The sequence below is a fragment of the Streptomyces sp. NPDC039736 genome (assembly GCF_055596485.1).
Genome location: NZ_JBVIUQ010000009.1, coordinates 100,218 through 215,560 on the forward strand (window position 1 = coordinate 100,218; position 115,343 = coordinate 215,560).

The following is a 115,343-nucleotide window of genomic DNA, read 5'->3' on the forward strand; positions in this document are numbered from 1 at the left end:
GTAGGACGGTCGGGGAGGCCGGCCCCCCCCCCCCCCCCCCCGGATCGTCCGTCAGTGCGCCCGGGCGAAGGACAGGGAGTGTGAAGGCGGCCGTACGGGCTACCTATGGTGCATGTCGCACTACGATCTCGTCGTTCTCGGCGCGGGCAGCGGAAACGCCCTCCTCGACGACCGCTTCTCCCATCTGAACGTCGCCCTCGTGTCGGAGGGCCCCTTCGGCGGTACCTGCCTGAACGCGGGGTGCATCCCGAGCAAGATGCTGTCCGTCACCGCCGAAGTGGCCGATTCCGTCCGGGAGAGCGACCGCCACGACGTGGCGGCCCGGCTCGAAGGCATCGCGTGGCCACGCGTGCAGGAACGTGTCTTCGACAGGCTCGACGCCAACTCCCGCGACGGGGAGCAGGGGCGGCGGGACAGTGGCTGGGTCACCGTCCTGCGGGGCCGGGCGCGCTTCACCGGCGAGCGGGAACTGGAGGTGCGGACGGAGCGGGGCACCGAACGCGTCACCGCCGACCGCGTGGTCGTCGCGGCGGGCGGCCGCCCCGTCGTTCCGCCGGTGATCGCCGATGCCGGCGTTCCGTACGAGACCTCCGACACCGTCATGCGCCTGGACGAGGTCCCCGCCCGGATGGTCGTCCTCGGCGGCGGCTACATCGCCGCCGAACTGGCCCACGTCTTCCACTCCGCGGGTACCGCCGTCACCGTCGTCGAGCAGCAGGACACCCTGCTCGGCCCGCAGGACGAGTCGGTCGCGCGGGCCTTCACCGAGATCGTGGGCGCCCAGTGGGACCTGCGGCTCGGCCGGGAGGTGACGGGGGTGGAGCAGAGCACCGAAGCGGAAGCGGACGCCTCCGGGACGCTGCGGGTGACGCTGGACGACGGGGCACGGATCGACACGGACCTGCTCCTGGTCGTGGCGGGGCGCCGGCCCAACAGCGACGTCCTGGACCTCGACCGGGCGGGAATCTCCGTCGACGAGGACGGCCTGATCGAGGTCGACGCGCAACTGCGGACCAGTGCGCCGGGCGTGTGGGCGCTCGGCGACATCACGGACGGCGGCCCGCACCTCAAGCACGTCGCCAACCGCCAGGCCGCGGTCGTCGCCCACAACCTCCTGCACCCGGAGAAGCCCCGCACGATGTCCTACGACGTCGTGCCCTCGGCGGTCTTCACCCGTCCGCAGATCGCCCAGGTCGGCCGCACGGAGCAGGAGGCCCGCGACAGCGGACCGGACTTCGTGACCGGAACACGCCGGTACGACGGCGTGGCGTACGGGTGGGCCCTGGAGGACGAGCAGGGGTTCTGCAAGGTACTCCTCGACCGGGCCTCGGGCCGGGTCATCGGCGCCCACATCCTGGGCACGCAGGCCGCGACCCTCATCCAACCGCTGGTCGTGGCCATGACGGCCGGGATGTCCGCGCGGGAGCTGGCGGAGAGCCCGCTCTGGATCCACCCGGCGCTGACCGAGGTCGTGGAGAACGCGCTGCGCGAAGCGCTCGGTCAGTTGGAGGAGGGCGCGGACGGGGACGGATGACGCGGCTGCCGCCGTATGGTCGCCGCGCGGGCTACCGCCCGTGGTCTACCCCGCGAGGTGCAGGGCGAGGGCCGGGTACCACGAGGGTTTGTGCGGCGGTCCAACCAGTGTGGGACGACACCGTTGCCACCCCGCTCCTACTTTGTGGTTGTCCAGTCACGGCGCGCCGTCGGGTCCCTTCCGCGGTACGGCGGTGTGCCGGATTCCGACCGTTTTCCGGAGAGGGGAACATCATGCGCATGCAACGTGCACTGGTAGGCGCGGTCCTGGGGGGCGCGCTGGTCCTCGGGGGTACCGCTACGACGGCTCAGGCGGACGCGCCCGCGAGGGCATCGGCCGGTGAGAAGAGCGTCGCGCTCAAGGCGAGTTGGCACTTCTACAAGGCGTACTGGACCAGGAGCGAGTGCGAGAACCGGGGCAAGGCTCTCGGCGGGCGCTACAAGTGCACTTCCGGGATAGGCCACGACGGCGAGTTCAAGTGGTTCCTGTACCGCTGGTACTGAGGAGTTCGTCGGCGGCGCGGGGGCCGGACCCGTCCGGGGCGTCACTCGACCCCGCGGGGGCCGGGAAGGTCCGTCCGCCGCCGCCGGTTCCCGGGCCCGCAGCATGTTCGTTGCTGCGGGCCCGCAGCTGTTCGCGCGGGGGCGACGCTCGGGGTGGCCGCGGGGCGGTCCCGTCGGCGGAGAAGGTGTGGGCCCGCGGCCGTCCCGGGGATTCAGTCCCGGTCGACGTGTTCCCGTACGACCTTCCCGTCGGTCGCGTCGATGTCGTACGTCGTCTTGTCCCAGTTGCCCGGAGTCACGAGGTCGACCTTCCAGAGCGGCTTGCCGTCCGCCGTGTCGTCGAGCTCGACGGCGGTCACCGTGCCCTGCTTGCGGTCCTTCGCGGTGGTGGCCGCCTTCTCCCAGGTCACCTTGGCCGCAGCAAGGCGGGCAGTGAGCTTCCGCCGGTCCTCGACGTCCTGGTCGGCATCGGCCCGGGGCTGTGCCGCCTCACCGCTGACGGCGTCGACCTTCACCTTCTGGACCGCGCCGTCGGACGCGGCGACCTCGGTCTCCCATTCGGGGGCGCCGTCGCGGGTGCGCTTGAGTTCGGCCGAGACGAGCTTGCTGCCGGAGACCCGGGCCTCGGCAGCGGTTCCGGCCTTCTGGTGGTCCGCCTTCGCCGCGGGCACGAGTTGCTGCCGTTCCGCCTGGTCCTCGGTGAGGCCGGCCGTCGACGACGAGGGCGACGCCGACATCGACGGCGAGACGGTGGCGGAGACGGAGGCGTCGCTCGCCACCGGGGTCGGCTGCGCCTTCGGCTCGTCGTTCCCGCAACCGGCCAGCAGGAGCGCCGCGGCGGCGAACCCGCACAGCGCGAGGCCGGTGTGCGTCTTGGGGCTAATGCGATTTCTTGTACTGTTTTGTTCACTGTTCATGGCGGTTGAGGGTATACCGCCCGCCTGCCCGTGACGTCGATCCAGCGGCTCCGCCGCGAAGCAGGTCGCGCAGGCGGGTGATCGGGTCGGCGCGGAGTCGGCGGACGCGCACCGGAATGGGGCGGCGAGGGCGTGGCGGTTCAGCGGACCTGCGGACTCGCGGACTCGCGGACTCGCGGAGGCTCTGCGGGGTGCGCGCGACGCCGCGGGGCTCCTCGGGCTCCGGCTGGGAAGTTCCAGGCGGCCGCAGCCGTGGAGAGGCCGGCCGCACGCGGACAGGTACGGGCCGTCGTCCCCTCGCCACTGCGGCGCTGCCGGCAGACCGCTCGGTTCGCGGCCGAACGGCCGGGGCCGGAAGCCCGGATCGGCGAAGAGCTGCGGGAGGCCGAGTTCGAGGTCCAGGAAGGGCTCACGTACGCGGAGGTGCAGCAGCGCCGTCCCGGGGAACCGGCTGCCCGGCTCAGTTCGCCGACGGCCGCACCGCCCCGCGGCGAGCCCCTCGCCGGTGTGGTGCGACGGGTCGCAGCCGCACGGGACGGGCTGCTCGCACGGCATCCGGGCGAGACCGTGCCGGTCGTTGCGCACGTCGCGCCGGTGCGACAGTTGATCCGCCTCGCCCTGAGCGCCCCGCCCGAGCCGCTGTTCCGGATGGAGGCCGCGGCGGCCTCGGTGTCGGCCACCGCCCACTACGCGCACGGCAACGCCTCGGCGCAGTCGCTCGACGACACCGCCCGCCTGCGCTGATCTCATCGGGGACGAGCAGCGGGGGCCCGGTCGCGGCCGTGGCCCCGGCGACCGTGCACGCGAGGTCGGCTCCGTGCGCGGGGCGGCGGCACCCGCTCCGGTACCGCAGGGCTCACGGATGACCGCGCGTCAGCCCACCCGGCCGTACCAGACACCCTTCGACCAGATGCGTTCCAGCCGCACCAGCGCTCCGGTCCTGGGCGAGTGCCAGATCTTGTTGCCGCCGGCGTAGATGCCGACGTGGTACACACTGCGGCCCCGGTGGAAGAACACCAGGTCGCCCCGCAACCGGTCCTTCGCCTCGACGTGCCGGCTGGTGCCGTACTGCGCCTGGGCGGAGCGCGGCAGGCTCCGGCCCGCCGTCCTGAACGAATAGAGCGTCAGCCCCGAGCAGTCGAACCGGTGCGGCCCGCTCGCCCCGTACTTGTACGGGGCGCCCTCCTTCGAGGCGGCGACATCCAGCGCCTTCACGGCGTGCGGCGCGGCGTGGGCCTCCGGAGCCGCACCCGGAGCCACCACACCCGTTCCCGTCAGCGCAAGAGCGAACACCCCTGCCGTGGAAACCCTGGTGATCATCGACGGAACACGGACATGCGCGGTCATGCACAACCCTTCGTCGACCAGACGTCCCGGCGACCCCCGAGGTGGCACGCCACCAGGACCGCCCCGCCACGACGGCGAGGACTTGTCGTTCGTTCCGGGGATCCTGCACCGGAGAAACCTGATGTCCGGTGAATGCGGCGGAAAAAGAAGGCCCGTGGCGCAGGCCCGTCCGGGTCGGTCGAGGCCGCTCCGCGCTCCGGTGCCCCGGCACGCCGGAAATCCCCGGACCTGCGACGAAAGCCCCGTCTCTCGCGTGACGAATTCCGGAGCGGAGCGCAACTCGAAGCGGTTCGCGCGACATGCATCCGCGACCCGCACGAGTGACACGCGCTCGCCCACCTGCGCACCGGGCTTCCCGGCCGCGGTGCCCGGCCGGGGCTGCCGCCACGGGTGGCGCGCGAAAGTCCGCGCGGGCAGGGGACGGCCTCGGTGGAATTGCGGGTGACGGTGCCGAGCCCGACGCGATGCGCGAGGTCGACCCGGTGACCTGGGACGCGGTGGTCGGTGCGATCGGGGCCGGCGGCGTACCGGACGAGGCCCTCTCGGCCTGGGGGCGTACCGGACGAGACCGTCGGCACGATCTGCGCGCGGGCCGCTGGGCAGACCGGCACCACCCCGGCCGCGGTGCGTGACAGACGGCCGGCGACCGGTGTCGAGACAGCCGGCCGCCGCCCGGCGGCACGGCGGACCGACTGCATCGCGACGGCCGGTCGCCGGTACGGGTACCCGCTCGGGGGCGTCCTCCGGGGCGGCGGGCAGGCCGGTGCGGACGTCGCGGATGCGAGGCCGCACCGGCCCGAAAGGGTCCGGCCGGCGGTCAGGCCGTGTGCAGGGTCAGTCCGTAGCGGTTGAGGATCTCATTGACCGGCTGGTGCCAGGTCTCGCCGCCGCTGCCGCAATTGCCCCAGCCGCCGGAGGTGACGCCCTGGGCCTGGTCGCCGCTGATGAACGAGCCGCCCGAGTCGCCGGGCTCGGCGCACGCGCTCGTCTTGGTCATCTGGTGGACGGCGCCCTGGCTGTAGTTGACGGTCTCGTTCTTGGCGAGCACGGTCCCGCAGTGCCAGTGCGAGGTGGAGCCGGAACGGCAGATCGAGGCGCCGACGGGCGCCTCGGCCGAACCGCGCACGAGCTGGTCGGAGACGGTGCCCCAGCCGAGGACCACCGGGACGGTCCACCAGCCGCTGCCGACGTTGACCCAGGCGTAGTCGTTGCCCGGGAACGAGGACCCCCGGAAGTTGCCGATGTAGGAGCGGTCCCAGCCGTTGACGGCCTGACCGGCGCCGCCGCAGTGGCCGGCCGTGACGAATCCGCCGTGCACGGAGAAGCCTATGGAGCAGCGGACATTGCCCGTGTAGTACGGGTCTCCGCCGACCGTGCCCGCGGCGAAGGTGGTCGGCTCGTGATCCGTGGCCCGGACGGTCAGGGGCCCGGCATCGCGTGCCTGTGCGAGGAAATGTTCGACATCGTTGTCGTGCTGTCGGTCGGCCTGGACTTCCACGACGACCTTGTTGGTCTGCCAGTCGACACTCCAACTGCTCACCCCACTGGGGGCCCTGAGGGAGTCCAGGCGCCGAAGGTTCGCTTCGAGCTGCCGGGCGTTGCGGGCGACCGGTTTCACGGTCGCCCCGGCGGCCCGCACCTCGGCGGCCTTCGAGGGATCAGCGAGCGCGACGGTCAGGCGGCCGCTCTCCGGACTGAACCAGGACCCGGCGTAGTCGGCTCCGGCCGCCGCCTTGGCCCGCTTCTCGACGGCGGTCGCCTCCTTCTCCGCAGCGAGCCGGGCCTCGGCCTGGCTCCGGGTGAGCCCGAAGTCGCGCTGCATGGCGGCGAGTACACCCGAGGAGGCCGGGGCGCGCCCGGCTTTCGGGGCGTCCTCCGCCGCGGCTGCGGGGGCGGTTCCGAGCACCGCGCCGGTACCGACGACGAGGAGTGCCGACAGGGCGGTGCGCAGAGCTGTCATGCGTCTCATGGGGAGGGCCCTTCGTTGTTCCGGTGGTGGGGGAGCGAACAGAACGATGCGGTCTGAGAGCGCTCTCAGGGCGTGCCGGGAAGGAGACTAGCGAAGGAACGCGGACAGGTCCATGCCAATGCCGTGCCGTTGCGCGCCGAGGGCGGCGGGCAGCGGGCCACGCCGGCCGCACGGCCCCGCCGGGCCCCCGCAGCGGAGTCCGCACGCTCGTGTCCCGCCAAGGCTCGAAGACGTGACGTGCCGGTGATCGCGCCAACTCCCCTCCTTACGCGGACTATTGACACTGCTGTTTCCGGAGTTCTACGTTCCTTGACGTCTGAGAGCGCTCTCGATAGGCCCTTCCCGTCAAGACTTCGAGGTGCCGTCCATGCCAGATCCCCGCTCGCACCCCGCCCCCCACAGCAGAGCCCGTCAGAGCAGAACTCCCCGCCGCACGCCCGCCGTCGCCCTGGCCCTGGTCGCCGCCCTGGCCGCCGTCGGGCTCGGCCCCGCCGCCGCACCGGCGGTGGCGGCCACCGTTCCGGTCGGTTCCGGAAGTCACTCCGACACCCGCCCCGCGGGGACCTCGGGCCCCACCACCCACACGGGCACCCCCGTCACCCCCAAGGTCACCCCGGCGGCCAAGGGCAGGCCCGTACCGACCAACGACTGGTGGTCCTCCCTGGTCTTCCAGCGGTACGGCGACAACCCGTACTCCACCCCGATGTACGGGCACCCGCTCACCTACCAGGCCACCGCGGGCGGGCTGGAGGTCGGCTACCCCACCACTCCCGCGGTCGTCGGCGAGGGCCGCCAGTACGAGTACGCGCACAAGCGCGACCTCACGCTCGGCCTGACCGGTCTCAACTCCCCCGACACGAAGGCCGACGCCTGGTCGGACTGGACCGTGACCCCGTACTGGTCGGACGGCGCGCGCACCCTGCGCACCACCATCGGCCACGGCCTGCCCTTCGTGTACGCCAAGGGGTCGGGCGCGAACGCCCAGATCACCACCGCCGCCGCGCCGGCCGTCTTCGCGGACCAGGGCAACGTCCTGGGCATCACGATCGCCGGGCACCACTACGCCCTCTTCGCCCCGAGCGGCAGCGACTGGAACGTGTCGGGGTCCACGATCACCGCGGGGCTGGGCGCCAAGGACTACTTCTCCGTGGCCGTCCTGCCCTCCGCCGACGCGCTCGCCACGTACAGGAAGTACGCCTTCAGCTTCGTCACCGGCTCCAAGGTGACCTGGTCGGCGGCGGCGGGCTCGGTGAGGGCCGGTTACGCCCTCACCACCCAGGCCCAGGAGGGCGACGAGACCGGTACGCTCCAGGCGCTCTACCGCCACCAGTGGCTGCACACCGCCGACCCGCTGACCCCCTACACCTATGTCTCGCCGCGCGGCACGATGAAGGTCCGCGAGGGCACCTCCTTCACCACCACCCAGAAGTCCTCTCCGGTGCTGCCCGCCCTGCCGAAATCCTCGGGCGTGGACCGCGCGCGGCTGAAGACGTATCTCGACGAGGTGGTGAACGCCCCCGATCCGTTCTCGGGCGCCACGGACACCTACTGGACGGGCAAGGCCCTCGGACGCCTCGCCCAACTCGCCCCGATCGCGGACCAGTTCGGCGAGAGCGCCGTCCGGGACAAGCTCATCGGGCTGCTCAAGGGCAGGCTCCAGGAGTGGTTCACGGCAGGCGGCGCGAGTGAGTTCTCGTACGACAAGGACTGGAAGACCCTGACCGGCTATCCGGCCTCCTACGGCAGCGACACGGAACTCAACGACCACCACTTCCACTACAGCTACTACGTCTACGCCGCCGCGGTCGTCGCCCAGTACGACCAGGCGTGGGCCGCCGACTCGGCGTGGGGCGGCATGGTGAAGGCCCTCATCAAGGACGCGGCCAACCCCGCCAGGAGCGACCCGGCCTTCCCGTTCCTGCGGGGCTTCGACGTCTACGCGGGCCACAGCTGGGCCTCCGGGCACCAGGGTTTCGCGGCGGGCAACAACCAGGAGTCCTCGTCGGAGTCGACGAACCTCAGCGCGGCCCTCGTGCTCTGGGGCTCGGCCACCGGCAACGCCGAACTCCGCGACCTCGGCTCCTATTTGCTGACCACCGAGTCGGAGGCGGTCGCCCAGTACTGGTTCGACGCCGACGAGCAGGTGTTCCCCGCGGGCTTCGGCCACGACACGGCCGGGATGGTGTGGGGAAGCGGCGCGGCGTACTCGACGTGGTGGACGGCGAACCCCGAGGAGATCCACGGCATCAACGTCCTCCCGGTCACCGGGGGTTCCCTCCACCTGGCCGGGAACAAGGCCGCGATCCGGCGCAACCTCGCCGAGCTCGTACGGGAGAACGGCGGGCCCGCCGTCGAGTGGCGGGACATCCTCTGGGAGTTCGAGTCGCTCGCCGACCCGGGAGCCGCGAAGTCCAAGTGGGATGCCGGCAGCGGGAGTTACACGCCCGAGCAGGGCGAGTCCAAGGCGCACACGTACCACTGGACCGGCACCCTGGACGCGCTCGGCGCCCCCGATCCGGGGGTGACCGGTGACCTCCCGACGTCGGCGGTCTTCACCAAGGGGACGGTCCGCACCTACGCGGCCCACAACTACGACTCCGCACCCCGTACGGTCACCTTCTCCGACGGCGCGAAACTCGTCGTTCCGGCCCGCTCCACGGCGACCGGCACCGGAACCGGCGGCGGCCCCGACCCGGACCCGCCGTCGGGCAACGTCTTCCAGCTCCGCACCGGAGGCGTCCTCACCACGGCGGCCACGGGCACGGCCGGCAGCGACACCATCGCGTCCGCGGACGGCGCCAACCACGACGGCACGCCCTACCGGCCCTTGGTCTACGAGGCGAAAAAGGTCAACGGCACCCTCGCCGCGGGCCGGACCACGGCCTTCCGCCTCCAGGTGGACGCCGGGACCGCGGTCGGCCTCGGCCCGCAGGCCAGGGTCAGCTACGACCTCACGGGCGACGGTACCTTCGAACGGACCGAAACCTACCGGTACTTCGCCACCGATCCGGTGACCGGCTGGGAGACGTACGGCGAGGGCGGCGGACCGAAGTCGGCGACCGGTTCGCTCGGGAACCTGACGGGCGGGACGGTACGCCTGGAGGTGTGGTCGGCCATCGGGAACGCCCCGGCCAGGCTCAGGACCGGGACGGTGGATTCGGTGCTGACGATTCCGTTCGGCTGACCGCTCCCGCGCGGGTGCCGACGGGGCCCGGGAGCACCGTCGGCACCTACGCCGTGTCCCTCCGCACCAGAACCGTGGACGTGATCACGGGCTCGGGGGCCGGCGCCCCCGAGCCCCGCTCGCCCAGCAACCGCATCAGCAGCCGCACCATCAACCGGCCCATCTCCTCCACGTCCTGACGCACCGTCGTCAAGGGAGGGTCGATCCGCTCCACCACCGAGGCCATGTCGTCGAACCCGACCACGGCGACGTCCTCCGGCACCCGCAGACCACGCTCGCGCAGCGTCGCCAACGCCCCTGCGGCCATCAAGTCGTTGGCGGCGAACACCGCGTCCACGTCCGGCCGCCGCTCCAGCAGTTCGGCCATCGCACGCGCACCGCTCTCCTCGGTGAAGTCCCCCACACCGATCAACTCGGAACCGCCGGCCGGCAGGGCGTCGCGATAGCCGTCGGCCCGGTCCAGCGCGGAGGTCTGGTCGGGCGGACCCGCGATGTGGGCGATGCTGCTCCGCCCGGTCGCGACCAGGTGCCGTACCGCTTCCCGGGCTCCGCCCCGGTTGTCGCAGTCGACGTACGGCACCGCGGGAGCGGCTGCCGCACCTGCCGGCCCCGGGCCGCCCGGACGCCCGCCGAACACCGCCGGCACCTTCGTCCGGGCGATGATCGCGGGAAGTTCGTCGTGGTCGTGCAAGGAGAAGGCGAGCACTCCGTCGACGTGCCCGCCGCCCACATAGCGGGCAATGCGTTCGTAGTCCCCCGGTCCCTCCACCCACAACAGGACGAGCTGGGAGTCGTGCGCCGTCAGCTCCCGGCTGATGCCTCGTATCTGCTGGGCGAAGAAGGGGTCCGAAAAGATCCTGAACTCCGGTTCGGCGACGATCACGGCGATCGCGCCGTTGCGCCGGGTGACCAGGGTGCGGGCCGCGTGGTTGGGAACGTATCCCAGCTCGTCGACCGCTTGGTGCACCTTCTCCACCAGGGACGCCCGGACACCGGCGCCGCCGTTGACGACGCGGGAGACGGTGGCACGGGAGACCCCGGCACGGGCCGCGACCGCTTCCAGCGTGGGGCGGGCCGTACCGAACCCGGGAGTCTGCTCGGGCAAGGGGTGCTCCTCGGCTGTGTCACTCGGCTGCCGGGCCAGGCTACCCGTCTCGACCGGCGGGGCTCCGCGTCCTCGGTCCGGGCCGGCTGCGGACGCATTGGGCCCGGAGCCCGGCTTCGTCCGGTTCGCGGCGCGGGAGGTACCGGGACTGCTCCGCTAGCCGTTCCCTTGCACGGGCCGGACTGCCTCCCCCTCCGACCGGCCCTTCTCCTCCTCCGGCCAGGTCGTCTCCCCGAGCACCTGCTCGCACAGGGCACGGACCGCCTCGCCGCAATCCGCGCCGCGGCAGTGCCCCGACATGACGCGGGTGCGGCGCCGGAGGCCGCCGTGGCTGCGGGCCGGGACGGTCGCGGTGAGTGCGTCGCGGATCTCGCCCCGGGAGACGCGCTCGCAGGCACAGACGATGTCGCCGTAGGCCCGGTCGCGGGCGATCAGGTCGGGGCGCTGGTGGGGGCGGGGGAAGGCTTCGCCCAGGTTGGGCATGGCCGGTGCGCTCGCGTCCGTCGGCCGCGCGGCGAGCGGCACGTCCATCTCCTCCCTCAGGAGTCCGGCGACGTACGAGGCGATGCCCATCGAGGCGCTGAGGCCGGTGGAGCGGATGCCGCCGACGGTCACACAGCGGAGGGCGGGGTGGGCGCGGATGCGGAAGTCGTCGTGCTCGGTGGCGGCGCGCAGGCCCGCGTACGAGGTGAGGACACCCGTGTCGAGGAGCGCGGGCATGATGCGGCGGCCGTGCTCCAGGAGTCCGGCGATGCCCTCGGGGGTGGTGTGGTTCTCGTTCTTCGCGTGTTCCCGCCCGGTGAGGTCTTCCGCGGTGGGACCGAGCAGTACGTTGCCGAAGACGGTGGGCGTGACGAGGACGCCCTTGCCGAGAGCGGTCGGTACGGGCAGCAGGATGTGCCGGACGAGGGACCTGGACTCCTTGGCGAAGACCAGGAGTTGGCCGCGGCGCGGGGTGACGGTGAAGTCGTGGACGCCGAGGAGGCGGTCGATGTCGTCGGAGTGGAGGCCGGCGGCGTTGATGAGGAAGCGGGCGCGGAGGGGGCCGCGGGTGGTGTGGAGGAGATGCCCGTCCGGGTCGGTGCCGATCCCGGTGACACGGGTGCGCAGGCGCAGTTCGACTCCGGCACGGACCGCCTCGGTGGCGTACGCGAGGGTGGTGGACCAGGGGTCGATGATGCTCTCGTCCGGGACTTCGAGCGCGCCGAGGGCGCCGGGGCCGAGGTGGGGTTCGCGGGTGCGGAGCTCGGCGGCGGTGAGGAGCCGGGTGGCGGTGTACCCGTTGGCGGCGGCCTTGGCGGCGAGGGAGGGCAGGGCGGCGAGTTCGTCCTCGTTCCAGGCGACGAGGAGCGCACCGGTCTTCTCGACCGCGATACGGGCCTGTGCGGCGTAGTCGAGGAGTCGGCGCTGCCCGTCGCGCAGCAGACGGGATTCGAGGGAGCCGGGGGTGGCGTCGAAACCGGTGTGGAGGATGGCGGTGTTGGCCTTCGACGTGCCGTTGCCGACGTCGTCGGAGGCGTCGAGAAGGACGATCCGGTGGGAGGACCGGAGGGCCAGCTCACGGGCGATGGCGGTGCCGACGACGCCGGCGCCGATGACGGCGAGGTCGTAGGGGGCGGGGGTCATGTCGTCCTCCGGACGGGGGTGGGTGTGTGGGGCGGCGGGACGGGGGGGCGGTCGGGGCGAGCGGGGCCTCCGCCCGTGGTGGTGGACCGGTACCGGGGCGGACCGGAACTGTAGGGGGTGCGCCTCCGGTGGGGGCTGCCCAATAGGGGCGGCACGGCGCAGGGGGGCGCGGCGCAGGGGCGGCGCGGCGCAGGGGGGGGCGGCACGGCACCAAGGCTGCGCGGCGCGGCGCCAGGGCGGCACGGCACAGGGGGGCGGCGCGGCGCAGAGGGTGGCACGACGCAGAGGGGCGGCGCGGCACAGGGGGGCGGCACGGTGCAGAAAGCGGCACGAAGCGCCCGTCTTCACGGCCGCAGGGACCTGTGCGACCGGCCACGACGAACCCGTACGCGCACACCCCCGCAGGCACTCGCACGTCCCCGGCAGCGGACCGCGCCCCTCACCCCACCACCTGCCGGAACCCCTCCCTCCGTTCCTCCGCCTCCGCCGCCCCCATCCGGGGCTCGTACACCGCCGACACCCCTCTGCCCGGCACCGCGTCCGCCACGCTCAGTCCCCTGTCGATTCCCAGCCGTGCCACCGCCGCGACGCCTCGCGCCGTCGCGTCCGGCACATCGGCCACCTCTACGGGGAGTTGGAGCAGGTCGGCCTGCGCCTGCATCAGCAGGGCCGACCGGGTCAGCCCGCCGTCCACCCGGAGCGCGCCGGGCCGCGCCCCGAGGTCTGTCCCCACCGCGTCCACCAGTTCCGCGACCTGGGCCGCGATGCCCTCGCAGAGGGCCCTGACGAGGTGGCCGGGGGTGGTGTCGAGGCCGAGGCCGGTCAGGGTTCCCCGGGCGTCGGCCCGCCACCACGGGGCGGCCAGACCGGCCAGTGCCGGGACGAAGGTGACGCCCCCCGAGTCCGGCACCGTCGTCCCGATCCGGTCCAGGTCGTGGGCGCCCGCGAGGACGCCGAGGTCGGTGAGCCACCGCACCGCGGAGGCCGCCGTGTAGACCTGCCCGTCCAGGCAGTAGCTCGTACGTCCGCGCAGCCGCCACGCCACGCACCCGACCAGGCCCGTGGTGGAACGCACGGGCCGCGTGCCCGACGAGGCGAGCAGGAAGGCCCCGGTGCCGTACGTGCACTTGGCCTCCCCGAAGCCCGTCGCCCCCTGTGCCAGCAGTGCGGCCTGCTGGTCCACCAGGAGCCCGGTCAGGGGGAGTTCCCCGCCGAAGGCCTTCGTCGTACCGACGCAGGTGTCGGAGTCGACGACCTCCGGCAGACGTTCGCCGCCCAGCCCGAAGACGTCCAGCGCGTCCGGCGACCAGGCCGCCCGGTCCAGGTCGAGGAGCTGGGTGCGGCCCGCGGTGGCGGTGTCCGTGACGAAGGCCCCGGTGAGGCGGTGGACCAGCCACGCGTCGCTGGTGGTGACCACTCCGGACCGGGTCAGGCGGCGGCGTATCCACGCCATCTTGGGCGCGGCGAAGTAGGGGTCGAGGGGCAGTCCGGTCCACGCGGTCAGATCGTCTGCGTACGGGGCGAGTTCGCCGCATATGCCGGACGCCCGCCGGTCCTGCCAGACGATCGCCTCCGTCAGCGGTTCTCCCGTCACCGGGTCCCAGGCGAGCACCGTCTCCCCCTGGTTCGCGAGGCCCATGGCCACGACGGGTTCGGCCGCCTCGGCCAGGGCCTGTCGCCCCGCCTCCAGCACCGACGCGTACAGCTCGGCAGGAGCGATCTCGACCCGGCCGCCGGGCAGGTGGCGGGGGCGGACGGCGGCCGTGCCGGAGCCGATCACTCCTCGTTCGGGGCAGACGACCAGGGCCTTGGTGCCGGAGGTCCCCTGGTCGACAGCCAGCACCGGTCCGTCGTTGCGCATCCCCGTACCGCCTCGTCCTGGTCGTCCGTTCGGAAGCCAGCAGCCTGGGACAGTCCCCGCCCCTCAGTCAAGAACTGCCAAAAAACAGTCGCCCACGTCCGAACTCCTCCGTTCTGCGCCCATGAATTACTGGATCGGAATCCTGATTCGTGGTCAACTACACGTCGACCACGGTGGGTTGGCCGATGCGTACGCACTGCGAAGGGGGGCCTTCCCGGCCTCCTCCGTACCGCCGAACGCACCAGAGGACCTGCAACGATGCCCAGCGAGGAGTTCCGGCCGGTGTACCACCCGGCGGGCCATGACGCCGAATTACGGTTCGTCGTACAGGAATTACGAGCGGGCCGCTGGGTGGCGATGCGGAACCTGCTCGCGGGTACCGCGGACTGGGCTGCGTGGACCCGTCGCACCCAGGTCCTGGCGGCGGTCGCGGCCGGTACCGACACCGTGCGCGCCTGGCGGAGCGAGGAGCCGCACAGCCTCGCGGCGACCGTGATGCACGCGCGGGTCGCGGTGGAGCGTGCGACCCGCGCCCACCAGAAGGAGCACCCGCAGACCGCCGCGCTGTGGCACGAGGCGTGGGAGGCCTGCCAGGTCTGCGCCCAGCAGGCGCCCGACGACCCGGTGCCGTGGGTGTGCCTGTTGGCCCTGGCCCCGCTCGACCGGGGGCAGCGGATGGCGGACCACCGGCTGCCGCCGCCGGGGCCGATGCTCTTCCCCGGCCCGTGGGGGCTGCTCGCCGAGGTCACCAAGCGCGACCCCGCCAACCGCGAGGCGCACCAGCGCATGCTCCAGTTCGTGTACGCCAGGAACGAGCGGGGCGCCCTCCCCGAAGCCGTCAACTACGCGCACTGGGCGATCGTCTCGGCACCTTCGGGATCTCCCGTGCACACCCTCCCGCTGTACGTGCGCGTGGAGCGCTATCGCCGGGAGCGGGGCCAGGAACGGGCGCTCGACATGCACTGGGTGACGGACGACGCGATCAGGGACGCGCAGTGGGCACTGCGCAACTGGTTCGTTCCGGCCCACCCGGCCGATTCCGCCCGCTCCGCTGATTCCGCCGCCCCCGCGGAGTCCTCGCTGCTCGACCTCAGCCACCTGGCCCACGCCCTGTGGGGCGCCCACCAGTTCCAGGACGCCGCCCGGGTGTTCCGGGCACTCGGGCCCTACTACGCACCGCTGCCCTGGGTGCGCCGCCTGCGTGGCGGACAGGACGACACCACGCACGCGGCGCAGGAGCTCTTCCTGCAGGCCCGCGCCCGGTGCCTCCTCGGCGCGCCCGGTTCGTAACCGCACTCCACGTGCCACCGGGGCGACCCGCATGTGTCCCCCGGGCCCCTCTCCCCTCCGAAGGAATGACCATGTCCCTCTCCCCACCGAAATCGTCCCGCCCGGACGCTGTCGCCCCGCAGGACGAGGAGCAGCGTCTGCGGGAACTCGGCTATCAGCCGGTGCTCGCACGCCGGATGGGCGGCTTCGGCAACTTCGCGATCAGCTTCTCGGTCATCTCCGTGCTGTCCGGCTGCATGACGATGTACGGCTTCGGCCTCGGCACCGGCGGCCCCGCCGTGATGATGTGGGGGTGGATAGGCGTCGGCCTCTTCGTCCTCACGGTCGGCCTGGCGCTCGCCGAGGTGACCAGCGCGTACCCGACGTCCGGTGCGCTCTACTACATGGCCGACCGGCTCGGCGGCCGCAAGTGGGGCTGGTACACCGGCTGGTTGAACCTGCTGGGCCTGCTGGGCGCGATCGCGGGCATCGACTACGGTGCGGCGCTGTTCACCGGCGCGTTCCTGAATCTGCGGTTCGGCTTCGAGCCGACGCCCGGGTCGACGATGCTCATCTTCATGTGCATCCTGCTGCTGCACGCGGTGCTCAACCTGTTCGGCGTGCGGCTGGTCAGCGTGCTCAACTCGATCAGCGTGTGGTGGCACATCGCCGGTGTCACCGTGATCGTCGGCGCGCTGGTGATCGTCCCCGACCACCACCAGTCGGCGGGGTTCGTCTTCACCGAGTTCGTGAACGACACCGGCATCGACAGCCCGGTCTACGTGGCGGCCATTGGCCTGCTGCTGGCGCAGTACACCTTCTCCGGTTACGACGCCTCCGCCCACCTGTCGGAGGAGACCTCGAACGCGTCGGTGACGGCCCCGCGCGGCATCGTGCGCGCCATCTGGGTGTCCTGGATCGCGGGGTTCGCCCTGCTGGCCGGTCTCACCTTCGCCATCCAGGACTACGCGGGCACCGTGGGCAGCGAGACCGGGGTGCCGCCGGCGCAGATCCTGCTGGACGCGCTGGGCGACGGCGGAGCGACGGCGCTGCTGCTCGTGGTGATCGGCGCCCAGCTGTTCTGCGGCAACGCGGAGGTCGCGGCGGCCAGCCGGATGGTGTTCGCGTTCAGCCGCGACAACGCGCTGCCCGGTTCGAAGCTGTGGCGCAGGGTCAGCAGCCGCACCCAGACGCCGGTTCCCGCGGTGTGGCTGTCGGTCGGCATGGCGTGCCTGATCGCCGTGCCGTCGCTGTACTCGGCGACCGCGTACTCCGCGGTCACCGCGATCAACGTCATCGGCATCACGCCCGCGTACGCCATCCCGATCTTCCTGAAGCTGCGTGCGGGCAACCGGTTCGAGCCCGGGCCGTGGAACCTCGGCCGCTGGAGCAAGCCGATCGGCTGGATCGCCGTGTCGTGGGTGACCGTCGTGACGGTGCTGTTCATGCTGCCGCAGAAGGCACCGGTGAACTGGGACACGATGAACTACGCGGTGTTCGCGATGGCGGCGGTGCTGCTCCTGGCGACGGCGTGGTGGTACGTGGCCCGCGATTCCTACGGGACGCCGTCGGAGGCGGCGTACGGCACCAGGCGCGAGCGGGAGGAGATCGCGGAGGGCATCATCTGACAGGTCTCCGCCTCTTCGCGCCGCGGGGGCGCGGCCACCGGTCTCCCGGTGGCCGCGCCCCCGCGGTCCGTACGGCGACGGCGTGGGAAACCCGCGCGCCGGACAGCCGGTGCGGCCGTTCAGCGCGCGGGGTCGGCAGTGCCGGGCGGGTGCTGCTCGTCGTGGAGGCCGGCCCGGACGCGACGTGAGGGCTGGAAGGCGCAGAGGTCGAGGACGCCGGGCGGATCGGCCGGGCCGGGGCCGCCGTCGGCGACCCGGGCGGTGGTGTCCGCGGCGGCGCCGGGGCCGTCGACCTGGCCGGGCCAGACAGGTGGGCCTCCGGCCCTGCGTCCCTCGGCGCAGGGCCGGAGGACGACGGCGTCGGCGCGCTCGCAGGCGTCGAGGCAGTTCGATGCGTCGGAACGTCGCCATTCCGGCCGGCGCGGTGAGCTGGGCGGTGCGCGGGGCTTCGTGGCCTGGGCGGGGCGCCTCGGCAGGGGCGCCTCGGCAGACGGTGACCGCGCACTGGCGGCAGGCCCGTCCCAGGACACGACGTCGTGGTCAATGGGGAAGAGATCTCGGACGGGTTCGGGGACGGCGCGGTGGAACGCTTCAGCTGCACGCCTGCCGGCTGACCCCGGCGCCCAGCTCTTCTGCCCGGCCCCCAACGCGCCGTGGGCCGAGGCAGTTGATGACACCGGGCGACTTCCTGCCCTGGAGGGCGAGAGGCCCGATACACCCTCATCGTTCGGCCGCGATCTCACCCTGGTGCGGGAGTCCCCCAGGGCGGCGGGGTGCGGGCGCAGGCGACACTCGGGGCCACTCGTACGACCGGCGAACAGCACGCGGAAGAACCCTTGGCAGGGGCCGTACCGATGAGTCCGCCGTCCGCGAACGGTCTGCCCAGCGAACACGACCGTTCTTGACAGGAGTGCCCATGTCCACCATCCAGCCAGTGATCCTTTCGGCCGACCAGGACGTCCTGTTCCGCTTCTACACGAAGCTGTTCGGCGCCGAGGAGATCTTCCGGGTACCGGAGGCAGGGCCGGTGTTCTACCGCGGCTTGCGTATCGGCGACACCGACCTCGGCCTGGTGGCCAGGACGGACCTGGTGCCCGGAGCAGCGCCGCGGATACTGCTCAGCATCGGTGTCGACGACGTCGACGAGACGCTGGGCCGCGTGGAGGCCCTGGGTGGTTCGGTGCGCAGCGGCCCCCACGACATGCCGTGGGGACAGCGGGTGGCCCACATCCAGGACCCCGACGGCAACCCGGTGAACCTGACCCAGCCCGTCCAGGCCCGGTGAACCCCCTCTCCGCGCCCATCCGCCGCGTGAACAACCCTCCGGGTCACTGCGCCTGGCCCCACCCGGGATCGGCACATCCCCACTTCTCAGGAAGGCCGGCACCCTTCAGCCGCTTCGGTGGAACGGGTGCCGGCCGTCCTCGTGTGCGCTCTGCGGCTACTCGCTCGTAGCCACGTGGGCTCCTTCACGCAAGGGGTCCGTCCGGTACGGCGTGCCGGCACCGGCGAAGCAGGTCCGGCCACGGCAGCAGAGTCAAGGGGTGTCCGGTTCATCCCCCTTGCACGCGTTGAGGGAACTGCTCGGGCGATCGAAGCGCCCGCCGTGCTGCGGATGGAACCAGGCAACTTGCCGGTAAGCCCGGACTCCATCGCAGTCGCCGAGGTCGAACGCCACGACCGTGCTCTTCTCCCAGGGACTGTCGGCAACGGACGCCCCCTCGGTGAGGTAGCGGGCCTCCCCTGTTCCGGTGGCGCGTGGCCCGCCCCAGGAAGTCCAGGTCACGTCGCGGACCAACCCGGAAGTGCTGCCGCCGTTGAAGAACGTCCTGGGCCTCGGCAGTCCATACCCTTTCTGGTAAGGCGCCCACAGGGTGCCAAGGACCGGAACGGCCGTTGCGGGACCGGGAGCCCAGGCGAAGACTGTGACGGAGTCATGGAGGGCGACCTGCTGCTTCTTGGCGTTGGTGACGACGAGCGGGGAGGCGGGGGGCCGGTAGTCGTTGAGTCCGGTGGCTGCGGCCCGTCGCGCGCTCCATCCCTGTCCCGTTGTCTGGGCCATGACGGCGTCCTGCCCGGACGGGGCCCATGTGCCGCCGCTCAGACGGTAGGCGGCTGTCTGCTGGCGGCGGATCGCTGCCCCTTCCCCGTACGCGACGCAGGATTCGGCCGGTTCGCGGAAGGCGCTGGCCCATACCTCGTCCCGGGGGCCGAACCAGAGCCCCGAGATCCGCAGATGCGGGGGCGCATCGTTGTGGGGCAGGGCGGTGGTGGTGTGCTTGTCGGTGTCGAGATCGATCACGGTCACCCGGTCGGGGGGCCCGCAGGGATTGCCGCCCGAGTCATTGCCGCCGTAGGCGAACCGGGTACCGTCCCCGTTGACCGCCGCGTACTGGCCGGGTCGCCGGGCACCGCCGGGGATGTCCTGGAGAGTGTCGTCGACGACCGTCGTCGCCATCCCGTTGGCGGCCGTCCGGTACAGCTTGTTGGCCTCGGCCCCATTGAGGCCGTTGTCCATCGTGAAGATCAGCAGCCCGCTGCCGGCCGCCGTGCTGCCGACGAGAAAGAGTTGCAGGCCGGTGGCCGGAGTGTCGATTCCCCGCAGTTCGAGGGTCTTGGGGGTCTTGCCGGAGGGCGGGTGGGACAGCATCTGGGCGCGCTGCCGCACGCTGACCAGGTTCGCGTCCTGGAAGGCGAGTCCGGCGCAGTCCTGGCAGGCCCAGGTGCGGCTCTGGCCGGTGGACAGGTCCGTCGTGTGCAGGGTGGTGGCCGTGCCACGAGAAGGTTTGGCAAGCCAGCCCACGCGTTGGCGGTCGGCCGACCAGACCAGGTCGGTGACCGTGCTGCCGGATGCCACCGTGCCGACGGTGCCGGCCTTCTCCTTGGTCTGGACGTGCACCTCCTTGTCGGTGGCGTACGCGATGGTCGGCATGGAGGCGGCGACCGGCGCCGTCTGCGGTGAGGGGCCCGCGTCGGGGCGGGTGAGCAGCAGTGCTCCGGCGGTGACGGCTGCGGCGACGACGGCTGCGGCGGCCGCCTTGATGACCGGACGGTGCAGCGGCCCCCCGGCGGGCGGCGGCCCGGGAGGGCTGCCGGGCGGTTTGGCCGGCGCCGACGACAGTACGGAGACGGCTGCGGACCAGGCCTGGTTCACGGCCTCAAGGACTGCGGTCCGAACCGGGCGGAGGAACAGGAGGACGACGAGGGCCGGTGCCCACTCCGCCTTCAGAGCAAGCCGTTCGTTGTCGCATACCCGGCAGCGCTGGCAGCCGGAGGACTTCTCACATGTGCTGATGGCCAGGATGTCTCGCACCCGGCAGGTGGGGCACACCGCGCAGCTTCCGCAGTCGGCACACTTGCGGGCGTGTTTGAGCACGTGGTCCCGCAGTTCGCTGCCGAACTCCTGTGGGTACCGGCCGACGATGCCGGTCAGTTGTCGGCACAGGGTGCGATCGTGCTGCACAAGAAGGTACGCGTCAAAACCGACCGCGACGGCCGCCGTGATGCGCGTGACCTTGTTGGCGACGGTTTTCTCCGACAGCGCCCGCCCTGACAGGGCGAGTTGTTCGGTGACCTCGGCGACCGTGAGCTCCTGCTCGAAGAAGAGCCGGTAGATCTCCTGCTCATCCGCCGCCAGCGTGCGTGCCACCCGGCCGGCTATGCCGACCACCTGAGCAAGCCGCCCTTCGTCGTCACGCGCGCGCCCCACCCGGGAGACGTCCGAGCCGAAACCGTCACCGTGGGCGTGGGGCGGAACGGAACGCTGCCGGATCACATCACGGCGCTTGTAGTGGTTGAGTTCGCGATTGCGGCTGAAGCGGTACAGCCACCCGCCCAGGTGGTCCGGATTCTGCGGACCCTCCCCCTTGAGCAGCTTGACGCAGGCGTCCAGGAAGGTCTGCTGAGTGACGTCGCTCGCCGCCTCCGGGTCCCCCATCCGCCCCGCCGTCGACACCAGAACGTCCTGCACATACCGTTCAGCGATCATCTCCAGCGCCCTCTTGCGCCGGTGCGGCCGAGATGCGTCCAGCGCCCATTGGACCAGCTCCCGGTCACTGATCCGGTCACTGCCCGGCCTCCACAGACGGTCATCCACTGACACTCCCCTCACGTGAGCTGCCGCAGCAGCCGCTCACGGAAATTCCGCAAAGAATCTTCGCGAACTCCGGGAAACACGCGGGCTGTTGGCCCTGGACCTCCGACCGATACCTCACGGCACCAACGGAGGACTCCATGTTCCGTCGCGTCCAGCACCAGTGCACAGCCCCTGCCGAGGGCGAACAGCAGTACCCCACCCGCCCGCAGCCGCTCCTCCGGGTCACAGCGCTGGCGGGCTCCGGCCTCTCCGGCGCCGCCCTCTCCTGGAGCCTGCTGGGCCACAGCCCGCTGTGGACCGTGGCTGCCCTCGCCATCACCGCTACCGCCGCGGTGGTATGCGCCCTCGCCCGGCACACCCCCGACCTCGTTCATGCCGTGATCTGGCGTCTGGCCCTGCGGACAGAACTACGAGAAGTACGGCAGTTCGCACGCGAAGACCTCCTGTCGGAGAAGATCACTCCCCAGCAGCTCATCGAGCTCGCTGGAAACGTCCACCGGCACACTCTGAAGAACCAGCCCCCGGAACCGCGGACCAGCGACGACAACGACCACTGACCGCTGCCACCGTGGGACCCCTCCCCGTGAGGGGTCCCACGGCCGGCGAGACCCGCCACCGCGTTCGCCCTGGCACCCACAAAGTGCCAGCACACAGCGGCGTGCGGGCGACGCTGGAGGGTGAGCACCACAGGTGCCCGGCTGCCAGGTTCGGCAGCCGGGCACCTGTGGTGCTGTGGTGCGTTGGCGCTGCGGTGCGGTGGCGCTGCGGTCAGACGGTGCGATCAGAGTTGGCGTGGACTGGCTGCCCTGAGCGCCACGGTGGTCCGACCGAGGTGGTTCAGCAGGGGAGAGTGGACTTTCCTGCCGCGCCGGTCGCGCCGGTGGTGCCGTCCGAGGTGGACGTGGCGGCGGTGCCGTTGCCGCCGGGCTTGCCCGGGCAGACCGGGCTGGCCGCACCGCCGGCGCCGCCCTGGCCGCCCTTGTAGCCGCCACCGGCTGTGGCCGCGCCTCCGTTGCCGCCCTTGCCCCCGGCGATACCGACGCCCGCGTCGCCGACGCCGCCCACACCGCCCTTGCCGCCGGTGCCGCCGAGTGCGGCACTGCCACCGGTGCCTCCGGCACCGCCGTTGCCGTTGGCGCCGCCTGCGCCGCCCGTGCCGCCGGCGCCGCCGACGCTCGCCGTGCCGGTGGCGTTGCCGCCGTTGCCCCCGTTGCCGCCGTTGCCGTTGGCTCCCGCAGCGCCTCCGGTGCCGCCGAGGCCACCGAGCCCGCCGCTGGTCCCGACACCGTTGGCACCGTTGGCACCGGGCAGGCCAAGGAGCCCCAGGGCGGAGTGGGTCCGGGCACTGCTGGCACCGGACTGGGCGGAGGCGAGAGCCGGAGTGACGGTGAGGCCGGCTACGGCGATCGAAGCGATCAGGAAGGTCCGTGCGGTGGCCGTGCTGCGCAGGAAGCGCATGGCATACATCCTTCGGTTTGCCGCCGGAGAAAATCCCCGGCTGACAGTCATCAACGTAGGCGCATCCACGGCGCACCGCGCCCCAAGAATGCTTAATTGTCTTTAAATAGATGGATGCATCAAACTTTGGCCTTAATTTCGAAAACATTACTCTTCGCCGTTTTTTCGAGTATTGAGGCTTTCGCCAGGATTGGTGTTTTGATTGCCCTTACCAGGGAACCGCGCACTTCTGGGTCAACTCCTGGGGGTTTTACGGCGCTTGCAGCGGCTGCCGCCCACGCGTCCCGGCGGGCCCACACCACCGAACCAGGCGGGGCGCGGAACGGGCGGCAGCCGTCGTCGGTGCGACGGCTGCCGCCCGGCTGCCGGGCCGGGGTCAGGGTTGCCGACTGCGCCTCACACCCAGAACGGGCCTGCGCGCGAGGAAGGAAGGTACAGCGGGGCAGACCAGGAGGGGGCCGGCGGAGGCGTTCGCACGCCCGGCGGTGATCGCGTCGCGGAGGGTGGATGCCGGCGGGTGCGGTGTGCTCAGCCCCGCCAGGTGCAGGACGCACCGGTGCCATCGGTCCGTACACACCAGAGTGAAGGAGCCCCCACTGGTGCGGACTTGTTCACATGCGCCGTGCAGGAGGTCGAGGAGGGAACTGTCGAAGAAGCGTGCCGGACGCAGATCCACGACGAGACGGACGTCACGGCGGGCGGCCGCCCGCTGGAGGCGGGGGCGCAGTGCGGGGACGGTGGCAAGGTCGACTTCGCCGTGAATTTCGATCACGGTGACGGCTTCGTCGGGCAGGGGGCGAAGACGTGCACGATTCGTGGGAGGCCACGTCGTGGCCAACAGCCAAACGAAGCTGGGGTCCGGCGGGACAGGGCGGAACGACATGCGCATCAAAGCCCCCAGGTGCAGCGGCCCCGCACAGCGGGGCAAACGGTCAGTGGCACTCACCGAGGGCTGGGGTGAAGAGCCGCCATTCTACGAAGGCCGATGACGGCAGAAACGAAAATCCGGCTCCAGTGCCACTCCTCCGTGTGAACAGTCCGCGAAATCCCAGTGAGGGACCCCGCCGTGTGGCACGGGGCCCCGCCGCAGGCCGATCGCGGAGCGATCGCCCGCAGACCACCCAGCCTCATGCCCCGCCGCACGGGAGCGCTGCGCCTTCCGGCCGCGTAGCGGCGGCGCGACGTCGCTGGGGGGGGCAGAGCGGGCGCGCACGCGGCATGGGCCGCGCCACCGGACCCGGGCCGGCCGGGACGAAGACGACCCCTCATCGGTCCGGGGGCCAGGACCACAGCGCCGCCTGGTGCCAGGCGGCGGCCGTGCTGTCCGCGGATATAAGGAGTCCCCCCCGGTCTCGGTCCCGGCCTACGCCGTGGCCTCGGCCTTGAGGTGGGCGAAGACGATGACGTTCGAGTCCCAGTGGCGGTCGGGATTGAGGGAACCGCCGCACGTGATCAGGCGCAGTTCCGCCTTGCCCGTCGACTTGTAGACCTTGTCCGTCGGGAAGTTGTCCTTCTTGAACGTCTCGACGGAGTCGACGGAGAAGACGGCGGTGCGGCCGTCCTTGCGGTGCACCTTGATCTCTTCGTTCTTCTTGAGCTCCTTGAGGTGGTGGAAGACGGCCTTCTCCGTCTCCGGCGTGTCCAGGTGGCCCACGATCGCGGCCGCACCCTTCTCGCCGGGGGTGGGTCCCTCGCGGTACCAACTGGCCTCCGCGGGTTTGTCCATCGGCGGGGTCTCCATCACTCCGTGGGCGTCGAGGCCCACCGTCTCGAGGTCGGCGTCGACGTCGATGTCGGGGATGGTGATCCGGTCGGGGACCGAGGGAGCGATGGCGCTGACGGGAACCGTTTTCGTGCTGCCGCCGGTGAGCTGCGTACCGGTCTGGGGGGACGAGGAGCAGCCGACCGCCGCGGCTGCGGCGAGTGCCGTGGTCGCGGCCAGGGCGGCCGTGCGGCGTGCGCACGCTCCGCCCCGGCGGCGAGTTGTCGACTCAGCCATGGTGGCGGCGACGCAGTGCGACCGTGCCGACCAGTGCTGCGGCGCCGAGCGCGGAACCGCCGAAGAGGTCCATGTCCGCTCCGTTGCAGGAGGAGGCCGGGGCCATACCGGTCTGCACGGAACCCTTGGGGACCTTGTACTGGTGCGGGTGCAGGGGCTTCACGTCCTTGCCGTGGACGTGCGTGCCGTTGTTGTGGTGATCAGTGCGGTCCGAACCGTCCGCGGCGACTCCGAACTTCACAGTGTCGATCTTGGCGGTTCCGACGTAGCCATTGACTGCGTAGTAGCCGGCCCTGGTCTTTCCGGAGACGGTGGCCTGCCCGTGCCAGGTTCCCTCGTGCAGGGGGTCGCGCTCCAGGTTGACCGTGCCGGTGAAGGCGCCGGACGTGACCGTGGCGTTGCCCTTGAGGTTTCCGCTCTTGATGGTGACGGCGACCTTGTCGCCAGGGCGGCCGCCGTCGGCCGACAGGGACATCGAGGCCTGGGACGGAACCGGGGCGGGGGACGGGCTGGTGCCGGTGTTCACCGAGAAGGCGGCGGAGCCCTGCGAGCCGGTGTCGCCGTAGTCGGCGGTCGCCGTGAGGCGGGCGGTGCCGATGCCGAAGCCGGACTTCACCTTGCCGGTGCCCAGGTAGGTGAGGTGGTCACCGGCCTTGGCGGCCTGCGTGAGGCTGATGCCGGTGAGCGCGTCCGAGGACGCGGACACCTTCGAGCCATTGGGGGCGGAGACCTTGAACTTCACGGTTTCTCCGGCCGTGTAACCCGCCTTGCTCTTGGGCGAGGAGGTGACGGAGACGACCGGGGCCTCGGCCTTGTCGCTCCGGATGCCTGCGTCCGACCGCATGCCCTGGCCCTGGACGCCCTTGTCCGGCCGGCCGGTCCGCGCGTCCTTCGCGGACCGGCCGGAGTCACTCTTGTTCGGCTGCGGGGCGTCCGAGGCGGTGGCGATCGTCGTCACCCCGGAGTCGGAGGCGAACGCGGTGGCCGGCGCGGACATCGCCAGAGTGGCGGCGACGGCTATGGCGGAGATGGTGAATGCCTTGCGCATGAGTGAAACCTCTCGTCGATCCGGGCTTTTCGCCCGTTACGTCCACTATGAGGAGGAAACCGGCCCCTTGGTTTCGGCTTTCTCCCGCGCGTCGTTCTGGACGGCCGAAGGTCCCGGAGCGCCGCGCGACCGCTGACCAGGCGTTTTTTGACAAGCGAGGAGCGCTCTTTAGCCACTTATTAGGTGCTTCAGTCCTTTTGTCGGACCGTGTGCGCTTCCGCGGTGCTCCCGGATCGGTCCCGCTACCGGGCGGGTGAGGCCCGACATCCCGGCATGTCACCTCACGGGCCCGGCCTGTCACCCTCACAGGCCCGGCCGGCACCTCCTCGGCACCCCACCGCTGCTCGGATGCGAGCTCCGCCGCGCCGACCGCCACTGGCCGAGTCGGGGCTCCTCCTCCGCCCTCGGACATCACGAGTTGGCGCATGACGGCGGGTGAGGCGTGTTTGGCTTGGCCCTGGCCTGTTGTCAGCCGATGTTGGTGCGGTCGGGGACGAGGCCGGTGGTGGCGCGATAGGTGTCGGGCAGGCGGTGGGTCCAGCGCGTCAGTTGTCTCCAGTGTTCGTGGCCGACGAGGGCGTGTTCGACGCAGATGCGGTCGGACGAGTGGTCGTGGCGGTCACGTTCCCCCTGTTCGACTCTGCCGGGCGGTGCTCCCGGCCGGGGCTTTGCGGGTGGGGACCGCGCACCCCCGCTCGGCCAGGAGCGCGCGTGTCTCCCCGGTCGCACGGGTGACGGTGGAGCGGCCGGCACCGGACAGCAGGCCAAGAGCCGAGTGCGGCAGATCTTGGCGCAGACGGATCAGCGTGGCCACCGGCCGGTCGACGAACATCAGCCGGTCCGCCACGTGACCTGTGCGGCCGGCGGAGAACTCTGTCGCACACCTGGCGCGAACCGCTCGAAAGTCCGCTGCGGGCCGCCGTGTGGGAATACAGTCGGCTCATGAGTCTGACGCCACGATTGATCGTCCCGGACCCCGACACCGCCGCCGCCTACTACCAGAAGGCCATGGGCGCCGAAGAGGTCTTCCGCGCCCAGGACGAGAGCGGCCGCGTGATGGTCGTCGTCCTCCAGGTCGGCGGTTCGCCGCTGTCCCTCTCCCCCGCCGTCACCGACTGGGGCTGGCTCTCGCCCGACGACGTCGGCGGGTCCCCGGTCCTCCTGGAGGCGGAGTTCGACGACCAGGACGCCGTCGCCGCCCGGATGGTCGAAGGCGGCGGCACGGTGGTCGTGCCGGTCGAGAACCGCCCGTACGGCAAACGGGAAGGGCGCCTGCGCGACCCGTTCGGCCACCTGTGGATCGTCACCGGCGACCTGCGCTGACCGCCGGCCCGCATCGACGGCCCCCGGGGCCTTCCGCACCGCGCCTCGCGGCGGCGGGAGGCCCCGGGGGCCGCTTCGGCCACGGCTGCTTCCGTGGCCGCCGCGCCCGGATGACGGTCAGCCGGTCCGCACCGGCCACGGCGAAGGCCGGTAGGAGTAGGCCTCGGTGCCCTTGCGCACCCCCTGCTTGATGGCCATCGGCAGCATCAGGTCACGTATCACCCGGGTGATCCACTTGTCGGGGGTCATCACCGCACCCGTCTGCCGGGCCTGCTTCGCCATCGCTTCCACCCTCTCCCGCCGGGACTCCTCGAACGCGGTGAACGCCCGCTGCGGGGTGGGGTGTTCATACAGGGCGAGGGCGAGTTCGTAGGCGTCCTCCATGCCGAGCGCGGCGCCCGCCCCCAGGTGCGGGGCCACCGCGTGCGCGGCGTCGCCCAGCACCGCGGCGCTGCCCCGGTGCCAGGTCCGCAGGGGCGGCACCTCGTGGACCGGCCAGCGGCCGACCGGCCCGGTGGAGGCGTTCAGGATGCGGCGGACCACGGCGGGGTCGGGACGGTGCCGGTCGGCCAGGGCGGCCACCCAGCGGGCGTCGTCGATCGCGGCGAGCTCGGCGAAGCTGCGTTCGTCGGTCTCCTGATGGTTCTCGAACCACCACACCTCCCCGGGCGAGACCACCTGGTACCCGAAGAAGCCGCGCAGGCCGAAGACCATGTGGAACCGGCCGTCCGCCGGGAGTTCCGAGGCGCCGAGCCGCGCCCTGCCCCCGGAACCGACCACCTCGGTGTAGGCGGGGCGGGGCGCGTCGGGCAGCAGCAGGCGGCGCGTGGTGGAGTTCACGCCGTCGCAGCCGAGCACGAGGTCGGCCTCGGCGTGCGTGTCGTCCTCGAAGCCGAGCCGCCAGTCGCCGTCGTGGTTCTCCGCCAGGGCTACCAGCCGCTTGGCGGTGTGCAGTTTGACCCCGGAGTCGGTGGCCGCCTCGCGCAGGGCGCCGCTGAGTTCGCCGCGCATGATGTTGGTGGTGCGCTCGGGGTTCCGCACGAGTGCCCTGCCCCTGTGGTTGGCGAAGGCGATGGAGCCGGCCGGGACGCCCTGTTCGAGGACCCGGTCGGCCAGGCCCAGGCGCTCCAGCACGGCCCGCCCGTTGGGAGCCAGGTTGAGGAACGAGCCCACGTCCTGCGCCCGGCGCACGTACGCCTCGTACAGATCCACCTCGAAGCCCAGTCTCACCAGGCACACGGACAGCAGTGGGCCGGTGATGCCGGCGCCGATGACGGCGACCCGTCGGCGCGGTGTGCGGTTCTCGTCTCTCATCACGTGCTCCCGATCGTGACCGCCGTGAAGGTCGGGGGCGGTCTGTTCCCTTACGAGGGTTGTTGCCGATCACCGGGCGGTCCCACGCGACCATGTCGTGCTTCTTTCGCCGCGCCCGCGACAACCGGCTGAGCAGTACGGTTCATCGTGCGGCACTTCGCTCCGGCCGGACCGGAATCGGGCCCCCGGCCAAGCGGAATCGACGCGGAATCGACCTGGAATCGAGATCGGGCAGGATCAACCCGCCGGGGCGACGGGCGCGTGCCGCGCCGGAGCCGCCGGTCTCGACCAGATGTCCGCACACCGGACGTCCGCACCCAGGACGTCCGCCCCCCAGACGTCACTCGCCACTTGTCACGGGAAACGGGGTCACGACCATGGCCACGCTCGTTCACACGCAAGAAGTCAAGTTCCTCCGCTGGCCCGTCCAGCGCCACGAGAGGGACCAGCTGCGCGAGGCGGGACTGCCCTGCCTGCTGGTCCTGGAGGGCCAGACGGCACCGCCGAACGACATCTCCCCCACCGAGGACTGGGTGCGCCCCCCGGTCGGCCGCCTCGACCTGGCGGCCCGCGTCCACACGCTGCAACAGCGCACCGGGACCGACTTCATGCCCGCGCTGGACCCGACCGGGGTCCTCTACTACGGCGGCCAGTCGGTGCCCATGTCGGAGGCGCAGAGCGAGATGATGCGATGTTTCCTGGCCGACTTCGGCCATCTCGTACGCCGGGACACGCTGAAGGAGGCCCTGGGCCGCATCAACAACGAGAAGGTCACCAGCAACGCGATCGACCTGCACATCATGCGGCTGCGGCAGCGGTTGGACGGCGTCCGGCTGAGCCTGCGCACGGTCTGGGGGCGCGGCTACATCCTGGAGACAGCCGGCTGACCCGTCCACGCAGGACGCCGGGCGGCGCCGTCCCGTCCGGCCCCGGCACGCGAAGTGTCCGGCCCGTCGTGCTCGGGGCCGGACACTTCGCGCGTACGTCCTCCGGCGCCTGTGGGCGCCCGGGGTTCAGCCCGCCTGCCGGCGTCTGCGCTCGTGCACCTTGCCGCGGAGCTCGTGGAGTTCGGTGAACGGCATGGTGGCGCGGCCCATGAGGTGCGCCGCCCCCGAGGTGCCCGCCGTGCCCGGCTGCTCGCCGATCATCTTCAGCACCAGGCCCACGTGCCCGATCTTCCACTGGAAGTACCCGTTGCCCACGCTGAGCATCGCCTCGACGACCCGGTGGTGGGAACCCGCCTCGACGCCCGCCGCGACGATCTCCTCCAGGTCGGCGCCGGTTCGCTGCAGACCGGCGCGGAAGGCCAGGAACAACGTTCCGGAGCGGCTGGCGCTGCCCAGTACCCGTTCCAGTTCGTGGGCCTGGCTGGACTGGGCGCCGCTGGCCGTGCCGAGGTGTGCCCGGAACTGGGCGAAGTCCTCCAGCGGCAGCCGCTCCAGCGCCATGAGCTGCTCGTGCAGCAGGCGCAGCAGTTCGCAGCACCGGTAGAGCAGGTCGACGGACCGCTCCAGGCCCCCGGTGGTCATCGCGCGGAAGTTGCCCTCGACGGCGGCGAGGTCGCCCAGGATCTGCTTCAGCCACAGTTCGCAGGTCTGGTGGCTGACGATGAAGAACTGCTCCGAGAGGGCGGTGGCGAGGTCGGCCTCGCTCCCGGGCGTGCGCGGCACCTGGAGGGTCAGCAGTTCGTCGAGCTTCAGGTAGGAGGCGTACGTCACCTCCTCGGGCATCACCCCTGCCTCTTCTCGCGGACCAGCTCGACCAGGCGCTCCACCCCGGTGGTGAGCTGCTCGCGGTCGACGCAGAAGGCGATCCGGACCAGCCCGGAGGCGGCGCCGCCGGGCACGAGCGGCAGCAGCGTGCCGTCGGGGGCGAACTCGGGCCGGGCGGAGAAGCCGCTGCCGGGCACGACCACGACGTCGTGCCGGTCCATGAGTTCGGCGGCGAACTCCTCGCCGGTCAGGCCGGTGGAGGAGACGTCGGCCATGGCGTACCAGCCGCCGCCGGGCAGGGCGGGCAGCAGTCCCTCCTCGACCAGCGGGGCGAGTGCCGTGTCCCGGTTACCCCGGACGAAGTCGTGGTTGCCCGCGAGGGCTCCCGACGCGTCGAGGGCGGCCAGCCCGGCGTACTGGACGGGCGCGTTGGGCGCGATGATGCAGGACTCCTGGACCGAGCGCATGGCGGCGGCGGTCTCCGGGCGCGACACCGCGACGTATCCGAGCCGGTAGCCGGTCATCGCCGGGCCCTTGGAGAAGGTGAAGACGCTGTTGACCAGGCGCTGGGCGGCGGGCCTGGCACGTTCCAGGGCGGCGATCGAGTGGTGGGGACCGGAGAAGGCGAAGTCCTCGTAGGCCTCGTCGCTGATGATCTGCCAGCCGTGCTGGTCGGCGATCTCGTAGAGGGCCTGTTGCAGCGGGAGGTCGGCGACCGCGCCGGTGGGGTTGGACGGGGTGTTGAGGAGCAGCACCCGGGTAGCGGGGCCGGCCACCCGCCGGATCGACTCGGGGTCGGGAGCGAAGTGTTCGTCGAGCTGGTAGAACACCGGGCGGAATCCGGCGAGCAGGGCCTGTTGCAGGTGTACGGGCCAGTGGATTTCCGGCATCAGGATCTCCGCCCCCGCGTGGACGAGGCTGCGCATCAGCGCGCTGAGCCCCTGGCACGAGCCGGGGGTGACGAAGAGCCGGGCGGGCTCGGTGTCGACGCGGTTCACGGTGTCCAGCTTGCCGGTGAGGCGTTCGCGGAGCTCCGGGAGCCCCTGGACGTCGATGTAGCGGGCGCGGCCGTCGATGACGGCGTCGGCGAACTCCTTGGCGACGGAGTCCGGCGGGCCGAAGGCGGGCTCGCCCACGTGCAGCTTGATCTGGCCGGGGTGTTCGCGTTCGCGTTCGTTGGCGATCCGGAAGGACTCGTACAGCCAAGAGGAGGGGATCGCCGAGGCCGGGGCGAACGACGGTGGGGCTGTCTGCGTCATCTGGGTCTTGCCTTTCCGCTGGGGGCAGGTGGGGCGGGGCAGGGGGCGGGGCCCGCCCGTGCGGGCGGGCGATGCTCCGGGGGCGGGGCTCGGGTGGTGCTCCGCGGGTACGGCTCAGGCCGCGCGGCCGCCGTCGACGGACACCAGGGAGCCGGTGACCCAGGACGAGGAGCCGGGGTCGACGAGGTGGCACACCCAGGCCGCCACCTCCGCGGCCAGGCCGAACCGCCCCAGCGGGGTGCCGGACACGATCCTCTCGCGCAGGGCGTCCGCGCCCTCGCCGGCCGCCAGGTCCCACAGGCCGGTGTCGACCGGGCCGGGCAGCACCGCGTTCACCCGGACCTCGGGGGCGAGTTCCACGGCGAGCGACCTGGTCAGGGAGTTCAGGGCGGCCTTGCTGGCCCCGTAGAAGGACCGGTTGGGCATGGCCAGCACGCCGCCGACGGAGGACACGTTGACCACGCAGCCCCGGCTGGCGCGCAACGCGGGAAGCAGCGCCCGGATCAGCAGGGCGGGGGCCACCAGGTTGGTGTCGACCATGCCGCGCAGATCCGCCTCGGCGGCGTCCTCCAGGCGGTCGAAGACGGCGTGCCCGGCGTTGTTGACCAGCGCGTCGACGCCGCCGAGCACGTCCCGGGCCCGGTCCGCGATCCGGGCGGCGGCGTCGGGGGCCGTGACGTCCACGGCGTACGGCACGGCGGTGCCGGGGCCTTCGGCCTGGGCCTTCGCGGTCACCTCGGCCAGCCGGTCGGCCCGGCGGCCGACCGCCAGGACGTCGGCGCCGAGCCCGGCGGCGCGGGCCACCACGGCTGCCCCGATGCCCGAGCCGCCGCCGGTGACGACCAGGCGCAGGCCCGCCCAGGAGTCACCGCCGCCCTCCGGGTCCGTGTCCCTGCCCGTTTCATCCATGGGACTCGTGCGACTCAGGGAACCCATGGGGCTCGTACGGCTCGGGGGAATCGTGCGTCTCATGCGCCGGACCGCCTCCGTTCGCGTGGATGGGGATCGCAGGTGGGCGTGGCGGTACCCGCCGTGCCAGGCCCGCCAGCAGGAGCGCCGGGTCGTCGAAGACGTGGAAGTGGGCTCCGGGTCTGATGTCGACGCTCGCGTTCCCGGTGGTGAGGCGGGCCCAGTGGCGTGCGGCCAGGACCGGCACCAGGGGATCTCCGCGGGCCACGCAGACGTGCACGTCGCAGTCGAGCGACACCGGGTCGGGGCAGCCGAGGTAGCGCTCGTGGGCGGCGATGTCGGCGCGCATCGCGGGCAGCACCAGGTCACGGATCTCGGTCTCCGCCGCGAGGTCGGGGTCGATGCCGCCGAGGGCGACCAGGCGCTCCCACAACTCCCCGTCGGGCAGCAGGTGGTCGCCGCGCGGGGGCCGGGCCGGATCGCCGGGGGCCCAGGCGCTGGACGCGACCAGCAGGGCGACGTCGAGGCCCGCCGCGGGGCTCCGGCGGGCCACCTCGCAGGCGACCGCGGAGCCGAAGCTGTGGCCGAAGAGGACCAGGCGCGCGGGCGGCAGCCGGGCCAGCCCGGTGACGATCTCCTCGGCGATCGCGCCGACGTCCTCGCGCGCGGGCTCCGCCAGCCGGTCGCCGTGCCCCGGGTACTGCGCGACGCACAGGTCCACCGCCGTGCCGGGAAACGCGGCGGGCAGCACGGTGCGCCAGCCGGTGAAACTCTCCGCGCGGCCGCCGGAGTGCGGCAGCACGAGGAGCCGGAGGCCGGGACCCGCGGTGCCGGTCACCGTACGTACGGTTCCACGGTGCACACCCATTCCCCATCTCCCCTTCTTCGTCGTCGAGTTGAGAATCACACGCCCGGCGGGGGCCGCCGCCGAATCCGTCAGCATTCATTCAGCGCCGTCTCGGGGGCGGCCCCGGGGGGCGACGATCGGGGCGCGAAGTCCCCCTGCCGGCCGGATGTCCGTGCCGGACGCCCGTACCCCGGTGTCCGCGTCCGGCCGCTCCCGCACGGGCCCGGTCCGCCGGGCCGAAAGGAGTCTCCCGGTGGTCTCCTCCCACCACGCCGCCGCCTTCGGCGGCCCGTACGACGACACCTCCTGGGCGGCTCTCGACCTCGCCGACCCGGCCGCCTTCGTCGAGAACGACCCGTACGCCTACTGGGACCGGATGCGCCGCAGCGAGCCCGTGCGCCATCACCCCCCGGTGGGCGACCGCCCCGGCTTCTGGGCGGTGGCCAGGCACCGGGACGTACAGGACTGCTACAAGGACGCGGCCCGGCTCGGCTCGGCCCGGGGGACGGTGCTGGACGTCCTGCTGCGCGGCACCGACTCGGCGGGCGGGCGGATGCTGGCGGTGACGGACCGCCCCCGCCACCGCGAGCTGCGCCGGGTGATGCTGCGCGCCTTCTCACCGAGGGTGCTGCGGTACGTGGAGGAGGCGGTACGGCAGCGGGCGGACGCCCTGGTGGCCGCCGTGGTCGGCGCGGGCGAGGCCGACGCCGCGCGCGACATCGCCGAGCACCTGCCGCTGAACACCGTGTGCGACCTGCTCGAACTGCCTGCCGCCGACCGGCCGTCGCTGCTGGAGTGGAACAAGCGGGCGCTGTCCTCGGAGAGCGCCCAGGACGACCCGTTCGACGCGCTGGAGGCACGCAACGAGATCCTGTCGTACTTCGTGGACGTGGTGCGCGAGCGGCGGCGGCGGCCCGGCGAGGACGTGATCAGCATGATCGCCGGGGCGCGGGTCCAGGGCGAGACCATGACGGAGGACGACCTCGCCCTGAACTGCTACAGCCTCATCCTCGGGGGCGACGAGTCGACCCGGGTGACCACGATCGGCGCCCTGCACGCGCTGGGCGTCCACGAGGAGCAGTGGCGTCGGCTGCGCACCGGGGAGGCGGCGGTGCACACCGCGGTGGAGGAGGTGCTGCGCTGGGTCACCCCGGCCATGCACTTCGCCCGGACGGCCACCGTCGACCTGCGGATCGGGGACGCCGAGGTGGCGGCGGGCGACATCGTCACCCTGTGGAACATCTCGGCCAACAACGACCCCGAGGTCTTCGAGGAGCCCCGCCGCTTCGACGTGGGCCGGCAGCACAACCCGCACCTCGCGCTCGGGCACGGCCCGCACTTCTGCCTGGGGGCCTTCCTCGGCCGGCTGGAGCTGTCCGCGGTGCTGGAGTCGCTGGTCCGGCGGGTGGGCCGGATCGAGGTCCTGGCGGAACCGCCGCGCGTCTACTCCAACTTCCTGTTCGGGCACAGCGCGCTGCGCCTGCGGCTGGACTGACGGCGCGGTGCGGAGCGGGCGCCGCCGCACCGGCGCGGGCCGCCCGGGGCCCGCGCCGGTGCGGCCCGGTTCACGCGGGCGACAGCAGGCCGCCCAGCTCCGCCATGGTGGGGCGCTCGAAGACCGCCCGCACCGGCAGGTTCATCCCCCACTCCTCCCGGACGGCCTTGGCGAGCCGCACCGCGAGGACCGAATGGCCGCCCCGGTCGAAGAAGTTGTCGTCCGGCGCGACCTCGGGCACCTCCAGCACCCTGGCGGCCAGCGCGCACAGAGCGGCCACCGGGTCGGACAGGTCGACGGCGCGGCCGGCCGACGCCCCGGCCCCCTCCGAGGCCCCGGACTCCCCCGCGCGCCGCGCCGCGGCGGCGCGCTGCTCCAGGGCCCGACGGTCGATCTTCCCGTTGCTGGTCATCGGCAGGGACGCCACCACCTCGATCCGCGAGGGCACCATGTGCGCGGGCAGCCGCGCGGCGAGCAGGCCGCGCAGTTCCTCCGCGAGCCCGGGGCCGCCGCCCGCCGGGTCCGTGCCGGACACCACGAAGGCCACCAGGCGCGCCGAGTCCACCTCGCCGGTGACGACGACCGCCCCGAGCCGGACCCCCGGGCAGGACTCCAGCGCGGCCTCCACCTCGCCCAGTTCGACCCTGAAGCCCCGCAGTTTGACCTGGCGGTCGGCGCGGCCGGTGAAGTGGAGCGGGCCGTCCTTGTCCAGGTAGCCGAGGTCGCCGGAGCGGTACATGCGGCTGCCGGGTACGCCGTACGGGTCCGCGACGAACCGTTCGGCGGTCAGGGCGGGCCGGTTGAGGTAGCCGAGCGCCTCGCCCTCGCCGACCAGGTACAGCTCGCCCTCCTCGCCGTACTGGCAGGGCTGGAGGGCGACGTCCAGGACCCGGACCTCGTTGCCCGGCCAGGGCTCCCCGATGCTGACCGGTTCGCCGGGGCGCACCGGGCCAGCCATGGTCACGCCCACGGTCATCTCCGTGGGCCCGTATCCGTTGAACATGCGCCGGCCCGGCGCCCAGCGGGCCACCAGCGCCTGGGTGCAGGAGTCCCCGGTGGACAGCACCACGCCGCCGGGCAGCACGCCGTCCGGGTCGGTGGCGGTGAGCGCGACCGGGGGCAGTACCGCGTGGCTGATCCGCCGGTCGATCAGGGTGCGGCGCAGCTCCTCGCCGGGCAGCACCGCGCGGTCGTCGGTGAGCACCAGGGTGGCCCCGGACAGCAGGGCCAGCGTCAGGTCCCAGAACCCGGCGTCGAAATTGAACGAGGCCCACTGGAGCACCCGGTCGCCGGGGCCCGGGGCGATCCAGTGCTGCTGCGCCTCGGCGAGCGCCGCCATGCCGGCGTGCGGGATCACCACGCCCTTGGGGACGCCGGTGGACCCGGAGGTGTAGATGACGTACGCGGTGTCATCGGCCCGCAGCGGACGCCGCCGCTCCTCGTCGGTGACCGGCCCGGCGGGGTGGTCACCGGCGTCCGGGGCGGCGGGGCCGGGGGTGTCCGGACCGGTGATGTCGAGGGTGTCCGGGCCGGTGACGTCGACCGGCACGGGGCCCGTGTGCAGCAGCGTCCGCAGCCCCGAGTCGGCCGCCATGTGGCGCAGCAGCGCGGTCGGGTATCCGGGGTCCAGGGGTACGTAACCGGCTCCGGCGGTCGTCACGGCGAGCGCCGCCACCACCTGGTCGGGGCCGCGGGGCACGGAGATCCCGACGAGGTCGCCGGGGCCCAGGCCGTGTGCGATCAGCCGTCGGGCCAGCCCGTTCACCCGGTCGCCGAGTTGCGCGTACGTCAGAGCGGTGTGCTCGCCCTCGACGGCGGGCAGGTCCGCGTGTCTCGCCGCGGCCCGCTCGAAGAGGACGGGAAGGGTCTCGGCGGACGACGCCGCCGGGGTGTGCGGGCGCACGTCCGGCCAGACCTCCTCGACGTACGCACGCGCGCGGGCCCGGGAGGTCGCGGGCAGTTCCACCGGCCACCCGGCGGGGACCGGCAGCCGGGCGGGCCACAGCGACCGCTGGCCGCGCTGGTTGCACAGGACCAGGTAGCTCTCGTCCGGGTCTTCGAAGGGGTTGGCTGGCATCGAGCGACCTCCCGTGTGACGGTGCCGCTGGACGGGTCCGGCGCCCTGCGGGGGCGCCGCGCGCGACACAGGTGCCCTCACCCTGACCCGGCCGGGGGCGGTGTCCGCCCAGCAGGAAAGGACCCTGACGGTCCTCTCAGGTTTCTTTCAGCGACGGCGGCGCGGGCGGCAGCCGTCGTTACGTTGCCGGACGTGACAGTCACCGAGATCCGCCCGTCCGTGGGCCAGACGCTGCTGTGGTTCCTCGACCGCTACCGGGGCGAGGAGGGCGCGCTCAACTGCCCGGTACTGTGCAGGTTGCGCGGTCCGCTCGACCGCGGCCGGCTCCGGGAGGCCGTCGATACCGTGCTCGGCCGGCATGAGGCGCTGCGCACCACCTTCACCGGCGGCGGCCGCCGCCTCAAGGCACTCGTGCACCCGACGGCGACGGCGGATATCCGCGAGGTCGACCTGACCGGCGACCCGGACCCCGGGGCGCGCGCCGACCGGGAGGTGGCCGCCGAGCTGGGCACCCGGATCGACGCCGGGGTGAACGCCGTCCGCGTCACCCTGTGGCGGCTCGCCGACGACCACCACGTGCTCTGCCTCAACATGCACCACATGGTCACCGACTCGTGGTCCTGCAACGTGATCTTCGAGGACCTGTGCGCCGCGCTGGAGGGGAAGGACTCGGGGGAGGCCACCGCGTACTCCCGGTTCGCCGAGGAGCAGCGCGAGACGCTGGCCGGGCCCTCGGGGAAGCGGCTGAGCGCCTTCTGGGGCGAGCGGCTGAAGGAGGTGACGCTGCCTCCGCTGCCGATCCGGCCCGCCACCGCGGGCGCGCCGCGCGACACCCGTCTCGTCCAGGACGTGCTGGACGCGCCGACGGTGGCCGCGTTGGACGCGCTGGCGAAGCGGGAGCGCTCCACGATGTTCGTGGCGCTGCTCACCGCGTACTACCGGGCGCTGAAGTCGGTCAGCGGCGCCGAGGACCTGGCGGTGGCCACGCTGTTCGCCAACCGCGGTGCCGAGCACCGGCGCACCGTGGGGTTCCTGGCCAACATGGTGCTGCTGCGGACCCGGTTGACGGGGGACGACTTCGCCGCGCACCTGCGGGCCACGCACGGCACGGTGATGGAGGCGTTCGTCCACCAGGCGCTGCCGTTCCAGATGCTGCCGATCAACCTGGGGGGCACCGACCGGCGGCTGGACGACGTGGTGTTCCAGATGATGGCGGACCCGGTGTACTCCACCCGGGCCGGCGGTCTCGACATCGACGTGCTGGTGCCGGACGACGTCGCGACCCGCTTCGAGCTGGAGCTGGTCGCCGTGCCGGACCGGGACACGGTGCGGGTGCTGCTGTTCTACAACCCCGACCGGTTCGAGCCGGAGTTCGCCGGGTCGCTGCTCGCTTCGTACGTCGACATCTGCACGACCGCCGCCCGCGGCGCGGCGCCCCACACCGACCAGGCCGGGGCCCGTCCCCTGCCGCGCACGGGAGGCCACGATGACCAGTGAGGTGACGGCGGGACGCGTGCTGTCCGCCGAGGAGATCCGCAGCGCCGTCGCCGAGCGGCTGGAACTGCCCGCCGCGGAGATCGGCTTCGAGGAGGACCTGGTCACCCTCGGCCTGGACTCCCTCGGGATGATGAACCTGGCGGCCTCCTGGCAGGAGGCCGGTGTGGAGGTGACGTTCGGCGACCTGGTGGAGGAACCCACCGTGCGCGCCTGGGCGGCGCTGCTGTCCGGCACCGACGACGGCGCCGGCCCGCGTCCGGAGGCCGGGCCGGAGGCGGCCGCCGAGGCGGAGGCGTTCCCGCTGGCCCCGATGCAGCACGCCTACTGGTCGGGCCGGCAGCCGGGGATGCCGCTGGGCTGCGGGTCACACTTCTACTTCGAGTTCGAGGTCGTCGCCGACGTGGCGCGCTGGGACGGCGCGGTGGCCGCGCTGCGCCGCAGGCACCCGATGCTGCGGGCGGCGGTCGGCCCGGACGGCGAGCAGCGGATCCTGCCGGAGTGCCGGGGCCTGGACGAGGTCGTGGACCTGCGCGGCCCGGCCGAAGCGGAGCGCGGGCAGCGGCTCGCGGACCTGCGCGAGACCCTCTCCCACCAGACCCTGCCGGTCGGCGAGGGCCGCGGCCTGGACGTCCGGCTGGCGCTGCTGCCCGCCGGAAGGGGCAGGCTCTTCCTCGACATCGACATGCTCGTCTGCGACGCGTCCAGCTTCCGGATCGTCGTCGGCGACCTGGCCCGCCTGTACGAGGACCCGGGCGCCGCCCCCGCGCAGCCCGGCCTGACCTTCTCCCGCTACCGCAGGCTGGTCGACGAGGGCGGCCCGCGGCCCCGCCCGGCGGACCTCGCGTACTGGCAGGACCGCGTCGACGAGCTCCCCGAGGCGCCCCGGCTGCCGCTGGCCGCGCCGCCGGAGCGGATCGAGCGGGTGCGCACGGTGCGCCGGCACGCCTGGCTGGCCCCGGAGACGTACGAGAGGTTCGCCCAGCACGCGCGCAGCAACGGGCTGACCGTGTCGATGGCGGTCGCCGCCGCCTACGCGGACGTCCTGGCCGCGTGGAGCGAGGAGACGGACTTCCTGCTCAACCTGCCGGTGCTCAACCGGATTCCGGTGCACCCCGAAGTGGGCCGGGTCGTCGGCGACTTCACCGACCTCCTGCTGCTGCGGGTGGCGCCGGACGCGCGCCGCACCTTCGCGGAGCGTGCGCACGCGGTGCAGGAGCAGTACCGGCGGGACGCCGCGCACGCCGCGTACGGCGGCACGTCCGTCCTGCGCGACCTGGCCAGGACGGCCGCCGGGGCGAACCGGCGGGCGGGCGTGGTGTTCACGAGCGCGCTGAGCCTGGGCGAGCTGTTCGACGGGGCGACCCGCGCGGTGCTCGGCGCTCCGGTGTGGATGAGTTCGCAGACCTCGGGCGTGTGGATCGACCTCCAGCTGATCGAGCACGACGGCGGCATGCTGATCAACTGGGAGACCACGGAGAACCTGTTCGAGGACGGGGTCCCCGAGGCGATGTTCGAGGCCTTCGTCAACCGGGTGCGGCTGCTGGCCTCGCAGCCCAGCGCCTGGTGGGAGGCGTTGCCGGTGCGTCCGCCCGCACCGCAGCTCCAGGCCCGCCGCGCCGCCAACGCCACGCGTGCGGAGCTGCCGCGCCGGACGCTGCACGAGGAGTTCTTCCGGCGGGCGGCCGAGCGCGGCGGGGCTCCGGCGGCGCTCTGGGGCGAAGGAGAGGCCCTGACGTACGGCGAACTCGCCCGTCGGGCCCTGCGGTTGGCGCACGTCCTGCGCACTACGGGGGTCACCGCGGGCGACCGGGTCGTGATCACCCTGCCCAAGGGCGTCGAGCAGGTGGTGGCGGTGCTGGCGGTGCACGCGCTGGGCGCGGCGTACGTGCCGGTGGGCACTGAGCAGCCCGAGGCCAGGCGGCGCACCGTGGAGACGCTGTCGGGGGCGCGGTGCGCGGTGGTCCGCGACACCGGTGAGGGTCCGATTCCGTATGTGGACGTACGGTGCTGCACCGCTCCCGAGGTGCCGCTCCTGGAGCGGCCGGCGGACGTCTCGCCCGACGACCCGGCGTATGTGATCTTCACCTCCGGGTCGACCGGCGAGCCCAAGGGCGTGGAGCAGACGCACGCGGCGGCCCTCAACACCGTGGCCGCGCTGAACGCGCGCTACCGGGTGGGTCCCGGCGACCGCACCCTGTGCCTGTCGGCGCTCGACTTCGACCTCTCGGTGTACGACGTCTTCGGCCCGCTCACCTCCGGAGGCGCGCTGGTCCTGGTCGACGACGAGGAGCGGCGCTCCCCCGAGGTGTGGTTGCGCAGAGCCGCCCAGCACCGGGCGACTGTCCTGAACTGCGTGCCGGCGCTGCTCGACATGGCGCTGACCACCGCCGCCCAGCGGACCGGGCCGGACCGGTGGCCGTTCCGGCTGCAGCTCCTGGGCGGCGACTGGGCGGGACTCGACCTGCCGGGCCGGGTGCACGCGCTGCGCCCGGACAGCGTGTTCGTGGTGCTGGGCGGGACGACGGAGACCGCGATCCACTCGACGGTCCAGGAGGTCGCGGAGGTGGATCCGGCCTGGCCCTCGATCCCGTACAACGTACCGCTGCCCAACCAGCTCTGCCGGGTCGTCGACGAGCACGGCCGGGACCGCCCGGACTGGGTGGCGGGCGAGCTGTGGATCGGCGGGGCCGGAGTGGCCCGGGGGTACGTGGGCGCGCCGGAGCTGACCGCCGCGAAGTTCGTGGCGGCGGACGGGGTGCGCTGGTACCGCACCGGCGACCGGGCCCGCTACCGGCCCGGGGCGGTGATCGAGTTCCTCGGCCGGGCGGACCTCCAGGTCAAGGTGAACGGCTACCGGATCGAACTGGGCGAGGTGGAACGGGCGCTGGCCCTGCACCCCGGGGTGCAGGGCGTGGTGGTGACACCGCTGGCCGGGCACGGCGGCGCGCTGTACGCGCTGCTCGCTCCGGACACCGTGGACACCGAGGAGGTGCTGGCGACCGCCGCCCGGCAGGTGCCCGCGTACATGGTGCCCGCGCGGGCGGTGGCCGTCGACGCCCTGCCGCTGAGCCGCAACGGCAAGGTGGACCGTGCGCGGGCGGGGCGGCTGCTGGCCGCCGCGTTGACCGCGCACAGGTCCGACGGCGCGGCGGACGCCCCCCGCGGCGGGGCGGAGGAGACGGTCGCGGCGCTGTGGGCGGAGCTGCTGGGGTCCGGGCCGCTCGGCCGGAACACCAACTTCTTCCACATCGGCGGCGACAGCCTCCAGGCCGCCCGTCTGCTGGCGGCGCTGCGCAGGCAGGGGTACGAGGCCAGGCTCGGCGACCTGTTCACCCGTCCCACGGTGGGCGGCTTCGCCGGGACGCTGACCCGCGCCGGGGCGCGGGCCCCCGACACGGTCCCGGCCGACCCCGCCCGCCGGCACGAGCCGTTCCCGCTCACCGACGTGCAGCGCGCCTACTGGCTCGGCCGCGATCCCGACTTCGCGCTGGGCGGCGTGGCCTCGTACTGGTACTGGGAGTTCGCCGGCGACCGGGTCGACCTGGGCCGGCTGGAGGCCGCCTGGAACGCGCTGGTGCGGCGGCACGAGATGATGCGCGCCGTGCTCGACGGCGAGGGCGGTCAGCGCATCCTGCCCGAGGTGCCGCACTACCGCTTCGACGTCACCCGTACCACCGCGGCCGACCACGAGCAGGCGGTCGCCGCACTCGGGGACGCCATGGCCCAGCAGGTGCTGGACGTCACGTCCTGGCCGCTGTTCGACGTGCGCGCCGTGCAGCGGGAGGACGGGCGCACGGTGTTCGGGGTGGGCTTCGACTACGTGGTGCTCGACGCGCTGTCGATCATGACCATCTTCACCGAGCTGAACGCGCTGTACGCCGAACCGGACCTGCGACTGCCGGAGTTGGAGCTGTCGTTCCGCGACTACCTGCTGAGCCGGCGGACCGACCCGGCGGCGCGGGCGCGCGACGAGGCGTACTGGCTGAAGGCGATCGAGGAGCTGCCCGCGGCCCCGGCGCTGCCCACCGCCCTCGACCCGGAGCACATCGCCCGGCCGCGCTTCGTGCGGGAGGAGTTCGGCATCGACGCGGCGACCTGGGCGAAACTCCGCCGTCGTACCACCGACGAGGGACTGACCCCGTCGGCCGTGGTCGCGGCGGCCTTCGCCGAGGTGCTGGCGGCGTGGAGCGCGGAGACCTCGCTGACGCTCAACCTGACGGTCTTCGACCGGCAGGACGTGCACCCCCAGGTGAACCAGGTGGTCGGTGACTTCACCTCGCTGCTGCTGCTCGGACACCACAGCCGGCCCGACGGTTCCTGGACCGAGACCGTGCGCCGGTTGCAGGGGCAGATCTGGGAGGGCATCGAGCACCGCGACGTCTCCACCACCTGGGTGCTGCAGCAGCTGGCCCGGCGCACCGGGGGCGGGCAGATGCTGATGCCGGTGGTGTTCACCTCCACGCTCGGGGTGAGCGCGGACTTCAAGGACCTCACCTTCGGCTTCGGCGAACTGCGGCGCGGTCTCTCGCAGAGCCCGCAGGTCGCCCTGGACTGCCAGGTGGTGGAACGGGACGGCGGGCTCGCCGTCAACTGGGACCACGTCGAGGGCCTCTACAGCCCCGGGGTGGTCCCGGCGGCCCTGGAGGCGATGCGCCGGCTGCTGGTCGCGCTGGCCGACAGCGACTGGTCGCGGCCGGCCCCGCCGATCGCCCTGCCCGAGGGGCAGGCGCGGGTCCGTGCCGAGGCGAACGACACCGCCGCGCACCTCCCCGCCCGGACCCTGCACGCGCCGGTCTTCGAGGCCGCCCGGCGCACCCCGGACGCCGTCGCGGTGCGCACGGAGTCCGGCGCGGCGGTGACGTACGCCGAGCTGACCGGGCGCGCCCTCGCCGTGGCCGGGCACCTGGTGGCCCTCGGGGCGCGGCCCGGCGAGACCGTCGTGGTGTCGCTGCCCAAGGGGCCCGCACAAGTGGACGCGGTTCTGGGAGTGCTGGCCGCGGGCTGTGCGTACGTGCCGGTCGGGGTCGGGCAGCCGGCCGCGCGCCGCAACCGGATCGTGCGGTCGGCGGGGGCGCGCCTGGCGCTGGTCGCGGACGCCGCCCCGGGCGGCGACTGGGACGAGGCGGTGCGCAGGGTGCCGGTCGCCGAGGCGTCGTCGGCCGCTCCCCTCGCGGAGCCCGTGCCGGTCGACCCCGGGCAGCTCGCGTACGTCATCTACACCTCGGGTTCCACCGGCGAGCCGAAGGGCGTGGAGATCACCCACGCGGCCGCCGCCAACACCGTCGACGACGTCAACTCCCGCTACGGCGTGGGGCCCGGCGACGTGGCCCTCCAGGTCTCGGCGCTCGACTTCGACCTGTCCGTCTACGACCTGTTCGGGCTGCTCGCGGCGGGCGGCACCGTGGTCACCCTCACCGAGGACGTCCGGCGCGAGGCCGCCGTCTGGGCGTCTCTCGCCGTCGAGCACGGGGTCACCGTCTGGAACACGGTGCCCACCCTGCTCGACATGCTGCTGGTGGCCTGCGAGTCGGGGCCGGGCCTGCCCGCGCTGCGGGTGGCGATCGTCTCCGGCGACTGGGTCGGACTGGACCTGTACGACCGGCTGCGGGCCTGCGCCCCGAACGCCCTGCTCGTCGCCATGGGCGGCGCCACCGAGGCCGCTATCTGGTCGAACGCCCACGACGTGACCGCCGTCGACCCCGCCTGGGTGTCGGTCCCGTACGGCAGGCCGCTGGCCAACCAGCGCTTCCGGGTGGTCGACCCGCACGGCCGCGACCGGCCCGACTTCGTGCCGGGCGAGCTGTGGATCGGGGGCGCGGGGGTCGCGCTCGGATACCGGGGGGACCCGGAGCGCACCGCCGCGTCCTTCGTGACGGCCGGGGGCGAGCGGTGGTACCGCACCGGCGACCTGGGCCGCTACCACCCCTCGGGGGTCCTGGAGTTCCTGGGCCGGCGCGACCACCAGGTGAAGGTGCGCGGGCACCGCATCGAACTCGGCGAGATCGAGACCCGGCTGCGCGAACTGCCCGCCGTGGCACGCGCGGTGGCGTGGGTGGACGGCAGCGCCGGGGTGCGCCGCCTGGCGGCGGTCGTCACCTGCGAGCCGGGCGCGGCCCCCGCGCCGGCCCCGGCGGACCTGCTGGCCGCACTGGCCGCGCACCTGCCCGCCCACATGATCCCCGAGCACCTCACCGTCGTCGACGCGCTGCCGCTGAACGCGAACGCCAAGGTGGACCGCGCCGCCGTCGCCGAGCTGTACGGGCTGCGCCACGCGACGGCGGAGCCACCGGCCGACGACCGGCCGCAGGGCGACACCGAGCACGCGGTGGCCGAGGTGTGGGCGGAGCTGCTGGACGCCCCCGGCGTCGGCCGCAGCGCCGACTTCTTCGGCCTGGGCGGCGACAGCCTCACCGCCACCCGTGTCGTCCAGCAGTTCGCCAAGCGCTTCGGCGTGGAGCTCTCGCTGCGCCAGCTCTTCAACCACCCGACCGTCGCCCGGATCTCCGCCGTCATCGACGCCGAGATCTCCGGCAGCCACCCGCACCACGCGTCCGCCCGACTGGAAGAAGGTGTCCTGTGACCGCCGCCGACATCATCAGCGAACTCGAACAGGCCGGACTGCACCTGTGGGAGGACGAGGGCAGGCTCCGCTTCCGGGGCCCGGAGGGGGCGATGACCCCGGAGCGCCGTGCCCTGCTCACCGGCAGCCGGGACGACGTACTGCGGGAACTGCGCGAGCGCGCCCCGCAGCGGGTGCAGCCCGACCCGGACGCCGCCCACGAGCCGTTCCCGCTCACCGAGGTCCAGTCCGCCTACCTGCTGGGCCGCCGGGGCGCCTTCGAGTACGGCTCGGTGCCCTGTCACGCGTACGGCGAGCTGGAGTTCCCGGCGCTCGACCGGGAGAGGCTGCTGCGGGCCTGGCAGCGGGTGGTGGACCGGCACGAGATGCTGCGCGTGGTCATCGACTACGACGGCTTCCAGCGGGTGCTGAAGGACCCGCCCGCCCCGGTCATCGGCTGGCACGACGCGGCCGGGCTGCCGCCGGCGGCGGGCGAGGAGACGCTGCGCGAGGTCCGCGGCAGGCTCTCCGCGGAGTCCAAGGACGTCACCGAGTGCCCGCTGTACTCGCTGGAGGTCACCGCGCTCGCCGACCGGGCCGTCCTGCACTTCTCCATCGACTTCCTGATCGCCGACTACGTCAGCATCTACCGGCTGCTGGACGAGTTCGGCACGTTCTACGAGGACCCCGACGCCGCCCTCGAGGCCCCCGGCATCTCCTTCCGCGACTACCTGCGGGCGGAGCGCGCGGTGCGCCAGGGGCCCGCGTACGAGCGCGACCGCGACTACTGGACGGCCCGCCTGGACAGCCTGCCGCCCGCCCCCGAGCTGCCGCTGGTCGAGAAGCCCAGCCGGCAGGGCGCGGCCGGTTTCACCCGCCGCGAGCTGCGTCTCGAGCCCGCCCTGTGGTCGGCGCTCAAGGCCCGTGCCGGGGAGCAGCGGATCTCGGCGTCGACGGCGGTGATGGCCGCGTACGCCGAGGTGATCGGCCGGTGGAGCCGCAGCCCCCGCTTCACCCTGGACGTGACGGTGCTCAGCAGGCTGCCGCTGCACCCGGACGTGGGCGAGATCGTCGGCGACTTCACCTCCGTGGAGCTGCTGGCGGTGGACGGCGGTTGCGCCGACACGTTCGCGGGACGGGCCCGGCGGGCGGGCGAGCAGCTTTTCGAGGACCTCGACCACCGGCTGTTCTCCGGTGTGGAGGTGCTGCGCGAGCTGACCCGCCGCCGGGGGCAGCAGGGTTCGATGATGCCGGTGGTGTTCACCAGCGCCATCGGGCTGTCCGACGGGCTCGCCCCGCAGGGCATGATGCGCGCACAGATCAGCAACGGCATCAGCCAGACGCCGCAGGTGTGGGTGGACTGCCAGGCGATGGAGGCGGGCGGGGCGCTGCTCGTCAACTGGGACGTACGGGACGACACCGTGCCCCAGCCGGTGCTGGACGACATGTTCGCCGCGTTCGGCGACCTGCTGCACCGGCTCGCCGAGGGGGCCGGGGCGTGGGACGGCGACCCGCTCGCGCTTCCCGCGCACCAGGCCGAACGGCGTGCCGCGGCCAATGACACCGCCCGGCCGGTGAGTGACGCGCTGCTGCACCGGGCCCTGCTCGACCAGGCCTGGCGGCGTCCCGGGGCGACGGCGGTCGTCGACCACCGCGGGAGCGTGGACTACGCGACGCTCACCGCTCGCGCCGCCGCGGTCGCCGCCGCGCTCGTCGCCCGGGGCCACCGGCCGCACCAGCGGGTCGCGGTGGTGCTGGAGAAGGGCTGGGAGCAGATCGCCGGGGCGCTCGGGGTGCTGCTGGCCGGGGGCGTGTACGTCCCCGTCGAGGCGAGCCAGCCCGACGTCCGGCGCAACGGGATCCTCGCGTCGGCCGGGATAGGCCTGGTGCTCTCGCACAGCACCGCCGGTCTCGCGCTGCCCGCCGGTGTCGAGCGCGTCGACGTGGACCGGCTGGACGCGTCCGCAGCCGAGTTCACCGAGGTGCCGGCCGCTCCGGGCGACAGCGCGTACGTCATCTTCACGTCGGGCTCGACGGGTGAGCCCAAGGGCGTGGAGATCAGTCACCGGGCGGCGGTGAACACCCTGGACGACGTCTGCCGGAGGTTCGGCGTCGGCGAGGAGGACGTCGCGCTGGGTCTTTCGAGTCTGGGCTTCGACCTGTCGGTGTTCGACGTGTTCGGCGTCCTGGGGCGGGGCGGCACGCTGGTGCTGCCCGAGCCGGAGCGGCGCAGCGACCCCTCGCACTGGGCGGAGCTGATCACCGGGCACGGCGTGACCGTGCTCAACACGGTGCCCGCCCAGATGATGCTGCTCGAGGAGTACCTGCGCGGCGACGGCCGCGACTGCCCGAGCGTGCGGCTCGGCATGATGTCGGGCGACTGGATACCCGTGACGCTCCCCGACGCGGTGCGCCGGCGCCTCCCCCGGGTCGAGCTGTTCAGCCTGGGCGGGGCGACCGAGGCGGCGATCTGGTCGATCTTCCACCCGATCGGCGAGGTCGACACCGCCGCGCCCAGCATTCCGTACGGCACTCCGCTGGAGAACCAGCGCTTCCACGTGCTCGACGCGTTCCTGCGGCCCAGCCCCGACCTGGTGGTGGGCGACCTGTACATCGCCGGCACGGGTCTCGCGGAGGGCTATCTCGGCGATCCGGTGAAGACGGCGGCGAGCTTCTTCGCGCTGCCGGACGGGGAGCGGGTGTACCGGACCGGCGACCTGGCGCGCTATCTGCCCGGCGGCACCCTGGAGTTCATCGGCCGCGACGACCGGCAGGTCAAGATCCGCGGACACCGCGTCGAGCTCGCCGAGGTGGAATCGGCGCTGGCCGCCGACCCGCAGGTCGACGCGGTCGCGGTGACCACGCAGGGCGAGCGCAACGACCGCAGGCTGGTCGCCTTCGTCTCGCCCGCGCCCGCCGGCCCGGCCGCCCACGCCGTGGACCCGGGCCTCGTGCCGGAGGTGCTGGCCGCGGCCGACGAGATCCGCGAGGGGGTGGACGTCGGCAAGGTGGTGGAGTTCGCGGCCGTCCTCGACGACGCGGCGCTGCGCCGCATGGTCGACGTGCTGCGGCAGGAGGGCGTGTGGCCGGACGCGGCCGCCCGGCACACCACGTCCGAGATCATGCGGCTGGCGAGGGTGGCGTCCAAGCACGAGCGGCTGGTACGGCGCTGGCTGGCGGCCTGCGTGGAAAACGGCTACCTGGACCGGGCCGAGGACGGCGCGTACCGCTGCCTGCGGCTGGTGACCCCGCGGGACGTCGAGGAGGCGTGGGCCGAGGTGGACCGGCTGCTGCCGGAGGCCAACGACCGCCCGGAGCTGGTGGACTACTTCAAGCTCGCCGCCACCCACCTTCCCGAGCTGATGCGCGACGAGCGGGACCCGCTGCGGATGCTGTTCCCCGAGGGCGACCTCGGCATCCACGAGGCCGCCTACATGGAGGGTTTCCTCTCCCGCTACCTCAACCGGCTGGCCACCTCCACCGTGCTGGGCGTCGCCCGGCGCAACACCTCGGGCCGCCCGCTGCGGGTGCTGGAGGTCGGAGCGGGCGTCGGCGGCACCAGCGTCGACACCATTCCGGCACTGGAGGGCGCGAACGTCCGCTACACGTTCAGCGACGTGTCGCAGTTCTTCCTCAACAAGGCGGGCGAGCGGTTCGCGGAGCACCCGTGGGTGGACTACGCGCTGTTCGACTTCAACGAGCCCTACCGCGAGCAGGGCGTCCGGCCGAACTCGGTGGACGTGATCCTGTGCGGCAACGTCATGCACTACGCGAAGGACGCCCGCGCGGTCCTGCGCCGGATGCGCGAGGCGCTGGTGCCCGGCGGGTGGCTGGTCTTCATCGAGACGACGCGTGACAACTACCAGATCCTGACCTCGATGGAGTTCCTCTTCGACGCGACCGCCGGGGACTTCCAGGACGTGCGCCACGGCAAGGACCAGACGTTCATCGGCCGCCACCAGTGGTACGACCTGCTGGAGGGGGCCGGGGCCGAACTGGAGCTGTGCGTGCCCGCGCCGGAGGACGAGCTGGCGCGCATCGGGATGCACGTCTTCGCGGCCCGCTTCAAGACCGACCGCGAGCCCCTGGACACCGAGGAGCTGACCCGGCGGCTCGGCGAGCGGCTCCCGGCGGAGATGATCCCGTCGCGCTTCGAGGTGCTGGACGGGCTGCCGCTGACCGGCAACGGCAAGGTCGACCGCGCCGTCCTCGCCGGGTGGGCCCAGGAGCACCGGGCGCCGGGTGCGGCGGCCGCCGCGGAGGGCTCGCGCGAGGCCGGCGAACTGGAGCTGGCGGTGGCCGCGGTGTACGCGGAGGTGCTACGCGAGTCCGAGGTGCCGCTCGACACCAACTTCTACGCCCTGGGCGGGGATTCGCTGCTCGCGGCGCAGTTGGTGACGGCGCTGCGCGAGCAGGTGCCGGCCGCCGAGGAGGTCTTCTTCGACGAGCTGCTGCGGGAGTTGCTGGGCGGGGCGTCGGTGCGCGAGCTGTCCGCGTTCCTCCAGCAGGGGCAGGAGGTGTCCGAGGAGGCCGGGTCCGGTGAGGAGCTGGTGCTGGCCGGGGCCGCGGACGAGCTCGGCAACCCGGTGCACGTCCTGATCGGCGACGGGCTGGGCGGCCACGCGGAACGGCTCGCCGAGGGGCTGGGGACGCGTGACCCGGTCGTGGTGGTGCCGGCGGTGCGGGTGGCCGAGGGGCAGACTCTGGACGACGTGGCGCAGGAGATCGTGGCGCGGGTGCGGTCGTTGAGCCCGGGTCCGTTCCACCCGGTCGGCGCGCACAGTGGGGGCGTGCTGGCGCTCGCCGTCGCCCAGCAGCTGACCGAGCTGGGGGCGCCGGTGTGCGGGCTGACCGTGCTGAGCAGCTATCCGCTGCCCGCGACCGTCCGCGACGACGTCCTGGAAGAGGCGCTGCTGTGCCTGGACCGTGGTCAGGACCCGGCCGCCCTGGGCTACCCGGAGGTGCCCGCCCTCGGTGCGGCCCTGGCCGTGCTCGCCCCGGCCGGGGACGTCCCGCCGGGCGCACTGGCCGCTCTGGCGGACCGGAGCGAGCCGGAGCTGCGGGCGGCGGGCGAGCCGGCCGCGGTGCTCGGCGCGCTCCCCCGCCGGGACCGGATCGCCAAGCTGGCCGGGGCGCTGGGCCTCGGTGCCGACGAACTCGCCGAACGGCTCGTGCGGGGACGGGCCTTCGCCGCCTGTGTCGCGGCCCACGATCCCGGCGTCTACACCGGGGAGGCCCGGTTGCTGGTGCACGAGGACGAATCCCCGGTCTGGCCCGCCATGGCCGCCGACATGACGGCGCTGTGGGAGTCGGTCTGCGTGGGCGGACTGGTACGGCAGACCGTGCCGGGCGACCACTTCACCTGCCGCGAGCTGATCACCTCCGCCGTGATCGACCTGCCCGACGAGGAGAACGCGTGAGCGACCACAGCACCCCCTCGGACACGGCCCCGGCCCTCGCCGTCGTCGGCGCCTACGGTGCCGTCGGCGCCGCCGCCCTGCGGGTGATCGCCGAACGCCGGCCGGACACGGTGGTACGGCTCGGCGGGCGCGACCGCACGCAGGCCGAAGCCCTGCTGGCCAAGTCCGGGCTGCGCGGCGAGGCGGTCGAGGTGGACCTGTACGACGGGCGGTCGGCGGCCCGGTTCTGCCGCGGCGCCCGCGTCGTCCTCAACTGCGCGGGCCCCTCCTACCAGGTCCTCGACAAGGTGGCCTGGGCGGCCGCCGCGGCCGGCGCCGACTACGTCGACCCGGGCGGCGACGAACCCCTCCTGGAGGCCCTCACCCGCACCGGCACCTTCACCGGCACCGCCGTCATCACCGCGGGCATGCAGCCGGGACTCACCGGACTGCTCCCCCGCCACCTGTGCGCCACCCTCGACGACCCGCGGCGGCTCACCGCCTACGTGGGGACGATGGACCGGCTCACCCCGGCCGGCGCGGCCGACTACCTGCTCTCGCTGGGCGGCGCGTACGGCGAGGCCCGGGGCGCGATCCGCGGCGGCATCCGGGTGGAACGCGAGCTGGAGCCCCGTACCGGCGTGGAGCTGCCGTACGCGAACAACCGGGTGGACGTCTACCCCTACCTGAGCTTCGAGTCCGCACGGCTGCCCGAGCTCACCGGGCTGACCGAGATCGACTGGTACAACGTCTTCGACGGCGGCGCACACATGATGAACTGCCTCAGCAGGCTCCAGGGGGCCATGCGCGGCGAGTCCGATCTCACCGCGGCCGCCGAGGAACTCACCCGGGCCGCCGCCCTCGACCTGTTCGGCAGGGACCCCTTCCAGCTGATGCTGTTCGAGGTCACCGGCGCCGACGGCGCCGGACGGCCCGCCACCCGCAGCCTGGCGCTGCGGGCCGGCGACACCTACGCCCTGACCGGGCTCGTCGGCGCGCTCGCCGTGCTGGCGGTGCTCGACGGCGCGGTGCCCCCCGGTGTGCACTTCGGCTCCGACGTGCTCGACGCCCAGAGCGTGCTCGCCGCACTGCGGGCCGAGCCCGCGGTGGGGCTGCTGGAAATCGTCGACCGGCCGATCCTGGCGGCCCGTGCCATGGAGGAGGGCGAACTGTGAGCCGCCCACGGACCCGACCGCGCGTCCTGGTGGCCGGCACCGGTTTCGGCCGCGCCTACCTGGCGGCCTTCGAGCGGGCGGACTTCGGCTTCGAGCTGGCCGGCATCCTGGCGTCCGGGAGCGCCCGCAGCCGGGCCTGCGCCGCGCACTACGGCGTGCCGCTGTGGCACACGGTCGAGGAGGTCCCGGAGGACGTCGACCTGGCGTGCGTGGTCGTCGGCGGAGTGATGAACGGCGGCCCGGGGCCCGAGCTGTCCCGGGCGCTGCTGCGGCGCGGCGTGCCGGTGCTCCAGGAACACCCCCTGCACCCGGACGAGTTGGTGGCGTGCCTGCGGGCCGCCACCGAGTCCGGGGCGGTCTTCCGGCTCAACACCCACTATCCGCACGTGGAACCGGTGCGCCGCTTCATCACGGCCGCCCGCGCCCTGGTGGCCCGGCAGCGGCCGCTGTTCCTCGACGTGACCTGCGCGTTCCAGGTGCTCTACACGGTCTTCGACGTGCTGGGCCAGGCGCTGGGGTCGATCCGCCCGCACGGGATCGACGGGGTGCTCCCGGCGGCGGAGGGCGCACCGTACCGGAGCCTCACCGGCCGCTTCGCCGGCGTGCCGATGTCCTTCCGGCTCCAGAACGAACTGGTTCCCTCCGACCCCGACAACTACAGCCACCTCTTCCACCGCATCACCCTGGGCACGGACGGCGGGCACCTCACCCTGGTCAACACGCACGGCCCGGTGCAGTGGAGCACGCGCCCGCACATGCCCGGCGACATGAAGGACCTGGTGCGCTTCGGCGACTCGGCCGCCCCGCACCTCAAGGTGGCGAGCGTGGAGCACCTGGGCCCGGCCGGGGGCGCACCGTACGACGAGGTGCTGGGCGAGCTGTGGCCGCAGGCCACGGCCCGCGCCATCGCCGCGACCTGGGACGACGTCCGGGCGGGCGCCGACAGCCGGGGACACGTGCAGTACCACGTGGGCCTGGCGAAGCTGGGGATGCGGGTGGCCGAGGCCTGCGGGCCGGTACGGCTGCACCACCCGAAGGCGCCGCCCGAGCTCCTCGCCGCGGCCGACCTGTGGGAGGGCCCGGCATGAGCACCCTCGTCCCGAACCCGTGGCTGCGCGCCTACTTCCCCCGCCCCGACGCCGTCCGGCGGGTGGTGTTCTTCCCGCACGGCGGCGGTTCGGCGAGCTTCTACCGGCCGCTGGTGCGGGCACTGCCCGACGGGGTGGAGGGCATGGCGGTGCAGTACCCCGGCCGTGAGGACCGCATCGGCGAGCCCTGCTGCACCGACATGCCCGGCCTGGTGGAGCCGCTGGCCAAGGCGCTCACCCGGCTCGACGACAAACCGGTGTGGTTCTTCGGGCACAGCATGGGCGCCTCCGTCGCGCACGAGGTCGCCCGCCTCCTGGGCGGGGCGGGCGAGAAGCTCCCGGAGCGGCTGGTCGTCTCCGGGCGTCCGGGACCGGCCCGGCAGAAACCCGACGACAAGCACCTGGACGACGACCGCCTGTGGGCCGACGTGTGCCGGCTCGGCGGGACCCACGCCCGGCTGCTCGAACTGCCGGGCATACGCGAGATGACCCTGCCGGTGCTGCGCGCCGACTACCGGCTCGTCGGCACCTACCGCCCACAGACCGCCCGGGACCTCTCCGTGCCGCTGAGCGTCTGCTACGGCACCGAGGACCCCGAGGTCGACGCGGACGACGCGGCGGCCTGGACGGCGGCCACCTCGGGGCGCACCGACGTGACCGCCTTCCCCGGCGGCCACTTCTATCTGCGCGGGCCGGCCCAGGCGGAGCTGACGCGGTGGCTGGCCGGGCGGCTGTCCGCCCCCACCGACCTTGCGGAAAGGAACCGAGGATGATCGTTCGCCCCGTCGTGGAGAAGTACGCCGAAGAAGTCTCCTCCGCCGCCCCGCCCTGGCTGGCCCCCCTGGTGGCCGACACGGAGGCCGCCACGGAGCTGCCGGCCATGATGGTGGGAAGCATGCAGGGCGAGTTCCTGGCCTCCCTGGTCTTCGCCCTGCGGCCCCGCCGCATCCTGGAGATCGGCACCTTCACCGGTTACTCGGCGCTCTGCATGGCCCAGACGATGCCCGGGGACACCGAGCTGCACACCTGCGAACTGAGCCCGCTGCACGCCTCGATCGCCCGCAAGCACTTCGCGGCCTCGCCCTGGGCGGAGCGCATCACCCTGTGGGAGGGTCCGGCCCTGACCTCGGTGCGGGACCTGCCCGGCCCCTTCGACCTGGTCTTCGTCGACGCCGACAAGCCCGGCTATGTCGACTACTACGAGGCGGTACTGCCCAAGCTGGCCCCGCACGGGCTGATCCTGGCCGACAACGTGCTCCAGTTCGGCGGCGTCGCCAACGAGCGGGACCAGCAGCCCGACACCCTCGCCATGCGCGCGTTCAACGCCCATGTCGCCGCCGACCCGCGGGTGCGCCAGAGCGTGCTCACGGTCCGCGAGGGCGTGAGCGTCATCCGGCTGGCCGGCTGAGCGCACGCGGGACGGCGCCCGGACCACGGGGGTGGGGTCCGGGCGCCGTCGTCTGCGGGGCCCTGTTCTCAGGGGGATTCGGGGCCCGCCCGCGGTCCGCGGGCGGGCCCTTCGTCAGGTCCGGTCCGCGGGCTTGATGTTGTTGTTGGTGTGGAAGAAGTTCTGCGGGTCGTAGTCCGCCTTGATCCGGGTCAGCCGCTCGTAGTTGGAGCCGTAGGCGTCCTCGATGCGCTCCGCGGAGTCGGCGCCCAGGTGGTTCGCGTAGACCGCGCCCGTGGTGTACGGCAGCAGTTCGGCGTACACCTTCTCCGTCCACTCGACGGCCTCCTCGTCCTTGGCCGGGTCGGTCCAGGAGGTGAGGATGCTGGTCAGGTAGCCCTCGCGGTGCAGGAACGGAGTTTCCGACGCCGGTACGTTCGACATCACCCCGCCCATCAGGCCGCCGCCCACGAGGCTCCGCTCGGAGGGGGCGTTGACGAACCCGTCGGCGAGGATCTGGAGCGGTTCGTCGCGCAGCTCGGGCAGCAGGAACGAACGCGGGTAGTAGCGGTGGCCGGCGACGGTGTTCTCGTCGAGCATGCGCTGCACGGCCACGTACGGCATCGGGCCGCAGAAGTCGAGGAGCGCGCCGGTGCCCAGTCCGCGCATCTGCCCGATCAGGCTCTCGGTGGACTCGTCGGGGTCGGCGTGCACGAAGCCCAGGCCGATGGCCGGTGAGCCGTCCGGCGCGGTGAGGAAGGCGAAGGACGTGGTCAGCTCGTCGGGGGCGGTCCGGTTGAACTCGTCCAGCCGCCGGGCCACGTCGACCGTCTGGTCGATCGGGAAGGCCAGCAGGCCCGCCATGCAGTCGCCCTGCGGGTGCAGGTCGAACTCGAAGCGGGTGGCCACGCCGTAGTTGCCGCCGCCGCCGCGGATCGCCCAGAACAGGTCGGGGTGTTCGTCCTTGGTGGCGGTGACCAGCCGGCCGTCGGCGAGCACCAGGTCGGCGGAGATCAGGTTGTCCACGAGCAGGCCCCGGTAGCGTGCGAGCCAGCCGAGGCCGCCGCCGAGGGTGAGGCCGCCGATGCCGATGTACGACTCCTGGGAGCCGGTGACGGCCAGGCCGAAGCTGGTGGTCTCGGCGTCCACGTCGCCCTGCTCCAGGCCGGGCTGGACGACCAGGCGGCGCTTGGCCGGGTCGACGTGGATGCCGCGCAGCCGGGAGGTGTCGAGCAGCAACCCGCCCTCGACGGTGCCGGTGCCGGCGAAGCAGTGGCCGCCGCCCTTGATCGCCAGCTCGATGTCGTTCTCGCGGGCGAAGTTGACGACCTTGACGACGTCGGAGGCGCCGTCGACCTGGACGATGGCACCGGGGCTCTTCTGGAAGTAGCCGTTCCAGATCTGCTTGCGCTCGTCGTAGTCGGCGTCCTGCGCGGTGATGGTCCGGCCCCTGATCGCCTCCCCCAGCTCCGCGAGCCTGGATTCCGGGATGGCCGTGCCGGTCGCGGTGACGAGTCCCACGTCAGTCCTCCTGAGGGGTTGGCTGGTTCGGCCGGCGCGCGCTGGCGCGCGGGGAGGCCCGTGCGGGGAGAACCTACGACCGGCGAAGGAGGCGCGACACGGCGGTGAAAGAGGGCGGAAAGGCCCCCCGGAGCGTGCGGCGCGCTGGCTACGCTGGCGCACATGTCTGCACTTCGCGCGATGCCGCTGCTCACGGTGACCGACCTCGACTCCGCCGTGGCGGCCCACACCCGGGTCACCGGAATGGAAGTGATCATGAATCACGGCTGGATCGCCACGCTCGCCCCGCCCACGGACCACTCCGTACAGGTCAGCCTGATCACCAAGGACCCCACCGGGCCGGTCAACCCGGCGGCCTCCATCGAGGTGCGGGACCTGGAGGCCGCGCTCGAAGAGGCCCGGGCGGCCGGGCTGGAGATCGTCTACGGCCCGGCGGACGAGGAGTGGGGCGTGCGGCGCTTCTTCTACCGGGACGGCGACGGCAACGTCGTCAACGTCCTCGCCCACCTCTGACCGCCGTGGCTCCCGCCCACCGGCAGTCCGCCGCATCGATACCCGTGCAGCGGGCGAAGCCCGCCGCTGCCGACTCCACGCAGGCGTTCTCCCTGCGCCTCTTCGGGGCGGGGCTCGCCTCGGCCGAGCTGATGACCTGCTTCCTCGGCCTGGAACTGGGGCTGTACGAGGCACTGCGCCGCACCGGCCCCGCCACCGCCGCCCAGGTGGCCGAGGCGGCGGACCTGGACTCCCGGATGGTCCGGGAGTGGCTGGAACAGCAGTCCTGTGCCGGGGTGCTGACCGTCGACGCACCCGAAAGGCCCCCGGAGGAGCGGCGGTTCACGCTGCCGTCCGCCCACGCGGAGGCGCTGCTCGACGCCGGCAGCCCGAACTGGATCGCCCCGCTGGTCGTGATGCCCATCGGCGGCATGGCGGCCGTGCTGCCGCAGTTGGTGGAGGCCTATCGGAACCGCCGGGGCCTTCCGTACGCGGCCTACGGCGAAGCTCTGCGCGGCGGACAGGCCGGCCTGAACCGAGGGGTCTTCGAGCACCACCTGCCCGGCTGGATCAGTCGCCACCTGCCCGACGTCGACGCCCGCCTCCAGGTGCCGGGCAGCAGCATCGCCGACGTGGCGTGCGGCTCCGGGCTCTCCACGCTGGCGCTGGCCCGGATGTTCCCGGACGCCGAGGTGCACGGGCTCGACCTGGACGAGGCGTCGATCCGGGACGCCGAAGCGAACCTCGCCGCCACCGATCCGGCGGAGGGGCTGCGCGAGCGGGTCACCTTCCGGGCGGGCGACGCCGGTGAGGCCGGTGCGGCCGGGCACACGCTGGTCTGCGTGTTCGACGCCCTGCACGACATGTCCGCGCCGGTGGAGGTGCTGCGGGCCTGCCGGGGGCTGCTGGCTCCCGGGGGCGCGGTGCTGTTGATGGAGCCGTCGGTCGGCGAACGGTTCACCCCGGCCGCGCCGGACAGCGAGCGCTTCCACTACGCGGTGAGCGTGCTGCACTGCCTCCCGGTCGGGATGAGCCGGACGCCGACCGCGGCCACGGGCACGGTGATGCGCCCGGACACCGTGCGCGCGTACGCCGCGGAGGCGGGCCTGGACACCCGGGTGATCGACGTGGGCCACCCGTTCCACCGGCTGTACCGGCTCACGGCCCGCCCGTGACCCGCCGTACGGGCAACGGCTGCTAGCCCCTCCGCGGCACGCCGTACGACAACGGCTCCCGGCCTCTGCGCGAGGCCGGGAGCGTTGTGGTGGCGCCGTTGCCGTGGCGCCGACGGCGTCAGCCGTCCTCGCCGCCGGCCTCGGCGAGCCGGCGCGAGCCGCGCGGGGTGCCGACCTTGCCGGAGCGCAGGTAGTCGGCCACCAGCGCGTTGACCTCGGTGGGCTTCTCCAGCAGGGAGGCGTGCCCGCAGTTGCGGATCTCGGTGTACTCGGCGGTGGGGATCAGGTCCGCCAGCTCCCGTGAGAGGTGCCGGGGAGCGACGATGTCGTGCTCCATGCCGACCACGAGCAGCGGCACCCGGACCGCCTTCACCTCCTCGTCGCTGGGCCGGAAGTTGGTGGACGCCTCGGCGTGCCCGATGGCGCCGTGCCCGCCGGACTCGGCCAGGCCCGCGAGCCCCTCCAGGTAGGGGGCGATGAACTGGTCGCGGTTGAGTGCGCGCGGCCCGAACAGGTACATCGCCCGGAAGGCCCCCTCCAGCAGGGCCGGCACCTTGTGGCCGTTCTTGAGCCGGTCCACCGCCTCGGCCTGGATGGCCCGTTGCAGCGCGCCGGGCTTCCACGGGACTCCGATGAGGGCGGCGCGCTCGATGAGGTCGGGGCGCTTCATCGCCAGCTCCAGGAGGATCATCGCGCCCACCGAGTAGCCGATGTACGTGCAGGGGCCCAGCTCCAGCGCCTCGTTGAGGGCGGCCAGGTCCTGCCCGAGCAGTTCCACGGTGTACGGCGGCGGGGTCTCCTCGGACGGGAGCACCCCGCGCAGGTCGAAGGTGACGACCCGGTATCCGGCCTTGGTCAGCTGCGGCACCTGCATGGTCTCGAAGAGGGAGGCCTGGTGCTGGCCGGGCACGAGCACGACGACGGGGCCGTCCTCGGGGCCGAAGACGTCGTAGCTGAGCGTGACGTTGGTGGGCAGGGTGACTTTCATGGTGTTTCCCTTCAGTAGCCGGTGGACGCCCGGCCGACGGCGCGGCGGGCGCTCAGCCGGTGACCAGGCGCTCGAAGTCCTGACGGTTGGGTCCGACGTGGTCGCGCCGGAGGCCGGGGTGTTCGCGCAGGAACGCGAGCACCCGGCGGGCCACCTTGCGGTCGCCCATCAGCTCGGCCGGAGTGAGCAGCATGTGGTAGACGCGCTCGGCGGCGACCCGTACCAGCTCGTCCTCCTCGCGCAGGACGGCGAGGGCGGTGAGGACGCGGGCGGTCAGCGAGTCGTCGTGCGCGCCGCCCGCGAGTTCGGCGAGCCGGGCGGCGTCCGTGGCGACCTGCTGCTCGAACCACTGCCCCAGGCACGCGTCGGTGACCCGGTGGGTCTCCTTCGCCCAGTCATAGGGGTCCCGGTCGAGCCGGTCGAGCTGGTCGGCGACGGCTCTGGCGTGGGCCAGGGCGAGGGAGACGCCGCGGCCGAAGGTGGGGTTGGTCTGGACGCAGGCGTCGCCGACCAGCGCGTATCCGGTGACCAGGGGCGCGCCGTCCACCGCGAGCGAGCGGCGGCGGTTCTCCAGTCCGGCCATGGGCATCGGGTCGCCGACCGGGCTCGCCCCGTCGAGCCACTCGCGCACCGGCGCCACACTGTCCAGGAAGCGCAGGTAGACCGTTCGTTCCAGCAGCCGGGTGCGTACGGGGTCGTGGGAGGAGACGGTGGTCGAGAGGTGGAAGCGGCCGTTGTCGCCGGGGAAGGCCAGCACGGTGGCGAAGTCCAGCTCGTGCACCACCGGGGCCCGCAGGGACGGGAAGCGCCCGCCGGGGCCGAGCGCGAACTCCTGGGCGATGTAGGAGAAACCGCAGGACTGGACGGTCTCCTCGGGCGGATCGCCGCCGATCGCGGTGAGCCAGGCGGCCACCGCCGACCTGCGCCCGGTGGCGTCCAGCACCACGTCGCCGGTCAGGTCGCCGCCCTCCGCGAGCCGGACCCCGTGCACGTGGGGAACGCCGTGCGGCGTCCCGGAGCTCAGCAGCCCGGTCGCCCGGTCGCCCAGCAGGGTGACGGCGGGGTCCGCGACGGCGCGGCGGCGCAGCGCGGCCTCGAAGACCAGGCGGCGGCTGAGCAGGCCGAGGTCGTCGCCGCCCGTCTCCAGCGTGACGGGGACGGCTCCCTCTCCGGTCAGCTCGGCCGTCACCTCGGGGCACTCCTCGCGCAGCACCCCGATGCCGAGGCCCAGCAGGGCGTGCCCCTGCCGGGCGTGCGGCACGCCGCGCCTGTCCCAGTCGGAGACCTCGGCGTGGGGTCCGCCCCCGGGTGGCGGGCCGTCCCGTTCGACGAGCGTCACCCGGTGTCCGCGGCGGGCGGCGAAGACCGCGAGCCCGAGGCCCGCCACGCCCGCGCCCAGTACGACGATGTCCGCCACGGTCAGCCGCGCTTCACGAGGAGCGCGAAGCGCCGGGTGGCGACGACCGTGCACACCGCCGTGACGCCGAGGGTCCAGGCGGCGGTGCCGAGCACCGGCACCGTCAGCGCGCCCTGGTGGGACAGCCCGGCGAGCGCCTCGGCCGCCAGGGAGACCGGGTTGACGCCCACCGCCGGCTGGATCCAGCCCGGGAAGGCCTCCAGGGGTACGTAGCCGCTGGACATCAACGTCATCACCAGCGTGGGCATCTGGACGTACCGCACGATGATGCCGGGATGCTGGGCGACCAGTGCGACGGCGACCGCCAGCGCGCTGCACATCATCCCGAACAGGGCCACGATCCCGAAGAAACCGAGTGTCGCCAGCGGCCCGTTGGAGAACCGGAAGCCGACCGTGTGGGCGACGAGCGTCACCAGGACGGCCACGCCCATGATGCGGACGAAGTCGCCGCCGATCCGCCCGAAGACGTACGCCCGCATGTCCAGCGGCATCGCGCGCAGCCGGTTGAACACCCCGCTGCGGATGTCGCTCCACAGGGCGATGGCGGTGGTGAGGATCGAGGAGAACGCCGTGGTGAGCACGATCAGCGGGGCGAGCCGGCGGACGTAGTCGACGTCCTGGGTGTCGCGCACCAGCACACTGAAAGCGGCCAGCAGCATGAAGAGCTGGAGCAGCGGAAAGGCGACGGTGACGATCAGCATCATCCGGTTGCGGACGAACTGTCGCACGACGCGCCCGGCGATGATCGCGGACGCCCCGGCGAGGGTGGTCGGTTCCGGCGAGGGGGACGGCGGCGCCGTCGGTGCGAGAGGTTCCGGCGACTGCACGGTCATCGGACGGCCACCTTCCTGAAGGCTGTGGTCGTGGTCCACGAGAAGAGGGCGACGAGTCCCACCAGCCAGGCGAGGCCGGGCAGCACCGCGCCCCAGGTGAGTGCGGTGCTCGACAGGGCGCGCAGCGCGTCGATCACCGCGGACACCGGGGAGGCGGCGACGATCGGCTGGAGCCAGCCGGGGAAGAGGTCCGCCTCGACGAAGCCGGTGGAGAGCACCAGCAGCGGCAGGTACGGCAGGTGGAGGACCGCACTGAGCGCCTCCAGGTTCTTCAGGCGCAGCGCGATGGTGGCCGTGGCCAGCGAGAGCGCGACGGTGAACGCCACGGCGAACACCAGGAATCCGAACGCGGCGAGCACCCCCTGGTCGAAGCGGAAGCCCACCAGGTGCCCGGCGAGGACGACGGCGACGCTGGACAGGAGTCCTTGCAGCGCCACGACGGCCAGGTGCGCCAGGCTCATGGCACGCATGTCGACCGGGCTGGTCAGCAGGCGGGTGAAGACGCCGCTGGAACGGTCGGCGGCGAGGTCGGTGGCGCTGCCGATGGCCACGAACATCAGGGCCTGCACCAGGACGGTCGGGGTGACGAAGCGGCCGAAGTCGATGCCCCGCGCGTCGAGCATGGCGGCGAAGGTGCAGTAGAAGATGGCGAAGAAGAGCAGCGGCTGCACGACGGTGGCGATCAGGCCGCCCCGGGAGAAGGAGCGTGTCCGCAGCCGGTCGAAGAGCACCTGGAAGTCGTGCTGCCAGCCGGGCGGGCGGCCCGGGGGCGCCGGGGCGCCGGGCACCGCGGCGATGTCGGGCGTGGTGCTCATCGGGCGGCCCCCTGCGCCGCGGGTCCGCCGGCGGCCGGGCCGGCGGCGGTCGGCCCTGCGGTGGCCGACGGCTCGGTGAACGCGAAGAAGACCTCGTCGAGCGTCGGTTTGGTGACCTCGATGTCGGCGATCCGCAGCCCCTTGCCGTCCAGCCGGGCGAGCACCCCGCCGACGTCCTCGGGGCGCGCCATGGGCACGGCCACCTTGTCGCCCTCGGCGGTGACGCCCGGCAGTTCGCCGAGGGCGAGGCGGGCCGCTTCGGCGTCGGCGGCACTGGTCAGGGTGAGCCGGCACATGAGGCCGCCCACGTCCCGCTTGAGCTCGTCCGACGAGCCGTCCGCGAGGACCCGGCCCTTGTCGATGACGACGATGCGGTCGGCGAGCTGGTCGGCCTCCTCCAGGTACTGCGTGGTCAGCAGCACGGCGACGCCGCGCGCGGCCTCGGCCCTGACCATCTCCCACAGGAGTTTGCGGCTGCGCGGGTCGAGCCCGGTGGTGGGCTCGTCCAGGACGAGCACCGGCCGCGGTACGACGAGGCTGACGGCGAGGTCGAGGCGTCGGCGCATGCCTCCGGAGAGGTAGCCGACAGGGGTGTACGCGGCGTCGCCGAGCTCGAACCGCTCCAGCATCTCGCCCGCCCGCTGCTGGGCCTCGCCCTTGCCGAGGCCCAGCAGGCGGCCGAAGAAGACGAGGTTCTCGCGGGGGTTGATCTGTTCGTCGAGGGCGGCGAACTGTCCGGTGAGGGCGATGTTGGCGCGCACCAGGGAGGGGTCGGTCGCGGGGTCGTGGCCCAGGACGCGGATGGTGCCGCCGTCGGGCTGCAACAGCGTGGTGAGGCAGTTGATGAGGGTGGTCTTGCCCGCTCCGTTGGGGCCGAGCAGGCCCACCACGGTTCCGGCGGGGATCCGCAGCGACACCCGGTCGAGTGCGGTCTGTTCACCGAAACGCTTGGTGAGGTCCGAGAGGGCGATCGCCTCGGTCATCGTGGCTCCTTCATTGCGTCAGGACGTCGTCGTGCGGGGAGGCGGTGCGTTTCTCACGACGGCGTCCGGACCTCGACCTGGCTCAGGACGTAGGCGAGCACCTGCTCGGTGGTCTGGATGGCGCGTCCGGTCTGCTCGTCGATCGGCGGCAGGTCGAAGTCGTCCTCGATCGCGAACGCCATCTCCAGCAGGGCCAGGGAGTGGAACCCCAGGTCCTCGACGAGACGCATGTCCTTGCCCGGCTCGAACTTCTCCCGTTCGGGGGCGAGTTGCTCGATGATCGCGAGCACGGTCTCGCGCACCTCTTCACTGGAGTAGGACATGGGGTCTCCTGTTCTGGGGGCCGGTCGGGCGGGGCGGTGCGGAGCCGGCCGGGTCGGAGTGGTGCGGGGCCGGCCGGACGGAGCTGCCGGTCAGGTCCGGGAGGTGCCGGCCGTGACGGCGGGCGCCCCGTCGAAGACCTGTTCCTGGCTGAGCCGCTGCCAGAGCTGTCGGCGGCGGCTCTTGCCGCTGCTGGTACGGGGGATGGCGCCGCGCGGCACCCGTGCCACGTGCCGGCGGGTGCCGGGGCAGGCGGAGGCGAGCACGTCCTCGGCCAGTTCGGCGGCCCGTTCGTCGAGCCCCTCCAGCACGGCCACGGCGTGTGCCCGCCCGTCCGCCTCGCCGAGCACGACGCAGACACGGCTCAGGTTGAGTCCGGCCCGCCCGAGCATCAGCTCGACGTCCTCGGCGAAGAGCGAGCGGGCGTGCACCTTGACGCTGTCGCCGAGCCTGCCCAGTACGTAGAACTCCCCCGCCAGCGCGAAGGCGACGTCGCGGGTGAGGAGCCGGCCGCCGGTGAGGGCGGTGCTCCCGGCGGGGCCGTCCGCGAGGTAGCCGTCGGCCAACGAGGTCCCGGCGACGGCCAGTTCGCCGACGTGCCCCTCGGGGAGCGGTTCTCCGTCCTCGTCCACCACGGCCACCGTCAGACCGTCCAGGGCGCGGCCGCAGCTCGTCACCTGAACCGTCTCCCGGTCCGTGTCCCCGTCGGCGAGGCTCACCCGTGCCCCGACGCGCAGGTCGTCGCGGCGCACGCGGACGGCGCGCGGAACCTCCTCGACGGGCACTCCGGTGACGGCGAGGGTGCTCTCGGCCAGTCCGTAGGCGGGGGTGAGGGTGTGCGGGGCCAGGCCGTGCGGGCGCAGCAGGGCGGTGAAGCGGGTCACCAGCGCGGGGTCGATGCGTTCGGCCCCGACGATGACCGCCCGTACACCGGACAGGTCGGCGCCCTCCAGGTCTCCGTGGCCGACGCGGTCCACGATGCGCTGGAGGCCGAACGCCGGGGTGGCGGTGATCGTCGCGGGCCGCTCCACCCGGTTCGCGTCGAAGCGGGCGAGGTACGACAACGGGTGGCGCAGGAAGGTTTCGGGCCTGCACACGGCGAGCCGGTTGTTGCCGGAGACCGGCACCACCAGGCAGCCGATGAGCCCCATGTCATGGTGCATCGGCAGCCACGAGCACCAGGAGTCGTCGCGTCCGGCCCGCTCCCAGGCGCGGATCGCGGCGGTGTTGGCGTCCAGTGCGGCATGGCTGATCCGCACCCCGCGCGGGCGGCCCGAGCTGCCCGAGGTGAACTGGACCAGCGCCTGCTCGGCCGGGTCCCGCCTGCCGGGTCCGGCCTCGGCCAGCTCCTCCAGGAGCAGCAGACGGGTGTGCGGTGCGGCTTCCGCCAGGACGTCCGCGGCGAAGTCGTGGTGGGCCGCGTCCACCACGACGGCGTCGGCGCCCACGGCCCCGACGACGGAGCGGACGTGCGCGCGGGCGGCCTCGCCCGACATCCGGGTGGGCGGCGCCAGTACGCTCACCACGCACCCGGCGGCCTGCACCCCGTAGAACGCGGCGACGAGGTCGGGTCCGGTGGAGCACAGCAGCGGCACGACCGCTCCGCGCGGGACTCCGGCCGCGACGAGCCCGCCGGAGATCCGGGTGGCCGCGTCGGCGAGCTCCGGGTAGGGCCGGTAGACGTGGGAGGTCTCGTCGAACATCTCCACACCGGTGTCGTCGCGGGGGGCGTCGAGCCAGCTCAGCGTGTGGGGTCGGCTCATCCATCACTCCTCGGCGGGTGGCCCGGGGGCCGGGGTGTCTTCGGCGACGGTGGTGACGATAGGAGCGATCGCGTCGTCGGCCGTCGTCTCTTTCACGGCTCTGTTCGCCCCGTTCGGCACGGTGTGGCGGGCCGGAACACTGGCGGCATGGATGAGTTCACGCCGTGGAGCGACGAGGACGCCGCCCGCTACCGGGCCGCCGGCATCTGGCGGGGGGTGCCGCTGGGCGACGCGCTCACCGAAGTGGCGCTCGCCCACCCCGACCGGACCGCCGCCGTGGACCGCCGGCGCCGCGTCACGCACGGGGAGGTGCGCGCCGAGGCCGACGAGATCGCCCGCGGTCTGCTGGCCCGGGGGGTGAACCCCGGTGACCGGGTCATGGTGCAGTTGCCGAACGTCGTGGAGTTCCTCACCGTCACGGTCGGGATGTTCCGGGCGGGCATCGTCCCGGTGTTCGCGCTGCCGGGGCACCGGGAGAGCGAGGTGCGCCACCTCATCGAGGCCTCCGGGGCGGTCGGTTACGTCACCGCGGGCCGCTTCCAGGGCTTCGACTACCGCACCGTGGCCCGCCACGCCGCGACCCTGCCGGGCGTCCGTACGGTGATCGTGGCGGACAGCGACAGCGGCGACCTCACCCCGCTGGACCGGGTGCGCGCCCAGGGCGCCGGCACGGAGCCGCTGCCGGCGGTCGATCCGTCGGGCGTCGCGTTCCTCCTGCTGAGCGGCGGCAGCACGGGCAGGCCGAAGCTGATCCCGCGGACGCACGACGACTACCTCTTCAACATCGACGCCTGCGCGCGGGCGTTGGAGTTCGACGAGGACAGTGTGTACCTGGCGGCGAACCCTGCCGCCCACAACGCCGCCCTGGGCTGCCCGGGGGTGCTGGGTGCGCTGCGGGTGGGCGGAAAGGCGGTGCTCGCCGCGAGCCCGTCCCCCGACGAGGTGTTCCCGCTGGTCGAGAAGGAGGGCGTCACCCACACCACGGTAGTGCCCGCGCTCGCCGCGCTGTGGTCCAAGGTCGCCGCGAAGCGGCCGGTGGACATGACGGGCGTGCTCCTCCAGGTGGGCAGCTCGAAGTTCGACGAGCAGGCCGCCGGGCGCGCTCAGGCGGCGCTCGGGTGCCGGATCACGAACTGGTTCGGCATCGGCGAGGGCCTGCTCACGTACACGCGCCTGGACGATCCGGAAGAGGTCGTGCACGGCACCGAGGGCCGCCCCCTCTCCGATCTGGACGAACTGCGCCTGGTGGACGAGGAGTTGCGCGTGGTGCCGCCGGGAGAGGTGGGCGAACTCGTCACGCGCGGCCCGTACACCATCAACGGCTACTGGAACGCCCCGGAGGCGAACCGCACCTCCTTCACCCCCGACGGCTTCTTCCGCACCGGGGACCTGGCCAGGCTGACCCCTGAGGGCAACCTGGTGATCGTCGGCCGGGCGAAGGACGTGATCAACCGGGGCGGCGAGAAGGTGTCGGCCGACGAGATCGAGGGGCACCTGCGCGGCCACGAGGCGATCGACGACGCGGCGGTGGTGGCCCGTCCGGACGCCGACCTCGGCGAGGCCACGCTCGCGTTCGTGGTCCCCGTCGGCGCGGGGCGGACACCTTCACTGGTGGAGATCAAGCGGTACCTGGCGGGCAAGGGCCTGGCCACGTTCAAACTCCCCGACGAGGTGCGGGAGGTGCCGGTGCTGCCGCGCACCCCCGTCGGCAAGATCGACAAGGTGGCCCTGCGGGCGACGGTGGAAGCGGGTTGAGCCGCAGGACCGCGGCTCCGGGCGCCCGTACGACCCGTGCGACGAAAGCGTTCGCCTCCGGTACGGAGGGTACGACAGCGGTGTCCGGCGTCGTCCGGACACTGCTCCCCCGGTACGCGGCCGCCCTGGACAGCACCTGCGAGCTGACCGGTCCCGCGCTCTTCGCGGCGGAACTCCGGCAGGTCGCCGACGTGTCGCCGGGGCGACGGGACGAGTACGCCACCGTACGGCGCCTCGCGCGCGCCTGCCTGGCCGAACTGGGCCTCCCGCCGGCTCCGCTGGTGCGCGGCGCCGACGGGGCGCCCGGGTGGCCGCCGGGCACGGTCGGCTCGCTGACGCACTGCCGGGGGTACCGGGCGGCCGCGGTGGCGCGGGCCCGGGACGCCGACGGCCTGGGCATCGACGCCGAGCCGTGCGCCCCGCTGCCCGGCCGGGTGCTGGCACAGGTGACGTCGGCGGCCGAGCGGGCCCACCTGGCGGAGCTGGCGGCGGCCCGGCCCGACGTCCCGTGGTGCCGGGTGCTGTTCAGCGCCAAGGAGGCGTACTACAAGGTCTGGTATCCGGCGACGGGGTGCTGGCTGGGCTTCGACGACGCCGAGGTCGCCCTCCGGCCGGACGCGGAGAGCGGTACGTTCGTGGTGCGGCCGGTCTCCGGCGGCGCCCGGCGGAAGCGCCGGGCGGACGCCCTCTTCGACCCGGTCGCCACCGGCTTCCCGGCCCTGCGCGGCCGGTGGGCCGCCGGTGCGGGCGTCGTGGTGACCGCGATCGCCGCTCCGGCGGGCTCGTTGCCGTGCCCCGCTCAGGCGGGCCGCACGGCGACCGGCACGCTGCGGTGCGCCCAGTAGGGGAACCGGAAGCCGCCCGCGCTGGGCTCCCACACGTTCTCGCCCGCCGACTCGATGTCCGCGAACCGGGCCACCAGCCGCTCGAAGACCACCGCCCCCTCCATCCGCGCCAGTGCCGCGCCGAGGCAGTGGTGCACCCCGCCGCCGAAGCTGAGGTGGGGGTTGGGCGACCGGGTCAGGTCGGCGCGGCCCGGGTCGTGGAACACCTGCTCGTCGTGATTGGCGGAAGCGAGCAGCAGCACGACGACCCGCCCCTTGCGGATGGTCAGCCCGGCGATCTCGATGGGCTCCAGGGCCAGCCGGGTGGTGGCGTGGATGGGCGCGTCGTACCGCATGAACTCCTCCAGCGCGCTGCCGGAGACGCCGGGGTCCTCCCGCAACTGCCTCTGGGTGTGCGGCTGCCGGACGAAGAGGTCGCCGCCGGTGGCAATGGCGTTGGTGGTCGTCTCGAAGCCCGCGTAGTAGACGAACAGCGCGTTGTCGATGATCTCCTCGTCGGTCAGCGGCTCCTCGCCGTCCTTGACGGCGGTGAGCATCCGCGACAGCAGGTCCTCGCCGGGTCGCCGCCTGCGCTCGCGGACCAGCCCGGCCATGTAGTCCCGCAGTTCGACCACGGCCCCGTGCGCCTCCCGCTGCTTCTCCGGCGGTATGAACACGGCGAAGGCCTGGGCGAGCGAGGTGGACAGGCGGGCGATCTCGGCCCGGTCGGGGCGGGGGATGTCGAGGAGTTCACTCATCACCGTCATGGGGACGGGCACGGCCAGGTCGGCGACCAGGTCGAAACGGCGTTCGTCGGCGAACCGGTCCAGCATGCCGTCGACCAGCCGGGCGACGGGTTCGCGCATCCCGCGCACCATGGCCGGGCTGAGCGACTTCACGAGCAGGCGGCGAAGCCGGGTGTGGCCCGGCGGGTCGCGGTCGACGACGATGCGCCGCAGGTAGTCGTTGGCGGGCCCCTCGCCCACCGACACCTTCTGGTACTCCTCGGGGAACTCCCGGCCGAGCCGGGGGTCGCGCAGCAGCGCGGAGACCTCTTCGTGCCGGGGGAAGACCCACTGCCCCGGGCCGCCCCGGCAGACCGGACCGTACGCGCGCAGCCGCCGGTAGACCGGGTACGGGTCGCGCATGGCGCGCGCGTCGTCCAGCAGGAAGCGCGGCATGTTCAGCACGGTGTTCAACGCTGCGTCACCTCCCGGCACCCTCGGGTGCGCGGCTCGGGTCCGGTCGTTCCCCTGGCCCGCCCAGTCTGGGAGCCGGGGGCGGGGCGGCGGACGGCGGTGAAGGACTGGCGACAGGTTCCCCCGCACGCCCGCCCGCGGACTGTCAGGCTCACCGGTGCACCACGCGCACCCCGGACACCCGCGCGAGCACCACGCGCGCCCACCGGACACCCCGTGCAAGCAACAGGAGGCGTCGGCCGCATGCGAGAGCTGCCCGTGAAGTTCGACTCCCGCGATCCCGCCGTGGTCGCGGACCCCTACCGGGTGTACGCCGGTCTGCGCGAGGCCGGGCGCCTCGCCCGGGGCGCGGCCGGCCAGTGGGTGGTCTCGCACCACAGGGACGTCAGCCGGCTGCTCAAGGACCGCAGGCTGGGGCACGAATACCCGCCGGAGTACCACGAGTTCTCCACCGGGACGGGTCCCGCCAACGATTTCCTGAAGCGGATCGTGCTGGACCAGGACGCACCCGCGCACACCTTCCTGCGAGGCATCATGCAGCGCTCCTTCAGCCCGAAGCTGATGCGCAGGCTGGAGGAGTACGTCGCCGAACAGGTGGACCGGCTGATGGCCGAGGCGCAGCGGCGGGCGGGCTCCGACGGGGTGCTGGACGTGGTCGGCGACCTGGCCTTCCCGCTGCCGGTCACCGTGGTGTGCGAGCTGATCGGCATCCCGGACGTGGACCGGGACGCGGTACGCCCGCACGCGGTGGAGCTGGCCAAGGCGTTCGCCCTGTACGTGCCCGTCGAGGAGCGGGCGGCCGCGCACGACGCGGTGACCTGGCTGCGCGCCTACGTGTCGGAGCTGGTCGAGGAGCGGGCCAAGCGGCCCGCCGACGACCTGATCAGCAATCTGCTCGACGCGCAGCGCACACAGCCCGGCTTCGACCGCGAGACGCTGGTCGACAACGTCGTCTTCCTGTTCTTCGCGGGCTTCGAGACGACCACCAACCTGATCTCGACGATCTTTTCGGCGCTGCTCCGGCACCCGGAGCAACTGGCCCTGCTGCGGCGGCGTCCGCAGCTCGCGGTGCCGGGCGTCGAGGAGTTCCTGCGCTACGACGCGCCGATCCAGGCCACCGCACGCTATGTGCGGGAGGCGGTGGAGATCGACGGCCGCACCGTGCGCGCGGGCCGCATCCTGGTACTGCTGCTGGGCTCCGCCAACCACGACCCGGAACGGTTCGCCGACCCGGAACGGCTGGACATCACCCGCGACCCCAATCCGCACGTCAGCTTCGGCGGCGGTGTGCACCACTGCCTGGGCGCGGCGCTGGCCCAGGTGGAGGGACGCGCGGTGCTGCGGTGGCTGGCCCACGCCCCGGGCACGCCCACCGCGGCGGGCGCCGTGGAGCGGCGGCCCAGCGTCACCTTCCGCGCCTACCGCAGCATTCCGGTGCGGCTGGAGCCCGCCGGACGGACCCGGCCGGTGTCCGCGCCCTGAGGTCCGCCCGTCGCACGCACGAGACCCGCGACGGGGGAGGGGGCCCGTGGGAACTCCTCCCACGGGGCCCGCCCCCGTCCGGTCACAGCACGGGCTCCTCCGAGCGGACGCCCGGCCCCACCGCGGCCGTCAGCATCGCGCTCTGCTCCAGCAGTCCGCTGCCCCGGCACGCCTCTGCCAGGTCGAGCAGCGCCGTCCGGTACGCCTCGGCCCCGCCCGGACCGACGGGCCCGGCCTCGTACATCCGGCCCCGGTGTTCGCGCGACAGGACGAACCGCAGGTTGTGCGCGAGCCGGGCGGCCGGACCGAAGAACTCCTCGTGCCGGGCGGCGCACAGCACCGCCAGCATCGCCGGCAGCCCCCGCTCGCAGATCTCCGTCGCCTCCTTCTGCCCGTGGAGCACGGGGACGCGGGGTCCGGGGGCCGGTTCCGCGGCGGTTCCCGGCAGGGCGTCGGCCGGTCCCCCGAGCAGGAGGCAGCAGCGCGTGGTGACGGCCAGGTGGTGGGCGAGCAGCCGCCGCAGGGCCGCGTGCCGCCCGTCGCCGCGCAGCAACTGTTCGAACTCCCCCGTGCCGGCCGCGACACCGGCCACGAGCCCGTGCAGGGCGTAGCGGCCGATGCCGGGCTGTTCCAGGAGGTTCGCGTCGAGCAGGGCCTCCAGCAGCAGTTCGGCGTCGGCCGGACCGGTGCCGAGCAGGGCGGCCGCCTCGTACACGTCCAGACTCGTGTCCGGCAACAGGGCGATCACGTTCAGGGCGTGGCGCTGCGCCTCGCTCAGCGCGTCGACGGAGAGCTGGAGCACCAGGCGGACGCTGCGGTCGCCCGCCTGGAGTTCGGCGGCCCGGCGGCGCATGTCGCCCAGGCGCTCGACCAGGTGGGGAAGCCCCCAGGTGGGGCGGCTGCGCAGTTTGGCGGCTGCCAGGCGCAGGGCCAGCGGAAGTCCTCCGCAGTAGGCGACGAGCCGGTCGGTCGCCTCGGACTCCAGTTCGTCCCCGAGGAGGCGCTGGACGAGGGCGCGGGAGTCTCCCGCGCTCATCCGGGGGACCGGGCAGGGTTCGGTGCCGTCGAGGCCGTAGAGGCGACGACGGCTGGTGATCAGCACGAGGGAGCCGTTGCCCGGTGGCAGCAGGGGGACGATCTGGGCCTCGCTCGCGGCGTTGTCGAGCAGCAGCAGCACCCTGTCGTCGGCGAGTTGGGCACGCCACAGGGCCACCTGGCTGTCCAGGTCCGCGGGGATGCGTCTGCCCTTGATGCCCAGGGAGCGCAGCAGCACCTGGAGCACTTCGGCGGGTTCGCGGGGCCGCTCGTGCGGGCTGAACCCGTGCAGGTCGACGTAGAACTGGCCGTCCGGGCACTCCTCGGCCAGCCGGTGGGCCACGTGCAGGGCGAGTGCCGTCTTGCCGATGCCGCCCATGCCGTCGACGCAGATCAGCAGCGGGCCGGGACCCCGGGAGCCCGCGCGGGCGGTGCGCAGCAGGGTGTCGACCTCCTCGCGGCGGCCGACGAAGTCGGTCAGCCCGTGGGGCAGGGTGCAGGTGGCCCGCGGCTGTGCCGTGCGGTCCCGGGGAGGGGCCGACTGTCTACCCGCGTCGAGCTCGAAGGACTCGGGCCGGGCGTTCTTCTCGGACGGGCGCGGCGCGCCTCCGGACCGCAGGTAGGCGAACGCGCCGCCGCGCAATACCGCCTCGTGCACCTGGGCCAGCGAGTGGTCGGGGTCGATGCCCAGTTCGTCGCGGAGCAGGGTGCGTATCTCCGCGTACTCGGCGAGGGCGTCGGCCTGTCTTCCGGAGAGGGACAGCGCGAGCATGAGCTGCGCGCGCAGGTCCTCGGCGAGGGGGTGCTGCGCCACGAGGCCCCGCAGGTCCTCTATCACCAGGGCGGGCGGCGAGACGCGCAGTCGCAGCGCGATGAGTTCCTTCTGGACCGCGAGGCGGCGCTCCTCCACCACCCGTGCGGTGGCGCGGATGAGGCCGTTCTCCACTTCGTCGCTGTCGACGACGTCGGCCGCGACCTGGCCCCGGAAGAGCGACAGGGCCGTCTGCAGCTCCTGGATGAGCTCGGCCTCGCTCGCGCCGCCCTCCTTGAGCGTGCGGGCCCGCAGGCGGCGTTGGTTGAACTCCACCAGGTCGGACTCGGTCGCGCCGACGTTCAGCCGGTAGTTCGGTCCGTCGGTGAGGAGGTAGCCGCCCGCGCCCGGTATCGCCTGGCGGAGTTGCGCGACCGCCTTGCGCACCTGGTTGGAGGCGGTGGCCGGGCAGCACGAGCCCCACACGGCCCTGGCGAGGCGGGGGGTGCTGAGCACCTCGCCGGGTGACAGCATCAGGACGGTGAGCACACGGCGGGCCACGGTGCTGGGCAGCCGGGCGGGGGCGTCCCCGCACCGTACCGCCACGGACCCGAGCACCTGGAAGCGCAGGTCTCCTGCTCCCGAGGTCATGCGACCGGCTCGCAGAGCACGGTCCGAGCCGTCCGGTGTTCTCCCACGGAGGCCGGGCGTCGGTGGTCGGCCGATGCGCCGGGGCCTCGCCCCGGGAAGACGCTCACTCCTAATCGTCCCGGAGGTCCGGCCGGGGTCGCGGCGTGCCGGGCCTCCGGGGCCCCTGATCCGGACACCGTACAAACGGACTTCAAGCCATCCATTCATTCCCCCTCGGACCGCACCGGGGCCGAAACCTTACCCCTGGTGCTGATCAGTTAGCCCACGCTGCCGGGCGGCAATCCCGGAAGTGTCTAAAGACTTGGTATTACGGGCGGACTCGACACCCTGAACCGGGACGATGCCGTTCATCACCGGTGCTCCGCTACACATGTCTGCGCCACGAAGCAGGATGCGGTTCAGGCCATCAGTGCCCGATGAGCGCCGGAAGAACCGGGCCGGAACTTTGCGACACGCCCGCCGGAACTCGCCAACCGGCCTCGACTGCAGGAAATTTGCTTGTGAAACCGGTTTCGGGGCGACGAACTGCGTCGTGGGGTCCGGTCAGGGGGCGTTCTGGTGGGCACTGCGTGGTATGCAGCCGGTTTCAAGCGGAATGGGCCACGCTGATGGAGTCCCGTCGGTGCCGGCGTTGCGGATGGAGACGCGGGCATTGAAGCCGGAACTCCGTTTGTCCAGGCGGTGGTTGGCCGATCATGCGGGGTCCGCGGCGGCGGTGAAGGTGACGGGGCCGGGCGTGGGGAGCGGCTTCCGGCGGAGTCACGGGCATGCGCGGCGCAGGAGTGGGCGGTGGCGGGGTCAGGCCGGTGAGAGTGGCGAGGGTCTGCGAACTGCAGGCCACCGACCCCGCGGTCGCCGACATCGTCAGCGGACGCTTTCCGGCCGCCGAGCGCCTGATGGTCATCTGCGGCCAGGCACACGACGCCGCGACACGGATCATCGAGCGAGCGCGGCTGGCCGGCGCCGTCCGCCCGGACTTCACCAGCGAGGACCTCCTGCTCTTCTTCGGCACCAACGCTGCGCTCGCTCGCGCAGTCGCCGACACCGCCCCCGACGCCTGGCGACGCCAGGTGGCCTTCCTGCTCCAGGGAGTAGGCACAGGAACAGCCCACGCGCCGCTCTCCGTTCCCCCGCTGGCCTCACAGCAGGTGTACGAAGTGCTGGGCAGGCTCACCACCGCGCCGTAGCAGGCGGGGACCGGTTCATGGGCGAGGCCCGTGGTTCCCGGCCGAATTCTCCGACCCGGACTGGAGGAATTCCTCCCTCGGCAAGCTCCTGGCTCCTGCCCGTGCGACAGTGCGACCGCTCTGCTCGCAGCCCCGGCCGCCCACACCCGGGGCGCGCTCTCCGACGCCGCCGCCTGTGGCCTGCGGCACCGCCCGCCGCAGCAGCCTGAGACCGGTGCCGGCACGCGGTCCCGGCCTACGAGGGGCCTACTTTGGCGTCCTGCTCCTCAGGGGGTCCTGGTTCCGGTTCCTCGCCGTGCGCGCCCCTGAGTGTCCCGTCGGCCGCGTGTGAAGGCCAGGACGCTTCCCGCGACGGCGATCAGGGCCAGCGCGAGAGCGATGCTGATGCCGCCCCGGGTGTCCCAGTACACGTCTTCCAGGCTGATCAGCAAGGCGGCCTCGTCGACGACGAGGGCGAGCCCCACTCCGTACGCCAGTCCCGTCCAGGCCCTGGTGCGCGCCGAGCGATGGACCAGGCCGACCGCCCCCACCAGGGCGAGCAGCAGGATTCCCCACACGTAGTGGTGGAGGTGCACTCCCCCGGCCTGCACGTCGCCCACCCCGGCCATGTCGATGTGAATGAGCCAGGTCAACAGCCGCATGCCACCGAAGGTGACGGTGAAACCCCACCAGGCCAGCACGAGACCCCTGCGCTCCGGGGTGATGCCGGGCAGGAGCCGCTGCCAGCCCGTCCGACGGCTCCGGACAGTGGTGCTCCGTCCCAACTCGGCCGGGTCACTTCCCTCGTTCGGCGCCGACGCGCCCTGGTGCGGTGTCACAGTGCTTCTTCCTCGATGAACATACGAATTCACGACAAGCCATCGGCCCGCCTCTCGGCAGACCGACCATCAAGTCCTGCACATGACCGATGCTCCTCCACCGTCGCCCCCAGGGCACAGGCTCGCGCGGCCTCCGTCTCCAGGTCGTCGACACGGCCATGCGAGAGGCGCATGGCCGTTCTCCACCTGGAAACCGAGACTCGGCCGGTGCTGCTCCGGGCCCCCGGGCGAACCCGCTGCGGCTCGCGATCCTCCTCCTGCCGGCCCAGAAGGGCCCGGCAGAAGCCCGCGAACGCCGGCGGATCGGGGACACCGGGGACAAAGGCACCGAAAGTCATCGTCACACCTGCCTCTTGCCCTTTCCCGGCAGAATCACCCTCCACCGGACGCACTCGACGTGCTGGACCACGTCCTGGCCCCGATGTACATCCACGTGCTGTTCGGCGCGGGGGTCACACTGGAGTACGTCGACGGGCCGGCCCAGCGCATCCGCCGACGCCGGAACCTGCTGCACCGCCCTCGTGTCCTTGCGGACCACACTCAGCGACTGCCGGCCGAAACCACATCCGCCGCCCACCGCTGCGCCGACACCAGCGCGGCAAGGGACCCGGAGCGATGAACCCGGAGCCTCTCGCCTGAGCGGCGCGAGTCGATGCTGGTGGAGGCCCCGGAGTGAAGGTGGGTCAGGCTGCGAGGCCGGTGAGGACGACGACGCCGGGGAGCTGGGCGAAGGCCTTGCCCGGGACGACGAGCTTGCCGGTCCGGCGGCCGCTGCCGATCAGCACCTGTTCCCACTCCAGGAGACTCGCGTCGACCAGGAGCGGCCAGTCGGCCGGGAGTCCGATCGGGGTGATGCCTCCGTACTCCATGCCGGTGAGGCCGACGGCGGTGTCCATCGGGGCGAACGAGACTTTGCGGGCGCCGAGTTGCCGGCGTACGACCCCGTTCACGTCGGCGCGGGCGGCGGACGGGACAACGCAGGCCGCGAAGGTGGTCTCACCGCCGCGCTTGGCGGCGACGATCACACAGTTCGCCGAAGCGGCGAGCAGGTCGTCCCCGTAGCGCTCGACGAAGGCGGCGGTGTCGGCGACCGCCGGATCCGTCTCCGTGTAAAGGACATCCGCTGCGGACACCGGGCCTTCCCAGTCGCGGACGGCGGCTGCGACGGGCGCCACGAGGTCGTCCAGGCGGTCGCGGGCCGGGCTCAGGTCCGTGAAACGCTCGAAGAGGGAATTCCCGTGGGTGCTCGCGGGTGTACTCATGCGGGCCATGGTGCCGCACCCGGGTACGGGGTTACAGCCGGAGTCCGGCATGTGGTCTTCATGGTCGCCGACGTCACCCTGATGTTCCCCCGCCGCGACGGACCGCCGTCGCTTCCACGACCCGCTACCCAGCGAGTCGCCGACCGGGCCCGGAGTCGGCGCAACCCCGGAAAATGAACTGGCGCGGTGGTGGCTGTCGCAATGTGGTCGGCCGTTTTCACCGCTTGGGCGTCGGGACAGCCAAACCTGCACACCAGCGTTCCCCTTTCGCCCCGGCCTCGTCCTGGATGCACGGAGGCAGACCCTGCCCGAGAATGGCGGACACGAACAGCAACTCCCCAGGAGTGCGAGATGACGAAAAAGAAGGACCTTCGCAAAGGCGACAAGGTGACCTGGTCGAGTCACGGAAACACCGTGCCCGGCTCAGTGCGGAAAAAGATCACCGAGCGGACCGAGGCTTCCGGGCGGACGGTGGATGCGTCCGAGGACGAGCCGCAGTACGAAGTGGAAAGCGAGAAGACGGGAAAGACCGCGGTCCACAAGCCCGAGGCCCTGCGCAAGAAGAAGTCCTGACCTCACGGACGTACGAGAGTGTGCCGTTCTGGCAAGCCTGTGACTGAGCCGGTGGGAGCGCAGAGCGACCCTGGCAGAGCCCGCGCAAGAGGGAGCGGAAGTCCAGCGGCCACGTGTCCGTTTTCAGGGATCCGACGCACTCGTACGGCGAGGAATTATTTCACCCCGGACAGCGGGAGCCATTCGCGAGGACGTGCGGAAGGCAAACATCAACCATGAGGGGGCGGTCTCGGCTCACCGTCGGCCAGAGAGGGCCAGCGACGCGACGGCGGAGCCCCTGGGTTTCCGTGTTCAAGGCTTTGGAAACAGTCGAGCAAGCCCGCAGACACCTGTACGCCTTCCACCCGCTCACCGGCACCGCCGATCTCGAACTCGGCCGGGCGGCCGACCTGCTACGGGCAGCGGGGCACGAGGACTGGACAGATCATGGCAAAGGGAACCGCCAGGCCGTCACTGGAGAGGCGAACTTTCGTGCTCTCCGCTTTGCGATCCCTCCGCCGCGGCTGACAGTGCTCCAGCCGCCCAGCTCACCCACCGCGAACACCCCTGGCAGGGCGGACCGCCGCTGATCGCGGAAGCCGAGGTCGACATGCCTCTGCATACTGCGGTCCACAGGCACCCAGTGGGAGGGACAGCCCGGTGCCAGTCAGCTCTGCCGCCGAGACGGAACTCGGCTACAGGGGTGCCGGCCGCAGGACGACGCCCTCACCCGTGACACGCTGAGCCGTCCGCACACCTGGAGCGCCGGTACGTCGGTCAGGCGGGTCCACGAGTGCGTCGACTAGGCCGTGTCTTGGAAGTTACTGGTGTGCTGAGTGGGCCGTCGGGGAAAGTCGCGGGCGGCTATCCAGATCGTGAGGGTGCGGGCTTGCGGTTGCCGCTGCGGCAGCTTCTACCGTCCTCAACAGGGCCGGAGAAACCGGCTCGGTGACGCGATCGTGAGGGAGACAGCGATGGACTGGCCTATCGCGGAGGTCGCTCGGATGTCGGGCGTGACCGCCCGGACCCTGCGGCACTACGACGAGGTCGGCCTGCTGCCGCCCGCCCGGATCGGGGCCAACGGCCACCGCTACTACGAGGAGCATCAGTTGCTGCGGTTGCAGCAGATTCTCGTACTGCGGGCGTTGGGCCTAGGGCTTCCCGAGGTCGGCCGGATCCTGGCTGAGCAGGTCGACGAGGTGGACGCGCTGCGCGGCCACCACCTGCGACTGCTTGCTGAGCGGGACCGGCTCGACGCCCTGGCAGGCACCGTCTCCCGCACGATCGCCGACCTGGAACAGTCCAGAAAGGACGGCAACCCCATGACCATCAACCGACCGGAAAACCTGTTCGAGGGCATCCAGCCCTCCCAGTACCAGGAGAGCTTGCGCGACTTCCCCGAGCACGCCGAGGAAGTTGCCCGAAGGGTCGCCGTAATGACCCCGCAGGACATCGAGGCCGGGCAGCGCGAGCGAACGGCGCAGATGATCCTGCTGGCCGACCTGATGGCCGCCGGCCACCCGGCCGACGCCGCGCCCGTGCAGGCCCAGATCGACGCCCAGTACCAGGCCATGACCGAACTGCGGTCCGTGTCGGCCGAGGAGTACCGCACCGTCGGGCGCTCCTGCGTGGACAACAGCGCTTGGCGCTCCGCGTACGAGGCGATCGCACCGGGCCTGGCCGCGTATCAGCGCGACGCCATCGAGGCGTACGCCACAACTCGGCTCAGCTGACTGGGTACCGGGCTGTCACAGGGGACCAGCCCGGAAAGCAGTTGGTCCGTCGCACCAACAGGCTCACCTCGCCCGGCCCATCAGTCGCCGAGCGAGGTGCTGCCCGTCATCGTGACCATCGAGCCCAGGCCGAATGAGTGCCTCCAAACAGCAGAACGATCGCTGCTGGCGCTCGCGAACAAGTTCACCGGGGCTGGCACTTACGCCAGGTCACAGCCATTCGTTGATAGCTGCGACAAGGATGCTTGTCTCGAAGCGGACCGCAAGCTTGTCAAACCGGGTCTAGACGAGATCGCCACCGGATGGGTTCGCCGCACCGGACGGGCCAGCGAGGCGTGCGCGTCGTCCCAGCACCGGCGGGCCCAGGCCCCCGTAGCGTCCCGGGCCCCGTCTGCTCCTTCGTCGAGGCTGCTGGCGGGTCACCGTTGTCGTGGCCCTCGTTCGCGGATCGTCGAGCCCCCGGCGGTCCGCCCCGCCCCGCCCGGACGGTTCGTGACGGGGAAATGAATGAGGAATGACGGGCTTGCCACAACAACGAACTGTTGCCCGGGCCGGCGCACCCGCGTGCCTGGTGCCGTCAGGCGGGAGCCGTGTCTTCTTCTCGTCGCCACCAATGACCGAAATTCTGTTCTATAAAGCCGCCGAATAGTCCGAATGAAGTTGATCAGGACATTTGGCAGCCGGTTCCAGCCATGTCCCATTTGAACGATTGCCATGTACAGGCATCCTGCTCGATCGTGATCGTGCAAGCGGAAAACATGTCCCGGGAACGACCACGGACAAGGTCACGTCCGGGCTCGGCAATAGGGGAGTTCTTGTGCTTTCGAAAACCAAGAGGTTCGCCCGCTCTGCAACCGTGGCGGTCGCCGCCGCGGCCGCGTTCACCGTGGTGATGCCCAGTGGAAACGCCTTCGCCATCGACAGGGTCGAGTGCCGTGGCGGTGAGAATTTCCTCAAGATCTGGTCGCACAGCAACGGCCAGCAGAGCGTGGACTGCTACGCCAACAAGGGTCGGACCAACTTCGGCAACTGGTGGGTCGACCGGATCTCCACGGGAAACAACGACCTGATCTACTACGACGCCAACGGTGACTCCGTACGCGTCAACCGCTGGACCGACATTTCCTTCCCGAACCGCCCGCCGAAGGTGAAGGACATCGAAATTCTCTGACGGGCAGCGGCTCGAATGAGAACGAGTCGATAATCCGGTGCGTCGATTGGCCATATCCGCACCATGGCCAATTCCGCATCTCGCCGACCACGCCTCTTCCGGCGTGGTCGGCGTATGTCATTTCGGCCAGGGCCGCCGGGAGAACCATTCCTTGCCTTCCAGGGGGCGGCGCCCCCTGTCGGCCCTGCGCGCGCTCAGGCGAGCCCGTCGGCCCGGCCGGATTCCGCGCGGTCGAAGAGCGCCACCCGGTACCCCGCCCCGCGGTCGGCCACGCGGCACCGGGAGCCCTGCGCTCGTGAGGAGATCCGGTGGCTCGCTCCGTACGGGGGAGCCACCGGGCCTGGCCGGATCAGCCGACGGCGGAGCCGGCCAGCAGGTCCGCGGGGATGCCGCCCTTGTCGGGGGCGTAGAAGTTCCTGATCTCGGTCTCCCAGGCGTCGACGGCGATCCGGTCGGAGTCGTCGGGTCCGAGGGCCTCGAAGAGGGCGTTGATGTTCGGCAGGTCGAAGCCGACCCCGCGCAGCATGCCGGTGAAGGCCGGCCGGGCGACCCTGCCGCTGCCGTCGGTGTCTCCCATACGGGCGAAGGAGGCCGCGAACTCCGCGATCGCCCCGTCGAAGCGCTCCGGCGACAGGACGCACGCCTGGTACTCGTCGTAGGTGATCCGCCCGTCGCGGTTGGCATCGAGTTCACCGGCGAGGGTGTTCCAGTAGCGGGTGAACCCGGCCCGCATGGCGTTCTTGCGCGCCTCGTCGGCATCGGGCACGGCCGCGGCGACCCGGTCGCTCATCAGCGCGAAGTCGTCGGATTCCAGGACCCCGTTGCCGTCGGCGTCGAACAGGGTGAAGACGACCTTCACGCGGTTGACTGCTTCGTCACGCATGCATTCCTACCTCTCGTCGGGCACAACAGAACTCGGGACGGCCGGGTGGTACCACTCCGGCCGGGTCAGGGCCGTACCGGTGGACGACGGTGGACGCCGTGCCGGGCAGCAGGCCCGCGTCTGCGGGGAACCGCAGCCGTCGCGCTGTCACTATGCGGGCTGCGAACCGCCCTGTCCCGGGAGGCACCCGGTGGTCAGCAGAAAGAGTGAATCCGGCGTTGCCCGGACATAACGGGCCGGGTGCGTCGCCTCCGGCGTCCCGTACGGAGCGGTGGGCGCGGACGCCTGCGGCGGGCGCCCGGAGTACCGGAGCGCACGGCGCACTCGGAAGGCGCGCAGTGCTCAATTCGGTCTCTGCGCGCCCTACCGGGGCCCACGGGCTGCCCGCACGATGAGCACACACCGCAAGATGCCCAAGCGACCCCGCACCCCCACCCGGCCACCCGGGCGGACGGCTGTGCGGGGAAAGGAGTGCGCGTTGCTGCTTCTCATCTCCCCGGACGGCGTCCAGGAGGCCCACGACTGCGCGAAGGCGGCGGAGCACCTCGACATCGTGGACGTCAAGAAACCCGACGAGGGCTCACTCGGCGCGAACTTCCCCTGGGTCATCCGGGAGATACGTGAGGCCGTTCCGGCGCACAAACCGGTGTCCGCCACCGTGGGAGACGTGCCGTACAAGCCCGGCACCGTGGCTCAGGCAGCACTCGGCGCGGTGGTCTCCGGCGCCACGTACATCAAGGTCGGCCTCTACGGATGCACGACTCCCGAGCAGGCCGTCGAGGTCATGCGAGGGGTCGTACGGGCGGTGAAGGACCATCGGCCGGACGCCTTCGTCGTCGCCTCCGGTTACGCCGACGCGCACCGGATCGGCTGCGTCAATCCGCTCGCGCTGCCCGACATCGCCCGCCGCTCCGGTTCGGACGCGGCCATGCTCGACACCGCGGTGAAGGACGGGACACGGCTGTTCGACCACGTGCCGCCGGAAGTCTGTGAGGAGTTCGTACGGCGCGCCCACGACGCCGGCCTGCTCGCCGCACTGGCGGGCAGTGTGCAGGTGGGGGACCTCGGTGCGCTGACCCGGATCGGCACGGACATCGTGGGGGTGCGCGGGGCCGTCTGCGAAGGCGGCGACCGCAACGCGGGGAGGATCAAACCGCATCTGGTGGCCGCCTTCCGGGCCGAGATGGACCGGCACGCCGGGGAACACACGGCCGCCGTCACCGCCGCGGGGTGACCGCCGGAATGAGAGCGCGACAGTCCGGGCGGGCCCCGGGGCTCCCGGCCGCGCCGCGTTCCCCGGGGAAACGTTCCCCCGGGGAGGTGTTCGCCGTTCTCGACCCGGCGACCGGCGAGGTCTTCGGCGAGGCCGTCGACCAGCGACCGGACGAACTGGACGCCGTCGTTCGCGGGGCCGGCGAGGCGTGGCGCCACTGGCGTGCCGACCCGGACGCCCGTACCGCCGCCCTGTTCGCGGCAGCCGATGCCGTGGAGGCCGCCGCGGCCGACCTCGCCCCGCTGCTCACGCGGGAACAGGGCAAGCCCCTGGCCGAGTCGCACCACGAGGTCGCCCGTACGGCGGCCCGCCTGCGGTTCTTCGCCGAGTCGGCCCCTCAGTCCCTTCAGCCGCAGCCCATCGAGGACGGCCGGCCGGTACGCAGCGAGATCCACTGGCGCTCCCTCGGGCCCGTCGCGGCGATCGTCCCGTGGAACTTTCCCCTCCAGCTCGCGTCGGCGAAGTTCGCGCCCGCGCTCGCCGCCGGGAACACCGTGGTGCTCAAGCCCTCTCCCCACACCCCGTTGGCCACCCGGCTGCTGGGGTCCGTGCTCTCCGCCGTGCTGCCCGAGGGGGTGCTGACGATCGTCACCGGACGGGAACCCCTGGGGGCGCGCCTCGCCGCCCATCCGGGAATCCGCCACGTGACCTTCACAGGGTCGGTTCCCACCGGCCGGGCCGTCGCGCGCGGTGCGGCGGACTCGCTGGCCCGCGTCACCCTGGAGCTGGGGGGCAACGACGCGGCCGTCCTGCTGGACGACGTGGAGGTGGAGAAGGTGGCCGACCGGCTGTTCTGGTCGGCGTTCCGCAACTGCGGACAGGTCTGCATGGCCGTCAAGCGCGTCTACGCCCCGGCCCGGCTCTACTCCGACGTGGTCGAGGCGCTCGCCCAACGGGCGAAGGCCGCGGTCGTCGGAGCGGGCCTCGACCCGGGCACGCAGCTGGGCCCCGTCAACAACGCCACCCAGCTCGCCCGGGTCGAGGACTGCACGTCACGCGCCCTGGCGGACGGCGCGCGCGCCGCGGCGGGGGGCCACCGGCTGGACCGGCCGGGCTACTTCTTCGCCCCGACCGTCCTGGCGGACGTCCCCGCCGACAGCCCGGTGGTGACGGAGGAGCAGTTCGGCCCCGTGCTGCCGGTGCTGCCCTACCGGGACCTCGACGAGGCCCTGGACGCCGCCAACGACACCGGCTTCGGGCTGGGCGGTTCGGTCTGGGGGACCGACCTCGACCGGGCGGAGGCGGCGGCCGGCCGGCTGGAGTGCGGGACGGCGTGGATCAACCACCACGCCGAACTGTCCCTCGCCCAGCCCTTCGCCGGAACCAAGGACAGCGGAGTGGGGGTCGCGGGCGGCCCGTGGGGGCTCCACGGCAACCTCCGGCCCTTCGTCGTGCACCGCCCGCGGGAGGAACGGCCGGAGGGAGGGCGGTGAGATTCGGCGCGGCCGTACTGCGGTCGTACGACGGCCCGTTCACCGTCGAGGACGTGCGGCACGCGGGACCGTCCGACGGCGAGGTCCTGGTGCGGATCGCGGGCTGCGGAATGTGCCGGACCGACCTCGCGGTGCGCCACTCGGCGGGGCGCTCGCCGCTGCCCGCGGTGCTGGGCCACGAAGGCGCCGGAACCGTGGTGGCGACGGGCGGCCCGCACACCGGCCTGAGCGACGGCGACCACGTCGTACTGAGCTTCGACTCCTGCGGCCGCTGCCGCAACTGCTTGGGCGCGGCGCCCGCCTACTGCGACTCCTTCGCCGCGCTGAACCTCTTCGGTGGGCGCGTCGAAGACCCCGTGCGGTTCACCGACCGGGCCGGCGGCGCGCTGGCTCCCCGCTGGTTCGGCCAGTCCGCGTTCGCCGCCTACGCGGTGGTCCGGGCGCGCAACGCCGTACGGGTCGACCCCTCGCTCCCCGTCGAACTGCTCGGTCCGCTCGGCTGCGGGTTCCTCACCGGCGCCGGAGCGGTTCTCAACACCTTCGGCGCCGGACCCGGCGACACCCTCGCGGTGTTCGGCGCGGGAGCGGTGGGCCTGGCCGCGGTGATGGCGGCCACCGCCGCCGGAGCGTTCACCGTGGCCGTCGACCGGCACCCCGAACGCCTGGCCCTGGCCGAAGACCTCGGTGCGACCGCGCTGCACGCCGAAGCCTCCGACCTGCCGGCCCGTATCGGACGTCTGACCGACGGCGGGGCGCGCTACGCACTGGACACCACGGCCTCCCCCGGGTTGGTCAACGACGCGCTGCGGTCCCTGCGTCCGACCGGCCATCTGGGCCTGGTGGCACGGCTGCACACCGCCCTGCCCCTCGAACCGGGTGCGCTGGACCGCGGCAGGACCCTCTCCCACCTCTGCGAGGGGGACGCGGTGCCGGGACTGCTGATCCCGCGCCTCATCGCGCTCTGGCAGGCCGGACGCTTCCCGTTCGACCGGTTGATCCGTACGTATCCGCTCGCCGACATCAACGAGGCGGAGCGGGACTGCGCAGCGGGCCGCGTGGTCAAACCCGTCCTCGTCCCGCCGGACGGGGACGCGTGAGGACGCCACCGGCCCCGACGGCCCGCCACCGCCCGAGCCCGCCACCGCTTCGACGACGGAGGAAACGTGATCGGTCCAACCCCCTGCGACACCGGTACGGAAGGCGTGGAAGGAGGGGTGGGGGTGACCGCCCTTCTGGTGGCCGCGGCGCGGGCCATCGAGACCCACCGGCCCGACTCCCTGGCCGCGGACGCCTACGCGGAGCACTTCGTCCGCGCCGCCCCGGCGTCCGCCGACTGGCCGGTGCGTCCGCCACAGGTCCCGGACGGGGACGCGGACCCGTTGTGGGGCCGGTTCGCCCGCTACTTCGGGCTGCGGACAAGGGTCCTCGACGACTTCCTCCTGCGCTCGGTGCACACCGGCGGCGCCCGTCAAGTGGTGCTGCTCGGCGCGGGACTGGACTCCCGGGCCTTCCGGCTCGACTGGCCCGCGGGCTGCGTGGTCTTCGAGGTCGACCGGGCAGGAGTGCTGTCGTTCAAGCGCCGGGTGCTGGACGGGCTCTCCGCCGTACCGGCGACCACACGTGTGCCCGTCACGGCCGATCTCCGGGAGGACTGGGCCGCGGCACTCACCGACGCCGGACTCGACCCGGCCGCACCGAGCGTCTGGCTGGCCGAGGGACTGCTCTTCTATCTGCCGCCCGCCGCGGAAACGTCCCTCATCGGCACGGTGGACCGGCTGACCACGGCAGGCAGCGCCCTGGCGTACGAGGTCAAACTCGACGAGGACCTGCTGGCACACCGCGACAGCCCGCTCTACACCGCCACGGCTGAGCAGATCGGCATCGACCTGCTCACCCTCTTCGACCTGGCGCCGCGGCCCGACTCCGTGGGCCACCTCACCGGCCGGGGCTGGTCCGCTTCGGTCCATGTCCCCTACGAGTTCACCCAGCGGCACGGCCGCGGCCCCCTGCCCGAACCGAACGACGCCCTGGGCGGCAACCGGTGGGTGTTCGCCCGCAAACGGCGGTCGTGACGATCTCGGGCGGCCCTCGGTGGCCGGGCGGGGCGGGGCTGTGCGGCTGCCGGGTTTGATGTACTGGGGGCGATCGGTGTTTTCGGCGAGGAGCGATTGAGGCTGTGATGAGTGGACCGACCAAGCCCGTGGTCGACGTGCCCGAGGGGGAGGCTCCCGAGGAGCTGACCGTGCGGGACCTCGTGGTCGGGGACGGGGCGGAGGCGAAGCCGGGCAGGGTCGTGCGGGTGCACTACGTCGGGGTCGCCTTCGCTTCGGGGAAGGAGTTCGACTCCTCCTGGGAGCGGGGTGAGCCGTTCAAGTTCGCCGTCGGGGGCGGCCGGGTCATCAAGGGGTGGGACCGGGGGCTGAGGGGAATGCGGGTCGGCGGGCGGCGTGAGATCGTCGTCCCGCCGAGGCTCGGTTACGGGAAGGAGTCCCCTTCGCCGTTGATCCCGCCGCATTCCACGCTCGTCTTCGTGGTGGACCTGGTCTCCGTCGTCTGATGCCTCCCGGCCCCCGTGCCGCCGCCCGGTGTCAGGTGCTCGTCGTCCGGTCCGGGTCGTCCCGTCGGGTCGACACGCGCAGCCAGCGGTAGCCGTACGGCTCCAGGCCGAGGTGCAGGCGGCCGTCGGACCGGGTGGTGAGGGTCGCCCCGGTGAGGACGTCGGTCAGTTCGGCGTCCGGGCCGAGGCCGGGGACCGTCAGGGACGCCGTGGCCCCGTCGCCGGAGAAGTTGTGGGCGGCGAGGACCGCCCCCTCGGGCAGCGAACTCAGGTGGGCCAGCACCGCCGGGTCCGCGCTGTCGAGCAGGTCGAACTCCCCCCAGGCCAGTTCCGGCGCCTGTCGGTAGCTCTCGATCAGCAGGCGCATGCGGGCGAGGAAGGAGCCGGGGTCGCGGGCCTGGTCGTGCACGTTGACCTGTTCCGGGCCGTACGCCCCGTCCGCGACCGGGTTGGGGAAGTCGGCGGGGTCGGCGGTGGAGAAGCCGCCGTTCTCGTCGGCGGTCCACTGCATGGGGGTACGGACCGCCTGGCGGCCCTCCGCGGCGAGGTTCTCGCCCATGCCGATCTCCTCGCCGTAGAAGAGGACGGGGGTGCCGGGCAGCGTGAACAGCAGGCTGTAGGCGAGTTCCAGGCGGCGCCGGTCGCCGTCGACCATGGGGGGCAGCCGTCGGCGCAGGCCGCGGTCGTAGAGCTGCATGTCCTTCTCGGGGCCGAACGCGGCGAAGACCTCGGCGCGTTCGGCGTCGGTGAGCTTGTCGAGGGTGAGCTCGTCGTGGTTGCGCACGAAGGTCGCCCAGTGGGCGTCCCGCGGCGCCGCCGGGCGCTCGCGCAGGCTGCGGGCGAGGGGGGCGGCCTCGCCGCGGGCCAGGGACAGGTACATCTGCTGCATGCCGATGAAGTCGAAGCACATGGTCAGCTCGTCGCCCCGGCCGGAGCTGGGCTCGCCGAAGAAGAGCGCCGTGTCGTCGTAGGGCAGGTTGACCTCGCCGAGCAGGACCGCGTCGCCGCTGCGCCGGCCGAGGAAGGCGCGCAGGTCGGCCAGGTACTCGTGCGGGTCGGGGAGCCGGTCCGCGTCCCGCTGGCCGTCGGTCTCCAGCAGGAAGGGCACCGCGTCCACCCGGAAGCCGGAGAGGCCGAGCTGGGTCCAGAAGCCCATGATGCGGGCTATCTCGTCGCGGACCCGGGGGTTGGCGATGTTCAGGTCGGGCTGCTGCTTGTAGAAGCGGTGCAGGTAGTACTGGCCGGTGGTCTCGTCGTACTCCCACAGGCTGTCCTCGGCGTCGGGGAAGACCACGCCCTCGGGGCCGTCCTGGGGCGGTTCGTCCGCCCAGACGTACCAGTCGCGGTGGGCGGAGTCCTTGGCGGAGCGGGCGTCCTGGAACCAGGGGTGGTGCTCCGAGGTGTGGTTGACCACCAGGTCGGCGATGACGCGGATGCCCCGGTCGCGTGCGGTGCGGACGAACTCGGTGAAGTCGCCGAGCGTGCCGAGGCGTTCGTCGACGCCGTAGAAGTCGGTGATGTCGTAGCCGTCGTCGCGCTCGCGGGTCGGGTAGAAGGGCATCAGCCACACACAGGTGACGCCCAGCCGCACCAGGTGGTCGATGCGCTGGGTGAGTCCGGCGAAGTCACCGGTGCCGTCGCCGTCGCTGTCCTGGTACGTCTCCACGTCCAGGCAGTACACGACGGCGTTCTTCCACCACAGGTCGGACGTTCGGGTGAGCCTCATCGGGAACCGCCTGCCGTGGAGGGGGGTGCGGGGGTGACGTCCAGTTGCGGGAGCACCTTGGCGCCGAAGGCGTCCAGGAAGGCGCTCTGTTCCCGGCCCACGTGGTGCACCATGACGGCGTCGAAGCCGAGTTCGGCGTACTCCCGGAGCCAGGCGGCGTGCTGGGCGAGGTCGTCGGAGACGTTGACGGAGCGGGCCACCTGTTCGGGGGTGACGTGCTCGCTGACCGCGTCGAAGACCTCGGCGGAGTCGATGTCCCAACTGGCGGGCGGACCGTGGACGTTGGTGCGCCACTGGTCGTGGGCGAGGGCGAGCGCGGTCTCCCGGTCGGGGGCCCAGCTGACGTGGACCTGGAGGTGGAGGGGGCCCCTGCCGCCCGCCGAGCGGTACGCGTCGACGATGCGGCGCAGTCGTTCGGCGGGGGCGTTGACGGTGATGAGTCCGTCCGCCCAGTCCGCGCACCAGCGCGCCGTCCGCTCGCTGCACGCGGCGCCGATCAGCGGGGGCACCGTGTCGGGGCGGGTCCACAGCCTGGCCCGGTCCACGGTCACCAGGCCGTCGTGGCTCACCTCCTCGCCGTGCAGCAGGGCGCGGATGATGTCGACGCACTCCCGCAGGCGGGCGTTGCGCACGTCCTTGCGCGGCCACCCCGCGCCGGTGATGTGCTCGTTGGAGGCCTCGCCGCTGCCGAGCGCGGCCCAGAAGCGGCCCGGGTACATGGCGGCCAGGCTGCCGATCGCCTGCGCGACGATCGCCGGGTGGTAGCGCTGGCCGGGGGCGTTGACCACCCCGAACGGGATGGACCCGGTGGCCTGGAGCGCGGCCCCCAGCCACGACCACGCGAATCCCGACTCGCCCTGGCGGGTGCTCCAGGGCGAGAAGTGGTCCGAGCACATCGCGGCCGTGAAGCCGACCTGCTCGGCCTGGACGGCCGCCGCCAACAGGGCGGCGGGAGGGACCTGTTCGTGCGAGGCGTGAAAGCCGTAGACGGTCATGCAGCTCCGCCTACCCCTCTCCGGGGGGATCATCGGCGGCATTCCGGACCGCTGTCCGGGGCCGGGGGCTCGCGCCGGGCGTGGCCGCGCGCCCGTCCGCTCCCGATGGTGTGCGCGACGGCATCGGCGGGTCCGGTTCCCGGCCGTGTGCCGCCGTGTGCTGCCATGTGCCGCTGTATGCCGCTGTGTGCCGCCGTGCGCCCGGCGTGAAATGCGGCGTCCCGCTGCGCCCGTGCGCCCGCGAACCTAAGCTGACGCGGACCGTGCCGACGACCATGGGGGCGAGCTCGATGAGGCCGAGGGACAGGGGAATCTCAGCGGTGAAGACGGGAGTCAAGAGGCTCCTGGGACATACCGGGTTCGACATCGTGCGCAGTACCAACAACCGTCAGGGAGTGGACGACTTCCTGCCGTTCGAGGCGACGATGCGGGCCGCCCGGGCGGCGGGGCTGTCGGTCGGCGACCACATCGACCAGGTCATGAACGGCACGCCCGGGGCCACCCGGTCCACCGTCGACAGGCTGGGCGAGCTGGGCGTGTTCGCCGCCGGTCCGCGGACGGTGCTGGAGATCGGCCCCGGGTCGGGGCGGTACCTGGAGAGGACCCTCAAGGAGTGCTCGCCGGAGCGGTACGAGATCTACGAGACGGCGGCACCCTGGGCGGCGTACCTGGTGGAGACGTTCGGGGTGGTGGCCCGGCCGGCCGACGGCGCGGGTCTCGCTCCGACGCCCGACGCGAGCGTGGACCTCGTGCAGGCGCACAAGGTCTTCAACACGGTGACCTTCCTCGTCGCGGCCCGCTACTTCTTCGAGATGGCCCGGGTGGTCCGGCCCGGCGGGCGGATCGTCTTCGACGTCATGACGGAGAACTGCCTGGACCCGGCGGCGATGCGCGCCTGGGCCACCCGGGGCGGGCCGGGGCACGACTCGTACCCGGCGGCGATGCCCCGCCGGGCCTGCGTGGACCTCTTCGCGTCCCTCGGCTGCACCCTGGAGGCCGGGTTCCTGGCGCCCCTGGGCGTGGCCTCCACGGAGGTCCTCGTCTTCCGCAAGGAGAAAGGAGACTTGAACGAACTCCCCGGGAAGACCGCCGGAGAGCCGTCCCGGAGGCCGCCCGCAAAGGACGGTCACGAATTTCACACATCCTCTCTCCATCCCGGCCCCGATGGTCTAGATTGACCGTGCTTCGACTGTTCGAGCACCGAGCAACCGTTAATGATCAATAGGTCCGGTCCTGCACACGGCCGGCCCGCCCGCGACCGGCAGGGCATCTGAGTCCCCTGCCGCCGGGGTGAGTTGTTCCAGCACCGCCGAAATGGTTCAGCACGTCACGCGCGCCGGGCAGCCGCCCTGCGCGTGCAGAACGATGAGGAACAGCGCGGCGCGGGAGGCCGGGGGGCGTCCCGCACGGAAGGAACAGCGCGGGGACCGGGGGGTCTCCCGGGGGGAGGAAGCGGTGTTGGGCGAACGCGTCGAATCACTGGCGGCCTGGGGGGTCCGGTGCAGCGAGGGGACTTAGTCCGCCCGTTTCCGCCGGCGCAGCGGCGTCCGGGAAACGGGTCGATCAGCAGGCCGACGGCCGACTGGGAGCAGCGGTACCGACGTACCGTGATCGTCGGCGACACCGTGGCCACCGCCGTCGTGGTCTTCACGATCGGCAACTTCTTCGGCGTACGGGACGCGGCCGACTGGCACGAAAAGTGGAACATCCTCGCCGTCGGCACCGAACTGCTCGTGGTGGGCTCGCTCGCCGCCAGCCGGTCGTGGGCCCCCGGTGTGCTCGGCCAGGGGGCGGAGGAGTTCCGCCGGCTCAGCCGCTCGCTGTTCATGGCGACCGTGGTCCTGGCCCTCGGCGGGATCGCGACGACCTCGCGCAACGTCAAACTCTGGATCTTCGTCGCGATGCCGATGATCGTCGTCGTCACGATGGTCGCCCGCTATCTGCTGCGGCTGTGGCTGCACCGGCAGCGCAAGGAGGGCCGCTGTCTGCGGCCGGTGCTCGCCGCCGGAAGCCCGGAGACGGTACGTGACCTGATCGCCCGGACCCGCAGGTTCCCGCACCTGGGCTGGCGGGTGGACGGGGTGTGCACCGGGGACGGCCTCGGGTTCGGCGGGGACGGGCTGGACGTGGACGGGGTGGCGGTGGTGGGCCGGCTCGCGGACGTCGCGGACCACGTGCGCCGCGACGGCTACCGGGTGGTCGCGGTCACCCCGGACCCGCACTGGTCGCCGCACCGCCTCCAGCGCCTGGCCTGGAACCTCGAAGGCAGCGAGGCCGAGATGGTCGTGGCGCCGGTGCTGATGGAGGTGGCGGGGCCGCGCCTGCACGTGGACGCGGTGCTGGGCATTCCGCTGCTGCGGGTCAGCATGCCGGTGTTCACCGGCGGCCACCGGGTCGTCAAGGCGGTCGTGGACCGGCTGGGGGCGGCGTTCCTGCTGCTGCTGTTCGCTCCCCTGATGGTGCTGGTCGCCCTGCTCGTCCTCGTGGACAGCCGGGGCGGGGCGGTCTACCGCCAGCGCAGGGTCGGCAAGGACGGCCGCGAGTTCACCATCGTCAAGTTCCGCACCATGGTCGCCGGGGCGCACGGGGACCGCGCGGGGCTGGCCGCCCTGAACGAGGGCGCGGGCCTGCTGTTCAAGGTGCGCCGGGACCCGCGGGTGACCCGGGTGGGGTCGGTGCTGCGCCGGTACTCCATCGACGAACTCCCGCAGCTCTTCAACGTGCTGGCCGGGTCGATGTCGCTGGTCGGCCCGCGGCCGCCGCTGCCGGAGGAGTCGGCGGCGTACGGGCCGGACATCCGGCGGCGGCTGCTGGTGAAGCCCGGGCTGACCGGCCTGTGGCAGATCAGCGGACGCAGCGACCTCCCGTGGGAGGAGGCGGTGCGCCTGGACCTGCGGTACGTGGAGGACTGGTCGCTCGCCCTGGACGCGGTGATCCTGTGGAAGACGCTGCGAGCGGTGCTGCACGGACACGGGGCCTACTGATGGCCCGCCACGCACGTACCGCAGGCCGCGGCGGCCTGCCCGGGGGGAGGAACGGGGCATGAGGATCAGCGTTTTCGGACTCGGTTACGTGGGCTGCGTGTCGGCGGCGTGCCTGGCCGGCACGGGGCACGAGGTCGTCGGGGTGGACGTCAACCGGGTCAAGGTCGGCCTGGTCAACGACGGCCTGGCCCCGGTGGTCGAGGAACGGATCGGCGAGCTGACGGCCGACGTGGTGGCGTCGGGGGCGTTGCGGGCCACCGTCGACGTCCGCGAGGCGGTGCTCGGCAGCGAGGTGTCGCTCGTCTGCGTGGGTACGCCGTCGGAGTCCAACGGGAGCCTGTGCACGACCTATCTGGAGCGGGTCGCCGAGCAGATCGGCGCGGTGCTCGCCGACCGGGACCCGGCGGGCCCCCGGCACACCGTCGTCTTCCGCTCCACCATGCTCCCCGGCACCTGTCTGAACCTGCTGGTGCCGATCCTGGAGAAGGCCGCCGGGGGCACGGCGGGCGTGGACTTCGGGGTCGCGGTCAACCCGGAGTTCCTGCGCGAGGGCACCAGCGTGCGGGACTTCTTCGACCCGCCCAAGACCGTGATCGGCCAGCTCGACGAGGCCAGCGGCGACACGGTGGCCGCGCTGTACGCGAACCTGCCCGGCGAGGTGTTCCGGGTGCCGGTGGCGACGGCCGAGGCGATCAAGTACGCGGACAACGCCTTCCACGGCCTCAAGATCGGTTTCGCGAACGAGCTGGGCGCGGTCTGCCAGGCGCTGGGCGTGGACTCGCACCAGGTGATGGACGTCTTCCTGGCCGACCGCAAGCTCAACATCAGTCCCGCCTACCTGCGGCCCGGGTTCGCCTTCGGGGGTTCCTGCCTGCCCAAGGACCTGCGCAGCCTGGTGTACGCGGCGCAGCGGGCCGACGTGTCGGTGCCGATCCTCTCCCATGTGCTGCCGTCGAACGCCGACCACTTGCAGCGTGCGGTGGACCTGGTGGGGCGCACCGGGAAGCGGCGGGTGGGCCTGTTCGGCCTGTCCTTCAAGCCCGGCACCGACGACCTGCGCGAGAGCCCGCTGGTGGAGCTGGCGGAGCGGCTCTTCGGCAAGGGGTACGACCTGCTGATCTACGACGCGAACGTGAGCCTGTCGCGGCTGCTGGGCGCGAACCGCGAGTACATCGAGAACCGGCTGCCGCACCTGGCGCAGCTCCTCGCGGAGTCCGTGGCGGAGGTGCTCGACTTCGCCGAGGTGTGCCTGGTCGGCACCAGGGACCCGGCCGTCCTGGCGGCGCTGCCGCACGGCGACGGTCCGGTGATCGTCGACCTCGTCCGTCTTCCCGACGCCGAGACGCGTCGTACCGAACCGGGGTATCTGGGCCTTGCGTGGTGACGAGAACAGCGGAGGCCGGGCGGCGCGCCGGGCGCTGGTCCTGGTGGAGAACCTGTCGGTGCCGTTCGACCGGCGGGTGTGGCAGGAGTGCACGACGCTGCGCGACGCGGGCTGGGAGGTGCACGTCGTCTGCCCACGGGGCGAGAAGCGGGACACCGAGGCGGAGGCGCTGGTCGACGGAGTGCGCGTCCACCGCTACCCGTTGCGGGCGGCCACCGGCGGCCCCGCCGGATACGTGCGCGAGTACGCTGCCGCGCTGTGGCACACGGCGCGGCTGGCCCGCCAGGTCGGGCCGGTGCACGTGGTGCACGCGTGCAATCCGCCGGACCTGTTGTTCCTCGTGGCGCTGCGGCTCAAGCGGCTGGGGGCGCGGTTCGTCTTCGACCAGCACGACCTGGTGCCGGAGCTGTACCTGTCGCGGTTCGGCCGGGGCGAGGACCTGCTGTACCGGGCGGTGTGCGCGCTGGAGCGCTGGACGTACCGCAGCGCGGACATCGTGCTGGCCACGAACGAGAGCTACCGGGAGACGGCGATAGGGCGGGGCGGCAAGCGGCCCGGGGACGTGTTCGTGGTGCGCAGCGCGCCGCAGTCCGACCGCTTCCGACCGGTGCCGCCGGAAGCGGAGTTGAAGCGCGGCAAACCGCATCTGCTGTGCTACCTGGGCGTCATGGGCCCTCAGGACGGCGTCGACTACGCGCTGCGGGCGCTGGCGGAGCTGCGCGACGGGCTGGGGCGGGCCGACTGGCACGCGGTGTTCGTCGGCTCCGGGGACGCCTTCGACGCGATGGTGGCTCTGTCGCGGGAGCTGGGCCTCGCGGAGCAGGTGGAGTTCACCGGGCGCGTCCCGGACGCCGATCTCGTGCGGTACCTGTCCACCGCCGATGTGTGCCTCTCCCCCGACCCGCGCAATCCGCTCAACGACGTGTCGACCATGAACAAGGTCCTGGAGTACATGGCGATGGGACGGGCGATCGTCTCGTTCGACCTGGTGGAGGCGCGCGTCTCGGCCGGTGCGGCGGCCGTGTACGCGCCCGCCAACGACGAGGCCGCGTTCGCCCGGCTGATCGGGGAGCTGCTGGACGATCCGGCCCGGCGGGAGCTCATGGGCAAGGCCGGTCAGGAGCGGATCGGCGGCGCACTGTCCTGGCGCCACTCGCAGGCGCAGCTCCTGGCGGCCTACGACGCCGCGTGCCGTGGTCGCGTCGCACGTCCGGCGCGGGGGCCGGCGAGCCGGGCGCGAAGGAGGCCGCGCCCTTGAGCGACGACACGATCCGCCTCGCCACGATCGGCCGGATGCTGCGCCGCCGGTGGCGGATTCTCGCGGTGCTGACCCTGGTGGGGGCGCTCGCCGGGTACGGCGTCTCGGTGGTGTTCCCGCCCCGGTACACGGCGTCGGCCTCGGTGCTGCTGCCGGGGCAGTGGGAGCAGCGCGAACTGCTGACGCAGGTGGACATCGCGACGAGTTCGGTGGTGGCCGACCGCACGGCCGCGGCGCTCGGCTGGAGCGGTGTGGACGGCGAGGAGCTGCGGGAGCGGGTGGCGGCGTCGGCCGCGGAGGGGAACATCATCAAGCTCTCCGGCACGGCCGACACCCCGTCGCGCGCCCAGCGGCTCTCCGACGTCCTGGCCCGGCAGTTCGTCCTGTTCGCCACCCGCATCTCGGGCGGCAGCACCGACTCCGACGCGGAGGCCGAGGCGCTGCGGCAGCAGGTGGTGCAGGCCAACCGCCGCATCACCGAGCTGGCCGGCGCGGCCGATCCGGGGCGGTCGGTGGAGAGCGTGCAGGCCCGCACCTCGCTGGAGCGGCTGCGCACCGCGCTGGAGAAGGCGATGGAGAAGCTCGCCGAGGCCGACCCGGCGAACGACAGGGCCGCCATGGTCGTCATGGGTCCGGCGGCCCGGCCGGCGGGGCAGACGCCGCCGACCCGGGTGCAGCTCGTCGCGGCCGGGGCCGGGCTGTTCCTCCTGCTGGCCGTGGTGGGGCACCTCGCCGCCGCCCGGGCGGACCGCCGCCCGCGCACCGGCCCGGAGATCGCCGCGGCGCTGGGCTCGGCGCTGCTGGGCGCCGTCGACGTACCGGAGGAACCGCGTGCGCGGCGGCCGGGGGGCGGGGGCCCGCTGGGCGGGGCGCGCCGGCTGCTCGGCGTGGACACCCGGTGGGACGTGCCGCCGCCGCACCGGTCCGGCGACGACGCCGACCGGAGCATCCGCCACCGGCGGGTGTGCGCCCGGCTGCGGGAGCGGCTGCCGGTGCCGGGCGGGGTGCTGGTCGTGGTCCCGCAGGACGATCCGGTGGCGGGCCGGGCCGCCGGGCAGCTCGTCGAGGAGGCCGCGCACGCCTGGCAGGCGCCGCAGCCGGCCCTGCGGGTGGTGGAGGTCGCCGTGGTCCGTCCCACCGTGCCCGACCGCGAGGCCGAGGCCGGCGCCCTGGTCGTGCTGAGCGCGGGCACCCGGACCGCCGATGAGCTCGCCGGGATCGCGGAGGCCTGCGCGGACAGCGGCCACGACCTCGTCGGCGTCGTCGTCGCCGGTACGGTCGGCTCCCGTCCGGCGCGGGCCGCCGCCGCTCCCCCGGACGGCGCTCCCGCCGAACTCGCGGTGAGCGGCCGCGCGACGGGAGCCTCGACGTGACGGCGCACCCGGCGCCGCAGCGGACGGCCCCGGCTCCGCTCATCGACCTCCAGGCCCTGGTGGCCGCGGTGCGCAGGCGCCGCCGCCTGTGGTCCTCGCTGGCGCTGCTCGGGCTGCTGGGCGGGACGGCGCTCGCGGTGCTGCTGCCGCCCGCGCCGACCGCGGTGACCAAGGTCCTGGTCACGCACCGGGAGGACCAGCCCAATGACACCGGGACGCTGATCCGTACCGATGTGGCGCTCCTGGGCACCACCCGCGTCGCCGGCGCGGCCCTGCGCTCGCTGGGCTCCGCCGAACGGCCGGAGGACTTCCTGGAGGACTGCACGGCGGTCGGCCTCACCAACAACCTGTTGCAGATCGAGGTGACGGGCGACAGCGACGCCCAGGCGGTCGCCCGGGCCGGCGCCCTGGCCCGGGCGTTCGTCGCCGACCACGTGCGGCGGATGCGGGAGACCGCGAAGGCCGAGGCCGGGGCCCTGCTGGAGCAGCGCGACCGGATGCGCGTCGAGCTGGCCCGGGTCAACGAGTCGATCGGGCAGCAGCCCCCGACGACCGACCCGAAGGGCGCGGCCGGTGTGGAGACCCTGTACGCCCGCCGGGCCGAACTCAACTCCCGGATCGCCGACTTCGACCAGCGGGCCGCCGAGGCGGGCACCGGGACGCCCCGGCTGGTGTCCGGCACGCAGATCGTGGACGCCCCGCGCGCGCTCAGGCACTCCCTGCCCAAGGGGCTGGCCACCAGGGGCGGCCTCGGTCTGGTCCTCGGGCTCGTCATGGGTGTCGCGCTGGCCGCGGTCGGCGCGGTGGTCGGGGACCGCCCGGTGCTGCGCCGGGACATCGCCGCGCACCTCGGCGCTTCGGTGGTCGCGGAACTGCCCGGCCGGCCGGGACGGCTGTGGCGGCGGCGCGCGACCCGGGCCGCCCGGGCCCGGCTGGTGTCGTCGCTGGCCCGTACGGTGCGGGGTTCGGTGGAGCCGCTGTCGCTCCTGGAACTGGGCTGTGCCCGCACCACGGGTGCGATCGCCCTGGACCTCGCGCGGACGCTGGAGCGGGAGGGGCCCGTGGCCGTCGTCGACGGCCTGCCGGGCGAGCGGCCGGCCGGGCTCCGCCGGAAGCCCGGGGACCCGGACGTGGCCGGCGGCGAGCGGGCCGGGGCCGTGCTGCCGCAGGAGCGCCGGATCGGCGTCGGTTCGGTGGCGCCCGGCACCGCGTGGACCGACCTGCGGTACCTCGGCGCCCGCACCGTGCTGGTGGTGCGCGCCGGGCACGGCAGCACCGCCTGGCTGCACACCGTGGCGCGGCAGCTCGCCGACCAGCGCCTTCAGGTGCTCGGGGTGGTGCTGGTCGACCCCGATCCGCGCGACCGTACCGACGGCACGCTGTGGGACCCGGTGCCCACCGCGCCGTGCGGCCCCGCCGACCGGGCCGACGGCCACGAGGAGCAGGGCAGGCCGAACGGGGTGCCGCAGCCGCGCACGGAGCGCTTGCCGCTGCGGGCCGCACGGGTTCCGGACGACGACAGGGAGGTGCGGTAGATCATGTGTGGCATCGCAGGGGCGTACCGGTGGCCGGACGGGAAGGCCGTCACGGACCGGCTCACCGACGTCCTGGCCCACCGCGGCCCGGACGGGGCGGGCCGTTACGACCGTCCGGCGGGCGACGGGTCGGTGCACCTGGGGCACCGCAGGCTCGCCGTCGTCGACCTGTCGGAGACCGGCGCGCAGCCGATGGTCCGGGACGGGCTCGCCCTCACCTACAACGGCGAGCTGTACAACGCGCCCGAGCTGCGCGCCGAGCTGGCGGCCCGCGGGGTCCGCTTCCGGGGCACGTCGGACACCGAGGTGCTCCTGCAGGCGTGGCGGCGCTGGGGCACGGACTGCCTGCCGAGGCTGCGCGGCATGTTCGCCTTCGGGATCTTCGACGAACGCACGGGCGACCTGGTGCTCGCCCGCGACCAGATGGGCGTCAAGCCCTTGTTCCTGGTCCGGCGCGGCGAGGGCCTGGTGTTCGCCTCGGAGCTGAAGGCGCTGGCCGCCGTGACGGGCGGGGCGCCGGCGGTGGACCACGCGGCGCTGGTGGCCTCGCTCCTCTACTACTGGGTGCCCGAATCCCGCTGCGCGCTGCGCGGTGCGGAGAAGCTGCCGCCGGGGAGCTGGCTGCGGGTGCGGGCCGACGGGCAGGTGCGGCGCGGCCGGTACTGGAACCTCAAGGACGTCGCCGCCGAGGGCCAGGCGCGGGCGCGCTCCGGTGAACTGCCGGACCTGGCGGCCGTGGTGGCGGAGTCGACCCGGCGGCACCTGCTGTCCGACGTGCCGGTGGCGACCTTCCTGTCCGGCGGTCTCGACTCCAGCTATCTGACCGCGCTGGCCGCCCGCGACCGGCCGGGGATCTCCGCGTACACGATCGGCTTCCGGGCGGCGGACGCCGCGTTCGAGGCGATGCCGGACGACCTGCGGTACGCCCGGCGGGTGGCGCGGCGGTTCGGGGTGGACCTGCACGAGATCGAGATCGCCCCGGACGTGCTCGACCTGCTGCCGCGGATGGCGTACAGCCTGGACGAGCCGATCGGCGACCCGGCCGCGATCAACACGTATCTGATCTGCCGGGCGGCCCGGGCGGCCGGGGTGAAGGTGATGCTGTCGGGGATGGGCGCGGACGAGCTGTTCGCCGGGTACCGCAAGCACCTGGCCAACCTGGTCGCCGTGCGCTACCAGCGGGTTCCGCGCCCGCTGCGGCGCGGGATCAGCGGCGCCGTGGACCGGCTGCCGGTCGCCACGGCGCGGCGCGGGTACCGGTCGGTGCGGTTCGCCAAGCGGTTCCTGTCGTTCGCGGAGCTGCCGGAGGAGGAGGCGTTCCGGCGCAGTTACACGATGTACGACCGGGCGGAGCTGCTGGCGCTGATCAGCCCGGACCTCGCGGGCACGGTCGACGACGTGCTGGGCGAGCACGCGGACGTGTACGCGGACAACGACCTCGACGACTTCGTGAACCGGATGTGCCTGGGCGACGCCCGGATGTTCCTGCCGGGTCTCAACCTCGCGTACACGGACCGCTCCAGCATGGCCGCCTCGACGGAGGTGCGGGTGCCGTACGTGGACGTCGAGGTGGTGAGGGCCGCGTTCGCCTTTCCGGGCGGCCGGAAGATCGCCGGGCGGCAGGGCAAGGCGGTCCTGAAGGAGGCGGCCGTCCCGGTCCTGCCGAAGGAGATCGTGTACCGGCCCAAGGGCCTGTTCAGCGCTCCGCTGCGGGCCTGGATGAGCCGGGATCTGGCGCCGCTGGTGCGCGAGGTGGTCAACGACGGGGTGCTGGTGCGCTCCGGGTTCCTGCGGCGGGACGCGCTGGCGCGGATGGTCGCCGAGGACGCGGCCGGGCGGCGGGACTTCTCCAAACACCTGTGGCACGTGCTGACCCTGGAGCACTGGTACCGCGACGCGACCTCGGGCCGGAGCGCCCGGACGACGGCTGAGGACATCTGAGGAGTTCGGGTGAAGCAGGTTGTGCAGAACTACCGGAGCGGCGAGCTGGCACTGCTCGACGTGCCGGAGCCGGGGTGCAAACCGGGCGGGGTGCTGGTGCGCACCCTGTACTCGCTGATCTCCACCGGCACGGAGCTGATGAAGGTGTCCGAGGCGGGCATGTCGATGCTCGGCAAGGCCCGCTCCCGCCCGGACCAGGTGGCCAAGGTCATGCAGAGCGTGACCACCCAGGGGGTGCCCGCGACGTACCGCAAGGTGATGGGCAGGCTCGACTCGTACACACCGCTGGGCTACTCGCTGTGCGGGGTGGTCGAGCGGGTCGGCGCCGGTGTCGACGACGTGAAGGCCGGCGACGTGGTGGCGTGCGCGGGCAACGAGCACGCGCTGCACGCCGAACTGAACTGGGTGCCCCGCAACCTCTGCGCCCCGGTGCCGGACGGGCTCGCTCCCCGGCAGGCCGCGTTCGGCACGGTCGGGTCGATCGCGTTGCAGGGGGTGCGCCAGGGGGAGCCGCAGCTCGGCGAGGTGGCCCTCGTCATCGGACTGGGGCTGATCGGGCAGTTGGTGGCGCAGTTGCTGACCGCCTCGGGGGTGCGGGTGGTGGGCGTCGACCCGGACCGGGGGCGCTGCGAACTGGCCGAGCGCCTGGGCGCGGTGGCCTGCGGCGATCCCACGTCGGCGGCCGTGGAGGGCGCGGTGGCCCGGCTCACCGACGGGCACGGCGTGGACCAGGTGTACCTGGCGGCCGGCGGCGGCAGCAACCAGCCGGTGGAGCTGGCCGCGCGCCTCAGCCGGGACCGGGGCCGGGTCGTCGACATCGGCAAGTGCCGCCTGGACCTGCCGTGGAACGCGTACTACGAGAAGGAGCTCGACGTCCGCTTCTCGCGTTCGTACGGTCCCGGGCGCTACGACCCGTCGTACGAGCTGGAGGGCCGTGACTACCCGATCGGCTACGTGCGCTGGACGGAGCGCCGCAACCTGGCGTGCTTCCTGGACCTGATGGCCCGGGGGCGGGTGAACGTGGAGCCGCTGATCTCGCACGTCGCCGGCTTCGCGGACGCGGTGGAGACGTATCGGCGCCTGGCGGAGGGCGAGTTGCGGGCCGTGGCGGTGCTGTTCCGGTATCCGCGGGGCGCGGGGACGGCGGAGGCGCCTTCGGTGACCGTGCCGGAGGTACGGCGTACCGCGCCCGCCGGGACGCGGTCCGCCCGGACGCCGGTGCGGCTGGCCTTCGTCGGTGCGGGGAACTACGCGACGTCGATGCTGCTGCCGCACCTGGCGGGGCGCGAGGGCGTCGAGCTGTCGGCGGTCGTCACCACGACGTCGCTGTCCGGCGCCAACGCGCGGCGCACCTTCGGCTTCGGCCGCGCGACCACCGACCTGGACGCCGTGCTCGGCGACGACGCCATCGACGCGGTGTTCGTGGTCACCCGGCACAGCTCGCACGCCGCGCTGACCCGCAGGGCGCTCCTCAGCGGCAAGGCGGTGTTCGTGGAGAAGCCGCTCGCGCTCACCGAGGACGAACTCGCGGACGTGCTGGCCGCGGTGGAGGAGTCCGGCAACGACCGGCTCCAGGTGGGCTTCAACCGCCGCTTCGCGCCGCTGCTCCAGGAGGCGAAGCGGCGGTTCGGGGAGCGGACGGGCCCGGCGAGCCTGCGCTACCTGATCAACGCGGGCCCGCTCCAGCGGGGCAGTTGGTATGCGCGTCAGGACACCGAGGGTTCCCGGTTCGCCGGTGAGGGCGGCCACTTCATCGACACGGCGAGCTGGCTGCTGGGGGCCGATCCGGTGTCGGTGTACGCCGTCGCCCCGCCCGGCGGCGAGGACCTCCAGGTCGTCCTGCGCTACCCGGACGCCTCCACCGCCGCCCTCAGCTACGTCACCACCGGCGCGGCGGGCTTCCCCAAGGAGACCCTGGACCTGGTCGCGGACGGCAGGGTGCTGCGGCTGGACGACTTCGTACGGGCGTCGGTGCACGGGGAGAAGCGGTGGGTCAGCTCCCGGCTGCCCAGGGCCCGGGACAAGGGGCAGCACGCCGAACTGGCCGCGTTCGTGCGGGCGGTGCGCTCCGGGGGCCCGATGCCGGTGCCGCTGGAGTCGCTGGCCGCCACCACCGCGGCCACGCTCGCGGTGGGGACCGGGCTGCGCAGCGGGGCCCCGGTGACGCTGGCGAGGACGCGATGACCCCGAGCCCCGGCTGGTACCTGCGGCGGCTCTCCCGGATGGGGCCCCGCGAGATGGGCGGCCGGGCCCTGGACACCGTGCGCAGGCGGCGGTGGCGGTCGGACCGGCCGCACTGCCCGCCCGTGGCCGGCGCCCGCTTCACCGCCGTGCTGCCCGCCGGGGCGCTGAAGGCGGTGCCGCAGGAGGCGGCGGCGCGCCTGGTCGCGGAGGCGGACCGGCTGATGGCCGGGCGCGTCACGTACTTCGGGGTGGAGCGCGGCGACCTCGTGGACCCCGACTGGTGGTACGACCCGAGGACGGGCCGCCACGCCCCGTGGGGGTACGCCTTCGGGGTGCCCTACCGGGACGAGGAGCTGTCCGGGGACATCAAGCAGATCTGGGAGCTGTCGCGGCACCAGTACCTGACCGTGCTGGCCGCCGCCTACGCGGTGACCGGCGAGGACCGGTACGCGGAGCGGGTGGCGGCGCACCTGACGTCGTGGTGGGCGGCGAACGCGCCGCTGCGCGGGGTGCACTGGATCAGCGGCATCGAGCTGGGCGTCCGGCTGCTGTCCTGGGTGTGGGTGCGGCGGCTGCTCGACGGATGGCGGGGCGCGGCCGCCCTGTTCGAGGGCAATCCGGTGGCGCGCGACCAGATCTGGCACCACCAGCGCTGGCTGGCCGCCTTCCCCAGCCGGGGCTCCTCCGCGAACAACCACGTGATCGCGGAGGCGGCCGGGCAGTTCGCCGCGGCCTGCGCCTTCGACTGGTTCGCCGCGTCGGAGCGGTGGCGGGCGGACGCGCTGCGGTCGCTGGAGCGGCACCTGCGCGCCAACACCTTCCCCTCGGGGCTCAACCGGGAGCTGGCCACCGAGTACCACGGTCTCGTCCTGGAACTCGGTCTGGCCGCGCTGGCCGAGGCGGACGCCGCCGGCGTGCCGGTCCCGGCGACGGTGCGGCTGGTACTGCTGCGGATGACCGACGCGCTCGCGGCCGTCGTGGACGACCGGCTGCGGCCGCCGCGCCAGGGGGACGCCGACGACGGGCACGGACTGGTCGTGGACGGTCCGGGCACCGACCGGTGGGCGTCGCTGCTGAGCACCGGGGACGCCGTGTTCGGCCGCCCGGCCTGGTGGCCGCCCGTCGCGGCCGCCGACGTGCGCACCCCGCTGCTGGCCGCGCTGGTCCGCCCGTACGGGAAGGGCGTGACACGTCCGGCGGCGCGTCCCCACCACTTCGCCGACGCCGGACTGACCCTGCTGCGCGGGCCGGGGAAGGTCTGGGTGCGCTGCGACGGGGGGCCGCACGGGTTCCTGTCCATCGCCGCCCACGCACACGCGGACGCGCTGTCGGTGGAGGTGCGGCAGGACGGGGTCGACGTGCTGGCCGACCCGGGGACGTACTGCTACCACGGGCAGCCCCGGTGGCGGGCGTACTTCCGCTCGACGCTCGGCCACAACACCCTGGAGCTGGACGGCGTCGACCAGTCCGCCTCCGGCGGTCCTTTCCTGTGGACCCGGCAGGCGCGCACCCGGGTGCGGGAGGCGACCGCGTCCCGCTGGTCCGCCGAGCACGACGGGTACGGGCGGTCCGTGCACCGGCGCGACGTCGAACTGGCCGCGCAGGCCCGGGAGCTGCGGATCGTGGACGAGGTGCGCGGGCCGCGCCGGGCGGTGCGTCTCGCGTTCCATCTCGGGCCGGAGGTCACCGCCGAGCTGGAGGCGGGGCGGGCCCGGCTCGGCTGGACGCGAGACGGCGAGGAGCGGTCCGCGGTGCTCGACCTGCCCGGACGGCTCGAGTGGCGGGCGCACCGCGGCGAGAGCCGGCCTCCGCTCGGCTGGTACTCCCCCGGTTTCGGGCGCAAGGAACCCGCCACCACGCTGGTCGGCACCGGGTTCACCGAGGACGGGCAGCGGTTCGTCACCGTGCTCGGGTTCGGCGACCGGGAGGACGCGTGAGGAGGCCGGGGCGGCTGCGGACCTCATCGGCGGCGCTGCTGGTGCTCGCGGTGGCCGGCTGCACGGGGACGCCGGACGACGGGCGCCCGCCGGCGGCCGCGTCCGCGCCGACCGGTGCGCCCGCCGCCGTGGCCCGGATCTGCGCCGGGCCCGCCCCCGGGCCCGCGCAGGCCCCGCCCGGTGCGGTGACCGTCGACCCCGCGGTGGTCGGCGACCTGGCCGCCAAGACCGCGAGCAGCCCCGAGAACACCACGTTCTGGCTGCGTCCGGGCACGCACCGGCTCGTGCCGAAGCAGTACGCCCAGGTGCTGCCGAAGAAGGGGAACACCTACCTCGGCGCTCCGGGCGCGGTGCTCGACGGCGCCAAGGTGAACCAGTACGCGTTCGGCGGGCCCGCCCCCGACGTCACCCTGCGCCACCTGACCGTGCAGGGGTTCGTCCCGCCGCAGGACGAGGGCGTGGTCAACACCAGCTCCGCCGACGGCTGGGTGATCGAGCACAGCACCCTCCAGCGGAACTCCGGCGCCGCCATGATGGTCGGCGCCCGCCAGCGGATCCGCGCCAACTGCCTGCGGAACAACGGCCAGTACGGCGTGAACGGCTACAAGGACGGCGACACGGTCCGGGGCCTGGTGGTGGAGGGGAACGAGATCACCGGCAACAACACCGACGACTGGGAGCGCAGGCGCCCCGGCTGCGGCTGCACGGCCGGCATCAAGTTCTGGGCCGTCAACGGGGCCGACGTCCGCGGCAACTGGGTGCACCACAACCGGGGCGCGGGCCTGTGGGCCGACAACAACAACAACGACTTCCTCTTCGAGAACAACCTCATCGAGGCCAACGACGGCACCGGCCTGATGTACGAGACCAGCTACAACACGATCATCCGCAACAACACCTTCCGGCGGAACAACGTGGTCGAGGGCCGCAGGCTGGCCGACCGGGGCGACCCGTTCCCGTACGCGACGATCTACGTCTCCGAGGCGGGCGGCGAGCCGCGCGTGAAGGCCCGCACCGACAGGATCGAGATCTACCGGAACCTGCTGGAGAACAACTGGAACGGGATCACCCTGTGGGAGAACGCCAACCGGTTCTGCAACAGCCCCGCCAACACCTCGACCGGATACTGCACGCTGCTGGTGAAGGACACCGGGAGCTGTGCGCGGCCCGCGATCGCCGACCGGCCGCTCTACGACGACTGCCGGTGGAAGACGCAGCGGGTGGACGTGCACCACAACCGCTTCGTGCTGGACGGCGCGGCCCTGGGGTGCACGACGGAGTGCGCCCGGACGGCGGTGCTGTCGAACTACGGCACCTATCCCGACTGGTCGCCGTACAAGGCCAAGGCGGTCTCCGAGGCGCTGATCCACCGGCAGCACAACCGCTGGCACGACAACGAGTACCGCGGCCCGTGGAGCTTCGTCGCCGACGACCCGGCGGTCCGCGTCGACGCCGCGCAGTGGCAGGACGCGCCGTACCGGCAGGACGCCGGCAGCACCTTCACGCCGCGGGCGGGTGGTTGAGGTGGCCGCCGACCCGCTGCGCGACGGGGCCGGCCCAAAGCCGCGTCCCGCCGGGCCGCCGGGGGCCGCCCGGGCGGCCTGGGCGCTGCTGGGGCTCAATGTGCTCGGCAGCGCCGGGGCGCAGACCGTCTTCCCGATCCCGCGCTCCCTCATCCAGATGGTCACCATGGGGGCGCTGGCCGGCGCGTTCGCGCTGGCGCTCGCGGTCAACCCGCGGGCGAGCGTCCGGCCGAGCGCCTTCCTGTTCCTGCTGACGCTGCTGCTGGTGCCGAGCGTGCTCTCCAGCGCGACCCTGGAGTCCGGGTTCGGCGCGCTGTTCCGGTGCGGCCGGCTGACGCTGTTCGTGGCCACGCTGTGGCTGCTGAGCCGCTGGTGGGACGGCGGTACGGCGTTCGTGCGGACCCATGTCCGGATGTACTTCGCGGTGCTGGTGTCGGTGGTGGCGGGGCTGATCGTCTCACCGGGCGCCGCCCTGCCCGAGCTGTACGGGGGGCGGCTGGTCGGCGCGCTGTGGCCGCTGACGCCGCCGCAGATCGGGCAGTACGCGGCGGTGGTCGTCGGGCTGTCCGTGCTGCTGGCGCTGGACCGCCGGACCTCGTGGGGCGGCGCGCTGGCGGTGGTCGTGCCGTCGCTGGTGCTGCTCGTGCTGACCCACACCAGGACGGCGACGATCGGCATGCTGGCCGGGCTGGTGCTGGCGATCGGCTCGCTGGTGCTGACCAGTTCGGCGGCCCGCCGGTTCTTCGCCTGGACGGTGGTGTGCGCCGTGGTCGCCGCGGTCGGGTTCGCGTCCGCGCTCCAGGCGTGGTTCCTGCGCGGGCAGTCGCAGGAGTACTTCACCAGCCTCACCGGCCGCGCCACGGTGTGGGACGCGCTGCTGGACGCCCCCCGGACGCTCACCGAGCGGCTGTTCGGCACGGGCCTGAGCGACAAGTCCTTCGGCGGGCTGCCGATCGACAACAGCTGGCTGGCGGTCTACGACGAGCAGGGCCTGACCGGCACGGCGATCGTCGCCGCGATGTACCTGGTCCTGGGCGGTGTCGCGCTGCTGCGGCCGCCGTCGCCGCAGCGGGCCTGCGCGCTCTTCCTGATCAGTTACGTCGGGATCTCGTCGTACACCGAGGCCGGTCTGGGCGACGCGTCGGCGTACCTGCTGCACCTGGCCCTGGCCGCTTCGCTGCTCGCGGCGCCCGCCTGGGACGTCCCGGGGACCGCCCGCCCCGGGATGCCCGCCCCTCCCCCACGACCTGTTCCGCGCCGGGCCCGGAGGCTGACATGAGCATGCATGTGCTGGTGGTGCACAACCGTTACTCCTCGGCGCAGCCGAGCGGTGAGAACAGGGTCGTGGACCAGGAGGTGGAGCTGCTGCGCGCGGCCGGTCACCGGGTCGGCGTGTTCCAGCGGCGCAGCGACGACATCGCCGCCCGCTCCCTGCTCGGCAAGGCCGCCGTGCCGCTGCTGGTGCCGTGGAACCCGGCGGTGCGCGCCGAGCTGGCCGCCCGGCTGCGCGCCGAGCGGCCGGACGTGGTGCACGTCCACAACGTGTTCCCGCTGCTGTCGCCCGCCGTGCTGGCGGCCTGCGCCGACGCCGGGGTGCCGGCCGTGGCCACCCTGCACAACTACAACCAGATCTGCCCGCCGGGCACGCTGCGCCGCGGCGGCCGGCCGTGCACCGCGTGTGTCACGGCCCGCTCGCCGCTGCCCGCCGTGCGGCACGGCTGCTACCGCGACTCGCGGCTGGCGACGGTGCCGCTCGCGGTGGGCATGGCGGTCAACCGGCGGCGGTGGTGGACGGGCGTCGAGCGGTTCTTCTGCATCTCGCGGGCCCAGCTCGACCTGCTGGCCCGGGCGGGCCTGCCGCCCGGGCTGCTGGCGCTCAAGCCCAACTTCGTGCCCGACCCGGGGGTGTACCGCCGGGGCGCGGGCGAGCAGTTGCTCTTCCTGGGCCGGCTGTCGGAGGCCAAGGGCGTCCGGCTGCTGATGGCCGCGTGGGACGGGCTCGCCGCGGACGGCGGTCCGGGCGTGCCGCTGGTGATCGCCGGCGCCGGCCCGCTGGAGCGGGAGGTGGCCGCCTGGGCGGCGGGCCGCGCCGACGTGCGGTACGTGGGCCTGTACGACCCGGCGCAGTGCCGCCGGGCCGTCGCGCGGTCGGTGGCGGTGGTGGCGCCCTCGATGGCGCTGGAGACGTTCGGCCTGGTGGCCGCCGAGGCGATGGCGGCCGGGGTGCCGGTGGTGGCCGCCGGGCACGGCGGTTTCACCGAACTGGTCGAGGACGGGGTGGGCGGGCTGCTGCACCGGCCGGGCGACGCGGCCTCGCTCGCGGCCTGCCTGCGCCTGGTCGCGTCGGACCCGGCGGCCAACGCGGAGATGGGCCGGGCGGCCCGGCTCCGCTACGAGCAGGGGTTCAGCCCGTCCGTCGGGCTGGACCGTCTGGTGGAGGGGTACCGCTCCGCGATCGCGGGGCGGGCGTCCGGTGGCGCGAACGGCGCGTCACCGGTGGGGACAGCGGGCTCGCGGCGGATTCGGGACGCGGGCGGGGATGGGGACAGCAGATGACACGATGCCGACTGTGCGGCGCGGCGGCGCCGGCGAGCGTCGTCGACCTGGGGGCGACCCCGCCGTGCGAGAGCTTCCTCGCGGCGGAGCAGCTCGACGTACCGGAGACGACGTACCCGCTGCACCTGCGGGTCTGCACGGAGTGCTGGCTGGTGCAGCTTCCGCCGCTGATCACACCGGAGGAGACGTTCAGCGAGTACGCGTACTTCTCCTCCTTCTCCAGCTCCTGGGTGGAGCACGCGCGCACCTTCGTCGCCGGGGTCGTGGAGCGGGTGGGGCTCGGCCCGGACTCCTTCGTCGTCGAGGTGGCCAGCAACGACGGGTACCTGCTGCAGCACGTGGTGGAGCGGGGGATCCGCTGTCTGGGCGTCGAGCCGTCGGTGAACGTGGGGGCCGCGGCGCGGGAGGCGGGAGTGCCCACGCTGACGGAGTTCCTGTCGCCCGCCACCGGTGCGGCGGTGCGCGCCGAGCACGGTCCGGCGGACCTGGTGGTGGCGAACAACGTGTACGCGCACATCCCCGACGTGACCGGCTTCACCCGGGGACTGCGCGCCCTGGTGGCCGACGACGGCTGGGTCTGCGTCGAGGTGCAGCACCTGCTGACGCTGATCGAGGAGAACCAGTACGACACGATCTACCACGAGCACTTCCAGTACTACACGGTCGCCTCCGCGAGCCGGGCGCTGGCCAGCGGCGGGCTCGCCCTGGTGGACGTGGAGCTGCTGCCCACGCACGGCGGCTCGATCCGGCTGTGGGCGAGGCCGGCGGAAACGGCCGGTGCGCCGTCCCGGCGCGTCGCCGACGTGCTGGACAGGGAGAAGGCGGCCGGGCTCCAGGAGCTGTCGGGGTACGCCGAGTTCTCCGCCCGGGTGGCGAAGGTGCGCCGGGACCTGCTGCGGTTCCTGATCGAGGCGGCCGAGCAGGGGAAGACGGTCGTCGGCTACGGGGCACCCGGCAAGGGCAACACGCTGCTCAACCACTGCGGCGTCCGGCCCGACCTGCTGGCGTACACGGTCGACCGGAACCCGTACAAGCACGGCAGGTTCACCCCCGGCAGCCGCATCCCGGTCCTGGCGCCCGAGCGGATCGCCGAGGACCGGCCGGACTACGTGCTGGTGCTGCCGTGGAACCTGCGGGAGGAGCTGACCGAGCAGTTGTCGTACGTGCACGACTGGGGCGGCCGTCTGGTCTTTCCCATACCGGAACTGAGCGTCGTGGAGGTCCTGCCGGTGAAGGAGAGCGCGGTATGAAGGTGGTCCTGTTCTGCGGCGGGTACGGGATGCGGATGCGCAACGGCGCGGCCGACGACGTGCCGAAGCCGATGGCCATGGTCGGGCCGCGTCCGCTCATCTGGCACGTGATGCGCTACTACGCGCACTTCGGGCACCGGGAGTTCATCCTGTGCCTGGGATACGGGGCGCACCACATCAAGGACTTCTTCCTGCACTACGAGGAGACGACGTCCAACGACTTCGTGCTGCGCGGCGGCCGGACGGAGCTGCTGTCCACCGACATCGCGGACTGGACGATCACGTTCGCGCAGACCGGCATCGAGTCGCCGATCGGGGAACGGCTGCGCCGGGTGCGCCACCACCTGGACGGCGACGAAATGTTCCTCGCCAACTACGCGGACGTGCTCACCGACGCCCCGCTGCCGGAGATGATCGAGAAGTTCTCCCGGCGGGACGCCGGGGCGTCGATGATGGTGGTGCCGCCGCAGTCCTCCTTCCACTGCGTGGAGTTGGGGGAGAACGGCCTGGTGGGCGGCATCACGGCGGTGAGCGAGCTGCCGCTGTGGGAGAACGGCGGCTACTTCGTGCTCCGCCAGGAGGTCTTCGACCACCTCCCCGAGGGCGGCGACCTGGTCGCGGACGGCTGCGGCAGGCTCGCCAAGCGGGGGCGGCTGGTGGCGCACCGGCACCGCGGCTTCTGGAAGCCGACCGACACGGTGAAGGAGCGGGCCGCGCTCGACGACGCGTACGCCCGGGGCGAGCGCCCGTGGGCCGTGTGGGAGCGCGACGCCGTGCGGGCGGACGCGTGATCGGGCTCGGCGCGGGCGCCCTGGAGCGGGTCGTCGCGGTGGGCGCGCACTGCGACGACATCGCCATCGGCGCGGGCGGCACCCTGCTGACCCTGTGCCGGGCACGCCCGGGCATCCGGATCGACGCGCTGGTGCTCACCGGCGGCGGCACCGGGCGCGAGCAGGAGGAGCGGGCCGCGCTCGCCGCCTTCTGTCCCGGCGCGGACCTGCGGCTGACCGTGCTGAAGCTGGCGGACGGGCGGTTTCCCGCGCAGTGGGAGGAGGCCAAGGCCGCCGTGGAGGAGCTGCGCGGGCGCAGCGACCCCGAGCTGGTGCTCGCGCCGCGCACCGACGACGCCCACCAGGACCACCGGGGGCTGGCCCGGCTCGTGCCCACCGCGTTCCGCGACCACCTCGTGCTCGGCTACGAGATCGTCAAGTGGGACGGCGACCTCGGCCGGATGCAGGCCTACCAGCCGCTCACGCCCGAAGGGGCCGAGCACAAGGTGCGGCTGCTGCGGGAGCACTACCCCTCGCAACGGCACCGGCCCTGGTACGACCGCGAGGCCTTCCTCGGTCTCGCCCGCATCCGGGGCGTCGAATGCCACGCCCGGTACGCCGAGGCGTTCGCCGTCACCAAACTCACGCTCCATCTGGGGGACTGACACCATGCGCGTACTGCTCACCGGACACCAGGGCTACCTGGGCACCGTGATGGCCCCGGTGCTCGCCGCCGCCGGGCACGAGGTCGTGGGCCTCGACTCCGGGCTCTTCGCCGACTGCGTGCTGGGCCCCGCGCCCGACGACCCGGCGGGGCACCGGGTGGACCTGCGGGACGTCACCGCCGGGCACCTGGCCGGGGTGGACGCGGTGATCCACCTCGCCGCGCTGTCCAACGACCCGCTGGGCTCGCTGGCGCCGGAACTGACCTACGCCATCAATCACCACGCGTCCGTGCGGCTGGCGAAGCTGGCCCGGGACGCGGGCGTGCGGCGCTTCCTGTACGCGTCGACCTGTTCGGTGTACGGGGCCAGTGGCGGTGACGAGCTGGTGGCCGAGGACGCCCCGCTGCGCCCGGTGACCCCGTACGCGGAGTCCAAGGTGCGCGTGGAGGACGATCTGCACGCGCTGGCCGACGCCGACTTCAGCCCGGTGCACCTGCGCAACGCGACCGCGTTCGGGTTCTCGCCCCGGCTGCGCGCCGACATCGTGCTGAACAACCTGGTGGGCCACGCCCTGCTGTCCGGCGAGGTGCTGGTGCTGTCCGACGGCACCCCGTGGCGGCCGCTGGTGCACGCCGCCGACATCGCCCGCGCCTTCACGGCCGCGCTGACCGCGCCGCGGGAGAGGGTGCACGACCGGGCGTTCAACATCGGCACCGAGGTCAACAACGTCCGGGTCAGCGAGATCGCCGAACAGGTCGCCGACGCGGTGTCCGGGGCGAAGGTGGTGGTCACCGGGGAGCACGGGGCCGACCCGCGCTCCTACCGGGTGGACTTCTCCCGCTTCCGGGCGGCTGTTCCCGGCTTCGAGTGCGTGTGGACGGTGCGCCAGGGCGCCGACGAACTCGCCGACGCCTACCGGAGGTTCGGCCTGACCCAGGAGGGCTTCGAGCAGCGTTTCACCCGGCTGGCCGTGCTGCGCGCGGCGTCCGGGGCCGGCACGGTCGACGACACGCTGCGGTGGCGCGGATGACGGGGGCGGCGGCGGGCGAGGAGATGCACGCGCTGGTGCGGCGGCTGTACCCGCTGTGCCGCAGCATCACCGGCGACGGGGTGCGCGCCACCCTGGACATCGTCGGCGAGTACCTGCCGCTCCAGGTGCGCGAGGTGCCCACGGGCACCCAGGTGCTGGACTGGACGGTGCCGCAGGAGTGGAACATCCGGGACGCGTACATCGCCGACGGCGCGGGGCGGCGGGTGGTGGACTTCGCCGCGTCCAGCCTGCACGTGCTCGGCTACAGCGTGCCGGTGCACCGGACCATGCCGCTGGCGGAGCTGCGCGAGCACCTGCACACCCTGCCGGACCAGCCCCGCCTGGTGCCCTACCGCACCAGTTACTACGCCCCGCGCTGGGGGTTCTGCCTGGCACAGGAGACCCTGGACGCGCTGCCGGACGGCGACTACGAGGTGTGCGTCGACTCGACCCTGGCCGACGGGCACCTCACCTACGCCGAGCACGTGGTGCCCGGACGGGTCGCCGACGAGGTGCTGGTCTCCTGCCACACCTGCCATCCCTCGCTGGCCAACGACAACCTGGCCGGCATCGCGGTGGCCACGTTCCTGGCCCGGGAGCTGGCGGAGCGACAGCCGTACCACACCTACCGGTTCCTGTACGCGCCCGGCACCGTCGGGGCGATCACCTGGCTGGCCCGCAACCGGGTCGAGCGCGTCCGGCACGGGCTCGTCCTGGCGTGTGCGGGCGACCGGGGCGCCGTGACGTACAAGAAGAGCCGGCGCGGCGACGCGGAGATCGACCGGGTGATGCGGCACGTCCTGGAGACCTCAGGGCGCCCGCACACCATCAAGGAGTTCACTCCGTACGGGTACGACGAGCGCCAGTACTGCTCCCCCGGGTTCGACCTCGGGGTGGGCTCGCTCACCCGGACGCCGTACGCCGGGTATCCCGAGTACCACACCTCGGCCGACGACCCGGACTTCGTGACCCCGGACGCGATGGCCGACACCCTCGCCGTCTGCCGCGAGGCGTTCGCGGTGCTCGACCGCAATCGGCGCTACGTCAACCAGAGCCCTTACGGGGAGCCGCAGTTGGGGCGGCGGGGCCTCTACGACCCGCTCGGCGGGCGCAGTGACGCCAAGGAGGCCCAGCTCGCCATGCTGTGGGTGCTCAGCATGTCCGACGGCACGCACAGCCTCCTCGACGTCGCCGAGCGCTCGGGGCTGCCCTTCGACACCGTCGGCGCGGCGGCCGACGCGCTGCGCGGCGCCGGGCTGATCAAGGCGTGAACCGGGTGACCACCGAGGAGGAGAAGCCGGCGGGGCCGGTGCGTTCGGCCGGGCGGCGGGCGACGGCCGGGCGGCTGTCCTGGGGGCTCGCCGACCAGGCGGCCTCCAGCCTGACCAACTTCGCGGTGGGCCTGTATGTCGCGCGCTCGCTCGGGCTGGGCGCGTTCGGCGTGTTCAGCCTGGCCTGGCTGACGTACGGCGTGGTGCTCAACGTCGCACGCGGGCTGGCCACCGACCCCCTCGTGGTGCGTTTCAGCGGGGTGGCGGAGGGCGTCTGGCGGGCGGCGGCCGGCCGTGCTTCGGGGGCCGCGCTCGGCGTCGGCACCGTGCTGGGCGCGGTGTCGGTGCCGGCCGGGCTGGGGCTCGGGGGGCCGGTGGGGTCCGCGTTCGTGTGCCTGGGGGTGGTCCTGCCGGGGCTGCTGCTCCAGGACGCGTGGCGGTTCGCGTTCTTCGCGGCGGGCGCCGGGCGCAAGGCGTTCGTCAACGACCTCGTGTGGGGTCTCGCCCTCGTGCCCGCGCTGCTGGTCGCCGCCCGGGTGGGCACCGTGGCGGCCTTCGTGCTGGCCTGGGGGGCGTCCGCGGCGGTGGCCGCCGGCTACGGCTGCCTCCAGTGCGGGACGCCTCCCCGGCCCGCCCGGGCGCCGGGGTGGCTGCGCGAGCAGCGCGACCTGGGCCTGCGCTACCTGGTGGAGAACGTCAGCCTCAGCGGGGCCGCCCAGCTCCGGGCGTACGGGCTGGGCGCGATCGCCGGGGTGGGCGCGGTGGGCGCGGTGCGGGGCGCGGAGCTGCTGCTCGGCCCGTTCCTCGCCGTGCTGATGGGGCTCTCGCTGGTCACCGTCGCGGAGGCGGCGCGTGTGCTGCGGCGGGCCCCGCACCGGCTGGCCCGGTTCTGCTTCCTGCTCGGCGGCGGGCAGTCGCTCGCCGCGCTGCTGTGGGGGGCGGCGCTGCTGCTGGTGCCGGACCGGGCCGGCGAGCTGCTGCTGGGCGGGGTCTGGGCGGCCGCCGCGCAGCTCGTCGTGCCGGCGGCCGTCGGGGTGGCGGGGGCGGGGCTGGGCACCGGGGCGGCGGCCGGGCTGCGGGCGCTCGCGGCCGCCCGGCGCAGCCTGCGCTGCCAGTTGTTCGCCTCCGTCTGCTACGTCGGGGGCGGGCTCGGCGGGGCGGCGGCGGGCGGCGCCCTCGGATCGGCGTGGGGGGTCGCCGCCGCCACCGTCGTCAGCTCGGGCGTGTGGTGGCTGGAGCTGCGCTCCGCGCTGCGCCACCGGCCACCGTTCCCGCGCCCCGCGAACCCCTTGCCGTAACCGGTGAGGTTCCTGATGTCTCGTTCCCGCGAAGTGAGGACAGCATGACCGATCGTCCCCGGCTCAGCATCGGCCTTCCCGTCCACAACGGCGAGGAGTACCTCGCGGAGTCCCTGGAGGCCCTGCTCGGCCAGACCTACGAGGACTTCGAGCTGGTCGTCTCCGACAACGCGTCGACCGACGCCACCCAGGACATCTGCCGCCGGTACGCGGAGAAGGACTCCCGCATCCGGTACCTCCGGCTGCCGAGGAACGTCGGCGCCGCCCCGAACCACAACTACGTCTTCACCCGGTGCCGCGGCGAACTCTTCAAGTGGGCCTCGCACGACGACCTGTACGCGCGGACCCTGCTGGAGCGCTGCGTGGCGGCGCTGGACGAGCACCCCGACGTGGTCCTCGCCCATGCCGACCAGGCCGTCATCGACGAGCAGGGCCGGGTGAAGGTCCCGTACGCGTACACCCTCGCCACCGACTCGCCGCGCGCCCCGGTCCGCTTCCGCAGCATGCTCTTCGAGCCCGGCGGCGACGACTTCTACGGGGTGCTGCGCGCCGACGTGCTGCGCCGGGTGAAGCCGCACGACAGCTACCACCACGCGGACCGCACCTTCGTCGCCGAGATCGGGCTGCACGGGCGCTTCCACCAGGTGCCCGAGCTGCTGTACTTCCGCCGCGACCACCCCACGCGGGCCGAGCGGGCGAACCCCTCCAAGCGCTCCCGGTGCGTCAACCTGGACCCGCGCCGGGCGGGTCCGCTGCATCCGACGCCGCGGCTGCTGGCCGAGTACGTCGGGGGCTTCGTCTCGGCGATCCGGCGGGCCCCGCTGTCCTCGGCGGACCGGCGCGCCTGCTACCTGGCCCTGGCCGAGTGGGCGGCGAGCCGGGCCAGGCCGGGCGCCGGGGAGCGGGTGGAGGACCGGACGCCGGTCGATCCGGAGCTGCTCGCGGTGTCGGTGGACGCGCTGGTCGCCGGGCGCGAGGGGCGGCGGACATGACCTCCGCGCGGCTGCGCGTGCTGTCCGCCCGAGCGGACGGGCCCCCGGTGCGGGTGGGGGTGTTCGGGCTGCTCGGCTCGGGGAACCTCGGCAACGACGGGTCCCTGGAGGCCGTGCTCCGGTACCTGCGCGCCGAGCACCCGGACGTGGTCGTGGACGCCCTGTGCGGCGGCCCCGAGACCGTCACGGCCCGGTACGGGATCGCGGCGACCCGGCTGCACTGGTACCGGGGCGAGTACCGCACGGCGTCCCGGGCGGGCGCGATCGCGGGCAAGGCGCTGGGCAAGGCCGTCGACGCGGTGCGCACCGCCGCCTGGGTGCGGCGGCACGACGCGGTGATCGTGCCGGGCATGGGCGTGCTGGAGGCGACGCTGCCGCTGCGGCCGTGGGGCTTCCCGTACGCGCTGTTCCTGCTCTGCGCGAGCGGGCGGGTGCTGCGGACACCGGTCGCGCTGGTCGGGGTCGGCGCGGCGCCGGTCAGGGACCGGGCGACGCGGGCCCTGGTGCGGTGGTCGGGGCGGCTGGCGGCGTACCGCTCGTACCGGGACGACCTGTCCCGGGACGCCCTGCGGGAGATGGGCGTCGACACCTCGGGCGACCGGGTCCACCCGGACCTCGCGTTCGCGCTGCCCGCGCCGGAAGCCGGGGCGGGCCCGGGGCCGGTGTGCGTGGGGGTCATGGACTTCCACGGCGGCAACGACGACCGGCCCAGGGCCGAGGAGATCCACCGGCGGTATCTCGACGGGACGACTGGTTTCGTACGAGCGCTGGTCGAGGACGGCAGGCGGGTGCGGCTGCTCACCGGTGACGCCTGCGACGCGCCGGTGGCCGCCGCGATCCTCGACGCGGTGGACTCGCCGCTGGTCAGCGTGTCCGAGGCCGCTTGTCTGACCGATCTGATGGCGGAGACGGCGGCCGCCGGGAGCGTGGTGGCCACCCGCTACCACAACCTCGTCTGCGCGCTGCGGACCGCCACCCCGACGCTCGCGCTCAGCTACGCGGCGAAGAGCGACGCGCTCATGGACCGGATGGGAGTGGGCGACCACCGCCACCCGGCACGCGAGGTCGACGCGGAGCAACTGCTCGCGCGGTTCCGCGCGTTGGAGAAGGACGCGGCGGACGTACGACAGACCCTTGCCGAACACCTGGGCGAAGTGCGGCAGCAACTCCTTTCGGCCTTCGCCGACTTGTCCAGGGCCCTGTTCCCAGCGGCCGCCCCCGACGAACCGCGGGAGACTCCGTGAAAGTGACCGAAGTGGCCGAGATCGACGGGGCGTTCCTCTTCGACCCGACGCCGCACGTCGACGCACGCGGCTTCTTCTGCCGCACCTTCGACGTGGAGGTGATCCGCTCGGTGGGCCTGGACCCGCACGCCTTCGTCCAGGACAGCGTGTCCCGCTCGGCCCGGGGCGTACTGCGCGGACTGCACCTGCGGGCCGGCCGGGGCGAGGCGAAGCTGGTGCGGTGCTCGTACGGGAGGATCTTCGACGTCGTGGTGGACCTGCGGCCCGGCTCCCCCACGTACCGGGGCCGGGCCTGCTTCGAGCTGTCCGACGCCACCCAGCGCACCCTCTACGTCCCGGCGGGCTGCGCGCACGGCTTCCAGGCGCTGACGGAGACCGCCGACACCTCCTACCGCATCGACAGGCCGCACGACCCGGCCGAGGACGTGACGATCGCCTTCGACGACCCGGAACTCGCCATCGCGTGGCCGCTGCCGCCCGCGCTGCTGTCCGCGCGGGACCGGGAGGCGCCGGGCCTCGCCGAGGCGCTGAAGCAGGTACGGGGAGGTGCCTGAGGTGGACGTCGAGGAATTCGGCCTGCCCCGGTCGCGGGCGGCGAACGAGCGGCTGCACGCCCTGGTGCCGGGCGGCGCGCACACGTACGCCAAGGGCTGTGACCAGTACCCCGAGAACCTGGCCCCGGTCATCAGCCACGGCCGGGGCGCGCACGTGTGGGACGTGGACGGCAACCGGTACGTCGAGTACGGGTCCGGGCTGCGCTCGGTCAGCCTCGGCCACGCCCATCCGCGGGTGAACGAGGCGGTGCACCGGGAGATCGACCGGGGCGTCAGCTTCGCCCGCCCGTCGGTCGTCGAGGCCCGGGCGGCGGAACGCTTCCTGGCGACGGTGCCGACGGCCGAGATGGTGAAGTTCGCCAAGAACGGCTCGGACGTCACCACCGCCGCGGTGCGCCTGGCGCGCGCCGTCAC

Annotated in this window: 87 protein-coding genes and 1 pseudogene (1 of these 88 only partly in view); 55 read left to right on the forward strand and 33 right to left on the reverse strand. The window is 73.0% G+C overall.

What is annotated here, in order from left to right; genetic code table 11:
* The first annotated feature begins 112 nt into the window (after positions 1-112).
* Entirely contained in the window at positions 113-1,534 is a 1,422-nt protein-coding gene (locus tag ACZ56L_RS26725) for a mycothione reductase (RefSeq protein WP_401761629.1), read from the forward strand.
* A gap of 233 nt (positions 1,535-1,767) precedes the next feature.
* Positions 1,768-2,037: a hypothetical protein gene (locus ACZ56L_RS26730; protein WP_345220084.1), complete on the forward strand. Its 270-nt coding sequence runs from the start codon at positions 1,768-1,770 to the stop codon at positions 2,035-2,037.
* Between the two features lie 212 nt (positions 2,038-2,249).
* Here ACZ56L_RS26730 and ACZ56L_RS26735 read toward each other — a convergent pair whose 3' ends face one another.
* Positions 2,250-2,954, reverse strand: a complete 705-nt coding sequence (locus tag ACZ56L_RS26735; RefSeq protein WP_471066827.1) for a PepSY domain-containing protein — start codon at positions 2,952-2,954, stop codon at positions 2,250-2,252.
* Positions 2,955-3,086: 132 nt separating this feature from the next.
* Here ACZ56L_RS26735 and ACZ56L_RS26740 point away from each other — a divergent pair, with 132 nt between their 5' ends.
* Entirely contained in the window at positions 3,087-3,698 is a 612-nt protein-coding gene (locus ACZ56L_RS26740; protein WP_471066829.1) for a histidine phosphatase family protein, read from the forward strand.
* Between the two features lie 129 nt (positions 3,699-3,827).
* On the opposite strand, the gene ACZ56L_RS26745 is transcribed toward ACZ56L_RS26740, so the two are convergent.
* Complete coding sequence (locus ACZ56L_RS26745; RefSeq protein WP_345220087.1) at positions 3,828-4,301, reverse strand: C40 family peptidase; 474 nt, start codon at positions 4,299-4,301, stop codon at positions 3,828-3,830.
* 464 nt (positions 4,302-4,765) lie between these two features.
* Here ACZ56L_RS26745 and ACZ56L_RS26750 point away from each other — a divergent pair, with 464 nt between their 5' ends.
* Positions 4,766-4,933, forward strand: coding sequence for a hypothetical protein (locus ACZ56L_RS26750; RefSeq protein WP_471066831.1), 168 nt, complete (start codon positions 4,766-4,768; stop codon positions 4,931-4,933).
* Positions 4,934-5,118: 185 nt separating this feature from the next.
* On the opposite strand, the gene ACZ56L_RS26755 is transcribed toward ACZ56L_RS26750, so the two are convergent.
* Complete coding sequence (locus tag ACZ56L_RS26755; protein ID WP_471066833.1) at positions 5,119-6,270, reverse strand: S1 family peptidase; 1,152 nt, start codon at positions 6,268-6,270, stop codon at positions 5,119-5,121.
* A gap of 367 nt (positions 6,271-6,637) precedes the next feature.
* On the opposite strand from ACZ56L_RS26755, the gene ACZ56L_RS26760 reads away from it, so the two are divergent.
* Positions 6,638-9,454, forward strand: coding sequence for a glycosyl hydrolase (locus ACZ56L_RS26760; RefSeq protein WP_471066835.1), 2,817 nt, complete (start codon positions 6,638-6,640; stop codon positions 9,452-9,454).
* A 46-nt stretch (positions 9,455-9,500) separates the two neighbouring features.
* Here the strand turns inward: ACZ56L_RS26760 and ACZ56L_RS26765 are convergent, their stop codons facing one another.
* The 3 genes from ACZ56L_RS26765 to ACZ56L_RS26775 all read right to left on the reverse strand — a co-directional run bounded on the left by ACZ56L_RS26765 (position 9,501) and on the right by ACZ56L_RS26775 (position 14,046).
* Positions 9,501-10,559: a LacI family DNA-binding transcriptional regulator gene (locus tag ACZ56L_RS26765; protein ID WP_471066837.1), complete on the reverse strand. Its 1,059-nt coding sequence runs from the start codon at positions 10,557-10,559 to the stop codon at positions 9,501-9,503.
* A gap of 156 nt (positions 10,560-10,715) precedes the next feature.
* Entirely contained in the window at positions 10,716-12,185 is a 1,470-nt protein-coding gene (locus ACZ56L_RS26770) for an FAD-dependent oxidoreductase (protein ID WP_471066839.1), read from the reverse strand.
* Positions 12,186-12,624: 439 nt separating this feature from the next.
* Entirely contained in the window at positions 12,625-14,046 is a 1,422-nt protein-coding gene (locus tag ACZ56L_RS26775) for an FGGY family carbohydrate kinase (RefSeq protein WP_471066841.1), read from the reverse strand.
* Between the two features lie 258 nt (positions 14,047-14,304).
* Here ACZ56L_RS26775 and ACZ56L_RS26780 point away from each other — a divergent pair, with 258 nt between their 5' ends.
* The 3 genes from ACZ56L_RS26780 (at position 14,305) to ACZ56L_RS26790 (ending at position 18,228) form a co-directional block, all read left to right on the forward strand.
* On the forward strand, positions 14,305-15,336 hold the full coding sequence (locus tag ACZ56L_RS26780) for a hypothetical protein (protein WP_345226130.1): 1,032 nt from the start codon (positions 14,305-14,307) through the stop codon (positions 15,334-15,336).
* Positions 15,337-15,401: 65 nt separating this feature from the next.
* The gene (locus tag ACZ56L_RS26785) at positions 15,402-16,943 is read left to right on the forward strand and encodes an amino acid permease (protein ID WP_471066843.1); all 1,542 of its coding nucleotides are present in this window, start codon (positions 15,402-15,404) and stop codon (positions 16,941-16,943) included.
* 916 nt (positions 16,944-17,859) lie between these two features.
* Complete coding sequence (locus ACZ56L_RS26790) at positions 17,860-18,228, forward strand: VOC family protein (protein WP_471066845.1); 369 nt, start codon at positions 17,860-17,862, stop codon at positions 18,226-18,228.
* A 252-nt stretch (positions 18,229-18,480) separates the two neighbouring features.
* Here ACZ56L_RS26790 and ACZ56L_RS26795 read toward each other — a convergent pair whose 3' ends face one another.
* Positions 18,481-21,039, reverse strand: coding sequence for a hypothetical protein (locus tag ACZ56L_RS26795; protein ID WP_471066847.1), 2,559 nt, complete (start codon positions 21,037-21,039; stop codon positions 18,481-18,483).
* A gap of 137 nt (positions 21,040-21,176) precedes the next feature.
* Between ACZ56L_RS26795 and ACZ56L_RS26800 the strand changes: the two genes are divergently transcribed.
* Complete coding sequence (locus ACZ56L_RS26800) at positions 21,177-21,596, forward strand: hypothetical protein (protein WP_471066849.1); 420 nt, start codon at positions 21,177-21,179, stop codon at positions 21,594-21,596.
* A gap of 280 nt (positions 21,597-21,876) precedes the next feature.
* Here ACZ56L_RS26800 and ACZ56L_RS26805 read toward each other — a convergent pair whose 3' ends face one another.
* From ACZ56L_RS26805 to ACZ56L_RS26820, 4 genes are all read right to left on the reverse strand, one after another.
* The gene (locus ACZ56L_RS26805) at positions 21,877-22,497 is read right to left on the reverse strand and encodes a hypothetical protein (protein ID WP_468690492.1); all 621 of its coding nucleotides are present in this window, start codon (positions 22,495-22,497) and stop codon (positions 21,877-21,879) included.
* A 376-nt stretch (positions 22,498-22,873) separates the two neighbouring features.
* Positions 22,874-23,386 carry an anti-sigma factor antagonist gene (locus ACZ56L_RS26810; protein WP_471066851.1) on the reverse strand — a complete coding sequence of 171 codons (513 nt, stop codon included), beginning with the start codon at positions 23,384-23,386 and terminating at the stop codon, positions 22,874-22,876.
* A 474-nt stretch (positions 23,387-23,860) separates the two neighbouring features.
* The gene (locus ACZ56L_RS26815) at positions 23,861-24,496 is read right to left on the reverse strand and encodes a class F sortase (RefSeq protein ID WP_468690489.1); all 636 of its coding nucleotides are present in this window, start codon (positions 24,494-24,496) and stop codon (positions 23,861-23,863) included.
* Complete coding sequence (locus ACZ56L_RS26820; RefSeq protein ID WP_471066853.1) at positions 24,489-25,544, reverse strand: hypothetical protein; 1,056 nt, start codon at positions 25,542-25,544, stop codon at positions 24,489-24,491. The genes ACZ56L_RS26815 and ACZ56L_RS26820 overlap by 8 nt, the downstream gene beginning before the upstream one ends.
* 942 nt (positions 25,545-26,486) lie before the next feature.
* Between ACZ56L_RS26820 and ACZ56L_RS26825 the strand changes: the two genes are divergently transcribed.
* Positions 26,487-26,867, forward strand: a complete 381-nt coding sequence (locus ACZ56L_RS26825; protein ID WP_345226123.1) for a VOC family protein — start codon at positions 26,487-26,489, stop codon at positions 26,865-26,867.
* Positions 26,868-26,984: 117 nt separating this feature from the next.
* Here ACZ56L_RS26825 and ACZ56L_RS26830 read toward each other — a convergent pair whose 3' ends face one another.
* Complete coding sequence (locus ACZ56L_RS26830) at positions 26,985-28,181, reverse strand: FAD-dependent oxidoreductase (protein ID WP_471066855.1); 1,197 nt, start codon at positions 28,179-28,181, stop codon at positions 26,985-26,987.
* 377 nt (positions 28,182-28,558) lie between these two features.
* Here ACZ56L_RS26830 and ACZ56L_RS26835 point away from each other — a divergent pair, with 377 nt between their 5' ends.
* A complete protein-coding gene (locus tag ACZ56L_RS26835; RefSeq protein WP_401761611.1) occupies positions 28,559-29,068 on the forward strand; it encodes a helix-turn-helix domain-containing protein in 510 nt (169 codons plus the stop codon).
* Positions 29,069-29,194: 126 nt separating this feature from the next.
* Here the strand turns inward: ACZ56L_RS26835 and ACZ56L_RS26840 are convergent, their stop codons facing one another.
* The 4 genes from ACZ56L_RS26840 to ACZ56L_RS26855 form a co-directional block, all read right to left on the reverse strand.
* The gene (locus ACZ56L_RS26840) at positions 29,195-29,911 is read right to left on the reverse strand and encodes a tryptophan 2,3-dioxygenase family protein (RefSeq protein ID WP_345226117.1); all 717 of its coding nucleotides are present in this window, start codon (positions 29,909-29,911) and stop codon (positions 29,195-29,197) included.
* On the reverse strand, positions 29,911-31,152 hold the full coding sequence (locus ACZ56L_RS26845; RefSeq protein ID WP_345226114.1) for a pyridoxal phosphate-dependent aminotransferase: 1,242 nt from the start codon (positions 31,150-31,152) through the stop codon (positions 29,911-29,913). The genes ACZ56L_RS26840 and ACZ56L_RS26845 overlap by 1 nt, the downstream gene beginning before the upstream one ends.
* A 114-nt stretch (positions 31,153-31,266) precedes the next feature.
* Positions 31,267-32,061, reverse strand: coding sequence for an SDR family NAD(P)-dependent oxidoreductase (locus tag ACZ56L_RS26850; protein ID WP_468690482.1), 795 nt, complete (start codon positions 32,059-32,061; stop codon positions 31,267-31,269).
* Positions 32,054-32,899 carry a thioesterase II family protein gene (locus ACZ56L_RS26855; RefSeq protein ID WP_468690481.1) on the reverse strand — a complete coding sequence of 282 codons (846 nt, stop codon included), beginning with the start codon at positions 32,897-32,899 and terminating at the stop codon, positions 32,054-32,056. The genes ACZ56L_RS26850 and ACZ56L_RS26855 overlap by 8 nt, the downstream gene beginning before the upstream one ends.
* Positions 32,900-33,161: 262 nt before the next feature.
* Here ACZ56L_RS26855 and ACZ56L_RS26860 point away from each other — a divergent pair, with 262 nt between their 5' ends.
* Entirely contained in the window at positions 33,162-34,403 is a 1,242-nt protein-coding gene (locus tag ACZ56L_RS26860) for a cytochrome P450 (protein ID WP_471066858.1), read from the forward strand.
* A gap of 70 nt (positions 34,404-34,473) precedes the next feature.
* Here the strand turns inward: ACZ56L_RS26860 and ACZ56L_RS26865 are convergent, their stop codons facing one another.
* Positions 34,474-36,480, reverse strand: coding sequence for an amino acid adenylation domain-containing protein (locus ACZ56L_RS26865; RefSeq protein ID WP_471066860.1), 2,007 nt, complete (start codon positions 36,478-36,480; stop codon positions 34,474-34,476).
* Positions 36,481-36,672: 192 nt separating this feature from the next.
* On the opposite strand from ACZ56L_RS26865, the gene ACZ56L_RS26870 reads away from it, so the two are divergent.
* Genes ACZ56L_RS26870 through ACZ56L_RS26900 form a run of 7 tightly spaced genes read left to right on the forward strand, consistent with a single transcriptional unit; the run spans position 36,673 to position 53,606 of the window.
* On the forward strand, positions 36,673-37,977 hold the full coding sequence (locus ACZ56L_RS26870; protein ID WP_345226102.1) for a condensation domain-containing protein: 1,305 nt from the start codon (positions 36,673-36,675) through the stop codon (positions 37,975-37,977).
* The gene (locus ACZ56L_RS26875) at positions 37,967-44,557 is read left to right on the forward strand and encodes an amino acid adenylation domain-containing protein (RefSeq protein WP_471066862.1); all 6,591 of its coding nucleotides are present in this window, start codon (positions 37,967-37,969) and stop codon (positions 44,555-44,557) included. The genes ACZ56L_RS26870 and ACZ56L_RS26875 overlap by 11 nt, the downstream gene beginning before the upstream one ends.
* The gene (locus ACZ56L_RS26880; RefSeq protein ID WP_471066864.1) at positions 44,554-49,956 is read left to right on the forward strand and encodes an amino acid adenylation domain-containing protein; all 5,403 of its coding nucleotides are present in this window, start codon (positions 44,554-44,556) and stop codon (positions 49,954-49,956) included. The genes ACZ56L_RS26875 and ACZ56L_RS26880 overlap by 4 nt, the downstream gene beginning before the upstream one ends.
* Positions 49,953-51,110, forward strand: a complete 1,158-nt coding sequence (locus tag ACZ56L_RS26885; protein ID WP_471066866.1) for a saccharopine dehydrogenase NADP-binding domain-containing protein — start codon at positions 49,953-49,955, stop codon at positions 51,108-51,110. Before ACZ56L_RS26880 ends, ACZ56L_RS26885 begins: the two co-directional genes overlap by 4 nt.
* A complete protein-coding gene (locus ACZ56L_RS26890; RefSeq protein WP_471066868.1) occupies positions 51,107-52,198 on the forward strand; it encodes a Gfo/Idh/MocA family oxidoreductase in 1,092 nt (363 codons plus the stop codon). Before ACZ56L_RS26885 ends, ACZ56L_RS26890 begins: the two co-directional genes overlap by 4 nt.
* Positions 52,195-52,971: a thioesterase II family protein gene (locus tag ACZ56L_RS26895; protein WP_471066870.1), complete on the forward strand. Its 777-nt coding sequence runs from the start codon at positions 52,195-52,197 to the stop codon at positions 52,969-52,971. Before ACZ56L_RS26890 ends, ACZ56L_RS26895 begins: the two co-directional genes overlap by 4 nt.
* Positions 52,968-53,606, forward strand: a complete 639-nt coding sequence (locus tag ACZ56L_RS26900; RefSeq protein ID WP_471066872.1) for an O-methyltransferase — start codon at positions 52,968-52,970, stop codon at positions 53,604-53,606. The genes ACZ56L_RS26895 and ACZ56L_RS26900 overlap by 4 nt, the downstream gene beginning before the upstream one ends.
* Before the next feature lie 114 nt (positions 53,607-53,720).
* On the opposite strand, the gene ACZ56L_RS26905 is transcribed toward ACZ56L_RS26900, so the two are convergent.
* The gene (locus ACZ56L_RS26905) at positions 53,721-55,106 is read right to left on the reverse strand and encodes an FAD-binding oxidoreductase (protein WP_401761592.1); all 1,386 of its coding nucleotides are present in this window, start codon (positions 55,104-55,106) and stop codon (positions 53,721-53,723) included.
* Between the two features lie 162 nt (positions 55,107-55,268).
* On the opposite strand from ACZ56L_RS26905, the gene ACZ56L_RS26910 reads away from it, so the two are divergent.
* Together ACZ56L_RS26910 and ACZ56L_RS26915 are read left to right on the forward strand one after the other, a co-directional pair.
* Positions 55,269-55,619 (forward strand): VOC family protein, encoded by a 351-nt coding sequence (locus ACZ56L_RS26910; RefSeq protein ID WP_345226087.1) that lies wholly within the window; start codon positions 55,269-55,271, stop codon positions 55,617-55,619.
* A gap of 5 nt (positions 55,620-55,624) precedes the next feature.
* Complete coding sequence (locus ACZ56L_RS26915; protein ID WP_468690464.1) at positions 55,625-56,773, forward strand: class I SAM-dependent methyltransferase; 1,149 nt, start codon at positions 55,625-55,627, stop codon at positions 56,771-56,773.
* A 118-nt stretch (positions 56,774-56,891) separates the two neighbouring features.
* Here the strand turns inward: ACZ56L_RS26915 and ACZ56L_RS26920 are convergent, their stop codons facing one another.
* From ACZ56L_RS26920 to ACZ56L_RS26950, 7 genes are all read right to left on the reverse strand, one after another.
* The gene (locus ACZ56L_RS26920; RefSeq protein WP_345226083.1) at positions 56,892-57,761 is read right to left on the reverse strand and encodes an alpha/beta fold hydrolase; all 870 of its coding nucleotides are present in this window, start codon (positions 57,759-57,761) and stop codon (positions 56,892-56,894) included.
* Between the two features lie 52 nt (positions 57,762-57,813).
* Positions 57,814-59,178 (reverse strand): NAD(P)/FAD-dependent oxidoreductase, encoded by a 1,365-nt coding sequence (locus tag ACZ56L_RS26925; protein WP_471066875.1) that lies wholly within the window; start codon positions 59,176-59,178, stop codon positions 57,814-57,816.
* Between the two features lie 2 nt (positions 59,179-59,180).
* The gene (locus ACZ56L_RS26930) at positions 59,181-60,011 is read right to left on the reverse strand and encodes an ABC transporter permease (RefSeq protein WP_345226078.1); all 831 of its coding nucleotides are present in this window, start codon (positions 60,009-60,011) and stop codon (positions 59,181-59,183) included.
* Positions 60,008-60,826: an ABC transporter permease gene (locus ACZ56L_RS26935; RefSeq protein WP_471066877.1), complete on the reverse strand. Its 819-nt coding sequence runs from the start codon at positions 60,824-60,826 to the stop codon at positions 60,008-60,010. Before ACZ56L_RS26935 ends, ACZ56L_RS26930 begins: the two co-directional genes overlap by 4 nt.
* The gene (locus ACZ56L_RS26940) at positions 60,823-61,809 is read right to left on the reverse strand and encodes an ATP-binding cassette domain-containing protein (protein WP_345226075.1); all 987 of its coding nucleotides are present in this window, start codon (positions 61,807-61,809) and stop codon (positions 60,823-60,825) included. Before ACZ56L_RS26940 ends, ACZ56L_RS26935 begins: the two co-directional genes overlap by 4 nt.
* Before the next feature lie 53 nt (positions 61,810-61,862).
* Positions 61,863-62,132 carry an acyl carrier protein gene (locus tag ACZ56L_RS26945; RefSeq protein WP_345226072.1) on the reverse strand — a complete coding sequence of 90 codons (270 nt, stop codon included), beginning with the start codon at positions 62,130-62,132 and terminating at the stop codon, positions 61,863-61,865.
* Between the two features lie 90 nt (positions 62,133-62,222).
* The gene (locus ACZ56L_RS26950) at positions 62,223-63,893 is read right to left on the reverse strand and encodes an AMP-binding protein (protein ID WP_471066879.1); all 1,671 of its coding nucleotides are present in this window, start codon (positions 63,891-63,893) and stop codon (positions 62,223-62,225) included.
* Positions 63,894-64,040: 147 nt separating this feature from the next.
* Between ACZ56L_RS26950 and ACZ56L_RS26955 the strand changes: the two genes are divergently transcribed.
* Positions 64,041-65,648: a (2,3-dihydroxybenzoyl)adenylate synthase gene (locus ACZ56L_RS26955; RefSeq protein WP_471066881.1), complete on the forward strand. Its 1,608-nt coding sequence runs from the start codon at positions 64,041-64,043 to the stop codon at positions 65,646-65,648.
* On the forward strand, positions 65,645-66,493 hold the full coding sequence (locus tag ACZ56L_RS26960) for a 4'-phosphopantetheinyl transferase family protein (RefSeq protein WP_471066883.1): 849 nt from the start codon (positions 65,645-65,647) through the stop codon (positions 66,491-66,493). Before ACZ56L_RS26955 ends, ACZ56L_RS26960 begins: the two co-directional genes overlap by 4 nt.
* Here the strand turns inward: ACZ56L_RS26960 and ACZ56L_RS26965 are convergent.
* Entirely contained in the window at positions 66,448-67,662 is a 1,215-nt protein-coding gene (locus ACZ56L_RS26965) for a cytochrome P450 (protein WP_468690513.1), read from the reverse strand. The genes ACZ56L_RS26960 and ACZ56L_RS26965 overlap by 46 nt on opposite strands.
* A 252-nt stretch (positions 67,663-67,914) precedes the next feature.
* Between ACZ56L_RS26965 and ACZ56L_RS26970 the strand changes: the two genes are divergently transcribed.
* Positions 67,915-69,153 (forward strand): cytochrome P450, encoded by a 1,239-nt coding sequence (locus ACZ56L_RS26970; protein WP_401761574.1) that lies wholly within the window; start codon positions 67,915-67,917, stop codon positions 69,151-69,153.
* 82 nt (positions 69,154-69,235) lie between these two features.
* On the opposite strand, the gene ACZ56L_RS26975 is transcribed toward ACZ56L_RS26970, so the two are convergent.
* Positions 69,236-71,590: an AfsR/SARP family transcriptional regulator gene (locus tag ACZ56L_RS26975; protein WP_471066885.1), complete on the reverse strand. Its 2,355-nt coding sequence runs from the start codon at positions 71,588-71,590 to the stop codon at positions 69,236-69,238.
* Between the two features lie 767 nt (positions 71,591-72,357).
* Between ACZ56L_RS26975 and ACZ56L_RS26980 the strand changes: the two genes are divergently transcribed.
* A complete protein-coding gene (locus ACZ56L_RS26980; RefSeq protein WP_471066887.1) occupies positions 72,358-72,777 on the forward strand; it encodes an SbtR family transcriptional regulator in 420 nt (139 codons plus the stop codon).
* Between the two features lie 266 nt (positions 72,778-73,043).
* Here ACZ56L_RS26980 and ACZ56L_RS26985 read toward each other — a convergent pair whose 3' ends face one another.
* The 3 genes from ACZ56L_RS26985 to ACZ56L_RS26995 all read right to left on the reverse strand — a co-directional run bounded on the left by ACZ56L_RS26985 (position 73,044) and on the right by ACZ56L_RS26995 (position 74,857).
* A complete protein-coding gene (locus ACZ56L_RS26985) occupies positions 73,044-73,595 on the reverse strand; it encodes a hypothetical protein (RefSeq protein ID WP_471066889.1) in 552 nt (183 codons plus the stop codon).
* Positions 73,596-73,624: 29 nt separating this feature from the next.
* Positions 73,625-73,933, reverse strand: a complete 309-nt coding sequence (locus ACZ56L_RS26990; RefSeq protein WP_471067038.1) for a VOC family protein — start codon at positions 73,931-73,933, stop codon at positions 73,625-73,627.
* A gap of 345 nt (positions 73,934-74,278) precedes the next feature.
* Positions 74,279-74,857 carry a YbaK/EbsC family protein gene (locus ACZ56L_RS26995; RefSeq protein WP_471066891.1) on the reverse strand — a complete coding sequence of 193 codons (579 nt, stop codon included), beginning with the start codon at positions 74,855-74,857 and terminating at the stop codon, positions 74,279-74,281.
* A gap of 351 nt (positions 74,858-75,208) precedes the next feature.
* Between ACZ56L_RS26995 and ACZ56L_RS27000 the strand changes: the two genes are divergently transcribed.
* The 3 genes from ACZ56L_RS27000 to ACZ56L_RS27010 all read left to right on the forward strand — a co-directional run bounded on the left by ACZ56L_RS27000 (position 75,209) and on the right by ACZ56L_RS27010 (position 78,313).
* Positions 75,209-75,430: a hypervirulence associated TUDOR domain-containing protein gene (locus tag ACZ56L_RS27000; protein ID WP_401761562.1), complete on the forward strand. Its 222-nt coding sequence runs from the start codon at positions 75,209-75,211 to the stop codon at positions 75,428-75,430.
* Positions 75,431-76,383: 953 nt separating this feature from the next.
* Positions 76,384-77,142 carry a MerR family transcriptional regulator gene (locus tag ACZ56L_RS27005; RefSeq protein ID WP_471066893.1) on the forward strand — a complete coding sequence of 253 codons (759 nt, stop codon included), beginning with the start codon at positions 76,384-76,386 and terminating at the stop codon, positions 77,140-77,142.
* A gap of 817 nt (positions 77,143-77,959) precedes the next feature.
* Positions 77,960-78,313, forward strand: coding sequence for a beta/gamma crystallin domain-containing protein (locus ACZ56L_RS27010; protein WP_345226048.1), 354 nt, complete (start codon positions 77,960-77,962; stop codon positions 78,311-78,313).
* Positions 78,314-78,662: 349 nt separating this feature from the next.
* Here the strand turns inward: ACZ56L_RS27010 and ACZ56L_RS27015 are convergent, their stop codons facing one another.
* The gene (locus ACZ56L_RS27015) at positions 78,663-79,196 is read right to left on the reverse strand and encodes an EF-hand domain-containing protein (RefSeq protein ID WP_345226045.1); all 534 of its coding nucleotides are present in this window, start codon (positions 79,194-79,196) and stop codon (positions 78,663-78,665) included.
* A gap of 478 nt (positions 79,197-79,674) precedes the next feature.
* Between ACZ56L_RS27015 and ACZ56L_RS27020 the strand changes: the two genes are divergently transcribed.
* The 5 genes from ACZ56L_RS27020 (at position 79,675) to ACZ56L_RS27040 (ending at position 84,459) form a co-directional block, all read left to right on the forward strand.
* The gene (locus tag ACZ56L_RS27020; protein ID WP_471066895.1) at positions 79,675-80,430 is read left to right on the forward strand and encodes a (5-formylfuran-3-yl)methyl phosphate synthase; all 756 of its coding nucleotides are present in this window, start codon (positions 79,675-79,677) and stop codon (positions 80,428-80,430) included.
* A gap of 8 nt (positions 80,431-80,438) precedes the next feature.
* Positions 80,439-81,902: an aldehyde dehydrogenase family protein gene (locus ACZ56L_RS27025; RefSeq protein ID WP_471066897.1), complete on the forward strand. Its 1,464-nt coding sequence runs from the start codon at positions 80,439-80,441 to the stop codon at positions 81,900-81,902.
* Positions 81,899-82,999 (forward strand): NAD(P)-dependent alcohol dehydrogenase, encoded by a 1,101-nt coding sequence (locus tag ACZ56L_RS27030; protein ID WP_468690438.1) that lies wholly within the window; start codon positions 81,899-81,901, stop codon positions 82,997-82,999. Before ACZ56L_RS27025 ends, ACZ56L_RS27030 begins: the two co-directional genes overlap by 4 nt.
* Before the next feature lie 66 nt (positions 83,000-83,065).
* Positions 83,066-83,974, forward strand: a complete 909-nt coding sequence (locus ACZ56L_RS27035; RefSeq protein ID WP_468690436.1) for a class I SAM-dependent methyltransferase — start codon at positions 83,066-83,068, stop codon at positions 83,972-83,974.
* Positions 83,975-84,081: 107 nt separating this feature from the next.
* Positions 84,082-84,459, forward strand: coding sequence for an FKBP-type peptidyl-prolyl cis-trans isomerase (locus ACZ56L_RS27040; RefSeq protein ID WP_345226032.1), 378 nt, complete (start codon positions 84,082-84,084; stop codon positions 84,457-84,459).
* A gap of 31 nt (positions 84,460-84,490) precedes the next feature.
* Here ACZ56L_RS27040 and ACZ56L_RS27045 read toward each other — a convergent pair whose 3' ends face one another.
* Complete coding sequence (locus ACZ56L_RS27045) at positions 84,491-86,185, reverse strand: alpha-amylase family protein (protein WP_468690432.1); 1,695 nt, start codon at positions 86,183-86,185, stop codon at positions 84,491-84,493.
* Positions 86,182-87,180, reverse strand: coding sequence for a TIGR03885 family FMN-dependent LLM class oxidoreductase (locus tag ACZ56L_RS27050; RefSeq protein WP_345226027.1), 999 nt, complete (start codon positions 87,178-87,180; stop codon positions 86,182-86,184). Before ACZ56L_RS27050 ends, ACZ56L_RS27045 begins: the two co-directional genes overlap by 4 nt.
* A 290-nt stretch (positions 87,181-87,470) precedes the next feature.
* On the opposite strand from ACZ56L_RS27050, the pseudogene ACZ56L_RS27055 reads away from it, so the two are divergent.
* From ACZ56L_RS27055 to ACZ56L_RS27160, 22 genes and pseudogenes are all read left to right on the forward strand, one after another.
* Positions 87,471-88,232 (forward strand): annotated as a pseudogene (locus ACZ56L_RS27055) (methyltransferase domain-containing protein); the annotation flags it as partial.
* A gap of 447 nt (positions 88,233-88,679) precedes the next feature.
* A complete protein-coding gene (locus ACZ56L_RS27060; RefSeq protein WP_345226025.1) occupies positions 88,680-90,164 on the forward strand; it encodes a sugar transferase in 1,485 nt (494 codons plus the stop codon).
* Positions 90,165-90,222: 58 nt separating this feature from the next.
* The gene (locus ACZ56L_RS27065) at positions 90,223-91,548 is read left to right on the forward strand and encodes a nucleotide sugar dehydrogenase (RefSeq protein ID WP_345226023.1); all 1,326 of its coding nucleotides are present in this window, start codon (positions 90,223-90,225) and stop codon (positions 91,546-91,548) included.
* Positions 91,538-92,806 carry a glycosyltransferase family 4 protein gene (locus tag ACZ56L_RS27070; RefSeq protein ID WP_471066900.1) on the forward strand — a complete coding sequence of 423 codons (1,269 nt, stop codon included), beginning with the start codon at positions 91,538-91,540 and terminating at the stop codon, positions 92,804-92,806. The genes ACZ56L_RS27065 and ACZ56L_RS27070 overlap by 11 nt, the downstream gene beginning before the upstream one ends.
* Positions 92,803-94,179 carry a Wzz/FepE/Etk N-terminal domain-containing protein gene (locus ACZ56L_RS27075; protein WP_471066902.1) on the forward strand — a complete coding sequence of 459 codons (1,377 nt, stop codon included), beginning with the start codon at positions 92,803-92,805 and terminating at the stop codon, positions 94,177-94,179. The genes ACZ56L_RS27070 and ACZ56L_RS27075 overlap by 4 nt, the downstream gene beginning before the upstream one ends.
* A complete protein-coding gene (locus ACZ56L_RS27080) occupies positions 94,176-95,714 on the forward strand; it encodes a Wzz/FepE/Etk N-terminal domain-containing protein (protein ID WP_471066904.1) in 1,539 nt (512 codons plus the stop codon). The genes ACZ56L_RS27075 and ACZ56L_RS27080 overlap by 4 nt, the downstream gene beginning before the upstream one ends.
* Before the next feature lie 3 nt (positions 95,715-95,717).
* Positions 95,718-97,655 carry an asparagine synthase (glutamine-hydrolyzing) gene (gene asnB / locus ACZ56L_RS27085; RefSeq protein ID WP_471066906.1) on the forward strand — a complete coding sequence of 646 codons (1,938 nt, stop codon included), beginning with the start codon at positions 95,718-95,720 and terminating at the stop codon, positions 97,653-97,655.
* 9 nt (positions 97,656-97,664) lie between these two features.
* Positions 97,665-99,839 carry a bi-domain-containing oxidoreductase gene (locus ACZ56L_RS27090; protein WP_471066908.1) on the forward strand — a complete coding sequence of 725 codons (2,175 nt, stop codon included), beginning with the start codon at positions 97,665-97,667 and terminating at the stop codon, positions 99,837-99,839.
* Positions 99,836-101,776 carry an alginate lyase family protein gene (locus ACZ56L_RS27095; protein WP_471066910.1) on the forward strand — a complete coding sequence of 647 codons (1,941 nt, stop codon included), beginning with the start codon at positions 99,836-99,838 and terminating at the stop codon, positions 101,774-101,776. The genes ACZ56L_RS27090 and ACZ56L_RS27095 overlap by 4 nt, the downstream gene beginning before the upstream one ends.
* The gene (locus ACZ56L_RS27100; protein WP_471066912.1) at positions 101,773-103,299 is read left to right on the forward strand and encodes a right-handed parallel beta-helix repeat-containing protein; all 1,527 of its coding nucleotides are present in this window, start codon (positions 101,773-101,775) and stop codon (positions 103,297-103,299) included. The genes ACZ56L_RS27095 and ACZ56L_RS27100 overlap by 4 nt, the downstream gene beginning before the upstream one ends.
* On the forward strand, positions 103,292-104,578 hold the full coding sequence (locus tag ACZ56L_RS27105; RefSeq protein ID WP_471066914.1) for an O-antigen ligase family protein: 1,287 nt from the start codon (positions 103,292-103,294) through the stop codon (positions 104,576-104,578). Before ACZ56L_RS27100 ends, ACZ56L_RS27105 begins: the two co-directional genes overlap by 8 nt.
* A 2-nt stretch (positions 104,579-104,580) precedes the next feature.
* Complete coding sequence (locus ACZ56L_RS27110) at positions 104,581-105,855, forward strand: glycosyltransferase (protein ID WP_471067040.1); 1,275 nt, start codon at positions 104,581-104,583, stop codon at positions 105,853-105,855.
* The gene (locus tag ACZ56L_RS27115) at positions 105,852-107,105 is read left to right on the forward strand and encodes a class I SAM-dependent methyltransferase (protein WP_468690417.1); all 1,254 of its coding nucleotides are present in this window, start codon (positions 105,852-105,854) and stop codon (positions 107,103-107,105) included. The genes ACZ56L_RS27110 and ACZ56L_RS27115 overlap by 4 nt, the downstream gene beginning before the upstream one ends.
* Entirely contained in the window at positions 107,102-107,896 is a 795-nt protein-coding gene (locus ACZ56L_RS27120; RefSeq protein WP_345226003.1) for a glycosyltransferase family protein, read from the forward strand. The genes ACZ56L_RS27115 and ACZ56L_RS27120 overlap by 4 nt, the downstream gene beginning before the upstream one ends.
* Entirely contained in the window at positions 107,893-108,540 is a 648-nt protein-coding gene (locus tag ACZ56L_RS27125) for a PIG-L deacetylase family protein (RefSeq protein ID WP_468690414.1), read from the forward strand. The genes ACZ56L_RS27120 and ACZ56L_RS27125 overlap by 4 nt, the downstream gene beginning before the upstream one ends.
* A gap of 4 nt (positions 108,541-108,544) precedes the next feature.
* Positions 108,545-109,570, forward strand: a complete 1,026-nt coding sequence (locus tag ACZ56L_RS27130) for an NAD-dependent epimerase/dehydratase family protein (RefSeq protein ID WP_345226000.1) — start codon at positions 108,545-108,547, stop codon at positions 109,568-109,570.
* Complete coding sequence (locus tag ACZ56L_RS27135) at positions 109,567-110,841, forward strand: DUF4910 domain-containing protein (protein WP_380837517.1); 1,275 nt, start codon at positions 109,567-109,569, stop codon at positions 110,839-110,841. Before ACZ56L_RS27130 ends, ACZ56L_RS27135 begins: the two co-directional genes overlap by 4 nt.
* A gap of 5 nt (positions 110,842-110,846) precedes the next feature.
* Positions 110,847-112,139 carry a hypothetical protein gene (locus ACZ56L_RS27140; RefSeq protein ID WP_471066917.1) on the forward strand — a complete coding sequence of 431 codons (1,293 nt, stop codon included), beginning with the start codon at positions 110,847-110,849 and terminating at the stop codon, positions 112,137-112,139.
* 44 nt (positions 112,140-112,183) lie between these two features.
* On the forward strand, positions 112,184-113,131 hold the full coding sequence (locus tag ACZ56L_RS27145; protein WP_345225997.1) for a glycosyltransferase family 2 protein: 948 nt from the start codon (positions 112,184-112,186) through the stop codon (positions 113,129-113,131).
* Positions 113,128-114,375 carry a polysaccharide pyruvyl transferase family protein gene (locus tag ACZ56L_RS27150; protein ID WP_471066919.1) on the forward strand — a complete coding sequence of 416 codons (1,248 nt, stop codon included), beginning with the start codon at positions 113,128-113,130 and terminating at the stop codon, positions 114,373-114,375. Before ACZ56L_RS27145 ends, ACZ56L_RS27150 begins: the two co-directional genes overlap by 4 nt.
* A complete protein-coding gene (rfbC, locus tag ACZ56L_RS27155; RefSeq protein ID WP_345225992.1) occupies positions 114,372-114,929 on the forward strand; it encodes a dTDP-4-dehydrorhamnose 3,5-epimerase in 558 nt (185 codons plus the stop codon). Before ACZ56L_RS27150 ends, rfbC begins: the two co-directional genes overlap by 4 nt.
* 1 nt (position 114,930) lies before the next feature.
* Positions 114,931-115,343: the 5' portion of a glutamate-1-semialdehyde 2,1-aminomutase gene (locus ACZ56L_RS27160; RefSeq protein WP_401761746.1), read on the forward strand. The gene runs 904 nt beyond the window's last position; 413 of the gene's 1,317 nt are visible here — the first part of the coding sequence; the start codon lies at positions 114,931-114,933; its stop codon lies beyond the right edge, outside the window.

What these genes read in the sequence shown, in the direction of transcription:
- ACZ56L_RS26730 (WP_345220084.1), top strand. Translation starts at nt 1,768, where the DNA reads ATGCGCATGCAACGTGCACTGGTAGGCGCGGTCCTGGGGGGCGCGCTG.
- ACZ56L_RS26745 (WP_345220087.1), bottom strand. Translation starts at nt 4,301, where the DNA reads ATGACCGCGCATGTCCGTGTTCCGTCGATGATCACCAGGGTTTCCACG.
- ACZ56L_RS27025 (WP_471066897.1), top strand. Translation starts at nt 80,439, where the DNA reads ATGAGAGCGCGACAGTCCGGGCGGGCCCCGGGGCTCCCGGCCGCGCCG.
- ACZ56L_RS26835 (WP_401761611.1), top strand. Translation starts at nt 28,559, where the DNA reads ATGGCCACGCTCGTTCACACGCAAGAAGTCAAGTTCCTCCGCTGGCCC.
- ACZ56L_RS27005 (WP_471066893.1), top strand. Translation starts at nt 76,384, where the DNA reads ATGGACTGGCCTATCGCGGAGGTCGCTCGGATGTCGGGCGTGACCGCC.
- ACZ56L_RS26830 (WP_471066855.1), bottom strand. Translation starts at nt 28,181, where the DNA reads ATGAGAGACGAGAACCGCACACCGCGCCGACGGGTCGCCGTCATCGGC.
- ACZ56L_RS26840 (WP_345226117.1), bottom strand. Translation starts at nt 29,911, where the DNA reads ATGCCCGAGGAGGTGACGTACGCCTCCTACCTGAAGCTCGACGAACTG.
- ACZ56L_RS26800 (WP_471066849.1), top strand. Translation starts at nt 21,177, where the DNA reads ATGTTCCGTCGCGTCCAGCACCAGTGCACAGCCCCTGCCGAGGGCGAA.
- asnB (WP_471066906.1), top strand. Translation starts at nt 95,718, where the DNA reads ATGTGTGGCATCGCAGGGGCGTACCGGTGGCCGGACGGGAAGGCCGTC.
- ACZ56L_RS26815 (WP_468690489.1), bottom strand. Translation starts at nt 24,496, where the DNA reads ATGGCTGAGTCGACAACTCGCCGCCGGGGCGGAGCGTGCGCACGCCGC.
- ACZ56L_RS27150 (WP_471066919.1), top strand. Translation starts at nt 113,128, where the DNA reads ATGACCTCCGCGCGGCTGCGCGTGCTGTCCGCCCGAGCGGACGGGCCC.
- ACZ56L_RS26775 (WP_471066841.1), bottom strand. Translation starts at nt 14,046, where the DNA reads ATGCGCAACGACGGACCGGTGCTGGCTGTCGACCAGGGGACCTCCGGC.
- ACZ56L_RS27115 (WP_468690417.1), top strand. Translation starts at nt 105,852, where the DNA reads ATGACACGATGCCGACTGTGCGGCGCGGCGGCGCCGGCGAGCGTCGTC.
- ACZ56L_RS26820 (WP_471066853.1), bottom strand. Translation starts at nt 25,544, where the DNA reads ATGCGCAAGGCATTCACCATCTCCGCCATAGCCGTCGCCGCCACTCTG.
- ACZ56L_RS26995 (WP_471066891.1), bottom strand. Translation starts at nt 74,857, where the DNA reads ATGAGTACACCCGCGAGCACCCACGGGAATTCCCTCTTCGAGCGTTTC.
- ACZ56L_RS27110 (WP_471067040.1), top strand. Translation starts at nt 104,581, where the DNA reads ATGCATGTGCTGGTGGTGCACAACCGTTACTCCTCGGCGCAGCCGAGC.
- ACZ56L_RS27040 (WP_345226032.1), top strand. Translation starts at nt 84,082, where the DNA reads ATGAGTGGACCGACCAAGCCCGTGGTCGACGTGCCCGAGGGGGAGGCT.
- ACZ56L_RS27045 (WP_468690432.1), bottom strand. Translation starts at nt 86,185, where the DNA reads ATGAGGCTCACCCGAACGTCCGACCTGTGGTGGAAGAACGCCGTCGTG.
- ACZ56L_RS26980 (WP_471066887.1), top strand. Translation starts at nt 72,358, where the DNA reads ATGCGCGGCGCAGGAGTGGGCGGTGGCGGGGTCAGGCCGGTGAGAGTG.
- ACZ56L_RS26825 (WP_345226123.1), top strand. Translation starts at nt 26,487, where the DNA reads ATGAGTCTGACGCCACGATTGATCGTCCCGGACCCCGACACCGCCGCC.
- ACZ56L_RS26755 (WP_471066833.1), bottom strand. Translation starts at nt 6,270, where the DNA reads ATGAGACGCATGACAGCTCTGCGCACCGCCCTGTCGGCACTCCTCGTC.
- ACZ56L_RS26920 (WP_345226083.1), bottom strand. Translation starts at nt 57,761, where the DNA reads ATGAAAGTCACCCTGCCCACCAACGTCACGCTCAGCTACGACGTCTTC.
- ACZ56L_RS26975 (WP_471066885.1), bottom strand. Translation starts at nt 71,590, where the DNA reads ATGACCTCGGGAGCAGGAGACCTGCGCTTCCAGGTGCTCGGGTCCGTG.
- ACZ56L_RS27065 (WP_345226023.1), top strand. Translation starts at nt 90,223, where the DNA reads ATGAGGATCAGCGTTTTCGGACTCGGTTACGTGGGCTGCGTGTCGGCG.
- ACZ56L_RS26725 (WP_401761629.1), top strand. Translation starts at nt 113, where the DNA reads ATGTCGCACTACGATCTCGTCGTTCTCGGCGCGGGCAGCGGAAACGCC.
- ACZ56L_RS26970 (WP_401761574.1), top strand. Translation starts at nt 67,915, where the DNA reads ATGCGAGAGCTGCCCGTGAAGTTCGACTCCCGCGATCCCGCCGTGGTC.
- ACZ56L_RS27000 (WP_401761562.1), top strand. Translation starts at nt 75,209, where the DNA reads ATGACGAAAAAGAAGGACCTTCGCAAAGGCGACAAGGTGACCTGGTCG.
- ACZ56L_RS26750 (WP_471066831.1), top strand. Translation starts at nt 4,766, where the DNA reads ATGCGCGAGGTCGACCCGGTGACCTGGGACGCGGTGGTCGGTGCGATC.
- ACZ56L_RS26760 (WP_471066835.1), top strand. Translation starts at nt 6,638, where the DNA reads ATGCCAGATCCCCGCTCGCACCCCGCCCCCCACAGCAGAGCCCGTCAG.
- ACZ56L_RS26805 (WP_468690492.1), bottom strand. Translation starts at nt 22,497, where the DNA reads ATGCGCTTCCTGCGCAGCACGGCCACCGCACGGACCTTCCTGATCGCT.
- ACZ56L_RS26935 (WP_471066877.1), bottom strand. Translation starts at nt 60,826, where the DNA reads ATGAGCACCACGCCCGACATCGCCGCGGTGCCCGGCGCCCCGGCGCCC.
- ACZ56L_RS26930 (WP_345226078.1), bottom strand. Translation starts at nt 60,011, where the DNA reads ATGACCGTGCAGTCGCCGGAACCTCTCGCACCGACGGCGCCGCCGTCC.
- ACZ56L_RS26810 (WP_471066851.1), bottom strand. Translation starts at nt 23,386, where the DNA reads ATGCGCATGTCGTTCCGCCCTGTCCCGCCGGACCCCAGCTTCGTTTGG.
- ACZ56L_RS27120 (WP_345226003.1), top strand. Translation starts at nt 107,102, where the DNA reads ATGAAGGTGGTCCTGTTCTGCGGCGGGTACGGGATGCGGATGCGCAAC.
- ACZ56L_RS27145 (WP_345225997.1), top strand. Translation starts at nt 112,184, where the DNA reads ATGACCGATCGTCCCCGGCTCAGCATCGGCCTTCCCGTCCACAACGGC.
- ACZ56L_RS26770 (WP_471066839.1), bottom strand. Translation starts at nt 12,185, where the DNA reads ATGACCCCCGCCCCCTACGACCTCGCCGTCATCGGCGCCGGCGTCGTC.
- ACZ56L_RS26735 (WP_471066827.1), bottom strand. Translation starts at nt 2,954, where the DNA reads ATGAACAGTGAACAAAACAGTACAAGAAATCGCATTAGCCCCAAGACG.
- ACZ56L_RS27050 (WP_345226027.1), bottom strand. Translation starts at nt 87,180, where the DNA reads ATGACCGTCTACGGCTTTCACGCCTCGCACGAACAGGTCCCTCCCGCC.
- ACZ56L_RS26900 (WP_471066872.1), top strand. Translation starts at nt 52,968, where the DNA reads ATGATCGTTCGCCCCGTCGTGGAGAAGTACGCCGAAGAAGTCTCCTCC.
- ACZ56L_RS26895 (WP_471066870.1), top strand. Translation starts at nt 52,195, where the DNA reads ATGAGCACCCTCGTCCCGAACCCGTGGCTGCGCGCCTACTTCCCCCGC.
- ACZ56L_RS27135 (WP_380837517.1), top strand. Translation starts at nt 109,567, where the DNA reads ATGACGGGGGCGGCGGCGGGCGAGGAGATGCACGCGCTGGTGCGGCGG.
- ACZ56L_RS26790 (WP_471066845.1), top strand. Translation starts at nt 17,860, where the DNA reads ATGTCCACCATCCAGCCAGTGATCCTTTCGGCCGACCAGGACGTCCTG.
- ACZ56L_RS26940 (WP_345226075.1), bottom strand. Translation starts at nt 61,809, where the DNA reads ATGACCGAGGCGATCGCCCTCTCGGACCTCACCAAGCGTTTCGGTGAA.
- ACZ56L_RS27015 (WP_345226045.1), bottom strand. Translation starts at nt 79,196, where the DNA reads ATGCGTGACGAAGCAGTCAACCGCGTGAAGGTCGTCTTCACCCTGTTC.
- ACZ56L_RS26950 (WP_471066879.1), bottom strand. Translation starts at nt 63,893, where the DNA reads ATGAGCCGACCCCACACGCTGAGCTGGCTCGACGCCCCCCGCGACGAC.
- ACZ56L_RS26955 (WP_471066881.1), top strand. Translation starts at nt 64,041, where the DNA reads ATGGATGAGTTCACGCCGTGGAGCGACGAGGACGCCGCCCGCTACCGG.
- ACZ56L_RS26910 (WP_345226087.1), top strand. Translation starts at nt 55,269, where the DNA reads ATGTCTGCACTTCGCGCGATGCCGCTGCTCACGGTGACCGACCTCGAC.
- ACZ56L_RS27095 (WP_471066910.1), top strand. Translation starts at nt 99,836, where the DNA reads ATGACCCCGAGCCCCGGCTGGTACCTGCGGCGGCTCTCCCGGATGGGG.
- ACZ56L_RS26785 (WP_471066843.1), top strand. Translation starts at nt 15,402, where the DNA reads ATGACCATGTCCCTCTCCCCACCGAAATCGTCCCGCCCGGACGCTGTC.
- ACZ56L_RS26875 (WP_471066862.1), top strand. Translation starts at nt 37,967, where the DNA reads ATGACCAGTGAGGTGACGGCGGGACGCGTGCTGTCCGCCGAGGAGATC.
- ACZ56L_RS26945 (WP_345226072.1), bottom strand. Translation starts at nt 62,132, where the DNA reads ATGTCCTACTCCAGTGAAGAGGTGCGCGAGACCGTGCTCGCGATCATC.
- ACZ56L_RS27130 (WP_345226000.1), top strand. Translation starts at nt 108,545, where the DNA reads ATGCGCGTACTGCTCACCGGACACCAGGGCTACCTGGGCACCGTGATG.
- ACZ56L_RS26865 (WP_471066860.1), bottom strand. Translation starts at nt 36,480, where the DNA reads ATGCCAGCCAACCCCTTCGAAGACCCGGACGAGAGCTACCTGGTCCTG.
- ACZ56L_RS26780 (WP_345226130.1), top strand. Translation starts at nt 14,305, where the DNA reads ATGCCCAGCGAGGAGTTCCGGCCGGTGTACCACCCGGCGGGCCATGAC.
- ACZ56L_RS26990 (WP_471067038.1), bottom strand. Translation starts at nt 73,933, where the DNA reads ATGACTTTCGGTGCCTTTGTCCCCGGTGTCCCCGATCCGCCGGCGTTC.
- ACZ56L_RS26850 (WP_468690482.1), bottom strand. Translation starts at nt 32,061, where the DNA reads ATGGATGAAACGGGCAGGGACACGGACCCGGAGGGCGGCGGTGACTCC.
- ACZ56L_RS26845 (WP_345226114.1), bottom strand. Translation starts at nt 31,152, where the DNA reads ATGACGCAGACAGCCCCACCGTCGTTCGCCCCGGCCTCGGCGATCCCC.